This window comes from Brevibacillus sp. NPDC058079 (assembly GCF_042885155.1).
Classification (GTDB): domain Bacteria; phylum Bacillota; class Bacilli; order Brevibacillales; family Brevibacillaceae; genus Brevibacillus.
The window spans coordinates 57672-173014 of record NZ_JBHVSO010000002.1 but is presented as its reverse complement, the minus strand read 5'-3'; the positions used below and the strand labels follow the sequence as shown (position 1 = coordinate 173014).

120 protein-coding genes and 2 pseudogenes (2 of these 122 cut by a window edge) are annotated in these 115343 nt (G+C 46.1%); 117 read left to right on the top strand and 5 right to left on the bottom strand.

The window, feature by feature from the left end; genetic code table 11:
- The 12 genes and pseudogenes from ACFVS2_RS07405 to ACFVS2_RS07350 all read left to right on the top strand — a co-directional run.
- A protein-coding gene (locus ACFVS2_RS07405; protein WP_390232712.1) for a ribonuclease HII crosses the window boundary here: on the top strand, positions 1 to 740 show its 3' portion. The gene continues 37 nt to the left of window position 1, outside the view; the window shows 740 of its 777 coding nt (coding positions 38–777); its start codon lies beyond the left edge, outside the window; its stop codon occupies positions 738 to 740.
- Positions 741 to 780: 40 nt separating this feature from the next.
- A complete protein-coding gene (locus ACFVS2_RS07400; protein WP_390232710.1) occupies positions 781 to 2673 on the top strand; it encodes a hypothetical protein in 1893 nt (630 codons plus the stop codon).
- Positions 2670 to 2960 carry an EscU/YscU/HrcU family type III secretion system export apparatus switch protein gene (locus tag ACFVS2_RS07395; RefSeq protein WP_173617395.1) on the top strand — a complete coding sequence of 97 codons (291 nt, stop codon included), beginning with the start codon at positions 2670 to 2672 and terminating at the stop codon, positions 2958 to 2960. The genes ACFVS2_RS07400 and ACFVS2_RS07395 overlap by 4 nt, the downstream gene beginning before the upstream one ends.
- Positions 2960 to 3337, top strand: coding sequence for a YraN family protein (locus ACFVS2_RS07390; RefSeq protein ID WP_173617396.1), 378 nt, complete (start codon positions 2960 to 2962; stop codon positions 3335 to 3337). Before ACFVS2_RS07395 ends, ACFVS2_RS07390 begins: the two co-directional genes overlap by 1 nt.
- A gap of 340 nt (positions 3338 to 3677) precedes the next feature.
- Positions 3678 to 5528 (top strand): Ig-like domain-containing protein, encoded by a 1851-nt coding sequence (locus ACFVS2_RS07385; RefSeq protein ID WP_390232707.1) that lies wholly within the window; start codon positions 3678 to 3680, stop codon positions 5526 to 5528.
- Between the two features lie 96 nt (positions 5529 to 5624).
- Positions 5625 to 6406, top strand: a pseudogene (locus tag ACFVS2_RS07380) (nucleotidyltransferase domain-containing protein).
- 37 nt (positions 6407 to 6443) lie between these two features.
- Positions 6444 to 6998, top strand: a complete 555-nt coding sequence (locus ACFVS2_RS07375; RefSeq protein WP_390232705.1) for an NADAR family protein — start codon at positions 6444 to 6446, stop codon at positions 6996 to 6998.
- A complete protein-coding gene (locus tag ACFVS2_RS07370; RefSeq protein WP_390232703.1) occupies positions 6995 to 7324 on the top strand; it encodes a low molecular weight protein tyrosine phosphatase family protein in 330 nt (109 codons plus the stop codon). The genes ACFVS2_RS07375 and ACFVS2_RS07370 overlap by 4 nt, the downstream gene beginning before the upstream one ends.
- A 104-nt stretch (positions 7325 to 7428) precedes the next feature.
- Positions 7429 to 7620 carry a hypothetical protein gene (locus tag ACFVS2_RS07365; protein WP_007719678.1) on the top strand — a complete coding sequence of 64 codons (192 nt, stop codon included), beginning with the start codon at positions 7429 to 7431 and terminating at the stop codon, positions 7618 to 7620.
- 16 nt (positions 7621 to 7636) lie between these two features.
- A complete protein-coding gene (locus ACFVS2_RS07360; protein ID WP_007719676.1) occupies positions 7637 to 7792 on the top strand; it encodes a hypothetical protein in 156 nt (51 codons plus the stop codon).
- A 35-nt stretch (positions 7793 to 7827) separates the two neighbouring features.
- Complete coding sequence (locus tag ACFVS2_RS07355) at positions 7828 to 8373, top strand: RNA 2'-phosphotransferase (protein WP_390232701.1); 546 nt, start codon at positions 7828 to 7830, stop codon at positions 8371 to 8373.
- A 101-nt stretch (positions 8374 to 8474) separates the two neighbouring features.
- A complete protein-coding gene (locus ACFVS2_RS07350; RefSeq protein WP_390232699.1) occupies positions 8475 to 8621 on the top strand; it encodes a hypothetical protein in 147 nt (48 codons plus the stop codon).
- A 26-nt stretch (positions 8622 to 8647) separates the two neighbouring features.
- Here the strand turns inward: ACFVS2_RS07350 and ACFVS2_RS07345 are convergent, their stop codons facing one another.
- Positions 8648 to 9085 (bottom strand): hypothetical protein, encoded by a 438-nt coding sequence (locus tag ACFVS2_RS07345; protein ID WP_390232697.1) that lies wholly within the window; start codon positions 9083 to 9085, stop codon positions 8648 to 8650.
- An 18-nt stretch (positions 9086 to 9103) separates the two neighbouring features.
- Positions 9104 to 9412, bottom strand: a complete 309-nt coding sequence (locus ACFVS2_RS07340) for a hypothetical protein (RefSeq protein WP_390232695.1) — start codon at positions 9410 to 9412, stop codon at positions 9104 to 9106.
- A 233-nt stretch (positions 9413 to 9645) separates the two neighbouring features.
- Here ACFVS2_RS07340 and ACFVS2_RS07335 point away from each other — a divergent pair, with 233 nt between their 5' ends.
- A complete protein-coding gene (locus tag ACFVS2_RS07335) occupies positions 9646 to 10122 on the top strand; it encodes a DUF2716 domain-containing protein (RefSeq protein ID WP_390232693.1) in 477 nt (158 codons plus the stop codon).
- Positions 10123 to 10386: 264 nt separating this feature from the next.
- The gene (locus tag ACFVS2_RS07330; protein ID WP_390232691.1) at positions 10387 to 11931 is read left to right on the top strand and encodes a YifB family Mg chelatase-like AAA ATPase; all 1545 of its coding nucleotides are present in this window, start codon (positions 10387 to 10389) and stop codon (positions 11929 to 11931) included.
- 167 nt (positions 11932 to 12098) lie between these two features.
- Here the strand turns inward: ACFVS2_RS07330 and ACFVS2_RS07325 are convergent, their stop codons facing one another.
- The 3 genes and pseudogenes from ACFVS2_RS07325 to ACFVS2_RS07315 form a co-directional block, all read right to left on the bottom strand.
- On the bottom strand, positions 12099 to 12374 hold the full coding sequence (locus tag ACFVS2_RS07325; RefSeq protein ID WP_390232689.1) for a hypothetical protein: 276 nt from the start codon (positions 12372 to 12374) through the stop codon (positions 12099 to 12101).
- Between the two features lie 123 nt (positions 12375 to 12497).
- Positions 12498 to 12749, bottom strand: a pseudogene (locus ACFVS2_RS07320) (CPCC family cysteine-rich protein).
- A gap of 539 nt (positions 12750 to 13288) precedes the next feature.
- Positions 13289 to 13597, bottom strand: coding sequence for a protease inhibitor I42 family protein (locus ACFVS2_RS07315; protein ID WP_390232687.1), 309 nt, complete (start codon positions 13595 to 13597; stop codon positions 13289 to 13291).
- A gap of 488 nt (positions 13598 to 14085) precedes the next feature.
- Here ACFVS2_RS07315 and ACFVS2_RS07310 point away from each other — a divergent pair, with 488 nt between their 5' ends.
- From ACFVS2_RS07310 to ACFVS2_RS06800, 103 genes are all read left to right on the top strand, one after another.
- Positions 14086 to 14808: an EAL domain-containing protein gene (locus ACFVS2_RS07310; RefSeq protein WP_173617406.1), complete on the top strand. Its 723-nt coding sequence runs from the start codon at positions 14086 to 14088 to the stop codon at positions 14806 to 14808.
- Between the two features lie 29 nt (positions 14809 to 14837).
- Positions 14838 to 15194: a hypothetical protein gene (locus ACFVS2_RS07305; RefSeq protein WP_017249346.1), complete on the top strand. Its 357-nt coding sequence runs from the start codon at positions 14838 to 14840 to the stop codon at positions 15192 to 15194.
- Entirely contained in the window at positions 15191 to 16003 is an 813-nt protein-coding gene (locus tag ACFVS2_RS07300) for a CBS domain-containing protein (RefSeq protein ID WP_173617407.1), read from the top strand. The genes ACFVS2_RS07305 and ACFVS2_RS07300 overlap by 4 nt, the downstream gene beginning before the upstream one ends.
- A gap of 123 nt (positions 16004 to 16126) precedes the next feature.
- Complete coding sequence (locus ACFVS2_RS07295; RefSeq protein ID WP_048033469.1) at positions 16127 to 16441, top strand: YbjQ family protein; 315 nt, start codon at positions 16127 to 16129, stop codon at positions 16439 to 16441.
- A gap of 71 nt (positions 16442 to 16512) precedes the next feature.
- Positions 16513 to 16851 (top strand): SCP2 sterol-binding domain-containing protein, encoded by a 339-nt coding sequence (locus tag ACFVS2_RS07290; RefSeq protein ID WP_173617408.1) that lies wholly within the window; start codon positions 16513 to 16515, stop codon positions 16849 to 16851.
- Positions 16852 to 16935: 84 nt separating this feature from the next.
- A complete protein-coding gene (locus ACFVS2_RS07285) occupies positions 16936 to 17829 on the top strand; it encodes an AlbA family DNA-binding domain-containing protein (RefSeq protein WP_390232684.1) in 894 nt (297 codons plus the stop codon).
- 36 nt (positions 17830 to 17865) lie between these two features.
- Positions 17866 to 18921 (top strand): hypothetical protein, encoded by a 1056-nt coding sequence (locus ACFVS2_RS07280; protein ID WP_390232682.1) that lies wholly within the window; start codon positions 17866 to 17868, stop codon positions 18919 to 18921.
- A gap of 186 nt (positions 18922 to 19107) precedes the next feature.
- Positions 19108 to 20268 (top strand): ADP-forming succinate--CoA ligase subunit beta, encoded by a 1161-nt coding sequence (sucC, locus tag ACFVS2_RS07275; protein WP_007719385.1) that lies wholly within the window; start codon positions 19108 to 19110, stop codon positions 20266 to 20268.
- A gap of 44 nt (positions 20269 to 20312) precedes the next feature.
- The gene (gene sucD / locus ACFVS2_RS07270; protein ID WP_007719376.1) at positions 20313 to 21215 is read left to right on the top strand and encodes a succinate--CoA ligase subunit alpha; all 903 of its coding nucleotides are present in this window, start codon (positions 20313 to 20315) and stop codon (positions 21213 to 21215) included.
- A gap of 134 nt (positions 21216 to 21349) precedes the next feature.
- Positions 21350 to 22468 (top strand): DNA-processing protein DprA, encoded by a 1119-nt coding sequence (gene dprA / locus ACFVS2_RS07265; RefSeq protein ID WP_390232680.1) that lies wholly within the window; start codon positions 21350 to 21352, stop codon positions 22466 to 22468.
- A 106-nt stretch (positions 22469 to 22574) separates the two neighbouring features.
- Positions 22575 to 24653, top strand: coding sequence for a type I DNA topoisomerase (gene topA / locus ACFVS2_RS07260; protein WP_173617412.1), 2079 nt, complete (start codon positions 22575 to 22577; stop codon positions 24651 to 24653).
- A gap of 39 nt (positions 24654 to 24692) precedes the next feature.
- Positions 24693 to 26006, top strand: a complete 1314-nt coding sequence (gene trmFO, locus ACFVS2_RS07255; RefSeq protein WP_390232679.1) for an FADH(2)-oxidizing methylenetetrahydrofolate--tRNA-(uracil(54)-C(5))-methyltransferase TrmFO — start codon at positions 24693 to 24695, stop codon at positions 26004 to 26006.
- Between the two features lie 61 nt (positions 26007 to 26067).
- Positions 26068 to 27009 carry a tyrosine recombinase XerC gene (xerC, locus tag ACFVS2_RS07250; protein WP_173617414.1) on the top strand — a complete coding sequence of 314 codons (942 nt, stop codon included), beginning with the start codon at positions 26068 to 26070 and terminating at the stop codon, positions 27007 to 27009.
- A gap of 15 nt (positions 27010 to 27024) precedes the next feature.
- Positions 27025 to 27567, top strand: a complete 543-nt coding sequence (gene hslV / locus ACFVS2_RS07245; RefSeq protein WP_390232677.1) for an ATP-dependent protease subunit HslV — start codon at positions 27025 to 27027, stop codon at positions 27565 to 27567.
- A gap of 20 nt (positions 27568 to 27587) precedes the next feature.
- Complete coding sequence (hslU, locus tag ACFVS2_RS07240) at positions 27588 to 28985, top strand: ATP-dependent protease ATPase subunit HslU (RefSeq protein WP_304502543.1); 1398 nt, start codon at positions 27588 to 27590, stop codon at positions 28983 to 28985.
- Between the two features lie 40 nt (positions 28986 to 29025).
- A complete protein-coding gene (gene codY, locus ACFVS2_RS07235) occupies positions 29026 to 29805 on the top strand; it encodes a GTP-sensing pleiotropic transcriptional regulator CodY (RefSeq protein WP_016743316.1) in 780 nt (259 codons plus the stop codon).
- A 372-nt stretch (positions 29806 to 30177) separates the two neighbouring features.
- Positions 30178 to 30591: a flagellar basal body rod protein FlgB gene (flgB, locus tag ACFVS2_RS07230; protein WP_173617415.1), complete on the top strand. Its 414-nt coding sequence runs from the start codon at positions 30178 to 30180 to the stop codon at positions 30589 to 30591.
- Positions 30592 to 30593: 2 nt separating this feature from the next.
- A complete protein-coding gene (gene flgC / locus ACFVS2_RS07225; RefSeq protein WP_173617416.1) occupies positions 30594 to 31052 on the top strand; it encodes a flagellar basal body rod protein FlgC in 459 nt (152 codons plus the stop codon).
- An 18-nt stretch (positions 31053 to 31070) separates the two neighbouring features.
- Positions 31071 to 31367, top strand: a complete 297-nt coding sequence (gene fliE / locus ACFVS2_RS07220; protein ID WP_173617417.1) for a flagellar hook-basal body complex protein FliE — start codon at positions 31071 to 31073, stop codon at positions 31365 to 31367.
- A gap of 30 nt (positions 31368 to 31397) precedes the next feature.
- Positions 31398 to 32987 carry a flagellar basal-body MS-ring/collar protein FliF gene (gene fliF / locus ACFVS2_RS07215; protein WP_390232673.1) on the top strand — a complete coding sequence of 530 codons (1590 nt, stop codon included), beginning with the start codon at positions 31398 to 31400 and terminating at the stop codon, positions 32985 to 32987.
- Positions 32988 to 32999: 12 nt separating this feature from the next.
- Positions 33000 to 34013 (top strand): flagellar motor switch protein FliG, encoded by a 1014-nt coding sequence (gene fliG / locus ACFVS2_RS07210; RefSeq protein WP_007719331.1) that lies wholly within the window; start codon positions 33000 to 33002, stop codon positions 34011 to 34013.
- A complete protein-coding gene (gene fliH, locus ACFVS2_RS07205) occupies positions 33997 to 34815 on the top strand; it encodes a flagellar assembly protein FliH (RefSeq protein WP_390232671.1) in 819 nt (272 codons plus the stop codon). The genes fliG and fliH overlap by 17 nt, the downstream gene beginning before the upstream one ends.
- Positions 34812 to 36131 (top strand): flagellar protein export ATPase FliI, encoded by a 1320-nt coding sequence (gene fliI, locus ACFVS2_RS07200; protein WP_390232669.1) that lies wholly within the window; start codon positions 34812 to 34814, stop codon positions 36129 to 36131. Before fliH ends, fliI begins: the two co-directional genes overlap by 4 nt.
- A gap of 1 nt (position 36132) precedes the next feature.
- Positions 36133 to 36579, top strand: coding sequence for a flagellar export protein FliJ (fliJ, locus tag ACFVS2_RS07195; protein WP_173617420.1), 447 nt, complete (start codon positions 36133 to 36135; stop codon positions 36577 to 36579).
- A 12-nt stretch (positions 36580 to 36591) separates the two neighbouring features.
- Complete coding sequence (locus ACFVS2_RS07190; RefSeq protein WP_390232667.1) at positions 36592 to 37500, top strand: MotE family protein; 909 nt, start codon at positions 36592 to 36594, stop codon at positions 37498 to 37500.
- 63 nt (positions 37501 to 37563) lie between these two features.
- Positions 37564 to 38787 (top strand): flagellar hook-length control protein FliK, encoded by a 1224-nt coding sequence (locus ACFVS2_RS07185; protein ID WP_390232665.1) that lies wholly within the window; start codon positions 37564 to 37566, stop codon positions 38785 to 38787.
- Positions 38788 to 38811: 24 nt separating this feature from the next.
- Entirely contained in the window at positions 38812 to 39207 is a 396-nt protein-coding gene (locus tag ACFVS2_RS07180) for a TIGR02530 family flagellar biosynthesis protein (RefSeq protein WP_048033452.1), read from the top strand.
- A gap of 101 nt (positions 39208 to 39308) precedes the next feature.
- Positions 39309 to 40127 carry a flagellar basal body rod protein FlgG gene (gene flgG, locus ACFVS2_RS07175; RefSeq protein WP_390232663.1) on the top strand — a complete coding sequence of 273 codons (819 nt, stop codon included), beginning with the start codon at positions 39309 to 39311 and terminating at the stop codon, positions 40125 to 40127.
- Positions 40128 to 40198: 71 nt separating this feature from the next.
- Positions 40199 to 40420 carry a flagellar FlbD family protein gene (locus tag ACFVS2_RS07170; RefSeq protein WP_017249323.1) on the top strand — a complete coding sequence of 74 codons (222 nt, stop codon included), beginning with the start codon at positions 40199 to 40201 and terminating at the stop codon, positions 40418 to 40420.
- Positions 40421 to 40435: 15 nt separating this feature from the next.
- Positions 40436 to 40891 (top strand): flagellar basal body-associated FliL family protein, encoded by a 456-nt coding sequence (locus ACFVS2_RS07165; RefSeq protein WP_007719300.1) that lies wholly within the window; start codon positions 40436 to 40438, stop codon positions 40889 to 40891.
- Positions 40892 to 40930: 39 nt separating this feature from the next.
- Positions 40931 to 41926 carry a flagellar motor switch protein FliM gene (gene fliM / locus ACFVS2_RS07160; protein ID WP_016743325.1) on the top strand — a complete coding sequence of 332 codons (996 nt, stop codon included), beginning with the start codon at positions 40931 to 40933 and terminating at the stop codon, positions 41924 to 41926.
- Complete coding sequence (gene fliY / locus ACFVS2_RS07155; RefSeq protein WP_173617424.1) at positions 41919 to 43280, top strand: flagellar motor switch phosphatase FliY; 1362 nt, start codon at positions 41919 to 41921, stop codon at positions 43278 to 43280. The genes fliM and fliY overlap by 8 nt, the downstream gene beginning before the upstream one ends.
- 36 nt (positions 43281 to 43316) lie before the next feature.
- Positions 43317 to 43679, top strand: coding sequence for a response regulator (locus tag ACFVS2_RS07150; protein ID WP_007719294.1), 363 nt, complete (start codon positions 43317 to 43319; stop codon positions 43677 to 43679).
- Complete coding sequence (locus tag ACFVS2_RS07145) at positions 43679 to 44359, top strand: flagellar biosynthetic protein FliO (RefSeq protein WP_390232659.1); 681 nt, start codon at positions 43679 to 43681, stop codon at positions 44357 to 44359. The genes ACFVS2_RS07150 and ACFVS2_RS07145 overlap by 1 nt, the downstream gene beginning before the upstream one ends.
- Positions 44356 to 45117, top strand: a complete 762-nt coding sequence (gene fliP / locus ACFVS2_RS07140; protein ID WP_088908099.1) for a flagellar type III secretion system pore protein FliP — start codon at positions 44356 to 44358, stop codon at positions 45115 to 45117. Before ACFVS2_RS07145 ends, fliP begins: the two co-directional genes overlap by 4 nt.
- A gap of 30 nt (positions 45118 to 45147) precedes the next feature.
- Positions 45148 to 45417 carry a flagellar biosynthesis protein FliQ gene (fliQ, locus tag ACFVS2_RS07135; protein WP_007719290.1) on the top strand — a complete coding sequence of 90 codons (270 nt, stop codon included), beginning with the start codon at positions 45148 to 45150 and terminating at the stop codon, positions 45415 to 45417.
- A 3-nt stretch (positions 45418 to 45420) separates the two neighbouring features.
- Positions 45421 to 46203, top strand: a complete 783-nt coding sequence (gene fliR, locus ACFVS2_RS07130; protein ID WP_390232656.1) for a flagellar biosynthetic protein FliR — start codon at positions 45421 to 45423, stop codon at positions 46201 to 46203.
- On the top strand, positions 46200 to 47297 hold the full coding sequence (gene flhB / locus ACFVS2_RS07125) for a flagellar biosynthesis protein FlhB (RefSeq protein WP_390232654.1): 1098 nt from the start codon (positions 46200 to 46202) through the stop codon (positions 47295 to 47297). The genes fliR and flhB overlap by 4 nt, the downstream gene beginning before the upstream one ends.
- An 18-nt stretch (positions 47298 to 47315) precedes the next feature.
- Positions 47316 to 49358, top strand: coding sequence for a flagellar biosynthesis protein FlhA (gene flhA / locus ACFVS2_RS07120; protein WP_390232652.1), 2043 nt, complete (start codon positions 47316 to 47318; stop codon positions 49356 to 49358).
- Positions 49355 to 50701: a flagellar biosynthesis GTPase FlhF gene (gene flhF, locus ACFVS2_RS07115; protein ID WP_390232650.1), complete on the top strand. Its 1347-nt coding sequence runs from the start codon at positions 49355 to 49357 to the stop codon at positions 50699 to 50701. Before flhA ends, flhF begins: the two co-directional genes overlap by 4 nt.
- A gap of 4 nt (positions 50702 to 50705) precedes the next feature.
- Positions 50706 to 51569, top strand: a complete 864-nt coding sequence (locus ACFVS2_RS07110; protein WP_390232648.1) for a MinD/ParA family protein — start codon at positions 50706 to 50708, stop codon at positions 51567 to 51569.
- 31 nt (positions 51570 to 51600) lie between these two features.
- Positions 51601 to 52707: a protein-glutamate methylesterase/protein-glutamine glutaminase gene (locus ACFVS2_RS07105; protein ID WP_390232646.1), complete on the top strand. Its 1107-nt coding sequence runs from the start codon at positions 51601 to 51603 to the stop codon at positions 52705 to 52707.
- A gap of 21 nt (positions 52708 to 52728) precedes the next feature.
- Positions 52729 to 54753, top strand: a complete 2025-nt coding sequence (locus ACFVS2_RS07100) for a chemotaxis protein CheA (protein WP_173617433.1) — start codon at positions 52729 to 52731, stop codon at positions 54751 to 54753.
- 16 nt (positions 54754 to 54769) lie between these two features.
- Positions 54770 to 55246: a chemotaxis protein CheW gene (locus tag ACFVS2_RS07095; RefSeq protein WP_007719278.1), complete on the top strand. Its 477-nt coding sequence runs from the start codon at positions 54770 to 54772 to the stop codon at positions 55244 to 55246.
- A gap of 5 nt (positions 55247 to 55251) precedes the next feature.
- Complete coding sequence (locus ACFVS2_RS07090) at positions 55252 to 55878, top strand: chemotaxis protein CheC (protein WP_173617434.1); 627 nt, start codon at positions 55252 to 55254, stop codon at positions 55876 to 55878.
- The gene (locus ACFVS2_RS07085) at positions 55865 to 56350 is read left to right on the top strand and encodes a chemotaxis protein CheD (protein WP_007719270.1); all 486 of its coding nucleotides are present in this window, start codon (positions 55865 to 55867) and stop codon (positions 56348 to 56350) included. The genes ACFVS2_RS07090 and ACFVS2_RS07085 overlap by 14 nt, the downstream gene beginning before the upstream one ends.
- A gap of 3 nt (positions 56351 to 56353) precedes the next feature.
- A complete protein-coding gene (locus ACFVS2_RS07080) occupies positions 56354 to 56737 on the top strand; it encodes a hypothetical protein (protein ID WP_173617435.1) in 384 nt (127 codons plus the stop codon).
- Positions 56738 to 56753: 16 nt separating this feature from the next.
- Entirely contained in the window at positions 56754 to 57542 is a 789-nt protein-coding gene (locus ACFVS2_RS07075; RefSeq protein ID WP_144614567.1) for a FliA/WhiG family RNA polymerase sigma factor, read from the top strand.
- A gap of 31 nt (positions 57543 to 57573) precedes the next feature.
- Positions 57574 to 58992 (top strand): flagellar assembly protein A, encoded by a 1419-nt coding sequence (locus ACFVS2_RS07070; RefSeq protein ID WP_390232642.1) that lies wholly within the window; start codon positions 57574 to 57576, stop codon positions 58990 to 58992.
- A 46-nt stretch (positions 58993 to 59038) separates the two neighbouring features.
- Entirely contained in the window at positions 59039 to 59377 is a 339-nt protein-coding gene (locus tag ACFVS2_RS07065) for a hypothetical protein (RefSeq protein WP_390232640.1), read from the top strand.
- A 32-nt stretch (positions 59378 to 59409) separates the two neighbouring features.
- Complete coding sequence (locus tag ACFVS2_RS07060) at positions 59410 to 59925, top strand: DUF6115 domain-containing protein (protein ID WP_390232638.1); 516 nt, start codon at positions 59410 to 59412, stop codon at positions 59923 to 59925.
- Positions 59900 to 60571 (top strand): DNA polymerase III subunit gamma/tau, encoded by a 672-nt coding sequence (locus ACFVS2_RS07055; RefSeq protein ID WP_390232636.1) that lies wholly within the window; start codon positions 59900 to 59902, stop codon positions 60569 to 60571. The genes ACFVS2_RS07060 and ACFVS2_RS07055 overlap by 26 nt, the downstream gene beginning before the upstream one ends.
- A gap of 246 nt (positions 60572 to 60817) precedes the next feature.
- Positions 60818 to 61528 (top strand): 30S ribosomal protein S2, encoded by a 711-nt coding sequence (rpsB, locus tag ACFVS2_RS07050; RefSeq protein ID WP_069849249.1) that lies wholly within the window; start codon positions 60818 to 60820, stop codon positions 61526 to 61528.
- Between the two features lie 139 nt (positions 61529 to 61667).
- Positions 61668 to 62555 (top strand): translation elongation factor Ts, encoded by an 888-nt coding sequence (gene tsf / locus ACFVS2_RS07045; RefSeq protein ID WP_390232634.1) that lies wholly within the window; start codon positions 61668 to 61670, stop codon positions 62553 to 62555.
- Positions 62556 to 62714: 159 nt separating this feature from the next.
- On the top strand, positions 62715 to 63437 hold the full coding sequence (gene pyrH, locus ACFVS2_RS07040) for a UMP kinase (RefSeq protein WP_106840312.1): 723 nt from the start codon (positions 62715 to 62717) through the stop codon (positions 63435 to 63437).
- Between the two features lie 2 nt (positions 63438 to 63439).
- Positions 63440 to 63997, top strand: coding sequence for a ribosome recycling factor (gene frr / locus ACFVS2_RS07035; RefSeq protein ID WP_390232630.1), 558 nt, complete (start codon positions 63440 to 63442; stop codon positions 63995 to 63997).
- A gap of 66 nt (positions 63998 to 64063) precedes the next feature.
- Positions 64064 to 64834, top strand: a complete 771-nt coding sequence (locus ACFVS2_RS07030; RefSeq protein WP_173617442.1) for an undecaprenyl pyrophosphate synthase — start codon at positions 64064 to 64066, stop codon at positions 64832 to 64834.
- Positions 64835 to 64851: 17 nt separating this feature from the next.
- Positions 64852 to 65637 carry a phosphatidate cytidylyltransferase gene (locus tag ACFVS2_RS07025; RefSeq protein ID WP_007719247.1) on the top strand — a complete coding sequence of 262 codons (786 nt, stop codon included), beginning with the start codon at positions 64852 to 64854 and terminating at the stop codon, positions 65635 to 65637.
- Between the two features lie 40 nt (positions 65638 to 65677).
- Entirely contained in the window at positions 65678 to 66826 is a 1149-nt protein-coding gene (locus ACFVS2_RS07020; protein ID WP_173617443.1) for a 1-deoxy-D-xylulose-5-phosphate reductoisomerase, read from the top strand.
- 43 nt (positions 66827 to 66869) lie between these two features.
- Positions 66870 to 68135, top strand: coding sequence for an RIP metalloprotease RseP (rseP, locus tag ACFVS2_RS07015; protein WP_173617444.1), 1266 nt, complete (start codon positions 66870 to 66872; stop codon positions 68133 to 68135).
- 55 nt (positions 68136 to 68190) lie between these two features.
- Positions 68191 to 69273 (top strand): flavodoxin-dependent (E)-4-hydroxy-3-methylbut-2-enyl-diphosphate synthase, encoded by a 1083-nt coding sequence (ispG, locus tag ACFVS2_RS07010; RefSeq protein WP_007719240.1) that lies wholly within the window; start codon positions 68191 to 68193, stop codon positions 69271 to 69273.
- Between the two features lie 43 nt (positions 69274 to 69316).
- Positions 69317 to 71062, top strand: a complete 1746-nt coding sequence (locus ACFVS2_RS07005) for a proline--tRNA ligase (protein WP_390233460.1) — start codon at positions 69317 to 69319, stop codon at positions 71060 to 71062.
- 116 nt (positions 71063 to 71178) lie between these two features.
- Positions 71179 to 75483: a PolC-type DNA polymerase III gene (locus ACFVS2_RS07000; RefSeq protein ID WP_390232624.1), complete on the top strand. Its 4305-nt coding sequence runs from the start codon at positions 71179 to 71181 to the stop codon at positions 75481 to 75483.
- A gap of 167 nt (positions 75484 to 75650) precedes the next feature.
- Entirely contained in the window at positions 75651 to 76109 is a 459-nt protein-coding gene (rimP, locus tag ACFVS2_RS06995) for a ribosome maturation factor RimP (protein WP_173617446.1), read from the top strand.
- Between the two features lie 53 nt (positions 76110 to 76162).
- The gene (nusA, locus tag ACFVS2_RS06990) at positions 76163 to 77254 is read left to right on the top strand and encodes a transcription termination factor NusA (protein ID WP_173617447.1); all 1092 of its coding nucleotides are present in this window, start codon (positions 76163 to 76165) and stop codon (positions 77252 to 77254) included.
- A 2-nt stretch (positions 77255 to 77256) separates the two neighbouring features.
- Complete coding sequence (rnpM, locus tag ACFVS2_RS06985) at positions 77257 to 77547, top strand: RNase P modulator RnpM (protein WP_048033422.1); 291 nt, start codon at positions 77257 to 77259, stop codon at positions 77545 to 77547.
- Positions 77544 to 77843, top strand: coding sequence for a YlxQ family RNA-binding protein (locus ACFVS2_RS06980; RefSeq protein WP_007719232.1), 300 nt, complete (start codon positions 77544 to 77546; stop codon positions 77841 to 77843). Before rnpM ends, ACFVS2_RS06980 begins: the two co-directional genes overlap by 4 nt.
- A gap of 21 nt (positions 77844 to 77864) precedes the next feature.
- On the top strand, positions 77865 to 80504 hold the full coding sequence (infB, locus tag ACFVS2_RS06975) for a translation initiation factor IF-2 (RefSeq protein ID WP_173617448.1): 2640 nt from the start codon (positions 77865 to 77867) through the stop codon (positions 80502 to 80504).
- Entirely contained in the window at positions 80504 to 80785 is a 282-nt protein-coding gene (locus ACFVS2_RS06970; protein WP_007719228.1) for a DUF503 domain-containing protein, read from the top strand. The genes infB and ACFVS2_RS06970 overlap by 1 nt, the downstream gene beginning before the upstream one ends.
- 27 nt (positions 80786 to 80812) lie before the next feature.
- Positions 80813 to 81178: a 30S ribosome-binding factor RbfA gene (gene rbfA / locus ACFVS2_RS06965; RefSeq protein ID WP_007719226.1), complete on the top strand. Its 366-nt coding sequence runs from the start codon at positions 80813 to 80815 to the stop codon at positions 81176 to 81178.
- Positions 81168 to 82163 (top strand): DHH family phosphoesterase, encoded by a 996-nt coding sequence (locus tag ACFVS2_RS06960; RefSeq protein ID WP_390232616.1) that lies wholly within the window; start codon positions 81168 to 81170, stop codon positions 82161 to 82163. Before rbfA ends, ACFVS2_RS06960 begins: the two co-directional genes overlap by 11 nt.
- Positions 82156 to 83082, top strand: a complete 927-nt coding sequence (truB, locus tag ACFVS2_RS06955) for a tRNA pseudouridine(55) synthase TruB (protein ID WP_048033419.1) — start codon at positions 82156 to 82158, stop codon at positions 83080 to 83082. Before ACFVS2_RS06960 ends, truB begins: the two co-directional genes overlap by 8 nt.
- A 3-nt stretch (positions 83083 to 83085) precedes the next feature.
- Complete coding sequence (locus ACFVS2_RS06950; protein ID WP_017249287.1) at positions 83086 to 84027, top strand: bifunctional riboflavin kinase/FAD synthetase; 942 nt, start codon at positions 83086 to 83088, stop codon at positions 84025 to 84027.
- A 133-nt stretch (positions 84028 to 84160) separates the two neighbouring features.
- Positions 84161 to 84430, top strand: coding sequence for a 30S ribosomal protein S15 (rpsO, locus tag ACFVS2_RS06945; RefSeq protein ID WP_015891708.1), 270 nt, complete (start codon positions 84161 to 84163; stop codon positions 84428 to 84430).
- A 268-nt stretch (positions 84431 to 84698) separates the two neighbouring features.
- On the top strand, positions 84699 to 86846 hold the full coding sequence (gene pnp / locus ACFVS2_RS06940; RefSeq protein ID WP_173617450.1) for a polyribonucleotide nucleotidyltransferase: 2148 nt from the start codon (positions 84699 to 84701) through the stop codon (positions 86844 to 86846).
- A 157-nt stretch (positions 86847 to 87003) separates the two neighbouring features.
- The gene (locus ACFVS2_RS06935; protein WP_173617451.1) at positions 87004 to 87981 is read left to right on the top strand and encodes a polysaccharide deacetylase family protein; all 978 of its coding nucleotides are present in this window, start codon (positions 87004 to 87006) and stop codon (positions 87979 to 87981) included.
- A 112-nt stretch (positions 87982 to 88093) separates the two neighbouring features.
- A complete protein-coding gene (locus ACFVS2_RS06930; protein WP_173617452.1) occupies positions 88094 to 89347 on the top strand; it encodes a M16 family metallopeptidase in 1254 nt (417 codons plus the stop codon).
- A 72-nt stretch (positions 89348 to 89419) separates the two neighbouring features.
- Positions 89420 to 89680 (top strand): YlmC/YmxH family sporulation protein, encoded by a 261-nt coding sequence (locus ACFVS2_RS06925; RefSeq protein WP_144614610.1) that lies wholly within the window; start codon positions 89420 to 89422, stop codon positions 89678 to 89680.
- 137 nt (positions 89681 to 89817) lie between these two features.
- On the top strand, positions 89818 to 90720 hold the full coding sequence (gene dpsA / locus ACFVS2_RS06920) for a dipicolinate synthase subunit DpsA (RefSeq protein ID WP_106840329.1): 903 nt from the start codon (positions 89818 to 89820) through the stop codon (positions 90718 to 90720).
- On the top strand, positions 90717 to 91313 hold the full coding sequence (locus ACFVS2_RS06915; RefSeq protein ID WP_007719213.1) for a dipicolinate synthase subunit B: 597 nt from the start codon (positions 90717 to 90719) through the stop codon (positions 91311 to 91313). Before dpsA ends, ACFVS2_RS06915 begins: the two co-directional genes overlap by 4 nt.
- A gap of 57 nt (positions 91314 to 91370) precedes the next feature.
- Positions 91371 to 92411 (top strand): aspartate-semialdehyde dehydrogenase, encoded by a 1041-nt coding sequence (locus ACFVS2_RS06910; RefSeq protein WP_173617453.1) that lies wholly within the window; start codon positions 91371 to 91373, stop codon positions 92409 to 92411.
- Positions 92412 to 92422: 11 nt separating this feature from the next.
- Complete coding sequence (gene dapG, locus ACFVS2_RS06905; RefSeq protein WP_390232606.1) at positions 92423 to 93649, top strand: aspartate kinase; 1227 nt, start codon at positions 92423 to 92425, stop codon at positions 93647 to 93649.
- Positions 93650 to 93704: 55 nt separating this feature from the next.
- The gene (gene dapA, locus ACFVS2_RS06900) at positions 93705 to 94571 is read left to right on the top strand and encodes a 4-hydroxy-tetrahydrodipicolinate synthase (protein ID WP_390232603.1); all 867 of its coding nucleotides are present in this window, start codon (positions 93705 to 93707) and stop codon (positions 94569 to 94571) included.
- Between the two features lie 145 nt (positions 94572 to 94716).
- The gene (locus tag ACFVS2_RS06895) at positions 94717 to 96393 is read left to right on the top strand and encodes a ribonuclease J (RefSeq protein WP_390232600.1); all 1677 of its coding nucleotides are present in this window, start codon (positions 94717 to 94719) and stop codon (positions 96391 to 96393) included.
- A 123-nt stretch (positions 96394 to 96516) separates the two neighbouring features.
- Complete coding sequence (locus tag ACFVS2_RS06890; RefSeq protein ID WP_390232597.1) at positions 96517 to 97341, top strand: ClpP family protease; 825 nt, start codon at positions 96517 to 96519, stop codon at positions 97339 to 97341.
- Complete coding sequence (locus ACFVS2_RS06885; RefSeq protein ID WP_047067802.1) at positions 97338 to 97568, top strand: YlzJ-like family protein; 231 nt, start codon at positions 97338 to 97340, stop codon at positions 97566 to 97568. Before ACFVS2_RS06890 ends, ACFVS2_RS06885 begins: the two co-directional genes overlap by 4 nt.
- A 123-nt stretch (positions 97569 to 97691) precedes the next feature.
- On the top strand, positions 97692 to 100070 hold the full coding sequence (locus ACFVS2_RS06880; RefSeq protein WP_173617458.1) for an FtsK/SpoIIIE family DNA translocase: 2379 nt from the start codon (positions 97692 to 97694) through the stop codon (positions 100068 to 100070).
- Between the two features lie 239 nt (positions 100071 to 100309).
- Positions 100310 to 101035, top strand: coding sequence for a GntR family transcriptional regulator (locus tag ACFVS2_RS06875; protein ID WP_017249274.1), 726 nt, complete (start codon positions 100310 to 100312; stop codon positions 101033 to 101035).
- A gap of 57 nt (positions 101036 to 101092) precedes the next feature.
- A complete protein-coding gene (locus ACFVS2_RS06870) occupies positions 101093 to 102139 on the top strand; it encodes a BMP family lipoprotein (protein ID WP_048033407.1) in 1047 nt (348 codons plus the stop codon).
- Between the two features lie 93 nt (positions 102140 to 102232).
- Entirely contained in the window at positions 102233 to 103774 is a 1542-nt protein-coding gene (locus ACFVS2_RS06865) for an ABC transporter ATP-binding protein (RefSeq protein ID WP_173617459.1), read from the top strand.
- Positions 103767 to 104840 (top strand): ABC transporter permease, encoded by a 1074-nt coding sequence (locus ACFVS2_RS06860; protein ID WP_173617460.1) that lies wholly within the window; start codon positions 103767 to 103769, stop codon positions 104838 to 104840. The genes ACFVS2_RS06865 and ACFVS2_RS06860 overlap by 8 nt, the downstream gene beginning before the upstream one ends.
- The gene (locus ACFVS2_RS06855; RefSeq protein ID WP_173617461.1) at positions 104840 to 105799 is read left to right on the top strand and encodes an ABC transporter permease; all 960 of its coding nucleotides are present in this window, start codon (positions 104840 to 104842) and stop codon (positions 105797 to 105799) included. Before ACFVS2_RS06860 ends, ACFVS2_RS06855 begins: the two co-directional genes overlap by 1 nt.
- A gap of 128 nt (positions 105800 to 105927) precedes the next feature.
- Positions 105928 to 107106 carry a stalk domain-containing protein gene (locus ACFVS2_RS06850; RefSeq protein WP_390232590.1) on the top strand — a complete coding sequence of 393 codons (1179 nt, stop codon included), beginning with the start codon at positions 105928 to 105930 and terminating at the stop codon, positions 107104 to 107106.
- 53 nt (positions 107107 to 107159) lie between these two features.
- Positions 107160 to 107315 (top strand): hypothetical protein, encoded by a 156-nt coding sequence (locus tag ACFVS2_RS06845; RefSeq protein WP_007719195.1) that lies wholly within the window; start codon positions 107160 to 107162, stop codon positions 107313 to 107315.
- A 209-nt stretch (positions 107316 to 107524) separates the two neighbouring features.
- Positions 107525 to 108820 (top strand): EF-P 5-aminopentanol modification-associated protein YfmF, encoded by a 1296-nt coding sequence (gene yfmF / locus ACFVS2_RS06840; protein WP_173617463.1) that lies wholly within the window; start codon positions 107525 to 107527, stop codon positions 108818 to 108820.
- A 1-nt stretch (position 108821) separates the two neighbouring features.
- The gene (gene yfmH, locus ACFVS2_RS06835; protein WP_173617464.1) at positions 108822 to 110114 is read left to right on the top strand and encodes an EF-P 5-aminopentanol modification-associated protein YfmH; all 1293 of its coding nucleotides are present in this window, start codon (positions 108822 to 108824) and stop codon (positions 110112 to 110114) included.
- A gap of 7 nt (positions 110115 to 110121) precedes the next feature.
- Positions 110122 to 110859 carry an elongation factor P 5-aminopentanone reductase gene (ymfI, locus tag ACFVS2_RS06830; RefSeq protein ID WP_390232587.1) on the top strand — a complete coding sequence of 246 codons (738 nt, stop codon included), beginning with the start codon at positions 110122 to 110124 and terminating at the stop codon, positions 110857 to 110859.
- 100 nt (positions 110860 to 110959) lie between these two features.
- A complete protein-coding gene (locus tag ACFVS2_RS06825; RefSeq protein ID WP_390232584.1) occupies positions 110960 to 111229 on the top strand; it encodes a DUF3243 domain-containing protein in 270 nt (89 codons plus the stop codon).
- A gap of 108 nt (positions 111230 to 111337) precedes the next feature.
- A complete protein-coding gene (locus ACFVS2_RS06820) occupies positions 111338 to 112117 on the top strand; it encodes a YmfK family protein (RefSeq protein ID WP_015891684.1) in 780 nt (259 codons plus the stop codon).
- A 12-nt stretch (positions 112118 to 112129) separates the two neighbouring features.
- A complete protein-coding gene (locus tag ACFVS2_RS06815) occupies positions 112130 to 113023 on the top strand; it encodes a helix-turn-helix domain-containing protein (RefSeq protein WP_173617467.1) in 894 nt (297 codons plus the stop codon).
- Positions 113024 to 113134: 111 nt separating this feature from the next.
- Complete coding sequence (gene rimO, locus ACFVS2_RS06810; RefSeq protein WP_173617468.1) at positions 113135 to 114481, top strand: 30S ribosomal protein S12 methylthiotransferase RimO; 1347 nt, start codon at positions 113135 to 113137, stop codon at positions 114479 to 114481.
- Positions 114482 to 115057: a CDP-diacylglycerol--glycerol-3-phosphate 3-phosphatidyltransferase gene (gene pgsA, locus ACFVS2_RS06805; RefSeq protein WP_007719166.1), complete on the top strand. Its 576-nt coding sequence runs from the start codon at positions 114482 to 114484 to the stop codon at positions 115055 to 115057. It begins immediately after the preceding gene.
- 107 nt (positions 115058 to 115164) lie between these two features.
- Positions 115165 to 115343: the 5' end (the start) of a competence/damage-inducible protein A gene (locus tag ACFVS2_RS06800; protein ID WP_390232578.1), read on the top strand. It continues 1066 nt past the right edge of the window; the window shows 179 of its 1245 coding nt (coding positions 1–179); it begins with the start codon at positions 115165 to 115167; its stop codon lies off the right edge, out of view.

Genomic DNA, 115343 nt, shown 5'->3' with positions numbered 1-115343 from the left:
TGGCGATGGAAAAGTTGGACGAGGTACCCAAAGATTTTTTACAATTGCTGAAAGAAGATAAAAGAGCGGGTGTACAGGCTCTAGCGAAGCAGGTGGAAGCAGCGATTGCGCGTCAAGAAAAGCTCGCACAGATGTGGGCTGACATGACTGTATATGAGAAAGCCATGTTTGAGAAGGGGCATCAGTACATATTCGGAGTTGATGAGGTCGGAAGAGGTCCATTGGCTGGTCCAGTGGTCGCGTGTGCCGTGTGCCTGCCCAAGGATTTTTACTTGCCAGGCCTGAATGACTCGAAGAAGGTACCTGTATCCACCCGGGAGGCTTTTTGCGAAATTATTCAAAGGGATGCACTTGCTGTGGGAATCGGAATTGTCGATGCAGCAAGAATCGATGCGATCAATATATTAGCTGCTACAAAAGAGGCGATGAAGCTGGCGATCCAACAGGCAGGTAAATCTCCAGATGCTTTACTGATTGACGCTGTGCAGCTAACCGGAATGGATTGCGAGCAGGTTCCGATTATCGGGGGAGATGCCAAGAGTGTCTCGATTGCAGCCGCATCGATCGTAGCGAAAGTCACCCGCGATCGATTGATGGCCCAGTATGCCGAACAATATCCAGCCTATGGCTTTGACAAACATGCAGGCTACGGCACCCCTGAGCATCTGGCAGCAATCGCTCGATTTGGACCTACACCGATTCATCGCAAGACATTCACTGGCGTAAAAGAACACGCCTAACAAGTGCTAGTAACATATTGCTTACAGGAGGAGGATCTGCATGTTTTCCCCGTCGCAACTTATTCAATCATTCGTGCAAAAAGCACCCATATCCGCTCCGAAGCCGGTTGAGCTTACTCCCGGACAAGTGTTTAAAGGCACGGTAATCAAGCATTACCCGGACAATATGGCGCTCGTACAAGTCGGGGGAATGCAGGTTCAGGCGAAAATGGAAGCAAGTCTGGAACCGGGCCAGAAAGCTTGGCTGCAAGTCCAACCATCAACAGGTGTCGTCACGTTGAAGGTTTTGGAAAGCGTTGGAGAAGGAGCTGGCAAAGACGCATCTCTAGAAGGGCTAATGCGGTCACTAGGGATTGCCGATACAAAAGAGAACAAAGCGATCGTGCAAGCTCTGCTTGGTGCCAATCTTCCTGTGAATAAGGAAACGATACAAGCTTTTTCAGCCGTGGCTGGGCGTTTAGGCGTAGACAATGCCACAATTGAGGCATTCATGACTGCCATGAAACGAAATTTGCCACTGACTCCCGATACAATCGCAGGGCTCAAAGCTTTTTTATCAGACAAGCCAATGGGGCAGCTCATACAAAACCTGCTGCAGCAAGCCTCGCTCTTTTTAGAGGGAGAGGGCCAGACTTCACAACCGACTGGGCAGGTGCCTCAAAGCCAATCACAGCAAGTCCCCGGACAAGCTAATGCAGCAACGGGAGATGTCAAACAGCTTGTTAGTCAGTTAAAAGAAAAGTTGACGGGACTCTCTTTCCTTATCGCGGGTAACGATGGTGCAGACGAGGGACTGGCGGTCAAACAAATGCCACAAGGGAATCAGCCCAATCAAGCTGCTTCTCAGAACGTGACTGGAGGAAGCCAGACTCAGCCGCTGCCTGGGCAGAGCGGTCAGCCTTCATCGCAAGTCCAGACATCGCCTCAACCATCAACGCAGGCTTTCAGTAACATACCATCGCCATCACAAACTGTTTTGTCAACTGTTACCACTGAGACAGTACCTGCACCAAACACTGCAACAAAGCAGGTGGAATCGCAGCAAAACGTCATGACCGGAAAGAGTAATCAGTTGCAGCCTAACCAGACCAGTGGTCCAAGCGTCGAGTCAAAAATCGCTCGAAACGAGCCATTGCCTACTCCTCAGTCATTACAGATGAATCAGGACACGGTCCAAAACAAGCAGATGGCAGAGCAAAGGGCCGTAGTGACAGAGGCGGGGCAAAAAGTCATTCCACAAATGATGTCTCAAGCATCTGGTGCAACGAATGGAGCCACAGCTGCTAACCCGATTGCTGAATTGTTTCGTCATTTAGGCGTAACCCACGAGAGAGAATTGATGGGACAGGCATTTTCACAAGGGGCGATCGATTCCCATTCAGTAAAGCAGATGGATACAGTCAAATCCCTCTTGCTGCAAATCAGTCAAGCGCCAGCTCAGGCACTTCCAACCGCCTTGCGTGAAGCTGCTGATCAACTGCTGCAACAAGTGACCGGACAACAGTTGATGATGGTACAGCCCTCTAACCAAGCTCTGTCTCAAATCGTTATGCAAATTCCGATTCGCCAAGCAGATGGGGATGAGACGGCTTTTGTCCAAATTGAGTCGAAAAAGAAAGGCTCTGGACAGCTTGATCCGGAGAACTGCCGTCTGTTCTTTCATTTGGAACTCCAAAGTATGGGGACAACCATGATTGATGTAAGTATCGTGAATCGAATTGTTAATCTGCAAATTTTTAACGATACGCCATGGGTGGAAGCACTCATTCAAGGGTCCAAGGATCGTTTTGCTGACCAATTACAGGACGTTGGTTACCATCTATCGGCTATGCGAGTCCAGCCAGTCCCGGCCGAGCGCGGGAAGTCGACAAGTCCGATTCAAACCAAAGGCCCCATCCTGGCTGACTATAAAGGGGTTGACCTTCGCGTATGATGCCGCCATCCTCGTCAGAGCAAAAACGCAAACAGGCAGTTGCGCTAAAATACCAGGCGGGTATCATGGAAGCGCCAAAGATTGTGGCAAAAGGCAAGGGGTACGTAGCTGACAATATCCTAAAGACAGCAAAGGAGCATGACATACCGGTACAAGAGGACCCATCACTCGTAGAGGTTTTGGGCAAGCTGGATTTGGACCAACAAATTCCTCCGGAGCTGTATCAAGTTGTGGCAGAAATCCTTGCTTTTGTCTATCGCATCGATAAAGGCGGAGGACCCAAATAATGAGCGATCGCCGCCGTCTTCTTGGTCAAAGAGGAGAACAGCTTGCTGAAAGCTATTTAGTGAACAAGGGTTTCCGTATTGTCGATCGAAATGTTCGAACAAAACGTGGAGAAATGGATTTGATTGCTCTAGACGGGAACTGCTTGGTTTTCATTGAGGTTCGAACGAGGAGCAGCCATTTTTTTGGAACAGCGGGCGAGTCCATTACTTGGAAGAAGAAGCAGAAGCTGCGTGAGCTCGCCATCGAATACTTGCAAAAAACCTCACAGCCAATCCCTGCTTTTCGTTTTGATGTCATCGGGATATACACGGGTACATCTACGCAAGGTGGAGACTTCATGAAACCAGTCATTGAGCATTATGAGAGTGCTTTCTAGGAAAAACGGGCTCTTGACCACGGATATATTGGGGATACGTCTACAGCATCAGTCGCAGAGCCAGCGTACTATGTACTGTACTCGACGCGATGAAACTCCTCCAAGCATCAATATCCGCTTTCCGGCTCAAAAAGCTGGAAAGCATTTTTTTTGATGAAACGGATCGATTCGATTCGTACAGACGAGCCCATAACTAGTATCACTTTTGCTTTGGGATCTGGCTTATCAACAATTGTTTGAAAGAAAAACAAATGTTTTTCAAAAAAATAGCCATTTTGGTGTGACATTTTTCCATCTCATTCGTCAATAGAAGTATAGGAAATAATTTGGAGGTAAAAACATGAAAAAGATTAAGAACAGTTTAATGAAAAACGTCTCCTTAGCGGTAGCAACTATTTGTACTGTTCAGTTTTCAGTAACAGGCATTGCTTCTGCACAAGTTGCGACACCAAAACCTATTGAAGCTTATAGCGTGGTAGCAAGCTCAGTTTCCAATGGCTTGAAAGCAAGCGTAGGCTCAGTAAACGTCACGATTGGGGATTCAGAAACCATTCGCCTTACTTATAATGGCAGCCCTATCGATAACGCATTGGTTGATTGGGAAATTGGTAGCTCTAGCATCGCTTCTGTCAGCAATGGGGTTGTGTACGGTAAGAAAGTAGGAACGACTGTTGTTACTGCTAAATACAATGGTTATCGTGCTACAGTTAGAGTGACTGTTGACAGAGCTCAGACTCTCGAAGCAACGAAAACAGAGGTTTCTGTTAAAAAAGGCAAAAAAACAAACGTTAGTTTGAAATTTGCGGGTAGCAGTCTCCCTGGGTCAAGAGCGACTTGGAAAACCGCGGATAAAACTGTCGCAACTGTTGACGATGGTGAAATTAAAGGTGTAGGCCAAGGTAGCACTGTCATTACTGCTAGCTACAAAGACCAAGAGGTAGAAATCCGCGTTGATGTTGAAGGCGGAAATTCAGACGGTAAGCTGGAAGCAGATGTTACTCAGCTGAAAATGGAAAAAGGCGATAAAGAAACCATTAAGTTGACGTATGACGACGATAAAATTTCTGGTTCAAAAGCAACCTGGAAAACTTCGAAGTCCTCTGTAGCAACTGTAAACGATGATGGTGTCGTTACTGCAAAAGCTAAAGGTACAGCAACGATCACTGCAAAATACAAAGGCTACGAAGTAGAGGTTGATGTTTACGTAGGTACAGACAGTTCTGGTAAACTGGAAGCTGATGAAACCAGCATCTCTTTGAAAAAAGGCGACAGAGACACGATTCAACTAACTTATGATGATGACAGATTGTCTGGATCAAAAGCAACCTGGAAAACATCCAACTCCAGCGTGGCAACTGTTGATGATGGTGTCGTTACGGCAAAAGGCCAAGGAACTGCTACCATTACAGCAACATACAAAGGCGATAAGGTCGAAATTCGTGTTAAGGTCGATTACAACAACTCTGGTAAACTGGAAGTAAACGACAGCACGGTCTCCTTGAAAAAAGGGGAAAGAGAAACATTAACATTGAAATATGATGGTTCCACCATTAGTAATTCGAATGCATCTTGGTCCACATCCCGATCCTCAGTAGCAACAGTAAGCAGCTCTGGTACGATTACAGCAACAGGTAAAGGTAAAGCTACCATTACCGCTCAATACAAAGGCGAAAAAGTAGAAATTGAAGTGACTGTCGATAGCTCCTCAGGAATGCTGGAAGCAGACGATACGAGCATCACCTTGAAAAAAGGCGAGAGAGAAACTGTAAAACTGAGATATGATGGCGACACAATTAGCAATTCAAAAGCATCATGGAAAACCTCTAAATCTTCTGTCGCAACCGTTACCAGCAGTGGTACGATTACAGCAAAAGCAAAAGGAAAGGCAACCATTACCGCTACGTATAAAGGCGAAAAAGTTGAAATTGAAGTGGAAGTTGGCAGCAAAGGCTCAAGCAAGCTGGAAGCAGATGACACAAGCATTACCATTAAAAAGGGTGACTCTGAAAAGATCAAACTCACCTATGATGGCGATGACATCAGCAGCTCTAAAGCAAAATGGAAGTCGAATAAATCTTCCGTAGCTTCAGTATCCAGCAGCGGTTCGGTAAAAGGTAAAAAGAAAGGTAAGGCCACTATTACAGCTGAATACAAAGGCTATGAAGTGGAAATCGAAGTAACAGTAAAATAATGGATGGCAGGAAACTCGCTGAATCTTAATTGGTTCAGCGAGTTTTTTTCCAAGAGTAAGGAAACCCTGTTATTTGTTGTGGAGGAGGAATGACTCTTGAGAGAGATCATCTTGGAAAAGTTAAAAGAAATCGAGCAAGCGCATGACTTAAAAGTATTGTTCGCCGTTGAATCAGGAAGTCGGGCATGGGGATTTCCATCCAAAGATAGCGATTATGATGTACGGTTTGTCTATGTGAAGAAGCCAGAATGGTATTTGTCCATTGACGACAAACGGGATGTTGTAGAAGTACCGATCAATGACCTTTTAGATATAAACGGCTGGGATATTCGAAAAGCGCTTAAGCTATTTCGAAAATCGAATCCGCCCCTACAAGAATGGCTTGTATCAGACATTGTTTATCTCGATACACTTGGCTTTCGAGATGAACTGGAAAGGTTGCAAGGGGAAGTATTTTCGCCCAAGGCTTCCTTGCATCATTACCTCAGTATGGCAAAAGGGAATTTTCGGGACTATCTGCAAGGGGAGCAAGTCAAAATCAAAAAATACTTTTATGTGTTACGCCCGATTCTCGCATGCATCTGGATCGAAACGTATCATACGAATCCCCCCATTGGATTTGATCGGTTAGTTACAGAGCTGATAACCGATTCTACGTTAAAAGGTAAAATTTCTGAGCTGCTCCAAAGAAAAATAGCTGGGATGAGTTGAACTTGGAGCCAAGGATCGAAGAGCTTCACCATTTTATTGAGGATCAAATAGAGCGTCTGACTGCACTGACTAGCCAATATACAAATGATCTGGAGGACCCAACAGACAAGCTGGATGAGGTATTTCGGAAGTATTTGCACAGGGCGTGGCTAATCAATTCGTTATGATGGAATCATTATGATGGATACGGAGGTACAAATATTCATGAAGGATCATATCCGAAAAGGTATTAAGCAACCTCTCGAAATTCACTTTGATCAACCAGATAAACCATACGGCTGCTTCTCCAATTTCTCTAGTCACCCAGTAGAGTTGGAAGGGGAACTTTGGACAACTTTGGAACACTATCTGCAAGCCAAGAAATTTTTAGGGACTACCCAAGAAAAAGAGATCATGCGCAAGGCATTACAAGCAAAAGTAGAACAGTACCCTGTCATTCGTGAAATTCTGCTCTCTACTGGGGATGCCACCTTAATCGATTGTACGAGCAACGATTCAGACGTACTAGGAAGATTATGGATGGAAGTGCGTGAAAACCTAGATGGGTACCAACCGCATTTCTATTTGCCGCCATGGATTGTGTTTCCAGAAGAGCATCCTTATAGTTTGTGTTGGCGGATGGGATTTGGTGAGGACTATCTCATGCATTATTGGCCATGGCTAGAGGAAATGAGTGTGGATGCCAGGAAAGAGTATGACGCTTATTTTCCGGTACCAGAGGAATGGCAGTTTGAAGATTTGGATGAGGAGGAAGAATGAAGCTACTGTTCATTTGCAGCAGAAATAAATGGAGGAGCTTGACGGCAGAAAAGATTTTTCATGGGATCAATGACTATGATGTAAGATCAGCAGGTACTGAAACTGGGGCCCGTATTAAAGTAACAAGTGGCCTTATTGGATGGGCTGATCTCATTTTTTGTATGGAGAAAAAACATGTAAGGCGGTTACTAGAAAAGTTTAGCTCGGAACTGATGGATAAAAGGATCATTTGCTTGGGTATCCCCGATGAATACATATACATGGATGAGGAACTAATCGAGATATTAAAATCGAATGTTTCCGCATATATAGAGATTCCAGATTAAGCTGTTATTATCCGTTGTCGATGTATACCGGATTATTATGTATAATGGGGATGATATGGCTCGATCGCACTATCCATACTTATCGTAAAGCGAGGATTTTCACCATGAAGAAAAAACTTGTACTGGTTCTAGATGTTGAAGTAGCAGACAAAGCTGATATGCAGCAACTGGCAGATTCTATGTCCACAGCTATTCAATCCGTGGAAGGGATTGCCTTGCAAGACCTAGTCATGTTTGATAACGATGAAAACAATGCTGACAAGCTAATTGCTAACATAAAAAAAGAAATGTCCTAAAGAGGAGAGCAGTCCTGTGTTTTTCGTTTATGTTCTGGCTTACCTGATCGTTGCTCTCCTCTATGGATTTTGGACGATGAAAAGCCAACAGCTATGGGTTCGACTAACAGGAAATTTCATCGTTCACCTATTTATTGCTGCAATAGTGAGTCTCGGTTACTTTTTTGCGTAAAGAAGTGGCTATGACCTGTAATGGGAGATGAGTGTATGGATTATCAAAAATTGAGTAAAGAACTGTCCTATGCGCTTCGTCATGCCCCCCATGAATATGAGCTTGAGTTAGACGAACAAGGATGGGTACCGATTAAGCAATTGCTTTTGTCACTTCATGAACAGCGCAAGTGGCGAGCGGTTACCGAAGAAGATTTACATACGATGATTGCGTTATCCGAAAAAAAGCGTCATGAGATCAATCAAGGCAAAATTCGCGCCCTCTATGGACATTCAGTGCCGCAAAAGATCCAAAAGGAAGAAAAAGAACCGCCTGCGTATCTTTTTCATGGCACGCCGCAAAGATTCCTCGATTCTATTTTTGCTAGCGGGCTTGTTCCAAAAGGAAGACAGTATGTGCATCTGTCTGAAGACGTCCAAACAGCCCAGCAGGTTGGGAAAAGACGAGACGATCATCCCGTACTTTTGCGAATCGATGCGAGGCAAGCCTGGCAAGATGGTGTGAAGTTTTACCATGGAAATGAGCTCGTTTGGTTAGCAGATCACGTGCAAAAAGAATACATCACTGTCTATCAGAAGTAGCTCGATTTGCTCAAGAAAAAACAACACAGCATGAGAAAAGACTCGCATTCGAACGCGGGTCTTTTTTATATCAACGTTAATCGTAAGGAGGTAAAAGCGGCATGGAATCGTTGTTTGCTTTTCTACTGTTGGTAGGACTTTTTGCAATCTACGACGCGATTCGGAGGTTGAACCAGAACATCGTAACGCAAGTGGATCAAAACCGACGAATCATTGAACTACTGAATGAATTGAAGAGAAAGCAGTGAGGTTAAGGCTGACTGAGCACGACTGGTCAGTTGTCACGATAGGGTATTGATGGAGCCATTCTGAGCAGTTTTCTTACGTATTCCGCATGATGATTACCAGAATGGTAGGAAACTTCTCCAACGAATTTACGTAAAACGGCTACATATTTTGGAATCAGGACCGAGATGACAAAATCCGCATTGTATTTGTCTTGTTCGTAGTCGATGAGTGGAAAATCACTAATCAGGAGTAAACTGTAATTACATCCATCCGGAACGGTGTGATCCCATTCTTGAAGATTTTCAGAAAGATACGGCCAAGATATATTGATCTGAATGTGGTCTCGATCATAAGTCCAGGACCAGCGATTATCGTTTTCCCCATCATATTCAAATGGTTTCAGCGATAAGACACGTTCTAAATCGTTGGATAAAGTGATGAGGTCTAGGTCGCTGTAAAAGGAAATGCGTTCAAAAATTCTCAATCCAGTTCACCTTCGTCTTTACGCTTTTTCATAAAGATAAAGAATACCGTCGTCGATCGACCAACTATGTAATGAATGCATCCAATCGCTTGTATGCGAGGGTAAGTATTTTTCGAGGTCATTTACGATTTTTTCCCAATCTTGATCACTATCACTAATCTCAATGAACTCACCGTATACCAAGTCAAAAACGAGGTAACCCATTTCGTACTCAATGCAATCGATCTTATAGTAAGAGACACTGTATACTTCGTCCCAGTCGATCTGAACAGGTTCAGCATGTTCGTAGTGGATGGAAATTTGATGGCGATCAACAGTAAAAATCAAAGAGAACCAACTCCTTACCTGTTTATTTGCAGTATACCTGTTGGAGTGAAAGTTTTCCATAAATGTATGGTGGAGTGGCAGATGCTTGGGGAGAGTGTAGACCTTTTTAGTCAACTGCCTAGCAAAATCAGAGAGATTCGTGTGTAGGGAGTAGGGAAGGTGAGCGGAAACATGAAGCTGCATTCCGTTCACAAACAGGAATAGATCAATAATAAATCCAGAGGAGATGTAAAATGAACAATTGGATTCCATTGTCGGATGAGCAATATCGTCTGGTTTGGGGTAAATTTTATAAGGATTTCAATTTCAAACCAAGTATCCATAGCAGTGATTGGCCTTCCTTTCGTTTACCGATTCCTTTTGTTACTTTTGATATTACTGAATATACGGATGACGATATCGATGATCTTGAGGAGAAGTGTGTTACCAACCTTAGGGCGGTGACAGGGTCTGACGACTATATCTATGCACTTGATTGGCAACACGAATCCTATCGTTATAATCCTCATCTAGAGAATGGCAATGTAAGTAGAAGGATAGGGTTTTACCCAGATGGTGATTATTACTTCTTTTTGAATAAAGATTTTATGTGGGGATACTTAGGGCATCCCTGGGAACAATCTATTAGTATTTTTGGTGAAGACCTTATTTATCAGTTTGAAACCAATAGACCAGCTATATTTGGGAAGATAGTACGTAGTAGTCGATGAAGGATTAGTCTAAATAGCTCTTATATCGAAAACAACATTAATGGTAGCCAGATGCTAAACTCCATTTTTACATGCGTTTTTTTATAAGATTACAATTATGCCTTTTGATTACTGCTCAAGAGGTTTTGCTGATTTATATCGAATTAACAGTAGGTAATTGGTACTGTTTTCCAAACTATATTGAGGAACGCCTAGGCAAAAGCTCCAATTTACTTGCCCACCCCCTCTATCTTTTTCTACCCTATAACCAGAGGGGGAGAGAACATGTACGCATGCAGTTATTCAGGCACGGTGCTCGGCATAGATGGAATGATCGTCACTGTAGAAACAGACATAGCAAATGGCTTGCCTCAATTCGATTTGGTCGGACTCGGCGGTTCAGCAGTAAAAGAAGCAAGAGATCGTGTTCGTGCTGCCTTGCGTAACGCAGGATACGACTACCCAATGCAGCGGATCACTGTCAACCTGGCACCAGCAGACCAGCGTAAGGAAGGCTCTGGCTTCGACCTTGCTATTGCCTTTGGAATTTTACTCGCCTCGAAGCAAATGCTCCCTAGAGCAGAGAGAATCCTCGTTCTAGGAGAGTTGGCATTAGACGGTTCTCTTCGCCCTGTAACGGGTGTACTCCCCATCCTGCTAGAAGCTAAAAATGCAGGATTTACCCACGTGATTCTCCCCGAACAAAATGCAGCGGAAGCACGGCTCGTTGACATTACCGTATTGCCTGCGAGTAATCTGGAAGAGGCTGTGAGCTACTGGAAAGAAGGCCTTCATAGTAAAAACTCAGACTATATTTTTCCCGAATCGGAGATAGGCAAGACAAATGCGAACCAGCTGCCTCACGACTTTGCCAATGTTTACGGACAGCAATTTGTAAAACGTGGCTTGGAGATCGCAGCAGCTGGATTTCATAATGTGATTTTGGTGGGGCCGCCAGGTTCAGGGAAAACTCTTTTAGCTACTTGCCTGCCTGGTATCATGCCGAACATGACTATTCATGAATCTTACGAAGTGACGAAAATATACAGTATTGCTGGTCAATTGAAGCGGGAGAGTGGGCTTATCGAGGAGAGACCTTTTCGTGCCCCTCACCATACGATTACCGCTACTGCACTAATTGGCGGTGGTGCGCAAATCCCGCGTCCGGGAGAATGTAGTTTGTCTCACGGTGGGATCCTCTTCCTTGATGAGATGCCCGAGTTTTCTCGACATGTATTAGAGGTACTACGCCAGCCGCTGGAATCAGGGGTTGTCACGATTGGACGATCTAAGCAGGTTTTTACCTTTCCTGCTCGGATTCTGTTAATCGGTTCTTGCAATCCTTGTCCTTGTGGATTCTTTGGTACTCGAGAGAAGCAAACCTGCTCTTGCTCTCCTCAACAAATCTACAAATACCGCTCAAAGCTCTCAGGTCCCTTGCTAGACCGCATCGATCTGCACATCGAGGTGCCGAGAGTACCCGTTCAACTTCTTCACAACAGAAAAGCAGAGGAGTCCTCAAAAGACATTCAACGTAGAGTAGAACAGGCGAGGGCTGTTCAATGCGAAAGATACCACTATCGTCCGGGATGTCCTTTTAACAGTGTGATGAATGGAGAAGAGCTGCGCCAATTCGCTCAGCTGGATAAGGAAGCACAAGAGATGCTACAGCTTGCCTTCGAGACATTAGGTTTGAGTGCAAGAGCATACGATAGAATTGTAAAAGTGGCGAGGACAATTGCAGATTTAGATGGGGCTTCTCGTGTAGATGCTGCACATGTAGCAGAAGCAATTCGCTACAGAGCCTTGGACCGAGGGCTACTTTTTTAAGAGTCCTGAATATATAAAAAACCCGTTAAATTTTGACGTCTCAGTGCTAATACATCAAAGAAATGGACATTTACCCTCCTTACTATGGTGAAAAGAAAGAACATAGATGCCTGAGGAAGAAACCATCATTTTCATTAATATTAGGCGTATACATGTAAATTTTAACCTCATTCAGACTCACTAGTTTCATCAAACAAAGTTTTATCCTCAGCAGTAAATTCTAATCGCAAATGAATACGGTACAAGATTTCAATTACTTCAGCAAATCCAAGCAAGAATATAGAAGGAATGATGGAATAAAACACACTGGTTAGAAAATGAAGAAAATTATCATTAAGATCGTCGAACCAAATATATAACCCGACGATAAAACCAACTATAGTAATAACAGACGCCAGAATCCGAATCCATCGAGCGTATTTATTTGTATAGCGTTTGAACAATACTCTCAACTCCAAGTATCCAATTTTGTGGAAAGTAGAAATTCTCAACATTTTGGTTAAGAAAACAGAGTAGGGCAGTAGTTATCACTCGCATCATTACATTTAGTCTCAAGTAAGTGGCATTCATTTTTTATCTTTTTCGTCATCGTATGTAGGCTTTCTAACAAATGGTTTGCCTTGATCTTCGCAAGCCCCAAAACGAATAAAGGTTCCTTGTACCTCTCGGAGGGATACTTTGTTTGCTCCTCTATCTGAATCTGGGTCCATAAATTGAAGGAGATCACCCTCTCAGAAGCAAAATGAACAGACATCAAATTCTCCATCATGGTAGAGCGATTTATAACCGCAACATGGACAAGTAAATTTTGTATTCATTTGAATTTGCTCACTTCCTAAAACCAAGAGATAATTTTCTCAGCAGTGAATCAACTATCTTGCCATAGCAAGCAATCTATAAGAAAAAAAGATCCATACGATCAACAATGATCCAAAGACTGCATTTCGCCTATAATCCTTATTGTTGACAATTTTCTTCATAATAAATGTAAAGTTAACAAAGAACAAAATAGCAAGAATAGGATTAAGGTACAACGCAGTAAGAATAATGAAAGTCATACTATTCACCTCATCCAAATTATACCATACGTGTCTGGATGATTATCAATTTGCGCGCAGTTTGAATCAGTATGCTGATCATGCTCCTTCTTTGCTCCTCAACTAATGTTGCTTCGATGCACAGTTTGCTTTACTGCATGGTCACGTCTGCATAGATGTCAACGCTTGTCCAAATGTCACATAGTTAAATTGTCGAGGAAAAACGTTTAGTCTGCATGCGCCTGTAAATGAACACAGCACATACAGACTAACTACTTCACTACCAAGTAAGTAACAGTAAGTATTTTTTAAACATAATCCTATACAACCGTAACAACATAAAACACAAACTCCCCGCAATCTCCACTATCCCAAGGCCGACAATACTTCACTGAAATCGACGTCATTCCTCGCCGCAAAGCCTGAAAGGACATCACTTGATGTCCCTCTTGCCCAATACGAGCTGGCGATGGTGGAGGAACAAAATGATTCGCATGCAACGATAAAAAGCGAGCATCCACTGGATTAGACAAGTCCCACTGGTAGCCGGTAGAGGGATTTGCCACTAGCGTAATCGTGAACAAGTGGCCTTCCTGCACTTGCAGTGTATACGTTGAGGTCTTGACCACTGGCTTTCCCCCTTTGGATGATGTCGATACCCATTTTCCATACCGTATGAAAAAAACTTGATAGCTGCTAATGACAAAACAAGCAGTAAAAAATTTATTATCATTTATTTCATGTGATTCAGTGCGTTTACAAGTTGTGGAATTACTTGATACATCTATCATTTTGCGAAAATATAACGATAGAAAATAGCCATTATACGTACAATGTTCCTAATTAATTTGAAACAATTAGTATGATCTGGAAAGGAATATGCAAGATGCTGGCGAATATGTAGGGACAAAGACATATATTGTCGAAATGTCTGTTGTTATTTGTAATCTTTATTACCTAGTTGGTGTTATGACTAGAAATATCCAGAGAGAGTAGAATTTCTTTTGCTCGTGCATGTAGGTACATTTCCCAGCACTTCCATGGCGCAGAATATCTCGCGCATGGAAGAAGCTTTTTCTTTGTGTTCATACTTGCTAGGAAAGGGAAAGGAAAATTGATGGAGAGCATTGCAGAATTATTTAAGAAAAAAGAGTACTACCACGCATTTCAGCCCATTTGTCAGCTTCCTGAGAAAAGTAGGATAGGGTATGAAGTATTACTTCGCAGTAAAGCGGGGATCCATCCAGAGGCATTGTTTTCTTTGGCGAAGGAAAACAAAAAGCTACCAGAACTCGACGCTCATTCCCTGCATTATGCGCTCTTGACTTTTTTTCATTCGTCGATTGAACACAAAAACGAGCTTTTATTTGTGAATATTTTTCCTTCTACCATAATAGAAGACACATTTCCTGGCTTCATTCAAAATATCGCTGGTTCCTTTCGTCCCTTTTTAACCCAAATCGTTTTGGAGATCAACGAATCGATTATGGAAGGAGAATGCTGGAGCGAACCCGTTTTTACACGACGCATAGCTGAATTGAAAAAGTTGGGGTTCCTAATTGCGTTGGATGATGTCGGAGATGGCGCAAACATATTCAGTAAAATTGAAGATATCTCGCCTGATTACATTAAAATTGATCGCTTTTTTTCGCAAGAGCTCTCGAGTTCATTAGAAAAGCAAAAGACTGTAAAATTGTTTGTCGATTTTTGCAAAGATGCACCTCAACTCATTCTCGAAGGAGTTGAAGAAGAAGAGGATTTTGCTTGTGCTTCTTTATTGGGCGTTGCAATCGGCCAGGGGTACTTGTTTGGTAAACCAGGCAGTTTGCCGGACGAATAAGAGGGCAATGCAGAATTGGAGGAATTTTTATGGCTAGTGATAACAACGTATATTCGCGGAAGGCAACGCTTTCCTTAAAAATATCCGAGTTTGAAGTCCCTCCGATGCAAGATCTGTTGATCATCGGACGGAAAGCACCAATTGGTCCTGAGGCAGTAAGGAGAATGGCGGATGCACTTTCACCAGAGCAGTTTACCTTACTGAAAATGAATCATCCAAAGATTGAGGCGGTTTTGTTAAGAAATACCCTTTTGCAAATGATTGATGAAAAATTGTTGATGAAAATCATTCTGGAAGAGGCAGAGCGTATGATTAGCGACTCTATGGTTCTGCGATCTGAGTTGAAAATAGCATTGTCTGTTCAACGAGAGGTGGATCTGTTATGAACATCTCCGACATCATGACGACGACGATTTGTACCATCACCTCTGACAAAAGTGTCTCTTATGCGGCGGAGCGAATGAACGAATCTCATGTTGATTCGTTAGTTGTCATGGATCACGGAGAGGTACTGGGAATGGTTACGACGAGAGATGTTTTGTCAGCTCATCCAAACCGAATCGTTGCCGATGCCATGAGTAGTCAGCCGTTCTATCTGTCAGCCAATCACAATGTTTGGGAGGCCTATCACGCGCTTCATCAAGAACAAAATGGGCTTGCTTTAGTCAAACAAGAGGATCAACTGATCGGATTCATCACAAAAGAAATCGTAGAGATGAAAATAGCAGAATATCGAGACCCATTATCGGGTTTGTATCGCGCTCCATATATCCAGTTTATTGGGGAAAATTTTTTAAAGGAGCGAAAACCTTTCCATTTGCTTTTCATCGATTTGAACGACTTTGGTCGAATTAATAAGCTGCATGGCCATCCATTTGGGGATGATGTCATCCGCACCTATTCTTCGGTCCTCTCTTCATTAGCTGAAGAACAGGGAGATTACTTATGTCGTTATGCAGGGGACGAGTTTGTTTTGATCTCTACGATTTCCGATGAACAGATTCAGGAATACATTACGCTCATTAAACGTCCAACAAACGTTCTGGATATCTTCGTATCTGCAGCTGTTGGTCATGTGAACGGGTACCAAACACCAGACTTCTTCGCCAGATCGTGGCGGGAATTAATCGCGGAAGCAAGTTTAGGCTCCTCAGCTGCCAAATTATCCAAAACACTTACTCCCACAGTGGGATAGGAAAAGTATAGTTTGCCAGCAATGCGCATACACTTTTGGACAGGCTAAGATCTTTCTTTGCAACCGATTATTTTATGGTACGTAATACATATTGTGAATAGATCGATATGAGGAGGCAATGACATGATTGTAACTACTACCAGCATGATCCAAGGGAAAGAAGTGGAGGAGTATTTGGATATCGTCAGTGGAGAGGTGATCATGGGTGCAAACGTAGTCCGTGACTTTCTCGCAGGGATTACGGACATCATCGGAGGCAGAAGTGGCTCATATGAGAGCAAGCTCTCAGAAGGTCGTGAACTGGCCTTGCGTGAAATGAAAGAAAAAGCACGGGTATTAGGTGCAAACGCAGTGATTGGGGTTGATCTCGACTTCGAAACATTGCGAGAAGGTATGATGATGGTTATTGCCACAGGCACAGCTGTACGTGTGAAGTAAGCCGGTAAACACCCGGCTTTCTTTTTTTACCTAAAGGGGTGCTACTACATAGAATGCAAGGAGAAGTGAGCATGCAAGTACAAAAAACTCTTCAGGATTTATCGGATAGAATAAACGCCCAGCCACAAGGGATCGCAGGAGTACATGCGGTGTACCATTTTGTCCTAAGTGGAGAAGAGGTGGGCACCTACGAGGTTGTTTTTGCCGATAATCAAGCGGACTACAAGCTGGGTGTGACAAGGGAAGCAGGCTGCAAGCTGGAGTTGTCTGACAAAGATTTTATTAAGCTCGTAGAGGGACGCTTGAATCCCACCGTTGCTTTTGTAACAGGTAAGCTAAAAATTAGCGGAGAAATGGGACTTTCGTTTAAATTGCAAACAATTTTACATCACTATCAATCAGAAAAATAACGAAAAAACTAGTCAATTCTTAAAAGGTTGCGTTAAAATATGACCAAACAATGACACCTACTCTAACATAAAACGAGGGGAAACATGCGCCATATTTGTTCATTGATTGCAATGGTAAGCCAACTGGAAAAACAATCTGTGCGTTTTGATTTTTATCAAGAAATCAGACGACCCAAGCCAGAACGTCAGTTATTAAAGCATCATGCACAATTACCGCGTCATTATTTCGATTATTTAATTCATTCAGGAGTATTGGAAGTGGAAACAGATGCCCCATATCAGCCGGGGAAGATCATGCCTGCTTCCATCGGTATGAACATACGCTCGCTCGGTGGAAACGTATTGTTTGACATGTGCTTTGCTCCACAAACATATAAATTGTGGCAAAACACAGATGCAAGCATAGAAGACCTTTCGCTGCCTGCTGATATATTTGAAGAATACGTCTATCGCTTAGGCGCCATTAGTCGCTTTCGCTATTTAGGCCGAATCGATGATCCCGTAACAGCAACAAAACTTGGTGAGAACGACATGATTGAATTCAAACGCGACTTTCTTTATTCGAAGACGGGAATTATTAAGTCTATTGTGGCGTTTGCGAATTCAAACAACGGGAACTTATTTTTAGGCATTTCAGATGAGGGGACAGTGTGCGGGATTGATCATGAGATCGAGCAGTATGGAGACCCGGACAAATACATTCTTGCCATTACGCAATACATCCAAGATAAGACGTCACCGTTTGTGACCCCATTTCCAAAAATTTCGTTGAAAAAAATAGATGGGAAAACAGTGGTAGCTATCTTTATAGAAGCCTCATCTGATTTGATTTGTGGTTTGGACAAAAACAATGAAAAGTATGTGGTGATCCGTACGAACAATCGCTCTGTTGTCGTGAAAGATCCGCACCAAATTGGTGAAATTTACGTGAAACGAAAGCTTGGCAGTGAGATCAGCCGTCGATTGGGACTTCTGTAGCGTTATCTTACAGGAATACACGAGGAGGGTTACTGCGTGATATCGTCTTTACGTACGTGTCTACTGGTTATGATGGTGAGTAGCTTGTTCGTCACTGGCTGTGCACAGCCAGGCAAGGTTTCTGATGACATGAAAGATCATATCGAGACAGAGCTTGGTGCGGTTGAAAAAGTAACGGTGATGTCAACAGATGGACAGGAAGTATTAGTGGACTTGCGCTTATTTTTGCAAGAACTGTCCGGACAGGGACAAGATTTACAAATATCATCCGAGCCTTTAAAGCAAGAAGATGTACGTTTTACACTTGTTCTCTACCGAACTCAGCAGGCTCCACTCGTTGTGACAGTGGGGGAATCGGCAAGTGAGTTTGGAGGACATACGTATCGTGGAGCGGGTGCCAGCTATTTTTATCAGTGGGTAAACAAGTTAACTGGCAAAGGAGTGCTCTCACAAAAAATTCAGAGCGTGCGTTTATCGGCAGAGGACCTTGGTCAGGCGCGCGTGTTGAACGAAGCAGAAGCAGAATACATCAGGAAAGTAATGGGATCGGCAGTTCCAGAGTTGGACAGTCGCAGCAAACAGTATCCACTCTACCCAAACTATCGGATGAGAATAAATTCTGCTGACAAACCGGTGGAAGTGGCCATTTTGACGCCGACGCTGATTGCGGTTCCCTTTGGGAGAGAAACGTTTTTCTTTCACGTAGAGGGTAGCCTCTTTTCGCGCTTAACGGAATGGATGCCGCCAAGCAATCGTAAGGAAGACAGAATCGACCAGTTATTTAAATCTACACGGATTCGCATCACAGCAAATGGCGAAATGAACGTCAAAGACTCAGAGTTGGATGTCACCCAAACGACGATCGAGCAAGGAATTGCCCATCAATCCGTCCGATTGCTAAAAAATGCAGATCCACTAAATGCTCTACCGAAAGATCTGGGCTCAAAACAATATGAACTTCATTTTTTGGTGAATGATACAGAACAGAGAATTGAATTATATCCACGTTACTTTAAGTATGACCAAACTTGGTACATTCACGATGAACTCGCTGAAAAACAGTGGAAATTGTTTCAATCTCTACGAAAATGAGGAATTTCCTCATGAAGTTTCGCATTTCTGGTCACGATAAACAGAACATATTACTACCACTTTTGCAGTTTTTGTCGTAGAATAGTAACGTTGCACTGATAGTGGAGGTTATGACCGGAAAAAGACAGACGTCTTTGAACCGGTCTAAAAGCCTGCCGATCTTTATCTGCCATAGGAGGATGGAGAATGAACATTCATGAGTATCAAGGTAAAGAGATACTTAAGCAGTACGGTGTAAAAGTTCCTGAAGGACGCGTAGCTTTCACAGTGGAAGAAGCTGTTGAAGCAGCGAAAGAACTGGGCACCCAAGTAAACGTAGTAAAAGCGCAAATTCACGCTGGTGGCCGTGGTAAGGCTGGCGGTGTAAAGGTTGCAAAAAATCTTGATGAAGTTCGTACATATGCCAGCGAAATTCTTGGTAAAGTACTGGTTACTCATCAAACAGGACCAGAAGGTAAAGAAGTTAAGCGCCTTCTGATCGAGCAAGGCTGCGACATCAAGAAAGAATACTACGTTGGTGTAGTAGTTGACCGTGCTACTGGAAGCGTTGTAATGATGGCTTCCGAAGAGGGCGGTATGGACATCGAGGAAGTAGCAGCAAACAATCCAGAAAAAATCTTCAAAGAAGTAGTTGATCCAGTAACAGGTCTGAATGGCTTCCAAGCTCGTCGCCTGGCTTACGCAATCAACATTCCAAAAGAATTGATTAACAAAGCTGCCAAGTTCATGATGAGCTTGTACCAAGCTTTTGTTGATAAAGATGCTTCTATCGCTGAAATCAACCCACTGGTTGTAACTGGCGACGGTGAAGTAATGGCACTGGATGCGAAACTGAACTTCGATAGCAACGCTCTCTATCGTCACCCTGACATCGTAGCTCTGCGCGATCTGGATGAAGAAGATGAGAAAGAAATCGAAGCTTCCAAGTTCGATCTGTCCTACATCGCACTTGATGGTAACATCGGTTGCATGGTAAACGGTGCAGGTCTGGCGATGGCAACGATGGATATCGTGAAATTCTACGGTGGAGACCCGGCTAACTTCCTTGACGTTGGTGGCGGAGCTACTGAAGAGAAAGTAACGGAAGCGTTTAAAATTATTCTCCGTGACGAAAAAGTAAAAGGTATTTTCGTCAACATCTTCGGCGGCATCATGAAATGCGACGTTATCGCAAACGGCGTAGTGAATGCAGCAAAACAAATCAAATTGGACAAACCTCTCGTTGTACGTCTCGAAGGTACAAACGTAGATTTGGGTAAGAAAATCCTCAATGAGTCCGGTTTGAACATCGTAGCTGCAGAATCTATGGCGGATGGTGCTGAGAAAATCGTATCCTTGGTGAAGTAAGATATTTCGAGTAGATACGTTAAAAAAGGTGGGAAAATTACGCGATGAGTATTCTCGTTAATAAAAATACAAAAGTAATTACGCAAGGGATTACGGGTGCAACTGGTCTGTTCCACACTCGCGGAGCCGTTGAATACGGTACACAAATGGTGGGCGGTGTAACACCTGGTAAAGGTGGAACCGAAGTTGACGGTATTCCAATTTTCAACACAGTAAAAGAAGCGGTTGAAGCAACTGGTGCAACTGCATCCGTTATCTACGTTGCTCCTCCTTTCGCTGCTGATGCGATCATGGAAGCAGTTGACGCTGAACTGGATCTGGTAATCTGCATCACAGAAGGTATCCCAGTTCTGGACATGGTAAAAGTTAAGCGCTACATGGAAGGCAAGAAAACCCTTCTCGTAGGTCCTAACTGCCCTGGCGTAATCACTCCAGGTGAGTGCAAAATCGGTATCATGCCTGGTTACATCCACGTTCCAGGTAAAGTGGGTATCGTATCTCGCTCCGGTACCTTGACGTATGAAGCAGTTCACCAAACTTCTACTCGCGGCCTTGGTCAATCCACAGCTGTAGGTATCGGCGGAGACCCAGTAAAAGGTATGGAGTTCATCGATGTACTGAAAATGTTCAACGAAGATCCAGGCACAGAAGCAGTTATCATGCTGGGTGAAATCGGTGGTACTGCGGAAGAAGAAGCAGCAGAGTGGATCGCTGCTAACATGAAAAAACCAGTTGTAGGCTTCATCGGAGGACAAACTGCTCCTGAAGGAAAACGTATGGGCCACGCTGGTGCGATCATCTCTGGCGGTAAAGGTACAGCTGCTGAGAAAATCGCGAAGCTCGAAGAATGCGGTATTCGCGTAGCGAAAACACCTGCAGTTATCGGTGAAACACTTGTTGAATTGCTGAAAGAGCGCGGTATGCTCGAGAAAGTAATGGGCAAGTAAGCAGATAAGACAGAAGTGGACAGGCTTAGGCTTGTCCACTTTTTTATTTTTGAAGCAGCCTCTTTCTTTCGATAGAATAGCTTTCAATACCGTCCGCTGTGACAATTGTGATCGGGATGAAGGAGGATTTTGGAGTGGAAAAGGCGAAGCTCGACGAGAGAGACTGGGTGTATGTGTTTACGATGATCTCAGGTTTGGGAAGAAGGAAAATCCGAGAAATCTTTGAAATCACAGGTTCTTTTCAGGTTGCCATCGAAAATTGGCATGAACTGGCACGTGAGCTCAGATTGACTTCCTTGATCACTGGGCAGGTTGACAAGCATAGCAATGTAGCTTCAGCTATGGCACTATTGGAAAAGCGTGAAGAAGAGGGAACGCGCTTCTTATGTCCTTTTGACGATGCTTATCCTGTTTCGCTCCGCAATATCCCTGATTCTCCATGGACGTTGTTTTATCGTGGCGATCACACATTATTGGAAAAATTGTCGATTGGCGTCGTTGGTTCGCGCAAACCGACACCATATGGGAGAGCGAGCTGTAGCTTTTTTGTCCGAGAACTGGTACAAGCAGGTCTTGTCATTGTCTCAGGGGTAGCCTATGGAATTGATGCGGAGGCTCACCAATCTACCTTGAAAGCAGGCGGTAAGACTATTGGCGTGCTCGGCTGCGGAATGAATCATGTTTATCCTTCTCGACATCGAGAACTTTATCGCGAAATTGAATCTTTTGGCCTACTCCTCAGCGAATATCCTCCTCATATTCCACCTGTTTCTGGATTATTTCCAGAGAGAAATCGTATCATAAGTGGACTATCTATCGGTGTATTAGTGGTGGAAGCAGCAGAAAAAAGCGGATCCTTGATTACGGCAGACTGTGCACTTGAGCAGGGCAAGGAAGTTTTTGCAATTCCTGGTCCGATTTTTTCATTGATGAGTGCGGGACCGCATAACTTGATCAAACAAGGTGCAAAGCTAGTAACGTGCAGTAACGATATATGGGATGAAATCAAACATCATCTTCCAGAAGCTGGGCCGATGAAGCAGGTCATAAAAAGCAATGCAACCGATGTCATTCCCTTATCTAATGAAGAAAAAGCTATTGTGGAAGCCGTAACATATGATGGGATTCATCTGGATGAGTTAATGAGCAGCTTAGAAAAAGACCAACGCAGGATGCTACATCAGCTGGTCATTCGGTTGGAAGCAAAAGGGGCCATTGTGGCACTTCCTGGCGGTTATTTTGCACGGCGATAGCATATCCGCTAGCTTTTTGGCAATGCTTAGAGGCACAAGTGTTTGACAAACCGGATGAGGGTATTTAATAATAGGGAAGATTCCTTACTAAAAGGGGAGGAAAAAAATGGCTGATACGCTAGTAATCGTAGAATCCCCTACGAAGGCCAAAACCATCGGAAAATACCTGGGTAGTAAATATATCGTGAAAGCGTCTATCGGGCATGTACGCGATTTGCCGAAAAGTCAAATGGGTGTAGACGTTACACATAATTTTGAACCCAAATACATAACCATTCGCGGCAAAGGCGATGTATTGAAGGGCTTAAAAGATGCCGCTAAAAAAGTAAAAAAAGTATATCTCGCAGCCGACCCGGATCGCGAAGGGGAGGCAATTGCTTGGCATTTGGCACAATACTTGGGTCTCGATTTGAATCAACCGCTTCGTGTGGTATTCAATGAGATTACCAAAGATGCCATTAAAGAAGCGTTCAAGCATCCACGACACATAAACATGGACTTGGTAAATGCTCAACAGGCACGTCGCATTCTCGACAGACTCGTTGGCTACAATATCAGTCCAATTTTATGGAAAAAGGTTCGAAAAGGCTTGAGTGCCGGACGTGTTCAATCGGTTGCGGTAAAGCTTATCATGGATCGTGAGCGGGAGATCCAAGAGTTTATCCCGGAAGAGTATTGGACAATTGCGAGTACATTGATCAGCGACGGTAAAGAAATTAACGCGAAGTTCTATGGTTATGGCGATGAAAAGATGGAGCTTCATTCGGAAGATGATGTAGCAGCGGTATTGAAACGAATGAAGAACAAACCATATGTGGTACAAAAGGTAACCAAGCGTGAGCGCAAGCGCAATCCTGCCCCTCCTTTTATAACGAGTTCTTTACAGCAAGAGGCAGCGCGTAAGCTGAATTTCCGCACTTCTAAGACCATGCGAATTGCTCAAGAGCTCTATGAGGGGATCGACGTTGGCAATAAAGAAGGCGCAGTTGGTTTGATTACCTATATGCGTACAGACTCTACTCGCCTATCTGTAACTGCACAGAACGAGGCAAGAGAATACATACTTGAGAAATATGGTCCAGACTATGTGTTATCTGAGCCACGCAATCAGGCGAAAAACGAAAATGCTCAAGATGCTCACGAAGCGATTCGTCCAACAGGTGTGATACGTACACCGGATGAAATTAAGGAATACTTGTCGAGAGATCAGTTGCGCTTGTATCGATTAATCTGGGAGCGTTTCCTCGCCAGTCAAATGTCATCTGCTGTTCTTGATACGATGAGCGTAGATATTGACGCAGGTGGAGTTACCTTCAGAGCAACAGGATCAAAAGTGAAGTTCCCTGGATTTATGAAGGTATATATTGAAGGAAACGATGATGGTGCAGAAGAAGAAAGCTTCCTTCCGCCTATTGAAGAAGGACAAATCCTCGAACAAAAAGAAATCGAGCCGAGTCAGCACTTTACACAACCACCACCTCGATTCTCCGAAGCGCGCATGCTTAAATCGATGGAAGAGATGGGAATTGGACGTCCGTCTACCTATGCGCCTACATTAGAAACCATTCAAAAGCGCGGCTATGTAGCATTAGAGGAGAAGCGATTCGTTCCGACCGAGTTGGGTGAGATTGTGATCACGCTTGTCGAGGAGTTTTTCCCGGAGATTCTCAACGTAGAATTCACTGCGCATATGGAATCGGGCTTGGATAATATCGAAGCAGGAGCCACCAATTGGGTGCAGGTGCTGGACGATTTTTATCAAGACTTTGCAAAGCGCGTAGTTGTTGCAGAAGAAGAAATGAAAGAAGTAGAGCTGAAAGTCGAAGAATCGGATGAATCGTGCGAGCTTTGCGGCCGTGTGATGGTATATAAGCTTGGCCGATTCGGCAAGTTTTTAGCTTGTTCCGGATTCCCGGATTGCCGAAATACGAAGCCGATTGTAAAAGATATCGGCGTAAAGTGTCCGCAGTGTGAAACCGGAGAGATTATCGAACGTAAATCTAAGAAGAGTCGTATTTTTTACGGATGCAATCAATATCCGGAATGCGATTTTGTATCGTGGGACAAACCGATTGCCAGACCTTGTCCAAAATGTTCCAGCATGCTCGTGGAGAAAAAGCGCAAGAAGCAAGGAGTTAGCATTGTTTGCACGAAGTGTGATTATCAAGAAGAGGCAGACTCCTAAGCAGCTTGATTCGATTTTGTAGTTTGGAGGATTAACAGCATGTCACAACCAACAATTACAGTAGTGGGCGCTGGTCTCGCTGGTAGTGAGGCAGCATGGCAAATCGCGCAGGTGGGTGTAAAAGTAAAGCTGTATGAAATGAGACCGAAGACACAAACGCCTGCACACCATACCGATAAATTTGCAGAGTTGGTATGCAGTAATTCATTGCGTGCTAACACGTTGACGAATGCAGTGGGTGTATTAAAAGAAGAAATGCGTCGACTGAACTCTGTCATTATCGATGCGGCAGATCGTTGCGCGGTTCCAGCTGGAGGCGCGCTTGCCGTAGACAGACACGAGTTCGCGGCTCATGTTACAGATGCCGTTCGTAATCATCCATTAGTGGAGGTCATTTCGGATGAGATTACCGAAATTCCTGATGGGATTGTCGTAATTGCGACGGGGCCACTTACTTCTCCAGCTTTGTCTACAAAGTTAAAAGAGCTGACGGGTGAAGAATATCTGTACTTCTATGATGCAGCTGCGCCCATTATCGAGAAAGACTCGATTGATATGAACAAGGTGTTCGTTGCTTCCAGATATGATAAAGGTGAAGCAGCCTATCTGAACTGCCCGATGACAGAAGAGGAGTTCAATCGCTTCTATGATGCGCTGATCTCTGCAGAAACAGTTCCATTGAAGGAATTTGAAAAGGAAATTTTCTTCGAAGGCTGCATGCCGATTGAAGTATTGGCAAAGCGTGGTCACAAAACCATGACATTTGGTCCCATGAAGCCAGTAGGTCTGGTTGATCCGCGGACAGGTAAAAAGTCTTACGCGGTTGTACAACTTCGTCAGGACAATAGTGCTGCGACATTGTATAACATCGTAGGATTCCAGACCCATCTGAAATGGCCAGATCAAAAAAGAGTCTTTTCACTCATTCCTGGGTTGGAAAACTGCGAAATCGTTCGTTATGGTGTGATGCACCGCAACACCTTTATCAACTCGCCAAAACTGTTGAATCCTACGTATCAGTATAAAGACCGGGAAACACTTTTCTTTGCTGGTCAAATGACTGGTGTAGAAGGATATGTAGAGTCAGCGGCATCTGGTTTGCTTGCGGGGATAAATGCAGCACGACTCGCAAAAGGGGAAGAATTGATCGAGCTTCCACCAGAAACAATTATGGGCAGCATGGCTCGTTATATTACAACGGCAGATCCAAAGCATTTCCAACCAATGAACGCAAACTTTGGCTTGGTACCAGAATGGCCAGAAAGAATCCGAGACAAGCGTTTGAAAAATGAAAAGCTCGCTGAGCGGGCGCTAGATACAATTCAGAATTTTACACAAGAACGACACAATTAACATTGATATCCGATTTTCGTCTGTGTTACTATATAGGTGCTTCGAGGAGGGTGCATCCCGTATGGACATTTCGCAACAAAATTCTGCGGATATTGAGATGTTTACCCGCTATTTGCGAGTTGAAAAAAACGCCTCTCCTCATACGGTGAAGCAGTATGTGGCAGATATCAGCGAATTTGTCTCCTTTATGGAACAGCACCAAATCACCGTATTTGCTGCTGTTTCTTATTTGCATGGTCGCTCCTTTCTCGCGCAATTGGCTGGCAGGGGGCTTTCCCGACGAAGTATTGCCCGCAAGCTATCCAGTTTGCGTAGCTTGTACCGATTTCTGTTGCGTGAAGATCAACTGGAACAGAATCCATTTCAACTAGTCTCCACTCCCAAAATGGAGAAGAAACTTCCTTCCTTTTTATATCCGCAAGAAGTTCAAGCTTTTTTCGATCTGCCTGATACCACCACTCCACTGGGAATTCGTGATCGGCTGATTTTTGAACTGTTGTATGCAAGCGGCATGCGTGTTACGGAGCTCACCACTTTATCTGTGAATGATGTGAATCCGAGCATGGGAGTCGCATTGGTTTATGGAAAAGGAGCGAAAGAACGGTATGTACCGGTTGGAAGTTATGCCTGCGACGTTCTTCGGCAATACCTAGAACATGGAAGAGAAAAACTGTTGGCTGGAAAAGTAGAACACGGCAATTTGCTGGTTAACTATCGGGGAGAACCGTTATCCGACCGCAGTGTTCGGCGGATTGTAGACAAATACGTAGATACGTACGCTCTTCAATTGCGGGTTTCACCACATACCTTTCGTCATACGTTTGCGACCCATATGTTGAACGGCGGCGCTGATCTGCGTACCGTGCAAGAATTACTGGGCCACGTCAATGTTTCAACGACACAGGTGTACACGCATGTGACCAAAGAGCGACTTCGGCATGTATATGACACCGCTCACCCACGAGCAAACCCGGGCAATACAGGTTCCGCCAATCGGACATAACGGGAGGAATCAGTGATGGAACAGTTTCACGCAACAACCATATTTGCTGTACAGCACAATGGGTTTGTAGCGATGGCCGGAGATGGTCAGGTTACTTTTGGCAACAGCATGGTAATGAAGCACGGTGCCAAAAAAGTAAGACGTCTATATCGCGGCGAAGTTTTAGCAGGATTCGCTGGCTCTGTTGCTGATGCCATTACGCTTTTTGAGAAGTTTGAAGGAAAGCTGGAGGAGTACCACGGCAATCTGCAGCGCGCTGCTGTAGAGCTGGCGAAAGAGTGGCGCATGGATAAAATTTTGCGTCGTTTGGAAGCAATGATGATTGTTGCCAATAAGGAGCATTTGTTGCTTATCTCCGGAAATGGCGAAATCATTGAGCCTGATGATGGGATTCTTGCAATTGGTTCTGGCGGTAGCTTTGCCCTTGCAGCAGGTCGTGCATTGAAAACATATGCGCCTCATCTCGGCGCACGTGAAATTGCGGAAGCATCGCTTCGTACCGCTGCTGAAATTTGCGTGTTCACAAACAACAATCTTGTTGTGGATGAGTTGAATTGAGCGAAAGGGAGGAACCTGCTGTGCTGAATCTTGAGCAATTAACCCCGCGTAAGATCGTAGAGCATTTGGATAAATACATTGTCGGGCAGGCACAAGCCAAGAAAGCCATTGCTGTAGCGCTTCGCAACCGCTATCGTCGAAGTCGTTTGCCAGAGCAAATGATTGAAGAGGTTGTTCCAAAAAACATCTTGATGATCGGACCTACTGGTGTTGGAAAAACGGAAATCGCACGTCGGATTGCAAAACTGACAGGTGCTCCTTTTATTAAAGTAGAAGCAACGAAGTTTACGGAAGTCGGTTATGTAGGACGAGATGTGGAATCGATGGTCCGTGATCTGGTGGAAGCTTCTATCCGTACGGTCAAACAGGAAAAAGTAGAGTCGGTGAAAGAGAAAGCCGAGAAGCTTGCGAATGAAGCGATTGTGAACGTGCTTGTCCCATCTCGCAAGCAGTCGAACTCGTTCAAAAATCCGTTGGAGATGTTCTTTGGTGGACAGCAGCAACAGCAGGAGGATACCTCTGATCAAGAAGAAGTATCGATCCAGCAGCAACGCAGACAAACCATGTGGCAATTGACGAATGGCCAGTTAGAAGAGCAAATGATTGAGATTGAAGTCGAAGATCAATCACCTTCGATGTTTGACATGTTCCAGGTTCCGGGTACAGAACAAATGGGGATGCAAATGCAGGATATGCTCGGTAGCCTGATGCCTAAGCGGATGAAGAAACGAAAATTGCGAATAAAAGATGCGCGAAAGGTATTAATTCAGCAGGAAGCGCAAAAACTGGTGGATATGGACGAAGTTACGCAGGAGTCAATTCGTCGAGCTGAACAACACGGTATTATCTTCATTGACGAAATTGACAAGATTGCGGGTAAGGATGGGCGTGGCCCGGATGTATCCCGTGAAGGGGTCCAGCGTGATATTTTACCGATTGTGGAAGGCTCAACTGTGATGACTAAGTATGGTCCTGTCAAAACAGATTATGTTCTGTTTATCGCAGCTGGTGCTTTTCACATGGCAAAGCCATCAGATTTAATTCCTGAATTGCAAGGCCGTTTTCCGATTCGGGTGGAACTGACTAGCTTGCGCGTTGAAGATTTTGTCCGAATTTTGACTGAGCCTAAAAACGCGTTGCTTAAGCAGTACGTTGCCCTCTTGGAAACAGAAGGTGTGCGTGTTGAATTTACACCGGAAGCCATTCAGGAACTCGCTCGTCTCGCTGCTGAGGTCAATCAGAGCACAGATAACATTGGTGCTAGACGATTGCACACCATATTGGAGAAGCTACTGGAGGATCTCTCTTTTGAAGCCCCAGAAATCCACCTAGAAGTAGTACAGATTACCCCCGATTATGTCAAACAGAAATTAGGTACAATCGTGGGGAACAAAGACTTGAGTCAATATATTTTATAAACATTGGATAGGCAGCACATATAATTAGGAGGAAATACAGATGGATCTACTGTCAAAAACAAGAAGAATTAACCGCATGTTGCAAAAATCCGCGGGTCATGCCGTGAACTTCAATGAAATGTCCCAAGTTTTGAGTGACGTTATCGAAGCAAATACTTATGTTGTAAGCCGCAAAGGAAAGCTTCTCGGCTTTGCGATTCATCAAGAGATGGATAACAGCCGTATGCGCAAAATGCTGGAAGAGCGCCGTTTTCCAGAAGAGTACAGCATGGGGTTACTGAAAGTAGATGAAACATCTGCGAACCTGGATGTAGATAGCCCATACACCATTTTCCCAGTTGAAATGAAAGAAGTATTCCGTACAGGTTGGACGACGCTCGTTCCAATTATGGGTGGAGGAGATCGTCTCGGTACGCTGATTTTGGGTCGCATTAATGATCAATTTGTCGATGACGACCTGATTCTTGCAGAAGTAGGGGCAACTGTAGTAGGTATGGAAATCTTGCGCGAGCGTTCTGAAGCAATCGAAGAAGAAGCGCGCAGCAAAGCGGTTGTACAAATGGCGATTGGTTCCCTCTCTTATAGTGAGTTGGAAGCAGTTGAACATATTTTTGAAGAACTCGAAGGCAAAGAAGGCTTGCTCGTAGCCTCCAAAATCGCGGATCGCGTTGGGATTACTCGCTCCGTAATTGTAAACGCACTGCGTAAACTGGAGAGTGCGGGTGTTATCGAATCCCGTTCTTTGGGAATGAAAGGTACCTTCATTAAAGTGCTGAATGAAAAGCTGTTGCCTGAACTGGAGAAGCTCAAAACCTCGTAATATACCTTGCCAAAAGTTACACAGAAGTAAACAAAAGGTGTAGCAACTCATGTTGCTGCACCTTTATTCATGGGACTTTAGTCCTATTTATTTCAAAAAACGACACATTATTACCATAAATTATATGTTGATTTTTAATGCTTGCCTCGACATTTACGATGGTTTGAATATGGTTTCCTTGTAAAATGCAGTAAAAAAACAGGAAAGATAAGGGATTTAGTCCCATTGAATCATTTTGAAAAACGTCATGAAAAGGGGCTTTTTTGTCCAAATTGATTTTGCTATGATTGAATCGTATTAGGATGTCGAAAATACAGGAAATATAGGTGGTTTTAGGGAAAGTAATTGACTCATATTGGGGGAGAAGGAAAAATGCTGGATAGTTACCATCTGCAGGTCCTGGAGAGATCACTCGACGCTGCAACATTGCGACATAGAACGATCGCAAACAACCTTGCCAACATAGACACCCCTCAATTCAAAAGTCAGCAAGTCATCTTTGAGAGCTTTTTGCAAGATGAGTTGAATGCAAGAGCGGGCAATGGCAAGTTAGAAGCGTATCGGACCAATCAACGACACCTCCCGTTTGGAAATGTAGGGGGCGTTGCAGTACCGCAGGTTGTGTCCAATCCGAATAACTTCATTCAGAACAGTGGCAATGATGTTGACTTGGAATCAGAAACAACAGAATTGGCCAAGAACCAAATTTGGTACAGCGGTTTAACGCAATTGACAGCAGGACATTTTCAGAAACTACGCAGTGTAATTGAGGGTGGAGGTAAATAAGGATGAGCTTGTTTCAGGGAATTAACACAAGTGCTTCTGCCTTAACAGCTAACCGCTTGCGATTGGATACGATTTCTTCCAACATTGCAAATGCGGAAACCACTCGAGCAAACTTCGTAGATGGCGCCTGGCAGCCATATCGGAGGAAAATGGTGGAGTTGTCACCTCAAACAAATGGAACATTTGATAACTTCCTGCAAGCAGCCGTAGGGACGGTCTCAGGAAGTCAGGGTGGACAAGGTGTGAAGGTCACAGCGATTCAAGAAGACAATACTCCGTTTAAGCGAGTATTTGATCCATCTCATCCAGATGCAGATCAAGACGGATATCTCTTGATGCCGAATGTCGACCCGATGAAAGAGATGGTGGACATGATCTCCGCATCAAGATCGTACGAAGCCAACGTGACAGCATTGAACGCTTCCAAATCGATGATGCTAAAAGCATTGGAAATCAAGTAAAGCGGGTGACAGTAAGGAATGGAAATGAGTGCAATCTCCCAACTAACGCCAATTCGTACACCGAGTGTGAACAAGCCAACCCCAGCTGAAGTTTCACAAGAATTCTCATCGTTTCTATCGGATGCCATGAATAAAGTGAATCAGGCGCAAGTAGAATCGTCGAATCTTGCCGACAAGTTTGCAGCGGGAGAAATTACCGATTTGCACCAATTGACTGTTGCAGGTCAAAAAGCTTCCGTGATGCTACAAATGACTATGCAGGTCAGGAATAAGATGATTGAGTCTTATCAAGAAATCATGCGCATGCCGATTTGATCGTTGTTGGTATCCTTTGAGAGGTGAAACATGAACGAACGTTTAGCAGTATACAAAGACCAGATTACGTCAAAATGGAACCAATTTTCCAAGAAACAAAAATGGATGATTCTCGGTATTTCGCTCTTCCTCTTGATTTCGCTTGGTCTATACATATACATCGCTTCTCAGCCGGTGTACAAACCACTCTACAACCAAAAATTGAGTGAACAAGAAATCGGGACTATCAAGCAAGAGTTGGAAGCTTCACAAATCCCATATCGGATCACGGGGAATGGTACAAGTATCGAGGTTCCAGAAAAGATGGCACAAGATGTCATTGTCGATTTGGCTGCACAAGGTATTCCGAGTCAAGCAGGAATTAATGCAGAAATTTTCTCCAGTACCCTTGGAGTTACAGATCGCCAATTTGATGTTATGAAGAAAGAGGCTTTGCAACAAGAGCTGCGCAAGATGCTGGAACGTGTGAAAGGTGTACGCTCCGCACAAGTGATGATTACATTGCCGCAGGAAAGCGTTTGGGTGACGGAGACTCCGGATACAGCGACGGCTTCTGTTATCGTTGATGTTGAACCTGGAACAACGCTTGATCAAAAGCAAATTAACTCGCTTTATCTGCTTGTTTCCCGAAGCGTTCCGAAATTGCCGATGGAAGCGATTGCGATTACAGACCAGTATTCCAATCCGCTAGAACGTTCCGAAGGCAATGAAAACGAAGGCACAATGAGTAGCTTTAAGCAACAGGAAACAATCAAAGCAGATGTTGAAAAGAAAATTCAACAAAACCTGTACAACTTGTTGGGTACAATCATGGGACGCGATAAAGTCATCGTCCATACGTTCCTCAAAATGAACTTTGACAAAGAAAATCGCGTAGAGAACATAGTCGAGGCACCTGACAAAGAGAATAACGAAGGACTTATCATTTCTTCTCAAAAATTATCAAAAGCCTTCTCTGGACAAGGTCAACCACCAGGGGGAATTGCAGGAACCAATAGCAATGCAGTTCCGAACTACCCGGGAGCTAACCCACAAGGAAGTAACAGTCAATACGAAGAGTTGAATGATACGATTAACCGTGAAGTAAATCGCATCACACGAAATGTTACATCAAGCCCGTACAAGATCGAAGACATCACAATCAACGTTGGGGTAGAACCGCCAGATGGTGCAACGTTGGATGCTGCTACGCTCGAGAGCATCAAACAAGTGTTGCGCAATGTTGTTCGTGTCACTTTAAGTGATCAGGTTTCTGATTTAACGGATGCTGAGTTGGACAAGCATATTTCTGTACTCCCTCGTCAGTTCTCAGGAAAAGCTGAGATTGAGGATTCCAGTGCACTAAGTCCTGCTGTTCTTTGGACAGTTGGTGGTATTGCAGTCTTGGCACTTGCTGCTGTTGCCTTCCTCGTTTATCGCAGACGCAGTCAAGCGAAGCAACAACAAGAAGAAGAGGAATTGCCAGACTTGCTGACACCGTTAAACGCGGCCGAAATACCAGACTTGATTTACCAAGAAGATGGAGACCAGGTAGTGGTCAGAAAGCAACTTGAAAAATTGGCGCGAAGCAAACCAGATGAGTTTGTTGTTCTGCTTCGTACTTGGTTAGCAGAAGATTAAGGAGTGAATGGTATGGCTCGCGGCGCTAAAGAGTTGTCAGGACGACAAAAGGCAGCTATCCTCCTCATCTCACTCGGGCCAGAAGTTTCTGCCCAGGTGTTCAAGCATTTGCGTGAGGATGAGATCGAGCAACTGACATTAGAAATCGCCAATGTGCGAAAAGTGGATACAGATGAAAAAGATAAAATTTTATCTGAATTTCACCAGATAGCAGTTGCCAAGGAGGTAATTGCACAAGGCGGAATTACGTACGCCAAAGAAATTTTGCAAAAAGCTTTGGGTGAGACCAAAGCGATGGATATTATCAATCGCTTGACGGCAAACCTTCAAGTTCGACCGTTTGACTTTGCTAGAAAGGCTGACCCAGGTCAAATCCTTAACTTTATCCAAAATGAGCATCCGCAGACGATAGCTTTGGTGCTTTCTTATCTGGAAGCTCAACAAGCAGCCATGATCCTGTCCGCTCTTCCGCAAGAACGTCAAGCAGAGGTTGCGAAACGTATTGCGACTATGGACAGTACTTCACCGGAAGTAATCGCTCAAGTTGAACAGGTATTGGAGCAAAAGCTCTCTGCCACTGTTACCCAAGATTACACCCAGGCAGGCGGGATCGAAGCGATCGTGGCTGTACTCAATGGTGTCGATCGTGGAACCGAACGCACGATTCTGGATTCCCTCGAAATTCAAGATCCAGAGCTGGCAGAAGAAATCAAGAAGCGTATGTTCGTCTTCGAGGATATTGCTACACTCGACAACCGTTCGATTCAGCGCGTTATCCGCGATGTGGAAAATGCCGATCTGCAACTTTCTCTCAAAGTATCCAGCGAAGAAGTTCGGGAAGTTATTTTCCGAAACATGTCCAAACGGATGGCGGATACTTTCAAAGAAGAAATGGAGTTTATGGGCCCAGTTCGCCTTCGCGACGTAGAAGAGGCACAATCTCGTATCGTTGCAATTATCCGTCGCTTAGAGGAGGCTGGTGAGATCATCATCGCCCGCGGTGGAGGAGATGATATCATTGTCTAGGATCATCAAAAGCGCCAATTATCGGCCTTCTGAGGAATCTTTTCTCCTCTCGGTAACGCCTGTACCACTTAAGACGGAAGAAGTTGCTGAAAGGTTGCAAGAAAATCAAGAAATTTTAAATCAAGCTGAGATTGAAGCGAAAACGATCATCTCAGATGCAGAAGAGACCGCGCAAAACATCCTGCAGCAAGCTGCGGAGCAAGCAGAGCAATTAAGACAAGAGACGCTTTCTCAGATGGAAGAATGGTGGGAACAAAAGCGTCAGGAAGCTGCGCAACTGTTTCAACAAGTACAAGAGCAGGCTATGACGGAAGGGCAGGAGGCAGGTTTCGAAGCGGGTAAACGTGAGGCGTACGAGGAGCAAACAGCTACACTCAGCCAAGCAAAAACCATTCTGGAACAGGCGCTTGCCGAAAAAAAACAGATTATAGCTGAGGCGGAGCCGTTTCTAGTGGAACTCAGCATGGAAATCGCAAAAAAAATCATTGGACAGGAAGTGCAACAGCATCCCGAGCAGGTCCTGGAAATGACGAAAAAGGCACTCCGCCGCTCCCGTGTTCATGGCGAGATCACTGTGTGCGTCAACCATAATTACTTTGATTATGTGCTCGAACATCGTGCTGGTTTTCTGGAATTGTTAGATGGACAAGCAGAGCTCTCCATTTACCCTGACTATACAGTACAAGATGGTGGATGTGTCATCCGCACTGCTTTGGGAAGTGTCGATGCCCGCATTGATACACAAATGGAGGAGATTAAGCAGGCGCTGCTTATGATTGCCAGAGGAAGTGAGGCTCCATGAGCATCCTAGATCTCTCGAAGTACAAGCACATGCTGCATGGATTAGATCCGATGCGCGTGAATGGCAAAGTGACACAGGTTGTTGGGCTCACCATTGAGTCGCAAGGGCCAGAAGTGAGATTAGGTGAGATATGCCATCTATATCCGGCTAACACAAAGGAACCGATCATCGCAGAAGTAGTTGGCTTTCGCGAAAACAAAGTGCTGTTAATGCCATTAGGCGAATTGACCGAAATTGGTCCAGGTTGCGATGTGGTCGCGACAGGACGTTCGTTAGATGTAAAAGTTGGACCAGAAATATTGGGTTCGATCCTCGATGGATTGGGCCGACCCTATCAAGGCTCACTGCCATTTGGGTTGACGTCTTATCCTACCAACAATATGCCGCCAAATCCGATCCTTCGACCGCGCATTCAAGAACCATTGAGTGTAGGTGTGAGAGCGATAGATGGTCTGCTTACCATTGGGAAAGGTCAGCGGGTCGGCATCTTCGCTGGATCAGGGGTAGGAAAAAGTACATTGATGGGAATGATCGCCCGAAATACTACGGCAGATATCAATGTCATTGGTCTTATTGGAGAACGCGGCCGTGAAGTCATGGAGTTTATCGAGCGTGATCTTGGGGAAGAAGGACTAAAGCGGTCTGTTGTTGTCGTAGCTACTTCCGATCAACCTGCCATGATTCGAATCAAGGGAGCAATGATTGCGACATCCATAGCAGAATATTTCCGCGATCGTGGAATGAATGTCATGCTCATGATGGATTCCGTCACGCGTTTTGCCATGGCACAACGTGAAGTGGGCTTGGCAATCGGAGAACCGCCGGCTACACGTGGTTATACGCCATCAGTGTTTGCGATGCTGCCAAAGCTGATGGAGCGCGCAGGAACAGCGGATAAGGGAAGTATTACGGCCTTTTATACCGTATTGGTTGATTCTGACGACATGAACGATCCGATTGCGGATGCGGCGCGGGGGATTTTGGACGGTCACATCGTTCTTGACCGAAAAATCGCTCACAAAGGTCACTTTCCTGCCATTGATGTGATGGCGAGTGTGAGTCGTGTCATGAATGAAATCGTCGATAGTAACCACTTGGATGCTGCTCGTCAGCTGAAAAAGCATCTGGCTACGTTTCGTGAAGCGGAGGACCTCATAAATATTGGGGCGTACAAACCTGGGAGCAATCGGGAAATAGATGCGGCCATTCGCTATCGTGATATCATTTCTGCTTTTACGGCACAAGGAACGCATGAGCCATCTACTTTGCAGGGCACTATCCAAGCGTTGACAGCTCATTTCGGAGGAGTGAACTAACGTGCGTGTGTTTCAGTTTCATCTCCAAAAGGTTCTTGATTTAAAGGAAAAAGAAAAAGAACAAGCAGAGTGGGCTTTCGGAAAGTCGATCCAGCGTAAAAACGAAGAAGAGTGGAAGCTTTCTCAACTAACCGATCATCATGACGAGATGACGGTGAAGCTCCAGGAAGTACAGATGCAGACATGCAGTGCTGCACAGCTCATTACCATTACGCAATATCAGCAATCGGTTGCGAGATCCATTCAGCATCAGCAACGTACTTTGCATGGTTGTGTACAGGATGTGGAACGCTGTCAGTCACGATTGACGGAACGTATGAAAGAGTCCCAACTATGGCAACGCCTTCGGGAAAAGTCGCTCCATCAATTTCTGGACGATCAGAAGCAAAGAGAGCAAAAAGAGTTGGATGAGATCGGTACGCAACTCTATCTTCGCCGAAGCTACTGAGGGAGGTTCCAAATGGAAGAAATCCAAGAAGAACGGGAATACGGCAGGTGGGAATGGTTCTTTTATATGATTGTCATTCCTGCACTGTTTGCCAGCCTCCTTGGCGGTGTGCTCCTGAGCTTGCTCGGAGTAAATGTGTTAGGGACTGTTCTCCACTGGGCTAACTCCATACCGTACGTGGAAAAATTAGTCCCGGACGAATATGCGGCAACTCGCAACTCAGAAGAACAACCTGACATGGACAAACAAGTGGCAACCTTACAGCAAGATCATGCAAAAAATCAGCAGCAGATTTCCACTTTAAAAGAAGAGTCAGCAAAGAAAGACGCCACCATTGTGGCGCTTGAAAAACAACTCGATGATGTAAACAAGGCAATGGAAGACAAGCGCGCGACTGAGGAAGAACGTCAGAAGCAGTTTGCAGGCTTGGCTAAAGTGTATACAACCATGTCTCCGAAGAATGCGGCGGCCATCATTGAAAACCTAAAACTGCAAGAGTCTGTTGCTGTCATGACAAAAATGAAGCCTGCACAACAGGCAGACATTTTGGCCAAGATGGAACCCGAGAAAGCTGCCGATATTTCGATCCTGCTAAAAGATTCAGTAGTAAACAAAGATGATGACATTGCGGCTCTGCAACAACGTGTTAATGTGCTGACAAAGGCATTAAGCGAAAGCCGTGATGGTTCTGAATCTGCAGAAGATCTAAAAAAGACGTTCGCTCAATTGCCTCCTGCGGATGCTGCTGCAATCATTCGTTCACTTATGGTTACTAACAGTGGTCAAGCCATTGCCTTAATGAAAGATTTGCCTGTGGATAAACGGGCACAAACTCTCTCAGCGATAGCCAATGACGACAAGAAACAGAAAGAACCAGATAATCTGGCGGCTCGCGTTACAGAAGAGTTGCTTCGAAAATAGAATGAGCAATCATCTGTTTTCGTTCCTATAAGCAACAAATATCAAAAGGAGGAGGTGAACGAGATGAATGTGGCCAATTTGACCCCTGCAGTAGGATCAGCAGGATCTGTTACAGCGACACCTGTAGCAAATGCGGGAGGAACTGGTTTAGGTCAAATGTTTTCCATGCAATTGATGCAGGTGTTGGATCAGGTGGGGAACGCAGAAGAGACTATGGTGGCGCCAGAGGGTTTAAGTGAAGAGGAAATGCTAGCATTAGCTGAGCTCATGGCATTATTTGCCCAACTGCTTGGCTCTGGTCAAACTACGCAAGACGAATTACCACCTGACGCCCAAGAAAAATTTGCAACTGCAATTGAACAACTCTTGGGTAAAGCTCAAGGAAATGCTGGTCAAGTGAGTGAGGATTTAAAGCAGATTCTAGCTAACCTGAAAAAAGGGGAAGCAACCCAAAACGAACTAGACAAGCTGGCAGCTCTTCTCGAATCCCTGAAGAATCAAAAAGGAAATGCTGAGGAGTCAAAACGAAGTGGACTGAACTTGCGATCCGATGTGATGGCAAACGTGAACACAACCCAACAGGATACGTTTAAGACGATTTCTCCACTGCGGTTGAATCAAGGTCTCTCGGCTTACAAGCAAGAGGCAGGGATCCAGTCCCAAACAGTACAGTCTACCCTTCAAAGCGGCCTTTTGAATCAAGAGGGCAATGCAGAAGAGGGCATGTCGAATGGAAATGGTCAGACACCGATTATTGCTTCATCTAATACTCAGACACAATCTGTACAGACCTTTCAGCAACACTCGGTTCCAACACATCATGTGAACGCCAATCAACTGACACAGCAAGTCACACAGCTTTTCGTGTCCAAGATGCAGTTGACGCAACACAATGGCGTCCATGAGGCAAAGCTGATTCTGAATCCGCAATCTTTGGGCCAAGTAGATGTAACAATTACTTCCCAAAATGGAGTGATTACAGCACAATTCCATGCTGAAACACAGGCTGGAAAAGAAATGCTGGACAATCAGCTTCCGCAGCTTCGAGCTGCTTTGACCCAACAAGGCTTGCAGGTTGATCGCTTGGAGGTAAACCAGCAGCAGGATACAGCTTTTAACTTCCAACAGCAGCGTGAACAAGCACGACAGCAACAAGAGAATCGACAACAGCAGGATAATGACGAGCAAGAATTTGCTCTCGATGCCCTAGTAGACAGCAATGAATCAACAGAAGTGCTATGGAATCGATTGCGGGACACGGCTCGCGGCATTGACGACATCGTCTAGGATTGGATATAAGGAGGAAGCGCCATGAACCATTTTCGTGTGGGGCAACCCTATTTTCCTCCGAAAACGAATCACGTCGCAAAAGCTACTACCCAAACTGCTCCGGGAAACAACACGTTATTTCAACAGTATTTGACGGAATCGATTGGCGCTGCAACCAAGTCAGAGCCACTTAGCTTTAGCCAGCATGCCGTCAATCGCTTGCAGGAGCGGGGCATTACGCTAGAAAGACAGCAGATGGAGCGTTTGGAATCCGCTGTGCAAAAAGCAGCCGCCAAAGGCGCCAGAGAGTCTCTCGTTATGATGGATAATGTGGCCTACGTCGTGAGCATCGTAAATCGGAAAATTATTACCGCCGTAGACGATGGCAGCATGAAGGACAACGTATTTACTAACATTGACAGTGCCATTTTCGTATAGGTGGCTGTTTACTGGGCTGGACCTCCTTTTGAGGAAGCCCATTCGGCTACCGACTGACAGAGGTAGCCGCTGTAAATGAGAAGGTAAAGGAGGAAATTAGTATGCTTCGATCTATGTATTCAGGTATTTCAGGCTTGCGTGGTTTTCAAACGAAGTTGGACGTTATTGGTAATAATATCGCGAACGTAAACACCGTTGGTTTCAAAAAGGGCCGCGTGATGTTCCAAGATATTTTGAGCCAAAATGTCCAAGGGGCTGGGGCTCCTACAGCTGGTGCGAAGGGCGGAACTAACCCAACTCAGATTGGACTAGGAGCTTCAATCGCATCCGTTGATACCGTCTTCTCTGCTGGTAGTCCGATGACAACCAACCTGCCAACAGACCTTTCTATCGAGGGCGATGGATTCTTTATGGTAAGCCCAGATGGAGGAACCACGATCTATTATACGCGTGCAGGCAACTTTACACGTGATGCAGATGGGTACCTGGTGAACTCCCAAGGGATGAAACTCATGAACTCTGATCCTGGTGAAATTCAGATCAGTCAAGATGATGGGATTGTTTCTTACTCCATCGGAAAAGACGGAGTTATCACAACGGTGGATGAAACAGGTGCCTTAGATTCTGCGAATACCATAGGGATAATGACCTTCAATAACCCAGGTGGTTTGAAGAAGATTGGGAACAATCTTTACGAAAACACAGTAAACGCTGGAGCGAATGGTGGTGACCCGTTGACACCAGTGACGCCAGTAGATGCAAAAGTAAGCATCATTGCAGGACAACTGGAAATGTCCAACGTTGACCTTTCTGAAGAATTTACAGAAATGATCGTGGCACAACGCGGTTTCCAAGCAAACTCTCGGATCATCACGACATCTGACACAGTACTAGAAGAACTGGTGAACCTGAAACGATAATTTCGTTTAACGGAAATAGCTGGGGAAGTGTTCTAAGCCTTCCCCCAGCTTGATCCGGAAAGGAGCAGCCAATGATTAAGTTAACGCGGTTTAACGGCTCTACTTTTTATCTGAACATCACTCACATTGAAACTGTTGAAGCAACTCCGGATAGTGTAATCACGCTGTTCAACGACAGAAAATACATCGTGAAGGATTCGGTGGAATCCATCGCTGAACGTGTTCAGGCTTTTTATCATAATGTTCCTCCGGCAACATCTGTACCGAAAATGCCGGGTGATTCAAATGAATAGCGGGAGGCATTAGCGATGTTTCAAAATCGATTGTTTAACATGGCTCTAATCATTATCATCGCGATATCGCTACTGGGAGTGATCTCGTTTGTTCTCTGGCAAACGTATCTCTCTCCGGCTGCGCAAACAGCCACGACGGAAGAGCAAGAAGTAAAGCCACTCACGGCAGAGGAAATGAAAGAGTTCTCCGTTGACACTGGCGAAATTACTACGAACTTGCTAACGAATAATTACATGATTGTACGCTTTAGCATTACGGCGGACAGTGCTGATGCAAAAACAGAGTTGGAGCAGCGTTTGCCGCAAGTCAATCAGGTGATTATTAAAACATTGGCGGGGTTGACACCAGAAGACATAAAAGGAACTGAAGGTGTGAACAAGCTGGAAGCAAAAATTATGAATGAAATCAGCTCCCTGATGCAAGAAGGTAAGATTGTTCAAGTAGTGACAACCAAACGCGTCTTGTCATAGGAAGCGATTATGGTATACATAGCAAGGAGGTGACGACATATGGCCGAGGTTCTCTCACAGAGTGAGATTGATGCGCTGTTGGCCGCCCTATCTTCGGGCGAAATGGATGCCAACGAGCTGAAAAAGGAAGAAACTGAGCGTAAAGTCAAAGTATATGATTTCAAACGCGCCCTGCGGTTCTCAAAAGATCAGATCCGTGGTTTAACGCGAATCCATGAAAACTACGCGAGGCTGTTGACCACGTATTTTTCAGCTCAGCTCCGTACCTTCGTGCAAATTACGGTTGCCTCCGTCGATCAATTGCCGTATGACGAATTTATACGTTCTATTCCCAAGATGACCATCTTGAACATCTTTGAAGCTCCTCCGCTGGAAGGAAGAATGGTTTTGGAAGTTAATCCAAACATCGCCTATACCATGCTGGATCGACTTCTGGGAGGACAGGGGGCGATTCCGGAAAAGATGGGCGCCCTTACGGAAATTGAAACAACGGTGATGGAACGCGTATTCGGTAAAGCGCTGGATACTTTCCACGAGGCATGGAAGCAAATCATTGAGCTAGATCCGTACCAGGAAGGTTTGGAGATGAATCCACAGTTCATGCAGATCGTCTCACCTAACGAGATTGTCGTGGTAATCTCCTTTAGTACCAAAATCGGCGATACAACAGGAATGATCAATCTCTGTTTGCCTCACGTGGTACTGGAGCCAATCATGACAAAGCTGTCTGGACAATACTGGTTCTCCAAACAAAAGAAAACGCGGGATGAAGAAGAGCGCCTGCGTGTAGAAGAGCGAGTAAAAGTAGCAAAATTGCCGATTGTTGCTGAAATGGGAACCGCTACGATTACAGTAGGAGATTTCCTACAGCTACAAAAAGGCGATGTGATTCAATTAGATCAATCGATCGACAACAAGTTGAAAATTAAAGTGGGCGACCACTTAAAGTTCTTGGGTCAACCAGGAACACATAAAGGAAGAGTCGCCGTACAGATTGATGAAGTCATAGAGGAGGGGGAGGAACAAAATGAGTAGAGATATGCTTTCTCAAGACGAGATTGACGCGCTGTTACGTGCGAACAACTTGGTTGAGGACGAAGAGGAAGCTGTGTCGGCAGTGACCCAGGATGTTGCTGAATTTCTGTCCCCGTTTGAACAGGATGCACTCGGAGAAATTGGTAATATCTCCTTTGGGAGCGCTGCTACTGCGCTATCTACTTTGTTAAGTCAAAAAGTGGATATTACAACCCCTACTGTTTCCGTAGTCAATGTCGATGAATTGGAAAGCGAATTTCCGATTCCTCACGTGGCCGTCCACGTGGAATATACTGATGGTTTCAAAGGAATTAACCTGCTAGTCATTCGCATGGAAGATGCTGCAGTTATCGCAGATCTGATGATGGGCGGAGACGGCAGACCAGCGAACACTGAAATGTCTGAGCTTCATATCAGCGCGGTTCAGGAAGCGATGAATCAGATGATGGGGTCCGCTGCGACATCCATGTCGACGATTTTCAACCAGTTCATTAATATTACGCCACCAGGCATTGATGTAATGGATCTGGCGCAAGGCAAGGGTGGAGACAGCTTCTCTGATGATGACAGTCCTCTGGTGAAAGTATCTTTCCGCTTAAAGGTAGGAGAACAAGGCGAACTTATCGATTCAAATATTATGCAACTTCTCCCGCTTTCCTTTGCGAAAAAGATGATTGATAGACTGGTTGGAGGTACAGGGGATGAAGCAGCAGCGGCGGCCCTCATAGATGAGATAGAGATGCCTTCTCTGCCTGCTATGAGTTTGTCGGCTCCTTCTATCCAATCGAGTGCGCAAGAGCAACCACAGAGCCACGTACCGCCTGTGGCGCCGCCACAACAGCAACAGCCGATGTATCAGCAACCGCCGGGTTACGCACAGCCGATGGGCTACCCAGGACAGCCGCCGATGTATCCTGACGCGTATGGACAACCAATGATGCCACCTGGCTACGCTCCATACCCAGGAATGTATCAGCAGCCGCCAATGGCTCCGCCAACACCACAGCATTTCGGAGGTCCTGCAGCTAGTCAGGCGAATGTAGTATCAGCACAATTTGCTCCACTTGGAGGTGCTCCTATGTATACAGGAGACATACAGAACTTAAACTTGCTTCACGATATTCCATTGCAAGTAACAGTTGAGTTAGGTCGTACGAAAAAGCTTATTAGAGAAATTCTTGACTTGTCCGCTGGATCGATTATACAGTTGGACAAGCTGGCAGGTGAGCATGTAGACATTCTGGTGAACAACAAATTAATTGCCAAGGGCGAGGTTGTCGTCATTGATGAGAACTTTGGGGTTCGTGTTACAGACATCATCAGTCAGATAGATCGTGTTCAAAAATTACAATAATACAATCAAGAGGGAAGTATTAGGGAGGAGCTATTCATGTCTAACAAAGTTTTAATCGTGGACGATGCAGCATTCATGCGTATGATGATCAAGGAAATTCTTTCGAAAAACGGGTACAGCGTCGTAGGGGAAGCAAGTGACGGTGCACAAGCAGTTGAAAAGTACAAAGAATTGGGACCTGATCTCGTAACCATGGATATTACCATGCCAGAGATGGATGGAATTTCTGCATTGAAAGAAATTAAAAAGTTGGATCCTAACGCGCGTGTGATCATGTGCTCCGCGATGGGACAACAAGCGATGGTAATCGATGCGATCCAGGCGGGCGCAAAAGACTTCATCGTAAAACCATTCCAGGCGGATCGCGTTCTGGAAGCGATCAAAAAGACAATGAGCTAATGATGATGATCCGGAATGCAGGGGCAAGACTCATTTTAGCCTTCAGTCTGATCCTGTTGCTTTTCGTCTCCTCCCTGCCGAGTACCGTTTTTGCGGAAGGTTCAGTAGCGGATGTGTACAACCAGGGAAAAGTGCCAACTAGCAATGCGTCCGCCGGCAGTGAACAGCCGGCGGCCATTCCGGGCAGCGGAACAGGAAGTATGATCGGGTATCTAGTTCAAGTTATCTTTTCACTTGGCTTTATTGCAGTATTGATCTTTTTATTGCTCCGTTTTCTTGGTCGACGTCAAGGGGCTCAAAGTCATGGACCGATTAAAGTGATTAGCGCTACTGCACTAGGCAATGGCAAAACACTTCAGGTTGTTATGATCGGCGAGTCATTGTACATCGTGGGAGTGGGAGAAAACGTTCAATTGCTTCGTAGGATCGAACCGGGCGAAGAGGCAGATTTGATTTTGGCTGACGCAGAGATCAAACCGATAAAAAGCCCATTCTCGCTAGAATGGCTCCCGTTCGGTAAGAAAAAGCAGGCAGAAGAAGAAATCTTGTTTTCTTCTGATATGGAGGGCAAAAGCTTTCAAGATCTGTTGCAGGGTCAATGGAACGACTTGAAAAATCGTCCAAACCAAACAGAACATTGGAAGAAAGAGCAAGCTCAGGACAGAGGGGACCAAAAATGAAATATTTTTTGCAGGTGCTGATGCTTGTCGCAGTGTTGCTATCCGTACCTGATATGGTCATGGCGGCGCCAGCGGGTACACCGCTTGTTCCGAGTATTGATTTAAAGATAGGCGGCGGAACAGGAACACCGCAGGAGACATCGACGGCCATTCAGCTGTTACTGATTTTGACAGTACTATCTGTGGCTCCAGCGATTTTGCTTTTAATGACCAGTTTTGCGCGAATTATCATTGTGTTGTCTTTTGTTCGAAATGCGTTGGCAACTCAACAAATGCCACCGAACCAGGTATTGATTGCCCTTGCGTTGTTTATGACATTTTTCATTATGGCTCCGACACTCGGACAAGTAAACGAAACAGCCGTGCAGCCATTTATGCAAGGAAAGCTAACGCAACAGCAGGCATTGGACGCAGCGGTCATCCCCTTTAAGGAATTTATGGCAAAGCAGACGCGTGAAAAAGATTTAGCACTTTTTCTGGAATACACAAAAGCCGAACGACCAAAATCGATCCAAGATATTCCTTTGAATGCGCTGGTACCTGCTTTTGCCATTAGTGAATTGAAGACGGCTTTTCAGATCGGCTTTATGATATTCATTCCATTTCTTGTAATTGATATGATCGTCTCCAGTATTTTGATGGGGATGGGGATGATGATGTTACCACCGGTTATGATTTCATTGCCGTTTAAGATTTTATTATTCATCATGGTGGACGGTTGGTATCTCATTGTGAAATCACTTTTGACCAGTTTTTAGCGACATTCCGAATGCCTCAGGAGGTAGAGCATGACACAAGAATTACTTATGCAGATTGCCCAAAGCTCTGTTTATACCATCCTGCTGATTTCGGCACCCGCACTTGGGGTCGCCTTACTGGTCGGTTTGATGGTCAGTGTCTTTCAGGCAACGACACAAATTCAGGAGCAGACACTCGCTTTCATTCCAAAGATCGTGGCCGTATTTGTCGTGATCTTGGCTGCTGGTCCATGGATGCTTCGGGTACTGCTTGATTTTACGATGGGGATCTTCGGTAACCTTCATCGTTTTGTTGGGTAGCATATGAATCTTTTTCTGATGTATCTGCCCGTATTCTTGCTTGTTTTTGTCCGAATGAGTGCCTTTTTTGTAACGGCTCCGTTCTTTTCCATTCGTGGTGTACCGAATCAGTTTAAAATCGGTCTCGCGTTTATCATTGCAGTCATCAGTTTTCAATCCTTGCCGGTACAAGGCGAGATTCCGATGGATTTGACATTTATTCTGTATGTCATGAAGGAAGCGCTTGTTGGTGTCATTCTTGGTTACATATGTGAAATGATGTTTATCGCCATTCAGGTTGCCGGTGGACTGATGGACATGCAGATGGGTCTCGCAATGGCAAACGTGATTGACCCTAAAACGGGTGCATATATCCCGGTGACAGGTAACTTCAAAAACATTCTCGCTGTCCTGTACTTTTTCAGTATTGACGGACATCACATGCTGATACGAGGTGTGATAAGCAGTTACCAGGTTATACCGGTGGATATCATGTGGGCGGCTTTCGGAAGCGAAAACGTCATGATGACAGCAATAAAAACATTTCAAACGATGTTTACGAGTGCGTTTATGATTGCGGCACCTATCGTCGTTGCATTGTTTCTGGTTGATCTCTCTCTTGGTATTATCGCCAAATCTGTCCCGCAGTTTAATATCTTTGTGGTGGGTTTGCCCATTAAACTGCTTGCCGGCTTTTTACTGCTTATCGTGGTGATGCCTGCGTTCTTGCTGACCCTGAACGGATTGTTTGGGAACATGTTCCGGGCACTTGCAGAAATGATGAATTCGCTCGGAGGATCACCATGAATCAATTGAGGCTTTCTTATCAAGTAGATCTTCAATTTTTTAATGGGGAAAAGACAGAAAAAGCTACGCCCAAGAAAAAGCAAGACGCACGAAAAAAAGGGCAAGTCGCGAAAAGTCAGGATCTTTCCCCAGCCCTATCTTTGACAGCATTTTTCTTTCTGTTAATGATGCTTGGCTCAACCATGCTAGGCACATTTCAAGATTTGATGCGTGAGTCATTGATTACATACACCACGTGGCAAATAAATGAAGAAAATTTAAAAGTCATCGTGATGCAGCTCGCATTTGAAGCGATAAAAATTGTAGGACCTATCCTAGGCTTGAGTTTTCTTGTCGCATTTGCGGTGAACTACATGCAGGTAGGCTGGCAAATTAGTACAGAACCCCTTCAAATGAAACTGGAAAAGATCGATCCGATTAAAGGGGCAAAACGAATTTTTTCCTTACGCTCGCTCGTAGAGCTACTGAAATCATTATTAAAAATAAGCGCAGGCATATATGTCGCGTACGTCATTTTGTGGAATGCAAAGGAACAAGTTGTACAGCTTTCCTTAATGTCTATCGGAGCAGTTCTATCGTTTACTGCCGAAGAGGTGACAAAGCTGGGAATCTATCTCGGGTTATTGCTTTTCATTCTCGCGATTCTGGACTACGCCTATCAGCGTTATGAGCATGAAAAGAATCTGCGGATGTCCAAGCAGGATCTCAAGGACGAGCATAAGCAAGCGGAAGGTGATCCGCTCATTAAAGGGAAGATTCGTGAACGGCAAAGAAGTATGGCCATTCGCCGTATGATGCAGGAGCTTCCCAAAGCGGATGTCATTATTACGAACCCGACTCACTTTGCCGTTGCCGTTCGCTATGACGCGAGTGCGATGAGTGCACCGACGGTAATCGCCAAAGGGCAAGATTATCTAGCATTAAAAATAAGGGAAGTAGCGAAAAAGCATCGTATCGTTACCATGGAAAACAAGCCCTTGGCCCGGGCTCTCTATAGTCAAGTTGAAGTTGGGCAACAAATTCCCGAAGAGATGTTTAAAGCGGTCGCGGAAGTTCTCGCGTACGTCTACAAGCTGCAAGGGAAAGTGAAATAAATGGAAGGAGGATAACCAGTGGGATTCAAATTTAAAGAAATTGGTACGATCCTTTTTGTCATAAGCATTGTTGTCATGATGGTAATCCCACTTCCTTCAGCGCTACTTGATTTGCTGTTGATTTTGAATATCTCCCTTGCATTGACCATCTTGCTTGTGTCGATGTATACAAAAGAAACTTTGGAATTCTCGATCTTTCCGACGGTTTTGCTTATTACAACACTTTTTCGACTAGCCTTGAACGTGTCGACGACGAGAAATATTTTATCGCACGGTGAAGGCGGTAAAGTTATTGAAACGTTCGGTAGCTTTGTAGTCGGTGGTAATCAAGTCGTCGGTTTCGTCGTGTTTCTGATCTTGATCATCATTCAGTTTATCGTAATCACCAAAGGTTCTGAGCGTGTCGCTGAGGTAGCAGCACGTTTTACGCTCGATGCGATGCCTGGTAAACAGATGAGTATCGACGCCGATCTGAATGCAGGAATGATCACAGAAGCAGACGCACGTGTCCGAAGAAAAAAGATTGAGAACGAAGCTGACTTTTATGGAGCAATGGATGGTGCCAGCAAATTCGTAAAAGGGGACGCCATCGCGGGTATTATCATTTTTATCGTAAATATTATCGGTGGTTTTATCATCGGGATGCTCATTCACGATATGAGCTTTGCCGAGTCTGCCTCTCGATTCACTACTATGTCTGTCGGTGACGCACTGGTGAGCCAGATTCCAGCGCTCTTAATCTCGACCGCAGCAGGTATTATTGTAACGCGTTCTACTTCTGGTGAAGGTCTTGGAGAAGATATCGTCAAACAAATGTTCAGCTTTCCGCGTCTTCTCTATATCGTAGCCGGATGCATGTTGTTGCTGGGGCTCTTTACACCGATTGGAATTCTGCCTGTACTTCCGGTATGCGGGATAATGGGTTTTGCTGCATGGAAAATGGAGAAGAACCAAAAGATGCAAATACAAGAATCCGCCGACAAGGTGGAAGAGCAACAAATGGAAGAAGTACGCAGTCCAGAAAGCGTCGTGAACCTGTTGCAGGTCGATCCGATCGAATTCGAGTTCGGTTATGGCTTAATCCCACTTGCTGATGTGAAGCAGGGAGGAGATCTGTTAGATCGGGTCATCATGATTCGAAGACAAATCGCACTCGAGATGGGGATCGTTGTACCGGTCATTCGTATACGTGACAACATCCAGCTTCGACCGAATGAATACATGATCAAAATAAAAGGCAACCAGGTCGCAAAAGGGGAAATCATGCTGGATCACTATCTGGCAATGAGCCCGGGGATCGAAGATGATTCCATTGTTGGGATAGAAACCGTAGAACCTGCGTTTGGATTGCCTGCATTATGGGTAACAGAAGAGAATAAGGAGATTGCTGAGCTGTCTGGCTATACAGTTGTCGATCCGCCTTCTGTTGTGGCTACACACCTGACAGAGGTCATCAAGCGACATGCCCACGAATTGTTAGGTCGCCAGGAAACAAGGGCCCTGATCGACAATGTAAGGGAGACAGCACCAGTTCTCGTAGACGAGCTGATTCCAAGTCTGCTCGCCATTGGGGACGTACAAAAAGTATTGCAAAAGCTGTTGCGTGAAAAAGTGTCTGTTCGAAATCTCCACGTCATCCTTGAAGCACTTGCGGATCAAGCCTTGTATACAAAAGATCCAGATGTACTCACAGAATATGTGAGACAGGCGATGGCGAGACAGATCACACTCCAATTTACGGAGCCAGGGCAACCACTTCATGTGCTTACAGCTGGAGCAGGATTGGAAAAAGCAATCTCTGAACGTGTGGAACAGTCTGAGCAAGGAAGCTATCTGGCGATGGATCCGGAAACGTCTCAGCGAATATTCCAAAACATGTCGACTGAAGTGAGCAAAATGATCAACTCGGGTCAACAGCCGATCATTCTTTCATCACCAGCGGTCCGAATGTACTTGCGTCAATTAGTAGATCGCATGATGCCAGACGTTCCCGTTTTGTCGTACAGCGAGCTCGAACCACATGTTGAAGTGCAAAGCGTAGGGATGGTGAACATTTCGTGAGGGTAAAACGTTACATTGTCGATTCGATGCCAGAAGCAATGGAAAAAATCAGGACGGACTTAGGAATGGATGCAGTGATTCTTAATTCCAAGCCGATCAAAACAGGTGGATTGTTCGGGATGTTTGGCCAACAACGAATCGAAGTAATCGCTGCTGTCGATGAAAAGGCATCCGAGCGAGATAATCCCACAGTAGCAGCTGAACATCGAACCAACAACGTTTTGCCCAAATCGCAGACGGGTACGTACACGGCTGCTCAAGCGTATCGAAGACCGCCTGTGACAAAAACATCAGAGAATCAACAAGTTGAATCAACAGGTAGGGAGCAGGTCGTGGCCGCGATGACACAAACCGCGGTTGCGACGCCTCCAAAAGAAGAGATCTCAGATATGAGAGTTGTGCAAAAGCAAGGAGAGCCAACTGAGCAGCATGCTCCTGTCACGACATCCAAAGAAAGAGCTTTACCCGCAAGCAATCATGACGCGATTGCCACTGAAATGCGAGATATGCGTCAAATGTTTCAAAAGCTGTTGGTGCATGACTTAAGTGAACAACTTCCTCCGGCGATACAGTCTATTCGTGCAAAGTTATTGAAGCAAGAACTGACTGAAGAGCTAACAGCAGAAATCATTCGAAAAGTAATGGAAATGCCGCAACCGGGTGAAAAGTGGACGGAGGAGGAAGCGTTTGTGGCATGCCGAACGATTATCACTTCGATGATCGAGCCATATACAGCATCTTCGCCAAAGCTGGGCAAGAACGTACGGTACGCTTTCTTTTTCGGGCCGACAGGGGTTGGAAAAACAACGACCATTGCGAAGCTTGCGGCGAACAGCATGTTGAGGGAAAAACGAAAAATTGGCTTTATCACGGCTGATACGTATCGAATGGCAGCTGTAGAACAATTGAAGACGTACGCAAATATTTTGAATGTCCCGCTGGAAGTTGTCTTTTCACCGAGAGAAATGGCGGCAGCGATGGAACGCTTAAGTGATTGTGACCTCATTTTTGTCGATACGGCTGGACGAAATTTTCGCAACGATGAATATGTGGAAGGCATTCGTGAATTGTTGGAGCATGGAAAAGACAGCGTGAACTACCTAGTACTTAGCTTGAGCTCCAAATTCAACGATATGAAAGCGATCGTCCAAAATTTTGCGGAAGTTCAAGTGAAGCAAGTCATTTTTACAAAAGCGGATGAGACGAACAGCTTTGGCACAATGTTGAATGTTTGTCAGGAGATGAATCTACAGCTCTCCTATGTAACCACAGGTCAAAATGTACCAGATGATATCGTTGTAGCTACACCCGAGCTGGTTTCAACGATGATTATGGGAGAGTAAACAGATGCGTGACCAAGCAGAGCAACTCCGTGAGCGGATGCTACAAAACAAGAAGACACGACCAACTAGACTGGTGACAGTGACGAGTGGAAAAGGTGGTGTCGGCAAGTCCAATTTCAGCTTGAATTTTGGGCTTGGTTTGATTGAGAAGGGTCATAAGGCGGTTTTGTTTGATTTGGATCTGGGTCTGGCAAATCTGGATGTATTAATGGGAATTACCCCAAAAAAGCATCTTTTTCATTTGTTAGAGCCAGATACGACTGTTTGGGACATTATCGAGCATGGGCCAGGAGGCTTAGAATTCATCGCGGGTGGTTCTGGATTTACGCAGATTATGCAGTTAGATGATGAGAAGCTAGATCGCTTATTCTCGCATCTGGACCCATTGCAAGGCTATGCCGACACAATCATTTTTGATACGGGAGCAGGTTTTTCAAAAGAATCTATGCGATTCATGCTCTCCTCTGACGAGGTCATCCTCGTTACCACCCCCGAACCACCAGCGATAACGGATGCATATGCAGTCATTAAGATGCTACACGCACGTAATCCCGCTGTCTCCATTCGATTGGTGATAAACAGAGCGTCGTCGGAGAGAGAAGGGAAAATGACGGCGGACAAGCTTGCGATGGTTTCCAAACGTTTTTTGAATATGGATATTCAGTCGCTTGGATATGTTTCGGATGATTCTTATGTTTCAAAAGCTGTTAAACTGCAGCGTCCTTTTCTACTTACATATCCACAATCGCAAGCCGCGAGAAGCATACGAAATCTGGTAGAACGGTATTTGGATGGTCCAGTTACTTCAGATGCTTCTGTTAGTGGTCTCAAGGGGTTTCTTGCGAAGTTGAGGCACTTCATACGATGAGACATAAAAGTAGGAAGGGAGCGACATTCGAATGAGCAAAATCCGCGTTCTCGTCACGGACGATTCTGCATTCATGCGTAAAGTGATTTCGGACATTTTATCAACGGATCCTGAGATTGAAGTGATTGATCGAGCCAAGAATGGACTCGAATGTATTGAAAAATGTAAAGCACTGGCGCCGGATGTTCTCACACTCGACATTGAAATGCCGGTTATGAACGGTTTGGATGCTCTGGAAAAGCTGATGAATGAGTGCCCGGTTCCGATCGTCATGTTGAGCAGCCTGACAAAAGAAGGGGCGGAAGCTACGATTCATGCGTTGGAACTAGGCGCGTTTGACTTTGTAACGAAGCCTTCTGGTCCAATTTCTCTCGACATCCACAAAGTGGGCGATCGTCTTATCGAGCGCGTGAAGGCTGCGGCAGCATCGAAAGTACGTTTGAAAAAGCAGATCTCTCGCGTAGTCAAACCGGTATCTTCCGAATCAAAAGCTGCACCGGCCTCTCCAGTAATCCGTACGAAAATACCGACCCCGCCTGCCGTGATGCGGTCACAAGTGGGTGGAAAGGCAAGACTGGTGGCTTTAGGTACTTCCACGGGTGGTCCTAAAGCATTGCAGAGTGTACTGACTGCAATTCCGGCGAATTTTCCGGCACCAATTGCCATCGTTCAACATATGCCAGCAGGTTTCACAAAATCGTTAGCAAATCGGCTAGACTCGTTATGCCAAATTCGAGTAACCGAGGTTGTCGATGGCGAGTATTTGGAAAATGGTACAGCTTACATAGCTCCAGGCGGCTTCCATTTCGAAGTTCGTCAAGTAAATGGGAGACTTCAGGCCTATTTACATCAAGAGGAGCCACGAGGCGGTCACAGACCGTCTGTCGATATCCTGTTTGAATCAGTCAGTCAATTGACAAATGTAGACAAATGGGCAATCATCATGACAGGCATGGGAAATGATGGGACTAAAGGGCTAAAACGCATGAAGGAGCTTGACCGTGTCACAAGTATTATCGAAGATGAGTCGAGTTGTGTCGTATACGGAATGCCACGAGCAGCGATTCAAGCAGGCTTGGCAGACAACGTGGCCCCATTAGAAAAGATTCCAGAGCTGTTGTGCAAGCTCTTGCACTGATTTTTGGGAGGTGGATCACCTATGGATATGAATCAGTATTTGGACATGTTTATTGAGGAGTCAAAGGAACACCTACAGGCAATCAACGCCAACTTGTTACTCTTGGAAAGTGATCCGGGTAATATTGGCCACGTCAAAGAGATTTTTCGTTCCGCTCATACATTGAAGGGGATGTCGGCGACCATGGGCTTTGAAGACATGGCGAGTCTGACTCACGAAGCGGAAAATGTCCTTGACCTGATCCGCAATCAGAAGTTAACGATTACCAGTGATATCATGGACGCTATTTTTCAGAGCGTAGATTTGATTGAAGGCATGGTCATCGATATCACAGAAGGTGGAGACGGTTCAGCGGATGTATCCGGTATCGTAAAGAAGCTGCGGGCGATTGTAGCAGGAGACTTTTCAGCCGAGCAGGAAGTAGCAGCTGCTACGATGGCAGTGGAAGCACCGCAAGAGGAAAGCACGCCTGCTGAAGATCATGAGCTGGATGATTATGCAATGATGGTCTTGAAGCAGTCTCAGGAGCTCGGAAACAACGTTTTGTGGATCAAAGTGACATTGAATGAAAACTGCTTGCTCAAGGCTGCTCGCTCTTACATGGTTTTTGATCAATTGGAATCCATGGGTGAAGTGATCAAAACGAAGCCAGCTGTTGAAGATATCGAGAACGAGCGATTTGAACAATCGTTTGAAATCGCCTATGTGACGGAGCAATCGATTGAAAAAGTTCGCACTACGATTCTTAACATTTCGGAAATCCAAGATGTGACAATCGAGACCATTCAATTGAAGAGTGAAGCTCCACCTGCTCCCGTAGTGCAACAGACACCAGCGCCAGCTGAAAAAGGAGCAGCAGAAGCTCCTCAGGCACCTGTGAAGAAGGCGACGGCTGGTGGAAAAACAATTCGTGTGGATATCGAACGCTTGGATATCTTGATGAATCTGTTTAGCGAATTAGTCATTGATCGCGGTCGTTTGGAGCAGTTGGCACGCGAGATCGGAAAGAATGAACTGCAGGAAACCGTTGAGCACATGAGCCGGATTAGTGGCGATTTGCAAAACATCATTTTGACTATGCGCATGGTTCCGGTAGAGCAAGTATTCAATCGTTTCCCACGTATGATTCGCGATCTGCAAAAAGATCTGAATAAAAAAGTGAATCTGGAGATTATCGGTGCGGAGACAGAATTGGACCGTACTGTCATCGACGAAATCGGGGACCCACTCAATCACTTGCTGCGTAACTCGCTTGACCACGGAATTGAGTCTCCAGCAGATCGGAAAAAGGCGGGTAAGCCAGAGGAAGGAAAAATCGAGCTCCGCGCTTTCCACAGTGGGAACCATGTATTTATTGAAGTAAAAGATGATGGTGCTGGAATCAATAAAGATAAAGTTCTCAAAAAAGCGCTTGAGAGAGGCATTGTCAATCCTGCTACTGCAGATAGCATGAGCGACAAGCAAATCCACGAGTTGCTTTTTGCAGCAGGCTTTAGTACAGCGGAAGTTGTTTCTGATATTTCCGGTCGTGGTGTTGGACTGGATGTCGTTAAGTCCAAAATTGAATCGTTGGGCGGTAGTGTCGGCGTAGATTCTGTGCGCGGCCAGGGCACGACTTTCCTCATTCAATTACCACTTACGCTCTCTATCATTTCCGCGATGCTGGTACAAGTGAAAGATGAGAAGTACGCTGTCCCACTTAGCTCCATCATTGAGACGGCTGTATTTAAAAAAGATCAAATCATGATGGCTCACCGCCAAAAAGTGATCGACTTCCGGGGACGTGTAGTTCCGCTCGTTTCGCTACAAGACATTTTCCAAGTGCCTGATAATGGGGAAACGATGGAAGATGAAGTGGCAGTCGTCATCGTACGTAAAGGTGAGAAAATGGCAGGCCTTGTCGTCGATTCGTTCATCGGCCAACAAGAGATTGTTCTAAAATCTCTCGGCAAATATCTGGTTAATGTATTTGCCATTTCAGGTGCAACGATTCTGGGAGACGGTCAGGTCGCGCTCATCATAGATTGTAACTCGCTGATTAAGTAGAAGGAGGGGCAGCCACATGCTCGATCAAAAAGAAGTCATTAGCGAAGTGAAAGTGATTGTCTTTCGATTGAAGGACGAAGAGTATGGCGTAGAGGTTCATCAGGTCAAATCCATTGAAAAGCTGGAGCACATCACAAGAGTTCCGCGAACGCCTAGTTTCGTCAAAGGGGTTATTAATCTGCGTGGCGTTGTGACACCGATTATTGACCTGCGCAATCGCTTTAGTCTCGAAGAAAGCGTCTATTCCGAAGCAACTCGAATCATTATCGTGGCCGTAGGTGAGTTGGAAGTGGGTCTCATTGTAGATGCTGCTAACGATGTTATCGATATACCAGTTGATGCGATTGAACCGCCTCCAGAGGTTGTTGGAGGAGTGGAAGCTGCTTATTTGCGAGGCGTCGCTAAGCTGGATAAACGACTGTTAATCCTCTTAAACCTCGATAAAGTATTGAGCACTGAGGAAATCAAGCAGTTGGACGCAATTGAGGGGTAAGTAAAATGGGCGATTTTACGAAGTTTGGGGATTTCCAATTTGACGTTTTACGGGAAATCGGGAATATCGGTGCTGGTCACGCTGCCACGGCTCTCTCCAAGCTCATACAAAAAGAAATCGATATGAAAGTTCCACAAGTGAAGATTATCTCCTTCGACGAAGTTGCAGATTTTGTAGGAGGAGCGGAAACTGTAGTAGTGACCGTCTTCCTCCGGGTTGAAGGCGATTGTCCAGGGAACATGTTTTTCATCCTTGATTTGGATTCTGCCAAGCACCTGCTCGAACAAATTACAGGAATTAATAAAGATGTATACGAGTGGGAAGAGCTGGAGATCTCAGCGCTGCATGAGATTGGCAACATCTTAACAGGTTCTTATCTATCATCGTTGGCTGATTTTACTCAATTAAATTTACAGCCGTCCGTACCTGCACTCGCTGTGGATATGGCTGGAGCTATTCTAAGTTATGGATTAATAGCGTTGGGTCAAGCGGGTGACTTTGCCCTCACGATTGACACCGCTTTTTTCGAAGGCAATGATCAAGTAAAAGGGAACTTTTTCTTAATTCCTGATCCTGAATCGCTCCCAATACTATTTCGTTCATTAGGGGTTCCGTTCGATGGAGATTATTAAGATAGGGATGGCTGATCTTGGTGTGGCAAAGCCGCCGAGTAAGCTCCGAACTACCGGTTTAGGTTCTTGCGTAGGGGTAGTGCTCTACGATCATATCCATAAAATTGCAGGGATGGCACATGTTATGCTTCCAGAATCGTCTTTGGCTAAAAGCGGGGAGCTAACGATAGGCAAGTATGCGGATACAGCAATCCCCCATCTGATTCAGTTGATGGTGAAGGCTGGCGCGGAGACCAGACACACAGTTGCGAAATTGGCTGGCGGTGCACAAATGTTCGCATTTTTAGGGAATAATGACACCATGCGGATTGGGCCTCGGAATGTAGAGGCATGCAAACTTGCATTGAAGGATGCTCATATAAAGATCGTGGCAGAAGATACAGGGGGAAACTGCGGTCGGACAATAGAGTTAGATGCCACAAACGGCATTCTTCAAATCAGGACCGTAAATCAAGGTGTGAAGGAAGTATAACAAATGTTAGGAACCATTTGGATTAATTTTGGATTAGGAATGCTCGCATTTCTTGTGACGCTGGGTACGGCTGTGGCGAGTAATGTCTGGCTCGTATCACTGGAGAGAGCAGGTATCGCATTTGTCCTATTCTTCCTCGCTGCATTTCCAATTCGTTGGCTGCTCGCAACGTTCATACAGTCATCTACTCCACCAATGGTTACGGACACGCTAGAGGGGACAAGCTCTCCTCTAGCAGAAGGTGGGGTCATTCTGGAAATTGGACAACAATTGGAACAGGAAGATCAAACATTTGCACCACTCTCGATCAACAAGATGGAAAGGATTCATCCTACTGAGGATCCAGCCACCGTTGCAGAGGTCGTTAGGCGCTTATCAGATGAGTAAAGGTTGGTGACTATTCGTGGCACGGCTAACCAGTCAAGAAAAAGCAAAAGAGTTCGATAAATGGGTCATGTGGAAGCAAGAGGGAAGTCGCGAGGCGGAGGTTGACTTGATCACGCGGTTTTTGCCACTGGTAGATAAGGTGGCAAATCGGTTGGCAATTAATCTGCCAGCAAATGTGGACAAGGATGACTTGATTAGTTATGGGCGCTTTGGGCTATTGGACGCTTTGGCTAAATTCGATCATACCCGGGGTCTCCAATTTGAGACGTACGCCATGTGGCGGATTCGTGGTGCAATGATCGATGGACTACGCGAGAACGACTGGATCCCTCGTACTGTTCGAGACAAGGCCAAAAAAATCGAAGAAGCATACACCACATTGGAACAGCAAATGCTGCGAATGCCAACCGATCAAGAAGTGTCTGATTATCTGGGAATAAGCAAAAAGGAGCTTCAACAGGTTTTCTTGGAAACCTCTCTTGCCAGCATGGTTTCTATCGATGAGGCAGTAGGGGATGAGGACGAACAAAAAACAGCAAGACATTCGTATATCATCGACGAGCTCACACCTCGCCCTGATAATGTGGCGGAAGTATCCAGCTTAAAAGAGGTTCTTGTAACGGTCATCGACAAATTGCCTGAAAAGGAACGATTGGTTGTCTCCTTGTTTTATTTTGAAGAAATGACCTTATCAGAAATTGCGGAAATCATGAGCTTGTCACCTTCAAGAATATCCCAGTTGCACTCCAAAGCTCTTTTCCGACTTCGTTCTGCGTTGTCCAGATGGAAATCGCAATTGATGTAAGGGGACATTACCCAAGCTTGAGAGGGGTAGAATGATGGAAGGGATCGGGAAATATAAAATAGAAGTAAGAATTTCAGCTGATAAATTGGAGGCTGAGTTACTTCTCCGTGTGGACGAACAAGATATCGACGAAATTGTCATCTTGGAAACAGATGTATACAAAGCATTACAAACAAGCAATGTGAAGTATGGAATTCTCGATGATGTAGTTCAGAACTTATGTACCTTACCTGCGAAGTATGCAAACGCGAGAGTAAAGGTTGCTCTGGGGATTGCACCTGTGGCCGGAACAGATGGGACTATCGAGTACCCCTATTTGGCATCTATTAATGAAGGGGAAGGTCCAAGAGAGCTAGAGGATGGCCGTGTTGATTTTTATAATGTGACGACAATCCCTAATGTGGCAAAAGGGCAACTCTTGGCACGTAAAATACCAGCAAGCCAGGGACAACTAGGCACAGCAGTTACCGGAGAGCCCATCGCTCCCAAAGCCGGCAAGGAAATAAACATGAAGCCTGGGAAAAATGTTGTGCTTAATCAAGAGCGGACAATGCTATACGCCGCTATTGACGGACAAGTCTCCTTTACGGAACAGGCAAAAATGAACGTGTTTCCCGTATTTGAAGTAAACGGGGATGTTGATTTTGGTGTTGGCAATATTGATTTTGTGGGAACGGTGGTCATTCGCGGGAACGTATTGAATGGCTTTCGCGTAAAGTCATCAGGAGATATACGCGTACTTGGTAGTGTAGAAGGGGCCGAGTTGTACGCAGAAGGCTCCATTGAAATCAAAAGCGGGATTGTTGCCCAGGACAAAGGCTGCATTGTAGCGGGGAAAGATGTCCGGACCTCCTTTATCCAAAACGCCAATGTAACGGCTGGGAATCAAGTGATTGTTTCTCAAAGCATCATGTTCTCAACCGTACGAGCCGGAAAGCAAATCATTTGCAAAGGGGCAAAAGGCTTCATCATTGGCGGCGTGTTGCAAGCTGGGGAAAAGATTGTCGCTCGAGTATTTGGGAACAGCAGCGCCACTCCTACGATACTCGAAGTAGGAGTCAAACCGGAATTAAGACAAGAACTGGCGAACATTCAAAAAGAACTACAAAATGTGTATGAAAATTTACGCAAAACAGATCAAGGCCTAGGCGTTATTAATCAGATCCTTCAAGTCAGCAAAGAACTTCCAGCAGACAAACGTCTCATGCAAATCAAGCTAACCAATACTCGTCTGGTTCTGGAAAAAGAAAGCAAGGAATTAGAAGCACGCAGAAATGATATTGAACTCGAGCTGAAAGGGGAAGGACCATCAGCTATTGAGGCATATCATGTGATGTATCCAGGAATTAAAATGACGTTTGGAAAACTGGTGCACTTTATCAAGCACGAGTATGCGAGAACGCGATTTATTGTGCTGGACGGTGAAATTAGCACTGCAACTCTTATCTAATCCAGGATGCTTACATACTTAGTGTGACAAAGGGAGTTGGGGCCATATGAGTTTGAAAGCGGTTGAATTGCAGGTGGCAATACCACGCACGCTAGAAGTCAGCCGAATTCAGGAGCATCAGCAACAACGAACCATGCATGAACAACAATCAATGATTGATCAGCGAAGAGACCTGGATGAACATATGCGCCAGCGCCCGAGCGATCTTGAGCAATCACAAAAGAACCAGATACGCGAACGAGAAAAAAAGCAAGGACAGCAAGAACATCAGGACAAAAAAGAATCCGCTGGAAGTCAATTGTCCGAATCGAGCGAAGGTGTATCTGCGAATGCTGATCTCATGAGAGATCCATTGCGTGGACGTATTATAGATATTTCTTTATAAACGAAGTCAAGCCAGAAATAAAGGTGGACAACATGGACGTAGTGTATCCCATCCTGATTGGAGCAGGAATGATCAGCATGCTTCTTGCTTTTTTCATTAAAAAGAAGCAGCCTGTTGACTCCTTTTCCTCAATACCGACACAACGCACGACGGACAAAGACGAGCTCGAAAAAAGCGTGCAGCGTCTTCAAAAACAGGTAAAGCAAGAAACCAATCTGCTTGCTGCAGAATGGCAGGAAATGAGAGCGGATCTTCTCGAGGATATCGCTAGTTTGAGCAAGCGATTAGACAATGTGGAAGAACAATGGAAAAAGAGTGAAACTCATAAGCAAGAAGCTCCAAAGGATACGAATAGGATAGAACCAGCACCTCAAGCTCAAGAGGTGGATATGCTGGCACTGCGAGAACGTTATCGCCGTGCCTTTGAGCTGAGTAAAGAAGGTTTGTCTCGGGATGAGATCGCAAAACGACTCGGTGCCGGCAGAGGGGAAATCGATTTGATCTTTTCCTTGGCTGACAGGCATGAGCGAGGTCTTGCCGATGCGTAAACAAGAGCTGTTATTTGGATTTGGAGCAGGACTGATAGTGGCTACCTCCATTATCGGACTGTTAGCGCCTAAGCAAACTGCGCAAGCCCCAGCCATGACTGTCGATCAAATGAAAGTAGCTGCACAAGAGCTGGAAATGGTCGTACTTACAGGAGAAGAATACAAACAGTGGCAGGAAGAAAAGAAGGTGAACGTACAGCCAGCTCCTGGAGTGCCTAAGGCCCCAGTTGCGCCTGTGACAAAGCAACCGCAAACGCCAGCTGTACAGCCTACAACACCTGCAGCTTCATCAGAGCAAAAGGTGATTCCGCCAACGAATCCAGTGAGTAAGGACGGCCAGCTTACTCCAACCGTACCGAATACACAGACACCAACGTCACCCAATACGGTGGCTCCTAAAGCTCCGACTGTGGAAGCACCAGTAGCAGACAAGAAGGTATCTTTCACTGTACCTTACAAAGCAACTGCAGAAGATGTAGCGCAGGTTCTAGTCAAGGAAGGAATTCTTCCTGCCGACAATCAATTTGTGGCCCAGCTACGTGCAAGCGACAAGCTAAATCGTATTCGTGTCGGTACCTATGAAGTGTCGACCACTGCCAAGGAAGCAGATATCGTCAAGTTGATAACAACGCCGCCTAAAAAATAGGCGGTTTTTTCAATGTAACCAAATGTGTCCATTTGTCGTCTGCCAAGAAGGGTCAAAACTTTTTTTACGAAATAAATGGAATTCGTTTGTTGCAATTGAAACTCCCATATGATATATTCATTTACGGTGTTGAAATCGCACGTCCACCAATTCCGGCAACGGTGCTGCCTATGGCAGAATTGCTTGGAACATGCGGTGAGACGGAGGTAGGCATCACAAAAACCATTTTTGAAGGAGGTGTGAAATATGGCAGTAATTTCGATGAAACAATTGCTCGAGGCTGGTGTACACTTCGGTCACCAAACTCGTCGTTGGAACCCGAAAATGGCTCGCTATATCTTCACCGAACGTAACGGAATCTACATTATCGACCTGCAAAAAACCGTTAAAAAAGTAGAGGAAGCGTACAACTTCGTACGTGAACTCGCTCAAGACGGCGGTAAAGTGCTCTTCGTTGGTACGAAGAAACAAGCACAAGAATCCGTTAAAGAAGAAGCAGAACGCACAGGTCACTACTTCATCAACCAACGTTGGTTGGGTGGTACTCTGACAAACTTCACTACTATCAAAAAACGCACTTCTCGCTTGGCTGAGCTGAAGCGTATGGAAAACGATGGTACTTTCGAAGTATTGCCTAAGAAAGAAGTTATCGTTCTGCGCAAAGAAATGGATCGTCTGGAAAAATTCTTGGGCGGTATCGCTCACATGGATAAACTGCCTGACGCTCTGTTCGTTATCGATCCTCGTAAAGAGCGCATCGCTGTAGCAGAAGCTCGCAAATTGGGTATCCCAATCGTTGCAATCGTAGATACTAACTGCGATCCAGATGAGATCGATTATGTGATCCCAGGTAACGATGACGCAATTCGCGCTGTGAAATTGCTCACTGCTAAAATGGCAGACGCTCTGCAAGAAGGAAACCAAGGTACAGAGCAACAAGCAACAACAACTGCGTAAGCATGTGTGTTAAAGGGTGGACTGAGGGTGTCAGAACCCCCGTCCATCCTTTTTTGCTGATTAGCGTCGCCGAGGTGTTAACAGGCGGCTTGCTTTTCGACTATAATAGGATCGTAACTTTTCGAGGAGGTTTCACTCAATGGCAATTAGTGCACAAGCGGTTAAAGAACTGCGCGAGCGTACAGGCGCAGGTATGATGGATTGCAAACGCGCGTTGGAAGAAACAGCAGGCGACATGGAAAAAGCAATTGACTTGCTCCGTGAGCGCGGTGTAGCGAAAGCAGCGAAAAAATCCGGACGTATTGCAGCTGAAGGTTTGACTGGAACTGCGGTAGCTGGAAACGTGGCAGCAGTTGTAGAAGTAAACTGCGAAACTGACTTCGTAGGTAAAAACCCTGAGTTCCAAACACTCGTAAAAGACATCGCTGAGCACGTTGTATCCCAACGTCCTGCAACAGTTGAAGAAGCTCTGGAGCAACCATTCAAAGGTGCTGGCGAGACTCTGGGTCATGTAATCAACGAGAAAATCGCGACTATTGGAGAAAACATCTCCTTCCGTCGTTTTGTACTTTCTGAGAAAACTGACGCTGGCGTATTCGGCGCTTACCTGCACATGGGTGGCCGTATCGGTGTATTGGTAACTCTGGAAGGCACACAAGACGAAACACTGGCAAGAGACCTGGGCATGCACGCAGCTGCATCCAACCCACGTTTTGCTAACCGTGAAGAAGTTTCCGCTGATGAGATCGAACGTGAGCGTGAAGTTCTGAAAAACCAAGCACTGGCTGAAGGCAAACCTGCTAACATCGTTGAGAAAATGGTAGAAGGCCGCCTCTCCAAATTCTTCGAAGAATACGTACTGGTTGAGCAACCATTCGTAAAAGATACTGACAAGAAAGTAGCTGTTCTGCTGAAAGAAGCAGGTGCTACCTTGCAAGGATTCGCTCGCTTCCAAGTAGGCGAAGGCATCGAGAAGAAACAAGAAGACTTCGCAGCTGAAGTTATGGCTCAAGTTAATAAGCAATAATAAAGGAAATAGGGAACACCTTCGTGTTCCCTATTTTCAAAGCGAGAGTTTCACTTTGTGTGAAACTCTCTGCATGTAAATAGCAGTGTGTACCTGTTCCCAATTAGAAGGAATGAAGACTGGGCACAGAGAATGATTCATGAATGGAGGCCGTTTCACATGCCACTTCCTGCCTATAAACGGGTTGTGTTAAAGTTGAGTGGGGAAGCTTTGGCGGGGGACTTAGGGTATGGTATTGACCCAAAGGTAATTTTCTCCGTCGCTAACCAGATCAAGGAAATCGTAGAATTGGGTGTACAAGTCGCTGTAGTCGTCGGAGGAGGTAATATCTGGCGCGGACTTTCCGGCAGCTCGAAAGGCATGGATCGGGCAACAGCCGATTACATGGGGATGCTGGCCACAATTATGAACTCACTCGCCTTGCAGGATGGGTTAGAAAAAGTGAACGTCCCGACTCGTGTTCAAACCTCGATTGAGATGAGACAGGTAGCAGAACCATACATACGCCGTCGTGCCATTCGTCATTTGGAAAAAATGCGCGTGGTCATCTTCGCTGCCGGTACTGGTAACCCTTACTTTTCAACAGATACGACTGCTGCTCTGCGTGCAGCTGAGATTGAAGCTGAAGTAATCCTGATGGCGAAAAACAAGGTAGACGGTGTGTACTCTGCAGACCCAAGCCTTGACCCGAACGCTAAGAAGTACGACCAGTTGACATTCCTGGAAGTGCTGAATAAAGGTTTAGGTGTCATGGATTCAACAGCGTCTAGCTTGTGCATGGATAACAGTATTCCGTTGATCGTCTTTAACATTTCTGATGAAGGCAATATTCGTCGGGCAGTAATGGGCGACAAAATCGGTACTCTAGTGAAAGGGGAATAATTATGCCACAAACTGTGCTAAAAGACATGGAAGATCGCATGAATAAAGCGATCAATGCTTTGAAAAAAGATCTGTCCAGCCTGCGTGCAGGCCGAGCGAACCCAGCAATGCTGGATCGTGTAGCTGTAGACTATTACGGTTCACCAACACCGATTAGCCAATTGGCTAACATCAGCGTGCCAGAACCACGTATGCTGATCATTCAGCCATGGGACAAAACGGCACTCAAAGAAATTGATCGTGCCCTGCAACAATCGGATCTGGGTATTTCCCCATCCAATGATGGTGTGGTCATCCGTCTGATGATTCCTCCACTCACAGAAGAGCGTCGTAAAGACCTAGTGAAGCTGGCTGGAAAAGGTGGAGAAGAAGCAAAGGTAGCGATTCGTAACATCCGTCGTGATGCAAACGATGAAATTAAAAAGCTGGAAAAGGCTGCTACCATTTCTGAAGACGATTCTCGTCGTCACCAAGAAACTATCCAAAAGACTACGGATAAATTCATTGCTGAAGTTGACAAGACCGTCAAGGACAAAGAGAAAGACATTTTGGAAGTATAGGTAATGGTAATCCCCCTCTTTTGAGGGGGATGTACGTCTATATCTCTCATTACGGGGGAACACTTTATGTTAGAACATCTGGCGCGCAAATGGGGCCGCAAAGAAAAGCAATCGGAGCCAGCCGAGTTCGATCGTTCCGGTAAAATTCCGGAGCATGTGGCAATTATTATGGATGGCAACGGTCGTTGGGCCAGTAAGCGCAGTTTACCCCGGGTTGCCGGGCACCGTGCAGGTATGAAAGCAGTAAAAGAAGTCGTGAAGGTTGCAGACGAGATCGGCGTTCGTTATATGACGATGTACGCATTCTCTACCGAAAACTGGAAGCGTCCACGCGATGAAGTGGATTTTCTCATGAAACTTCCGCAGGAATTTTTGTCGACAGAATTGGATGAATTAATAGAACGTGGTGTCCGCATACGCATGCTGGGCAGTAAAAGCGAGCTGCCTTCTCATACGTTGAAAGCGTTGCTGGAAGCAGAAGAGAAAACGAAGGACAATAGCGGTTTGCAATTGAATTTTGCTCTGAACTATGGCGGGCGAGATGAACTTGCAAAAGCATTTTCAGTGATGGCAGCACAAGTAAAAGCAGGTGAGCTTCAACCAGAGCAACTGACTGAGGAATTGATATCGAGCTACCTGTATACAAGCGAAATTCCCGATCCAGACCTCTTGATTCGCACAAGTGGAGAGATTCGCTTGAGTAACTTTATGCTGTGGCAATTGGCATATACAGAATTATGGTTTACGGATGTGCTGTGGCCTGATTTTACCCGTGAACATTTTTATCAAGCAATCGTGGAATACCAAGGCCGAGCTCGTCGCTACGGGGCGGTATAGCCGAGAGGTGGAATCAGTTGAAGCAACGTATAATAACAGGCCTGATTGGTGGGGCTGGTTTTCTATTATTGATGTATGCTGGTGGAGTTTGGTACTCACTTTTGGTGTTTTTACTGGCTGTCATTGGCTATTTTGAATTTATGAGAATGGCTGGCATTCAGTCATTTTATTTGGCAGGATTGCTCGGATATGTATTGATGTTAAGCATTTTGTGGCCGTCTCTATTATTTTCGGATTGGCTCAGTATCAGCATGCCGGATCTGATGCTGCCCGTCATCCTGCTCTTGTTGATTTACTCCGTTTTACGGAAAAATCAGTTTCACATTGAACACGTCGCCCTTACGTTGGTGGGGGCGTTATACATAGGCTACGGTTTTACTTACATGGCCGCTACCCGAAACCTACCTGAAGGATTCATGCTGACGGTCATGGTCATTATGGGAATATGGTCGACTGATTCGGGCGCCTATTTTGTCGGAAAAGCAATAGGTAAGCGTAAACTTTGGCCAGAAATAAGTCCAAACAAGACGGTAGAGGGAGCCTTAGGAGGTCTCGTTGCTTCTGTCCTGATTGTTCTTTCCATCAATGCAAGCTTCGGACATTTTGCGATTGATCAGGCTTTGACCATCGCTCTTGTTGCGGGGATCGTCGGGCAATTGGGTGATTTGGTTGAGTCGGCTTTCAAGAGACATTTCCATGTAAAAGATTCAGGACAGCTCATTCCGGGTCACGGGGGCGTTTTGGATCGCTTTGATAGCTTTTTGCTCGTCTTTCCGGTTCTACATCTATTAGGTATTGTCTAAAACCTTTTGCATATAGAAAGAGATATAGAGGGTGAAATCCGTGAAAAAAATAGCGCTCTTAGGTTCAACGGGGTCAGTTGGAACGAGCACGCTTGAAGTCGTAGACCAGCATCCAGAGGATTTTTCGGTGGTGGCTATGGCTGCTGGAACAAACGTGGATCTATTGACACGCCAGGTGGAAAAATTCAAGCCCGAGCTCGTTTCTGTGGGAAATGAGAAGGCTGCCGTTGAACTGCGAGATAGATTGGCGGGTAAGTCTCAACCAGAAATCGTTTACGGGGCGGAAGGATTGGAACTGGTTGCCCGTCATGAAGCTGCCAATTTCGTTATGACCGCGGTTGTCGGCAGTGTAGGGGTCGCACCTACACTCGCTGCGATAGAGGCGGGAAAAACAATTGGACTGGCCAACAAAGAGACACTGGTGAGCGCTGGCCCTGTCGTCATGAAACGAGCAAAAGAAAAAGGTATCTCGATTATTCCAGTAGACAGCGAGCATTCAGCTGTCTACCAATGTCTGCAAGGCGAACGCAAGGAAGATGTGGCGCGGGTTATTTTGACCGCTTCAGGAGGTTCCTTCCGTCACCTCTCTCGCGAGGATCTACAGCAAGTGACTGTAGAGCAGGCATTGGCTCATCCGAATTGGAGCATGGGTGCAAAAATTACCATCGATTCTGCTACCATGATGAACAAAGGTTTTGAAGTGATCGAGGCTCATTGGCTATTCGATTTACCTTATGAGCAAATCGAATGCGTATTGCATTATGAAAGTATCATACACTCTATGGTAGAATACAAAGACAGAGCGGTCATGGCCCAACTCGGTACGCCGGATATGAAGGTTCCGATTCAGTACGCCATGAGCTATCCCATCAGAAAAGAACTACCTACGGAACCACTTGATTTGGTCAAGATCGCCACACTTCATTTTGCAGCCATGGATTATGAGCGTTATCCTCTGTTAAAATTAGCGTATGAGTGTGGCATGGCAGGAGGTACGCATACTGCAGTACTGAATGCAGCCAATGAAGTCGCAGTTGATAGGTTCTTGAAGGGAGCGATCAGTTTTTTAGACATCGAAAAGGTCGTCCGAAAAACTTGCGAAGCTCACCCTGGTGTAGCGAGTCCAGAGCTTGCAGATATTTTTGCAGCTGATGAGTGGGCACGCTCTTATGCGCTCGTCTCCATCTAAGGAAAATGAGTGTTAGATACTTGACAGAAAGGTGGCTGTTCACTTGCCTTTGCCCAACCTGGATTCCGTTGAATCAATTCTCGCGATTGTAGTTGTATTTGGGGTACTTGTCTTTGTGCACGAACTAGGACACTTCCTTCTGGCCAAGAAGGCAGGGATCTTATGTCGTGAATTTGCACTGGGAATGGGGCCAAAAATTTTTCGCGTGAAGCGGGGAGAAACGGAATACACCTTACGCCTTTTACCCATCGGTGGTCTTGTTCGCATGGCGGGGGAAGACCCGGAGATGGATATGTTGAAACCGCACATGGAAGTAAGCTTGGAGCGGGATGCGTTAGGAAAGGTCACACATATTTTGCTCGATGGGCCAAGTTCTGGTTCTGCTCGTGCGATCACCGGTACGGTGGTACAATTTGATCTGGAGCAAAATTTAAATATTGTGCTTGAACTAGATGGAGAGCAGAAGACGTTTGCTGTTCATCCTCAGGCTCAACTGGTCAAGGATGGACAAGAAGTACAGATTGCCCCTCTGAACAGACAGTTCAAAGGCAAGACAGTTTCACAACGTTTTTGGGCGATTTTTGCAGGACCTGCAGCCAACTTTTTGCTGGCGTTTGTTTTGTTTATCGTGATCGGCTTCTTGTACGGCGTACCGAATGGCAGCTATCTGGGGAATGTGATCCCTGGAGGACCTGCTGCTCAAGCTGGATTATTGCCAGGTGATAAGGTGATCGCGATTCAAGGTCAGCCTGTATCCTCGTGGAAAGACGTTGTAGAGAAGATTAGCAAAGCGCCGGACCAACAATTAACATTTGAGTACGAGCGCAATGGCCAGCGTATGACTGTGCCAGTTAAAGTAGGGAAAGACGAAAACAACGTAGGCAAAATCATGGTGACCAATGCACTCACGTTTGCCCCAGGAGAAGTTCTCAAATACGGTGCAACGTCCACTTACGAGTTTACGATGATGATCCTGAAAAGCTTGGGAATGCTCGTAACGGGTGAATACGGACTGAAGGACTTGAGTGGTCCGGTCGGTATTTTCAAGATGACTGGAGAGGTTGCTCAACAAGGTATGGCGATTCTTTTGAAATGGGCTGCAGTATTGAGCATTAACCTTGGATTGTTCAATCTGTTGCCGCTGCCAGCCTTGGATGGCGGACGTCTCGCATTCTTGGGAGTAGAGGCGCTGCGTGGTCGACCTATTGACCCGCATAAAGAAGGAATGGTACATTTCTTGGGCTTTGCCTTTTTGATGTTGCTGATTTTGGTAGTGACGTGGAATGATCTGCAACGATTGTTCTCCTAATCACGTACTAACACGATAGAGAGAAAAACAGACATACCTAAAAGGATGGTGCAAAATGTTCAAGCGCGAGGAGACGAAACCGGTTTTTGTAGGTGGAGTGCAAATCGGGGGCCAAAAAAGCGTAGTCATCCAGTCGATGACGACAGCAGACACGCGTGATGTAGAAAAAACTCTGGCTGAGATTCAGAGACTGCATGATGTCGGTTGCCAAATTGTTCGCTTGGCCGTCATCAACGAAGATGCAGCCCGTGCCATCAAAAAAATTAAAGAACGCTCCCCGTTGCCGCTCGTTGCCGACATTCATTTCGACCACAAGCTGGCATTGATTGCGCTGGAGAGCGGGATTGATAAAATTCGTATCAACCCAGGCAACATCGGTTCGAAAGAAAAAACGCAACGCGTAGTGGAAGCGTGCCGCGAGCGCAATGTTCCGATCCGTATTGGGGTCAACTCCGGTTCAGTAGAGAGAAGACTTTTAGAAAAATACGGGTATCCTTCTCCGGAAGCGATCGTAGAAAGTGCGATAGACCACGTGCAAATTCTGGAAGACTTGAACTACGACAACATCGTCATTTCCTTGAAGTCTTCCGATGTTCCAACGATGATCCAAACATATTCGTTGATGGCACAGAAACGCAACTATCCGCTGCACGTCGGTGTAACAGAAGCAGGTACACAGTTCTCCGGTAGCATTAAGTCTTCAGTTGGAATCGGAACGGTATTGTCGATGGGAATCGGTGACACCATTCGTGTATCCCTGACGGCTGATCCTGTTGAAGAAATTAAAGTAGCAAAACAAATCCTTCGCAGCTTGGATATCGTGAACAACGATCCAGTGGTCATTGCATGCCCATCTTGCGGTCGATGCGCAATTGACCTGATCGGCTTGGCAACAAAAGTCGAGGATGCCATTTCCACGCTGAAAGTACCGTTAAAAGTAGCGGTAATGGGTTGCGCGGTAAATGGCCCTGGTGAAGCTCGTGAAGCAGATGTAGGCGTTGCCGGCGGAAATGGCGAGGGCTTGATTTTCCGTAATGGTGAAATTGTTCGGAAAGTAAAAGAAACCGAGTTGTTTGAAGAGCTGATGAAAGAAATTAACGAAATAGTAAACGAGCAAAAGCCTACAACTGTAGGATAATGCACGTTGATTGCTGATAAGGCATAAGGAGGACACGCACGTGTTGAAGCAAAGTCAAATGTTGATCCCTACCCTGCGGGAAGTGCCATCCGACGCGGAGATTGCCAGCCACAAGCTGCTGCTCCGCGCAGGTATGGCCCGCCAACTGGCTTCCGGTATTTATACGTACCTGCCCCTGGCGCTCCGTTCCCTGCACAAAATCCAAGCGATTGTGCGTGAAGAAATGAACAATGCTGGGGGACAAGAGCTGTTGATGCCAGCGATGCAACCAGCTGAGCTGTGGCATCAAACGGGCCGCTGGGATGTGTACGGTCCCGAGCTCGTTCGCCTGCGTGACCGTCATGATCGTCCTTTTGCCTTGGGTCCAACCCATGAAGAAGTCATTACAAGTCTCGTGCGTGATGAGATTAACTCTTACAAAAAACTCCCGATCAACCTTTATCAAATTCAAACCAAGTTCCGTGATGAAGTGCGTCCACGCTTCGGTTTGATTCGTTGCCGCGAGTTTATTATGAAGGATGCTTACTCTTTCGATTCGTCACAGGAAGGTCTGGATCGCAACTTCCAGGCTATGTATGATGCGTACACAAACATCTTTACCCGTGTAGGCTTGAACTTCCGTGCAGTAGAAGCGGATGCAGGTGCAATCGGCGGAAAAGGCACTTACGAATTCATGGCGTTGTGCGACATTGGGGAAGACACGATTGCTTATTCTGAAGAAGGCGATTATGCAGCCAACTTGGAAAAGGCAGAAGTCGTGTACAAGCCATCTGCAAAGCCAGCAACAGAAGCGCCATCTCGAGAAAAATTGCATACGCCTGGTACCAAAACGATCGACCAATTGGTACAAGCACTGCAAATCGATGCAAAGCAAATCATCAAGAGCCTCATTTATCGTGTAGACGACAAGCTGGTTATGGTGCTGGTGCGCGGTGATCATGAGATCAATGAAGTGAAGCTGAAAAACTTGTATGATGCTACGATCGTAGGACTGGCTTCTGAAGCGGATATTGTTTCGGTAACAGGAGCGCCTGCAGGATTTGTTGGCCCCGTTGGCATTGATCCTGAAAAAGTGGAAATCATTGCGGACAATTTTGTTCAAGATGTATATGATGGTGTCGTTGGTGCCAATGAAACGGACTATCATCTGACTCACGTAGTTGCTGGGCGTGATTTCACGGTTTCCCAGTACGCTGACTTGCGCAACATTACAGAAGGTGACGAGTGCCCTCGTACAGGTGGTGTTATCAAGTTTGCACGTGGTGTAGAAGTCGGTCACGTATTCAAACTGGGTACGAAATACTCCACAGCGATGGGTGCTACTTACCTGGATGAGAACGGTCGCAGTCAACCAATGATCATGGGCTGCTACGGAATCGGTGTATCTCGTACAATTGCGGCAGTGATCGAGCAGAATAATGATGAAAATGGTATCATTTGGCCAGTATCTGTTGCACCTTTCCATGTGCATGTGATTCCGGTCAATGTTAAAGTAGAAGAGCAACGTCAAGTTAGCGAACAAATTACAGAAGCATTGCGCAAGGCAGGCGTAGAAGTTTTGTTTGACGATCGTCCTGAGCGTGCTGGTGTGAAGTTTAAAGACGCTGATTTGATTGGACTGCCTCTGCGTATTACGGTTTCCGATAAAGCTGCACAAGAAGGAACAGTGGAAGTGCGTATCCGCAAAAACGGTGAAACACATGATGTGAAGCTGGATCAATTGGTCGATGAAGTAAAAGGTCTCTTATCTCGTGTTGACCAAACTGGAGCTGCCTTGTTCGGTAACTAGTTGCATGCAGGAATAAGAAGGATTTTGTCGAATTTTTACGGGGTACTCCCCTAGATCAATGGGGAGTGCCTCTTTTTCTTGTTTGAACGCTCACTTATAGGGAAGGTGGGAAAACCGTGGACCGTTTACAAGAGCAAAAACATCGCTTCTCCCTATTGGTCAAGCAAATGGAAGTTCCTGACGAATGGGTGGAGCGATTTTTTCTTGATGCTCAGATTGAAAAGCTAGAGCTATATAAGCAGAACAAAGAATGGGTTTTTCACTTTGCCCTCCCGAGAATGATACCAGCGGATGTTTATGCAGCTTTTACCAAGCGATTGACGCATACATTTTCACATCTCGCTAAAGTAGATACCCGATTTCGCTATCTGCAAAAGCCGTCTCTCGATCATGTAGTCGAAGAGTATTGGGACGTCTTGCTGGCGGGACTGGAGCCGGCTCTGAACTCCTTGGCAGTTACGATGCGTCAAGCGCGTAAGCAAGTCGACCAACAAGAAGTCAAGGTATACTTGCCAACGGAGATGTCCGTTGAGGTTGCCAAGCGTAAACGAGCGGATAATGAGCTTTTGGCTGCTTTCCAGAAAGCTACGGATTGCTCGATGCGCTTTACTTTTCATGGGGAAGAAAGCGATGACGCGTATAAGGCCTTTGAGGAGCAACGTAAAGAGGAAGAGCGTGCTCTCGTCGAAGTTGTGATGACGGCTGTTCAACAGGAAAACAAATCGTCTGATAAAGCTGATGCTGTCACTACGCTCATGATGGGCTATGAAATTAAAGATGCGCCGATCCCGATTTGCGAGATTCAAGATGAGGAACGCCGTATTGTCATCCAAGGAACCGTATTTAACGTAGAAGTCAAAGAGCTTCGCAGTGGACGTCATTTGCTCACGTTCAACGTATCAGACTATACGGATTCTCTTACAGTGAAGATGTTCTCTCGCGATAAAGAAGACGTGAAAATGCTTGAATTGCTGAAAGACGGTATGTGGGTGAAAGTACGGGGAAGTGTACAGCATGACACATTTGTACGCGATCTCGTGATGAATGCCAATGATTTGAACCAGATTGAGCAGGTCATTCGCAAAGATCACGCGGAAGAAAAGCGCGTTGAGCTCCATTGCCATACGCCGATGAGTGCGCTGGATGCCGTTGCATCGGTAAAATCACTGGTCTCGACGGCAGCAAAGTGGGGTCATAAAGCAATTGCTGTCACTGACCATGGTGTCGTGCAGGCTTTTCCAGAGGCGTATTCCATCGCCAAAAAGAACAACATCAAATGCATTCTCGGTATGGAAGCATACGTAGTCGAGGATGGTATCGATATCGTTTATAACCTGCACGCAGACAATAATCTTGCCATTGATGAAAATACCGAATACGTCGTGTTTGATACGGAGACGACGGGTTTAAACGCGTCAGAGCATACAATCATCGAGATCGCTGCTGTCAAAATGAAAGGCTCAGAAATTGTCGACCAATGGACGGAGCTGATCGACCCGCAATTGGAAATTGGGCCAAAGACAACCGAGATTACGGGGATTACCAACGAAATGCTCCGCGGGCAAGAGACACTTGATGTGGTACTCCGCAAGTTTAAGGATTTTACTGGTGACGCCATCCTGGTTGCGCATAATGCTGAGTTTGACAAAGCGTTTATTAACGCCTGCGCCAAACGGATTGGCATGGAACCATGGAGCAATTCATTTTTAGATACGCTGCCTTTGGCTCGTTTGATGTACAAAGGAATGCGTAATTATCGTTTGGGATCATTAGCGAAAAAGTTCAACGTCGAGCTCATCAATGCTCACCGTGCGTTAGACGATACTGTGGCTCTTGCTCACGTGTTCCAGCAAATGTTGAAGGACATAAAAGAAGCGGAAATCAAATCGCTTGCTGAACTGAATGAAAAAAGCAACGAAGAGGCGGATTACAAGAGTGGACGTCCATTCCATGCGACGATTCTCGTGCAAAATAAAGAAGGCCTCAAAAACCTGTACAAGCTCGTAACTCGTTCTCATGTGGAAACATTCTTCCGTTGGCCCCGAATTCAGCGAAGCCAGCTGTCCAAATACCGCGAAGGCTTGCTAATTGGTACGGCGTGTAAAGACGGGGAACTCATGCAATCGATTCTTCGCGGTAAGTCACCTGAAGAGTTGAAGGAAGTTGCTGCTTTTTACGACTATTTGGAATTACAGCCGGTCGCTCATTACTCACCACTGTTGCGTAATGAAGAAATTCCTTCGCTGGAGACGATGAAAGGCTACCATGAAAAGATCGTCGAAATGGGAAAAGAGCTCGGCAAGCTGGTCGTTGCTACAGGGGATGTGCACTTCCTGAATCCCCAAGATGAAATCTTCCGCGATGTTTTCCTATTGTCAAAAGGGGATCCAACCGCAGGGAATCAGCCGCCGCTTTACTTTCATACAACGGAAGAGATGCTAGAGGCGTTCTCCTTTTTGGGGGAAGAGATCGCAAAAGAAATTGTCGTAACAAATACGAATGCCATTGCGGATATGATTGAGGATATTAGTCCGATTCCAGACAAGCTGTACACGCCGATCATTGAAGGGGCGGACGAAGAGCTTCGTCAAATGTGCTATGACAAAGCAAGGTCGTTGTATGGTGACCCATTGCCCGAACTGGTCGAGCATCGCTTGGAAAAAGAATTGAACAGTATCATCAAGCACGGCTTCGGTGTGATTTATTTGATTTCGCAGCGTTTGGTAACGAAATCGTTGAATGATGGTTACCTCGTAGGTTCACGTGGGTCTGTAGGCTCGTCTTTTGTTGCGACGATGTCTGAGATTACAGAGGTAAACCCATTGCCACCTCACTATCGCTGCCCAAATTGCAAGCACAGCGAGTTTATTACAGATGGTTCAATCGCCTCTGGGTTTGACTTGGAGGATAAAGAATGTGCGCAATGTGGAACCATGTATGCCAAGGACGGCCAGGACATCCCGTTCGAAACGTTCCTCGGTTTTAAAGGAGACAAGGTACCGGATATTGACTTGAACTTCTCTGGTGATTATCAACCGCGTGCACACAAGTACACACAGGAGCTGTTCGGAGCGGATTACGTATATCGTGCAGGAACGATTGGTACCGTTGCGGAAAAAACAGCGTATGGCTACGTGCGCAAGTATGCCGATGAACGAGGCATGACGTTGCGCAATGCGGAGATATCCAGGATCGTCAACGGCTGTACAGGTGTAAAAAGGACGACAGGACAGCATCCGGGCGGTATTATCGTAGTACCTGACTACATGGAGATTGAAGACTTTTGTCCGATTCAGTTCCCGGCTGATGATAATGAGTCAGAATGGCGCACAACCCATTTCGATTTCCACTCCATTCATGACAACTTGTTAAAACTCGATATTCTGGGACACGATGATCCGACCGTCATTCGTATGCTGCAAGACTTGACGGGAATGGACCCGAAGACGATTCCACTGGATGATAAAAAGACGATGTCCATCTTCAGTACGACGGAAGCCTTGGGGGTTACCCCGGAGCAAATCGGTACGAACATGGGGACACTCGGCATTCCTGAGTTCGGAACCAAATTCGTACGTCAGATGCTAGAAGACACCAAACCGACAACGTTTGCCGAGCTTGTTCAGATTTCTGGACTCTCTCATGGTACGGACGTTTGGTTGAACAACGCACAAGACTTGATCCGCAACGGTACCTGCAAGCTACCAGACGTAATCGGTTGTCGTGACGATATCATGGTGTATTTGATCTATAAAGGGCTAGAGCCTTCACGCGCCTTTAAGATCATGGAGTCCGTGCGTAAGGGTAAAGGGGTTCCTGAGGACGATCAGGAAGAAATGCGCAATAACAATGTGCCAGAATGGTATATTCAGTCGTGCCAGCGGATTAAGTACATGTTCCCGAAGGCGCACGCGACTGCTTACGTCATGATGGCTGTGCGGATCGCATACTTCAAGGTACATCGGCCATTGGAGTTTTACGCAACATATTTCACTGTTCGCGCAGACGACTTTGACATTCCGCTGATGGTCAAAGGCTCAGCGGCGATCAAGCAAAAGATTGAAGAGATCGAGGGCAAGGGACACGATGCACAGCCAAAAGAAAAGGCATTGCTGACTGTTTTGGAGATGGCGTTGGAAATGATAGAGCGGGGCTTCCGCTTTGCCAACGTTGATTTGTACAAATCAGACGCCACGCGCTTCTTGATCGAGGGAGATTCGCTGATCGCTCCATTTAACGCCCTGCCTGGCTTAGGGACGAACGCGGCGATCAGCATCGTAGCTGCGAGAGAGCATGGAGAGTTTTTGTCCAAGGAGGACCTCCTATCCCGATCCCGCATCTCCAAGACCATTTTGGAGTTCTTGGACGAGCAAGGTGCTTTGAAAGGATTGCCAGAATCCAACCAGCTATCCTTGTTCTAAGGCGTGCAGTCAAGGCTCACAGTCATCCAAAGGTTGTCAGCGGAGGGCTGTTATGCTATAATTTTTTTGGAAATACTGGTTTTATACGCATGGCTGATCGAGAGTGGGGAAACCCACTCTTTCTTTCTGGCTACACCTCATGGTTCAAATGAGAAGGAGGTACTTGCTTGAGCAAGGTAACAGGCATCGTCACTGAACTCGTCACGCCCATTGTTGAAGGAGTGGGCCTGGAGCTAGTTGACATCGAGTACAAAAAGGAAGGCAGCAACTGGTTTCTGCGCGTGTTTATCGACAATGAAACTGGCAACATCGACATCGATGACTGCCGCCTTGTCAGCGAGAAGCTGAGCGAAAAACTAGACGAAGTAGATCCCATCCCTACGGCATACTTTTTAGAAGTATCTTCGCCGGGTGCTGAGCGCCCATTACGCAAGGATAAGGATTTCACGAAAGCTGTCGGCAGAAATGTGCATATCACAACAAAAGAGCCAATAGAAGGTGCAACCACGTTCGAAGGCGAACTGGTATCCTATGAGGATGGCAAGCTGACAGTTAAAGAAGCAAAGAAAACGTATGTAATTTCCCAAGAGCAAATTGACACGGCTAGAATGGCAATTATTTTTTAGTTGTCGCGGCCTGTGTTAGCCCGTGGTAAGTAAAGGAGGAGGCAACGAAAGTCATGAACGGCGATTTTATCGAGGCTTTAGAAGCCATTGAGAGAGAGAAAGGCATCACCAAAGACGTACTGATCGAGGCCATCGAAGCGGCTCTTATCTCTGGATACAAACGTAACTTCAACTCGGCCCAAAATGTGCGGGTGGATGTAAATCGTCATTCAGGTATGGTGCGTGTGTTTGCGCGGAAGAGCGTAGTCGAAGAGGTTTTGGACGTGCGTCTTGAGATCTCTCAAGAAGCAGCACAAGAAATCGATCCTAACTTCCGTCTGGAGGACATCGTCGAAATCGAGGTAACGCCTCGTGATTTCGGTCGTATTGCCGCTCAGACAGCGAAGCAAGTGGTTACACAGCGCATTCGTGAAGCGGAGCGCGGTTTGATCTACAGCGAGTTTATTGAGCGTGAAGACGATATCGTAACTGGTGTCGTTCAACGTATGGACGCTCGCAATTATTACATTGATCTGGGTAAGGCGGAAGCCGTTATGCCGATCACCGAAAAAATGCCATCCGAAGATTTTAAATCACAAGATCGTGTGAAGGCATACATCATCAAAGTAGAGAAAACCACTAAAGGACCGCAAATCGTCGTTTCCCGTACTCACCCGGGGCTTTTGAAGCGTCTCTTCGAATTAGAAGTGCCAGAAATATATGACGGTGTGGTTGAAATCAAATCTGTTGCGCGTGAAGCGGGTGATCGCTCGAAGATCGCTGTGCATTCCATCAACGCAGATGTTGATCCAGTAGGGGCTTGTGTCGGTCCAAAGGGCATGCGCGTCCAAACGATCGTTACGGAGCTGAAAGGCGAAAAGATCGACATTGTTCGTTGGTCTGAAGATCCTGCCGAGTACGTAGCTAACGCTCTCAGCCCTGCAAAGGTGCTGCATGTTGAGGTTAACGTAGCGGAGAAGGTTACACGTGTGATCGTTCCTGATTATCAATTGTCTCTGGCAATTGGTAAGCGCGGTCAAAACGCACGCCTGGCAGCCAAGCTGACTGGCTGGAAGATCGATATCAAGAGCGAGTCCCAAGCCGACCAAGAAGGCATCGCTTATCCAAGAGAAGTAGAGAGCGATGAAGGGACGGACAACGAATAATCATGAAGCAAAAAAAGATCCCGTTGCGTAAGTGCATTGTTTGCCAAGGAATGTTTCCTAAAAAGGAATTAATCCGCGTCGTCCGGACGCCAGAAGAAGAGATCGTCATTGATCTTACTGGAAGGGCGGCGGGACGCGGTACCTATGTGTGTCGGCAGGAAAGCTGTCTGAAGCCGGATGCGTTCGCATCGGGAAAATGGAAAAAAGTGCTGGAACGTGCCCTCAATATGTCCATCTCCCAAGAAAAGTATGATGCTTTCCGTGAGAAATGGTTGGAGATGATGGGAAAATGATCCCAAAAGCAGCACAACTACTCGGATTGGCGATGCGTGCGAGAAAGATCGTTACCGGGGAGGAACTGGTCATTACCGCTATTCGTAATGGGCAGGCCCGCCTGGTTTTGCTCGCATCAGATGCATCAGACAATACCGCCAAGAAAGTAAAGGATAAATGTTCCTATTACGGTGTCTCATGTGTAACCACTGGCGACCGACATTCATTGGGACACGCAATCGGAAAAGATGGGCGCGTTACCGTGGCGGTAACCGATGGGAAATTGGCCGAAAGCATTCAGCGTCTGCTCACCTAACTTAGAAAGGGTGAAGTATATTTGAAGACACGTGTGTATGAGTATGCCAAACAGCACAACATGAGCAGTAAGGAAATCCTCAATTTGCTAAAACGATTGAATATAGAAGTAGCAAATCATATGAGTATCATGGAAGAAGGGACGATCAAAAGGATCGAGGATCACATGGCCAAATTGCGTTCTGGTGCCAAACCGGAGCAACGTAATACGTCAAGTGATGCAAGACCCAAACAAACGGAAGATCAACGACGCCCCAACGACTCCAGAGGACAACAGAACAAACCCCAACAACAAGCGGGGCAAGCTCAACTGGTTAGTAATGACAGACCAAACAGCGATCGTGGAGGAAGCACATCAAACATCAATCGTCCAGCTAACAACAGTGCGAGTGCTAATTCCGATCAGCAAAGTCCTCAGCATGGAAAAAATCAGGGGAAGAATCAGGAGAGAAAACCAAACAATATGAGAAGTCAACCCGCAAAGCCGAATGACCGCAAGCCACAAGGTAATCAGCAACGACCACAAGGTCAAGGACAACAAAGACCACAAGGCCAAGGACAACAAAGACCACAGGGTCAAGGACAACAAAGACCACAGGGTCAAGGACAACAAAGACCACAGAACAATCAGCAACGACCACAAAACCAACAGCGTTCTGCACAACAACCTGTTGCTAATCAAACAGAGGGACGTACAGGGGAAGAATTTGAAGATAAAGTAAATCTCCCATCCAATGTTGGTACAGAAAAACGTGAGAAAATCAAAAAGGGTCCACAGACCCAAAAGACTTTTGAAGATAACAAGAAGAGTCAGCCTTTCCGTGGCGGTGGTAATAACCGCTATAACCAAAATAATCGCCGTGGCAATAACAATCGTGGTGGACAAAAAGCTCCACGTCCAGTATTTGACCCACCAACAAAAATTACCTTTACCGAGTCTTTGACCGTTAACGAATTGGCTGTAAAACTACGCAAAGAACCAGCAGAAGTCATCAAAAAGCTGTTTAATTTGGGAATCATGGCAACGATTAACCAGTACCTCGATCGTGAAGCCATCGAACTTATTTGCGCAGATTATGGCATTGAAGTCGAAGAAAAAATCATCATCGATGAAACCAACTTCGAAACATTGGAAGAAGTAGATGCACCAGAAAGCCTCTTGGAGCGCCCGGCAGTTGTCACCATCATGGGTCACGTTGACCACGGGAAAACGACTTTGCTGGATGCGATTCGCTCTACAAACGTTGTAGCAGGCGAAGCAGGCGGAATTACGCAGCACATTGGTGCGTACCAAGTAGAGATCAAAGGAAAGAAAATTACTTTCCTCGATACACCTGGTCACGCGGCCTTCACAACCATGCGTGCTCGCGGTGCGCAAATTACAGACATTACTATTCTGGTTGTTGCTGCAGATGATGGTGTCATGCCGCAAACGATTGAAGCGATTAGCCATGCGAAGGCAGCAAATGTGCCAATCATCGTTGCGGTCAACAAGATTGACAAACCAGAAGCAAATATGGACCGTATTAAGCAAGAATTGACCGAGTATGAGCTGGTTGCCGAAGAGTGGGGCGGCGAAACTATCTTCTCCCCATTATCTGCTAAGCAGCGTACAGGTATCGAAGAACTGCTTGAGTACATCTTGCTTGTATCCGAGGTACAAGAACTGAAAGCAAACCCAGATAAGCGTGCTCGCGGTACTGTTGTAGAAGCTGAGCTTGACAAGGGACGCGGTCCAGTTGCAACCATTCTGGTTCAACAAGGTACCCTACGCGTTGGTGACCCAATTGTAGTAGGTTCCGCTTTCGGACGTGTACGTGCAATGGTGAACGACAAAGGACGCCGTCTGAAGGAAGCTGGTCCATCTACGCCAGTAGAAATCACTGGTCTGAATGATGTACCACAAGCAGGTGACCAATTCCGTGTCTTTGAAGACGAGAAAAAGGCGCGCGCAATCGGGGAAGCACGTGCATCCAAGCAGCGTGAATCCGAGCGTCGTGAGAGCTCCCGCGTTTCTTTGGATGACTTGTTCCAGCACATCCAAGAAGGCGACATCAAAGAGCTGAACCTGATCGTAAAAGGTGACGTACAAGGTTCTGTAGAAGCTCTGCGTGGTTCTTTGGAGAAAATTGATGTCAACGGTACACGTGTGAAAATTATTCATACAGGTGCTGGGGCGATTACGGAATCCGACGTTACGCTGGCAAATGCTTCAAATGCCATCATTATTGGTTTCAACGTACGTCCTGAGCCAAATGCACGCAGCATGGCTGAACAAGAGAAGATCGACATTCGCCTGCACCGTGTCATCTATACTGTAATCGAAGAGATCGAGTCTGCTCTCAAAGGGATGCTTGATCCAGTCTTCAAAGAAAATATTATCGGCCAAGCTGAGATTCGTGAAGTGTTCAAAGTATCCAAAGTCGGAAACATTGCAGGTTGCTATGTGACTGAAGGTAAATTGAGCCGCGATGCTGGTGCGCGTTTGATCCGTGAAGGCATTGTGATTTATGAAGGTAAGCTCGATACCCTCAAGCGCTTCAAAGATGATGCGAAAGACGTTGCAGCAGGCTATGAGTGCGGTCTGACTTTGGAACGCTTCAATGACCTCAAAATCGGCGACGTAATCGAAGCATTCGTCATGGTTGAAGTGAAACAATAATGATAGCAGGTGTGCAGATTGAACTGTTTCTGCCCGCTAGCCAAAACCTGAAAGAAAAACGAGCCATCGTCAAAAGTCTGATCGGCAAGCTGCGGAGCCGATTTAACGTCTCCGCGGCAGAGGTGGCTTATCTCGAGCAATGGCAGCGTACCGTGTTGGGTATCGCTGCCGTTGCTAATGAGATATCTTTTTTACAACAAGAAATGCAGACTGTCGTTCGATTTGTAGAGAACCATCCAGATGTAGAGTTGATTCGTGTGGATACGGAATACTACGATTAATGAACAGTCAGCGGAGGTGAAAAATCGATGAATAAAACACGGATTAGCCGCGTAGGCGAAGAAATCAAAAAAGAGCTGAGCCTCGTATTGCAGCGTGGACTCAAAGATCCTCGTGTCGGTTTCGTAACGGTAACAGATGTAGAGGTAAGCAGTGACCTGCAATTGGCGAAGGTTTTTGTCAGCATTTTTGGCAGTGAGGAAGAGCGTAAAGCTTCTCTTGCAGGTTTGACAAAAGCAAAAGGTTATTTGCGTACGGAGATCGGGAAACGCGTAAAGCTGCGTCACATTCCTGATTTTGTATTCAAGCTGGACGAGTCCATTGACTACGGCAGCAAAATTGAATCAATCCTGCGGGAAATCTCCACAGAGGGAGAGAAACAGGATGAATCCTAATCAAATGGCAGTACAGGAAGCGGCGCGGTTTATGCAGGAGCACGACCGCTTCCTGGTCCTCTCTCATGTAAGTCCTGACGGAGATGCTACAGGATCTGCTTTGGGAGTCGTGCTCATGCTAGAGCAGTTGGGAAAAGAGTATGTGGTTGTAAACGAAGGGGAAACACCGATCAAGTTCAACTTCTTGCCGCGGTTTGACCGTCTTTATAACCTGCGCAAACAATCACTGGACGAGACGTTCGGGGCCGTAATCGCTGTAGACTGCGCGGATGAGTCGCGGATGGGCGATGTACGGTCTTTATTTGCGTCTGGCGCTGCTTTGCTGAATATCGATCACCATCCGACCAACGATCATTTTGGAACGGTAAATCTGGTTCGTCCGGATGCAGCCGCAACAGCAGAGATTTTGTTTGATGTTGCAGAAGCAGCAGGAGTTTCTTTCAATGAAGAGCTTGCGCTGTGCATCTATACCGGTCTTCTGACGGATACAGGCGGTTTCCGCTATTCAAATACATCGCCGCGCGTCATGGAGATCGCTGCTCGATTACTCGGATACGGTGTGAAGCCAGGAGACGTAGCAGAGCGCTGCCTGGAGGAAATCACTTTTGCCCATGTGAAAGTTTTGCGTCGCGCGCTCCAAACCTTGCAACTGTCCCATCAAAATTTGGTTGCTTCCATCACTGTTTCAGTCGCAGATTTTGCCGAAGTGGGTGCCGAGCGGGAAGATGCTGGTGGATTGGTGAATTACTGCCGCAACATTGAGGGAGTCGAGGTCGGCGTTTCTTTTGTGGAAGCGGAACCGGGAGTGGTCAAGGTGAGCATGCGCGCTCGCGATCGAGTTGACGTAGCTGTCATTGCGAAGCAACTCGGTGGTGGTGGACACGCAAAAGCAGCAGGATGCACCATCAAAGGAGCACTTTCAGAAGTACAGCAAAAAGTATGGACTGTGCTGGACGATGCAGTAGGAGTGAAATTCGATGAGTAACGTGAACGGCGTGCTGGTTATCGACAAGCCAGCTGGTATGACCTCCCATGATTGTGTAGCACGTATTCGTCGATTGTATGGAACGAAAAAAGTGGGGCATACGGGTACACTGGATCCAGATGTGACGGGTGTACTCCCCATTTGTGTGGGACACGCAACGAGGCTAGTTGAATATTTGCAAGAGCTGCCTAAGCGCTATGATGTAGTCATGCGCCTCGGCTCAACTACCACGACGGAAGATGCTTCCGGAGAAGTGGTGGAGCAAGCTGGAGTAGATGCAGCATCGATTACGACGGAGCGTATTCAAGCGCTGTTCGAATCCTTTTTGGGTGAAATGGAGCAGGTACCTCCGATGTTCTCAGCGGTAAAGGTAAACGGCAAGCGGCTGTATGACCTGGCTCGTGAAGGCACGGTGATCGAGCGACAGGCACGGAAAGTGACGCTGTATGAGTTGACGCTTCATAAGATTAGCGTGGATGGGGACACTGTCGATGTTGCATTCACGTGCACGTGCTCAAAAGGCACATACATGCGCACCTTATGTGTTGACCTCGGACGCGCTCTGGGTTATCCTGCCCATATGAAGCTGTTGCGGCGAATAAAAAGCGGCCCGTTCCAGGAGCAAGAGGCAATCCCTCTCCAGCAAATTGAGGAACAGGCAGCAAACGGGGAAGATATTTCCCGCTACTTGGTCTCCATCCCTCAGGCAATCTCATTCTTACCATCGTTTCAGGTCAAGCCAGAACGGATCAAAGCAGTACGTAATGGACTTGCGACTGCGCTTCCGGGCGTCACTGCGGAGGAAGGAAGTTTGATTTGCTTGTTTGCGGGGGAAGAATTACTTGGCATCCATCGCGTATGCCGTGGAGACAAAGGACTTTTCGCCAAACCAGAAAAAGTCTTTCCAGCCGAGGTGTAATCCGTGAAAACGATCTACCTAACATACCCGTTTCCGTCTGACCTGCAAGCGAATCCTTGTGCGATTGCACTGGGGTACTTTGATGGTGTACATATTGGGCATCGCCGAGTCATTCAAAAGGCGATTGATACAGCGAAAGCAAACGGATGGCAAAGTACGGTAGTGACCTTTGATCCGCATCCTCGAGAAGTATTGGGGCAAAGCGGTTATACCCGCTATTTGACACCACTTGCAGACAAGCTCGAGCAATTCGAAAAGATGGGCGTAGACACCACATATGTGATGAAGTTCGATATTAGCTTTGCGGCTATTTATCCAGAAGATTTCATCGCGGAGTGCCTTCTCCCATTGGAATGCCGCCATATTGTCGTTGGCTTCGACTACACCTTTGGTTATCGCGGGATGGGGACTGCCCATACCTTGCAAGAAATGAGCAAAGGTCGCTATGGACTCGACATAGTGGGGCCGGTAAATCGCTTGGGTGAAAAAGTGAGCAGTACAATCATCCGTGAATATCTTCATCATGGAGATGTCGAACAGGTTCGCCATTTGCTAGGCCGCTCCTACAAAGTGCGCGGGACAGTCGTGCATGGCGACAAACGCGGTCGAACCATTGGCTTTCCTACAGCGAACGTCCAAGTGAATCAGCCGTACTTGATCGGAAAGAATGGAGTATACGGTGTTCGCTTTACTGTGGATGAACAAAGCTACTATGGCGTCATGAACGTAGGAATCAAGCCTACATTTGAACTGGAGAAAAAAGAAAAGTCACTAGAAGTGCACATTTTTGAGTTCTCTGGTGAAATCTATGACAAGGAAGTAGAAGTAGAGTTCCTGTTCTACATTCGGGAAGAACAGAAATTTGCTGGAGTCGATGCACTCATCGCGCAAATTGGACGAGATGTACAAACGGCGAAGCAAAAATTCGCAGAGGGAATCTCGTAAAGGATTCTCTTTGCTTTTCACAAAATGGTATGCTATAATTCATAACGTTGTACAGATAACCGTAGCTTGGCTGTCCGATTCTCACCGACGGCAGACTCGGCGAACGGTATAAAAAATGAGGAGGTGAGTCATGATGGCATTGACTCAAGAACGTAAAACTCAACTGATTCAAGAGTTCCGTACTCATGAGAACGACACCGGTTCACCGGAAGTGCAAATCGCTATCTTGACCGAAAACATTAACAATCTGAACGGACACTTGCGTACGCACAAGAAAGATCACCACAGCCGTCGTGGTCTCTTGAAAATGGTTGGTCAACGTCGTAACCTGTTGACATACCTGCGTGAAGCAGATGTTCAACGCTATCGTTCGGTAGTAGACCGTCTGGGTCTGCGCCGCTAATCAGCGTTTTGTAAAAAGCGGGTTCTGCCCGCTTTTTCTATCGTGTAGGAGGGTTTAGCGTAGAAATGCGCTAAGCCCATCCGAAACGAGTAAAAAGGGTTGGAACCAATTTGTCTGATTAAATTAGCTTCACAAAAGAAGCTTTTTTTATTATCTAGAACGACTGCCAAAGGTACCCATTTAATTTTTATGATGGCAGGAAATAATACATATAGGTAGAAAACAAAGTGTGAAATGCACATTGTTGTGAAGGAGGACTGCTAGCATCATGGAGCAACAATACCGTACATATGACTTCGAACTGGCAGGCCGTAAACTGACCCTGGAATTTGGCAAAATGGCTAAACAGGCGCATGGTTCGGTCTTGGTTCGTTACGGCGATACAGCAATCCTGTCCGCAGTTACAGTCTCGAAGGAGCCAAAACCTCTTGACTTCTTCCCGTTGACTGTTAACTATGAGGAACGTCTCTATGCGGTTGGGAAAATTCCTGGCGGCTTTATTAAAAGAGAAGGACGTCCAAGCGAAAAGGCGATTTTGGCTAGCCGCTTGATTGACCGCCCTGTCCGCCCTCTTTTTGCAGAAGGATTCCGTAACGATGTACAAATCGTAAATACTGTTCTGTCTGTGGATCAAGACTGCTCACCTGAAATCGCTGCGATGATCGGTACTTCCGCAGCGCTAAGCGTTTCGGAGATTCCTTTTGAAGGTCCGATTGCAGGAGTAATCGTAGGACGAATTGACGGTGAGTTCGTCATTAACCCTACTGTAGCTCAAGCGGAGAAAAGCGATATTCACCTGACTGTCGCAGGTACGCACAAAGCGATTAACATGGTGGAAGCAGCTGCGAACCAAGTACCGGAAGATGTAATGCTCGAAGCGATCATGGCTGGTCATGACGTGATTAAGCAACTGGTAGAATTCCAGAACATGATCGTGTCCGAAATTGGCAAGCAAAAGATGGAAGTCATCTTGCATGAGGTTGATCCTGAAATCGATCAAGCTGTGCGTGAATATGCGGAAGCTCGCCTGAAAGAAGCTGTTCGCATCGAAGAAAAACAAGCGCGCTACGATGCTATTGACGATATCAAGGCAGAAACCAAAGAGCATTTTGCAGCCAAGGATCCTGAGGCATATCCAGCGCAGGAAAAGATGATTAGCGAAGTACTTGGCAATATTGTCAAGGATGAGGTTCGCCGTCTGATTACTGACGAGAAAGTTCGCCCTGATGGACGAGCACTGAACGAAATCCGTCCGCTGTCCAGTGAGACAACCATTCTTTCCCGTACACATGGCTCTGCTATGTTTACCCGCGGTCAGACGCAAGCGCTGAGCGTTTGCACATTGGGCGCGCTGGGAGATGTTCAAATTCTCGATGGACTCGGTCTGGAAGAATCGAAACGTTTCATGCACCACTACAACTTCCCGCCGTATAGCGTGGGTGAAGCACGTCCGTTGCGTCCTCCAGGGCGTCGAGAAATCGGACACGGTGCGTTGGGTGAGCGTGCAATCGAGCCGATCATTCCTTCTGAGGTCGAATTCCCTTATACGATTCGTCTCGTATCCGAAGTAATTGAATCCAACGGCTCCACATCGCAAGCGTCGATTTGCGCGAGCGTACTTGCCTTGATGGATGCAGGTGTACCAATCAAAGCACCGGTAGCAGGTATTGCGATGGGCTTGATCATGAGCAAAGATGAGAAATCTTTCTCGATCCTGACTGATATTCAAGGTATGGAAGATCATTTGGGAGACATGGATTTCAAAGTAGCGGGTACAGAGGCTGGTGTAACAGCTATCCAAATGGACATCAAAATTTCCGGTATCAACCGTGAGATTTTAGAGCTGGCCTTGGAGCAAGCGCGTGTAGGTCGTTTGCACATTCTGAACCATATGATGAGCACGATTTCCGAACCGCGTAAAGAACTGTCTCCTTATGCACCAAAAATCATGACCATGACGATCAATCCGGAGAAAATTCGTGATGTAATCGGTCCACAAGGTCGTGTCATCAATAAGATTATCGAAGAAACCGGCGTAAAAATCGACATCGAACAAGATGGACGAGTCTTCATCGCATCCATCAACCACGAAGCGAATCTGCGCGCGAAACAAATCATTGAAGATCTGGTTCGTGAGGTAGCTGTTGGTCAGGTGTACCTGGGAACAGTAAAACGCGTAGAGAAATACGGTGCGTTCATCGAGTTGTTCGCAGGTAAAGAGGGCTTGTGCCACATCTCTCAACTGGCTGAAGAGCGTGTAGCCAAAACAGAAGATGTTGTCGCAGTTGGTGATAAGGTAGAAGTGAAAGTGACCGAGATCGACGACCAAGGTCGTGTGAATCTCTCTCGCAAAGCAGTTTTGAAAGAGCAAGCTGCTGCGGCACAAACTGCTGAAACACCACCAAAAGCAGAATAAAAAAAACAAAAGGCTTCGTCACTCGAAGAAATTCGTGTACGGAAGCTTTTTTCTTTTGTGTGCCAGATGCTCCCGTTTCGTATGTCTAAGTCGTTCCTTCCTCTCATACATTGGACAAGAGAGACTCGTACGATCGATAGAGGAGGGCGACGCCCTAATGACGAATAGGACCAGGAGACTTTTGTTCATATTTATATATGGAGCAGCGCTGATCGTTCTCTTGAATTATCAGCCTATTCATCATTACATCAGTACGATCAAAAATGTCCAAGTAGTGAGTGGAGATCGTAACGAAAACGAAAAAGCGCGTTTGCGGGCGCAGATTGAAAAGTGGAAAGAGGGCAGAGAGGAACAGCCGATAGATGCCGTTGTCGATCAGACGTGGAAGGCGATTCCGGGATATAATGGCCGTGTAGTGGATGTAGAAGAATCAATCAATAAAATGCTGGCTGCGGGAGTGTCCAGTCCAGATTTGCTGGTATACAAGGAAGTACCTCCAGCGGTTTCGCTTGAGCAATTGGGTGCACATCCCATCTATCGAGGAAATCCGAATAAACCAACGATTTCTTTCATGATCAATGTGGCTTGGGGAAATGAGTATCTCGATTCGATGCTCAATACACTCGATAAACACAAAGTAAAGACAACTTTCTTTCTGGATGGCTCTTGGGTAAAACGTTACCCAGAAGAAGCAAAAAAGATCTTGGCACGTGGTCATGAGATTGGGAATCATGCGTATTCCCATCCCGATATGAACACACTGGGGACACAGAGAATTCATCAAGAGATAAGTCGTACGCAAGATGTTATTTATAAAACGATGGAAGTGAAGCCGTCGTTGTTTGCACCGCCATCAGGTGCTTTTAACCAACGCGTTGTACAAATCGCTCATTCGTCTTATGAAATGAAGACGATTCTATGGACGGCAGATACGATTGACTGGCAGAAACCTTCGCCTGGTTATGTGATCAATAAAATCAGCCGGAAAATGGAGAATGGTGTCCTCGTACTCATGCACCCTACTTCTACTTCCGAGGCCAGTTTAGATCAACTTCTGACAATCGCCAAAAAGAAGGGGCTACAGCCGACGACAGTTTCGGAGGTTATATCGAGTCGTAGACTCCCGTCACCGTAAATACATGTTCATTTATTGTGGAGACAAAGGAAGTTTGCTATAGTTAGACGTGTTTACAAGAAATTCCCCGAGGTTTCGGGTAGAGAAAGATGAACAACCGAGGAGGATTTACGTGATACAACGTCATACGTGTGATAACGGTCTTCGAATCGTGACGGAACGGATTCCGTCCGTTCGCTCCGTTGCCTTAGGCATCTGGGTAGGGACTGGTTCGAAATATGAAAACGAGAAAAACAACGGGATTTCCCATTTTCTCGAGCATATGTTTTTCAAAGGCACAACTACTCGTTCTGCAAAGGAAATTGCGGAAACCTTTGATGAGATTGGCGGGAACGTGAACGCCTTTACCTCGAAGGAGTATACCTGCTATTACGCAAGGGTGCTCGACCAACACGCTCCAATCGCTCTCGATGTTCTTTCCGATATGTATTTCAACTCGGTGTTTGATGCTGATGAGTTGGAAAAGGAAAAGAACGTCGTCATTGAAGAGATTAGCATGTATGAAGACGCGCCAGATGATTTGGTGCATGATTTGATTGCACGCGCTTCGTACAGCACACACCCACTGGGGTATTCGATTTTGGGTACGGAAGATGTCCTGCGCAGCTTGAAACGGGACGATTTGCTCGCTTATATTGATCAGCATTACCTGCCAACGAATACGGTGATTACAGTAGCAGGAAATTTTGAAGACAGTTTGATTGAAGACATTCAAAAGCGCTTTCAGACTTTCTCGCGTTCAGGCAGTATGCCGACCTTGTCTACTCCTGATTTTGCTGGAAATGTGATCGCGCATCATAAGGCGACAGAGCAAGCGCATCTGTGCCTGTCACTACCTGGCTTTAAGGTAGGGCATCCTGAAGTCTACTCCTTGATTTTGCTGAACAACGTGCTTGGTGGCAGCATGAGCTCGCGTCTTTTCCAAGAGATTCGCGAAGAACGCGGCTTGGCATACTCTGTTTATTCCTATCATTCGTCCTATAAAGAAGCGGGTACGTTCCATGTGTATACAGGAACGGCACCAGAGCAAGTAGGACAGGTATTTGACATCGTCTCGCGCGTCCTGCGCGATGTCGCTGATCATGGAATTACAGACAAAGAGCTGAACAAAGGAAAAGAGCAGCTGAAAGGCAGCCTGATGCTCAGCTTGGAAAGCACGAATAGCCGTATGAGTCGACTTGGAAAAAATGAACTCCTGTTGGGCCGTCACCTTAGCCTAGACGAGATCATCGCCAAAATTGACCGTGTTTCCCATGAATCTGTTTTGGCTGTGGCGCAACAGCTGTTCCGTTCCAAGATGTCTATGGCGATGGTGAGTCCACTCGACGGCTTCCCTGAAAACGTAAAGAACGATATATTGTTGTAAGCAAAAATCCGGCATAGCCCGGATTTTTTTGCGTATATCAACAGTAAATGAAAGGACAAAGGGGGCTTCTCCATGCGCTTAAGTGAGTTGGGTGGGAAGGAGATCATCGGACTGGACAACGGGGAGAAAATGGGGGTCATCAGTGATTCCGATTTAGTCATCCATCCTGAAAACGGTACGATTCAATCCATCATCTTGCCAGGAGGCAGTTTCTTTGGTTTCGGCAAGAAGCGAGAGGACCTCGTGATCCCATGGAGCTCTATCGTAAAAATTGGGCCAGATATGGTCATCATCCAGCTTCAAGCGCCTGAGGCACAAGCTTCGCAAAAGTAGGCGCTTCTGTCACCGAAGTAGCAGGAGCGGAATAGGATGGGGGTAGACCGCATGGATTTCCGTCAACTTTTCCAAATGGAAAACCTTTGCGTTCCGATCATTTAATGCAGTAAAATGTGTGGAAAGGGGAACGCAGCATGCTAACGGGCATACATGTTGCCTTCATCGGCGGAGACGCTCGCCAGTTGGAAGTCATTAAGCGATGCATACAACTGGATGCTAGCGTCACGTTAGTTGGCTTCGACAACCTGGAAAGTAATTTTACAGGGGCAACGAAGAAACCATTAACATGCGATGTGTTGAAAGACGTGGACGCCCTCATCCTACCCATCGTAGGGACCGATGACCAAGGATACGTGGAAAGTATTTTCTGCTCCAAACAAATGCAGTTGCTAGACGAACATGTGGCGAGTCTGCCGAGTCATTGCGTGGTTTACACAGGAATGGCAAAGCCTTATCTGAAAAAGCTGTTGGCTTCCACACAGCTTCCTCTCGTGGAGCTCTTGGATCGTGATGACGTAGCTATCTATAACTCTATCCCTACTGTAGAGGGAGCGTTAATGATGGCGATTCAACATACGGATATTACGATTCATGGATCACAGTCAATTGTTTTGGGATTGGGCCGAACAGGTTTGTCCATGGCTCGAGCATTGCATGCGTTGGGGGCCCGCGTAAGAGTTGGGGCCAGACGTCAGGAACACTTGGCACGCATTTATGAGATGGGATTGACTCCCTTCCATATAAGCGAAGTAAGGAAACAGGTTACGAATGCTGATTTCATTTTTAATACCATCCCGCAATTATTACTCACGGCAGAAGTGATTGCTCAAATGCCTCAGTCGGCGTTTATTCTAGATCTTGCCTCCAAGCCAGGAGGAACAGATTTTCGATACGCTGAAAGACGAGGTATCAAAGCTCTTCTTGCTCCCGGATTACCTGGAATCGTTGCACCGAAAACCGCTGGACAAATTTTAGCCCAAACGTTGTCTCGTCTTATTGCGGATCAAAGGAAAGCGCCAGGAGGGGATGCAACATGAGTAAGCTCCAGGGAAAGACCATTGGATTTGGATTGTCTGGATCGCATTGCACCTTTGAGGAAACCATGCCGCAAATTAAGCGATTTGTGGATGCTGGAGCACGGGTGGTACCGATCGTATCGAATACGATTATGACCACGGATACACGCTTCGGTACTTCTCAAAGCTGGCAGCAACAAATCAAGGAACTGACGGGGGAAGAACTTATTTCGACGATTCCTCAGGCTGAGCCGTTGGGACCTTCTAAGTTGTTGGATGTCATGCTCATTGCGCCTTGCACAGGCAGTACGACGAGTCGACTGGCGAATGCCATTACGGATAGTGCCGTACTGATGGCGGCTAAAGCGACGATGCGTAATCTGCGACCCATTGTGATTGCCATTTCCACCAATGATGGTCTGGGATTAAATGCAGCCAATATTGCCAAGCTATTGGCCGCGAAAAATATGTATTTCGTGCCGTTCGGGCAGGATGCCCCGGATAAAAAACCGAACTCGCTTGTAGCTCGTATGGATCTCCTATTGGAAACATGCGAAGCAGCTTTGGAAGGTCGACAATTGCAACCCTTGCTCATCGAAAGATTTAACTACTAATAAGACTACAGAATAAACAATTAACCTGCTTTTTCGCGATTAGGAGGAGAGTAAGAGATGGCAAACCAACTGACTTTCAATGTTGCTGTAGTCGGTGCGACTGGTGCAGTCGGACAGCAGATGATTCAACTATTAGAAAAGCGCAACTTCCCAATCAAACAGCTTAAGCTGCTTGCTTCTGGACGTTCTGCAGGAAAAACAGTCACTTTCAAGGGGCAAGAAATTGTACTGGAAGAGGCGACTCCAGACAGTTTTGCAGGGGTTGATTTTGCCTTGTTTAGTGCTGGCGGATCGGTCAGCAAGGAACTGGCTCATCACGCAGTGCGTCATGGTGCAGTTGTCATTGACAATACCAGCGCATTCCGGATGGACCCGGATGTTCCTCTCGTTGTGCCAGAAGTAAACATGGATGCTGCGCTCGCTCATAATGGAATCATTGCGAATCCGAATTGCTCTACGATTCAGATGGTTGCCGCTCTAAAACCCCTGTATGATCGTTTTGGTATAGACCGAATCATCGTTTCTACTTACCAGGCAGTATCTGGTGCAGGTCAATCTGCGATCAATGAATTGCTCGACCAAAGTCGAGACATTTTGGATGGTAAAGAACCGCAGTGTAACGTACTTCCCGTAGGCAAATTGCCTGTACATCATCAGATTGCGTACAACGCGATTCCGCAGATTGATGTGTTCACCGACAATGGTTTTACTTATGAAGAAATGAAAATGATCAATGAGACCAAAAAAATCTTCGGTGATGACACTGTACTTGTTTCAGCTACTTGCGTACGTATTCCAGTGGTCTACGGCCATAGCGAGTCGGTATATGTAGAGCTGAAACAGGATTACGATCTGGCAGAAGTAAAGGCCCTGCTGAAAAACGCTCCTGGTATCGTATTAATAGATGTGCCGGAGGAACAGCAGTATCCACTCGCTACTGATGCAACAGGCAAACTGGAAGTATTCGTGGGCCGGGTGCGTCGTGATCTCCATCATCCTCGTGGACTGCATATGTGGATCGTTTCTGACAATCTTCTCAAGGGTGCAGCATGGAATACAGTACAAATCGCTGAAGAACTCATAAAAGCAAGAGTATAGGGGAGAGGTTAGTGAAGATTCTCGTCCAGAAGTTCGGTGGTTCTTCCTTGACGACGGAGGATTGCCGGATGCGGGCAATCTACCATATGGAAAAAGCAATTGATGAGGGCTATGCCCTCGTCGTTGTCGTATCAGCGATGGGTCGCAAAGGTGATCCATACGCAACTGATACACTCTTGCAGTTGGTTCGTGGTAATGGGAACCAACTGCCAAGTCGAGAAACGGATATGCTGATGCATACCGGAGAAATCATCTCTGCAACAGTCATGTGCAGCATGCTGAATGCACGAGGAATTAAAGCAAAGATTTTGACAGGCGGTCAGGCAAATATTGTGACGAGCGACGACTTTACGAATGCACAAATCATGTCGATCGATCCAAGTCGTATTTTGCAGGACTTGCAGGAAAGTCAAGTTGTGATCGTTCCAGGATTTCAGGGACGTACAGCCGAGTGGGAAATTACGACACTGGGGCGGGGCGGAAGCGATACGACTGCAACCGCTCTCGGTGTCGCCTTGAAGGCTGAAACGGTGGATATTTTCACCGACGTGGAAGGTATCATGACGGCGGATCCGCGTATCGTCGAAGAAGCGCAGCGGCTCGGTATGGTGACCTACACGGAGATTTGCAACATGGCTCACCTGGGTGCAAAAGTTATTCATCCTAGAGCGGTGGAGATCGCGATGCACGCTAACGTGCCGATTCGTGTTCGCTCTACGTTTTCGGACGACCCCGGTACACTCGTTACGACTATGCTGGAGGTCGGGAAACTGGGCTACACTGTACACGACAGAGTCGTCATGGGAATTGCTCATGTACCGAACATTACTCAGATCAAGGTCGCGAACAAAGAAGGGTCTTACGATACACAGCTACAAGTCTTCAAAACGATGGCAACCAATAACATCAGTGTAGATTTCATCAATGTGAACCCAATGGGTGTTGCTTACACGGTCCATGATGAAATGGGAGAAAAAGCTGCTCGCCTGTTAACGGAAATGGGATACGAGCCGCAGCTTTTGCCACATTGCGCAAAAGTGTCCGTGATTGGTGCAGGGATGACGGGCGTGCCGGGCGTGATGGCGCGAATCGTGGAGGCACTTACGCAAGAAGACATTCAAATTCTTCAATCGGCAGACTCCCATACAACCATCTGGGTACTCGTGCATGAAATGGATATGGTGAAGGCTGTTCGTGCGCTGCATCAGCAGTTCAACCTGCATGTTCAACATATGTAAAAGCATATCCTGACTTTAATACCTACTGATCACGATAAGAGGAGTTGGAGAGGTAGTGGCACGTTTTGGTCGACTGGTTACCGCTATGGTAACGCCTTTTAATGAGCAGCTACAGGTCGATTACGATAAAACAGAGCGACTGATTGACCATTTGATTGCAAATGGTACAACTGGAATCGTACTAAGTGGTACCACGGGTGAATCACCGACTTTATCCCGTACGGAGAAGCTCGATCTTTTCCGTCATGTGGTTTCCTACGCAAAAGGAAGATGCCACATCATTGCAGGAACAGGCAGTAATGATACAGCATCAAGCATTGAGTTCACCCAAGCTGTACAATCCATTGGGGTAGACGCTGTCATGGTGGTTGCTCCTTATTACAGCAAGCCATCACAGGAAGGGCTTTACGCACACTTCAAGGCATTATCGGAAGCGACCGAGCTACCCGTGATGCTATATAATGTGCCAGGAAGATCCGTCGTCAATATGACTGCTGAAACGACACTTCGTTTGGCGGAACTGCCTAATGTAGTTTGCATCAAGGAAGCCTCTGGCAATTTGTCGCAGATGTCGCAAATCATTGAACATGCTCCGGAAGGCTTTGAGCTGTACAGTGGTGATGATGGCTTAACCTTGCCAATCCTGTCTATCGGGGGAGTGGGCATTGTCAGTGTGGCGAGTCACGTAGCGGGTCGCCCAATGACAGACATGATGGACGCCTTTTTTGCCGGTAACTTTACGGAGGCAGCAAGACTCCATCGCAAGCTGTTGCCGATTTTTGAAGGCCTGTTTGCCTACCCGAGCCCAGGACCGACCAAGGTTGCTTTAGAAAAGCTCGGCGTTCAAGTTGGGGGCGTTCGACTGCCTTTAGTCGAGCTGAATGAACAAGAAAAAGCATTCGTTTATTCCCTGCTTGTTTAACTCCATAGAAGATCAAGAGCCATTCCTGCCCGGGATGGCTCTTTTTCCTTGTGTTCATGATTTCACTTCGGGTATAATAAGAACAAGTGATTTGGGGCGGTTTTTTTGAGTGGACATGACAACTAAATATAGGAGGTTACACGTTTTGGCAAAGTCGAATCACTCTGTTCTCGTTTTCGCCCTGGGCGGAGTCGGCGAAATTGGGAAGAATATGTACGTGGTACAAAGCGGTGACGACATCGTAGTGATTGATGCCGGATTGAAGTTCCCAGAAGAGGAAATGCTGGGGATTGATATGGTTATTCCGGATATCACCTACTTGGAGGAACATCGCGACAAGGTTCGGGGTATTATTATTACGCATGGACATGAAGACCACATCGGCGGCCTCAGCTACGTGCTGAAGCATTTGAAAGTCCCGGTTTATGCGACAAAACTTACCCTTGGTTTAATTGATGCAAAGTTAAAAGAAGCGGGCATCCTAAACGAAACAAAACGCGTATTGATCAACAGCGACTCGGAAGTCGTTCTCGGAAAGATGAAGGCGACCTTTTTCCGCGTAAACCACAGCATCCCGGATTGTGTAGGGGTATGCCTGGATACGCCAGAAGGTTACATCGTTCATACAGGAGACTTCAAGTTCGATCAAACACCTGTTAACAATCAGGTAGCTGATCTGGCAAAAATGGCGATGATCGGTGACAGAGGCGTTTTGTGCTTGCTCTCTGACAGTACGAATGCAGAACGGCCTGGATTTACCGGATCGGAACGCTCAGTGGGCAAAGCACTCATGGATGTGTTCAGCAAAGCATCTGGACGTATTGTTGTTTCTACGTTTGCATCAAATGTTCACCGCATTCAACAAGTGGTGGACGCTGCAGCACAGTTCAACCGTAAATTGACGGTTGTCGGCCGGAGCATGCAAAATGTCATTAATATCAGCAGAGACTTAGGATACTTGTTGGTCCCTGAGGGCTTGATTGTTGAGATCGATGAAATCAACAAATTGCCTGCTGAACAAGTCGTTATATTATCAACTGGAAGCCAAGGAGAGCCTATGTCCGCGCTCACTCGGATGGCCCGATCCGCCCATCGGAAAATTGACATCCTTCCAGGAGATACAGTTATTATTGCAGCCACTCCCATTCCAGGGAATGAAAAATACGTGGCGCGTACAATTGATCAATTATCACGCATTGGTGCAGATGTCATTTATGGTGGCCATGGACCTAACGGAACCGTCCACGTCTCCGGTCATGGTAGCCAAGAAGAATTGCGCCTGATGCTTAACCTAATGAAGCCTAAGTACTTTATTCCTGTTCACGGTGAATATCGCATGCTGAAAACGCATGCCTTACTTGCTGAACAGGTTGGCATTCCTGAAGAAAACACGTTCTTGCTGGATAACGGCGATACAGTTGAATTCTCAGGGGGCAAGGCCCGTTACGGTGGAAAAGTCCATGCTGGCAACGTTTTGATTGACGGCTTGGGCGTTGGTGATGTAGGAAACATCGTGCTTAGAGATCGCAAATTACTGTCACAAGATGGCATACTGGTAGTTGTCGTTACACTCAGCAAACAAAATGGCACGATTTTGTCAGGTCCAGACATCATTTCTCGCGGTTTCGTCTACGTGCGTGAATCCGAAGAGTTGCTGGATGAGGCAAATCGCATAGTGACCCAAACACTTGTCAAATGCATGGAAGAAAATGTGAATGAGTGGTCTTCACTGAAAAATAACGTAAAAGAGTCATTAGGCCGTTATCTGTACGAGCAAACGCGCAGACGTCCGATGATCTTGCCGATTATCATGGAAGTGTAGGATCACTTGATAAAGAGCTGGAAACCCTTTTGAAGAAGGGTTTCTGGCTTTTTTTGGCTTTGTGGGCGCATGATTTTTCCTCCCCTTATCCATACTACAGAGGAAAGTGAGGGAGGATCATCCATGCCGAATCAACAATATAACGATTTTTTAAATAGGCGGCCGTTTGCAAGCACAGAGGTAAATAGTAAGGAATCTCAACCACAATCACCAACTGATGATCAGGAGCCTGCTGCTTCGCCGCCATCTGAAGCACCTGCACAAGAAGATCCGAAGAAAAAACTGCTCGATTCCATTACGCAACTGGGTCAGACAAACGTCCCACAGCTCGAAAGCAATATTTATTGTATGACCATCATCGGACAAGTAGAAGGGCATATTCAGCTTCCTCCTCAAAATAAGACGACCAAATACGAGCACCTCATCCCTCAATTGGTTGCGGCAGAACAAAACAGCAAAATAGAGGGCGTGCTCGTTATTTTGAATACGGTTGGTGGGGATGTGGAAGCGGGCTTGGCGATTGCGGAAATGGTATCGTCCTTGTCCAAACCGGTAGTCACACTCGTACTTGGCGGTGGTCATAGTATTGGTGTGCCAATCGCTGTAGCTGGTTCGTACTCATTTATAGCAGAAACCGCTACAATGACGATCCACCCGATCCGCTTGACGGGTCTTGTGATTGGTGTACCGCAAACGTTTGAGTACTTGGATAAAATGCAAGATCGTGTGGTTAGCTTCATTTCCCGTCACTCCAATGTCTCGGAACAAAAGTTCCGTGAGCTCATGACCCGAACAGGTGAATTGACACGAGACATCGGAACCAATGTGATTGGCGTAGATGCAGTTAAATACGGTTTGATTGATGAAGTCGGCGGCCTTGGAAGTGCGCTGAAAAAGCTGAACGAACTGATCAAAGCGCAAAAAGGCGAGGAGAGTGTACTCCAATGATCTTATACTCCATCATTCCGATGGAAACGGTTTTTGAGAACATGGAGCAAGTGGAGAAACAAGAGCTAAAAGAGATCGCGGTGGGTCATGCCACGATGCTCATTGAGCAAACCGGACCGTTTGAAGGAAAAATCGTCAGGCTGATTAGTCCAGATCCGCAAGACTACCTGAAGGAGCAGTACGCACCCGGACAAAAAATTCAGTTTCAACCGGAATGGCTCGCCTAAGAAGTCCTGTATTTCTATGAATTTCCTGTGTTATACTAGTGATGTACGAACAGCAGCCGAACACGCGACGGCTGCCTTTTTTACCATTACGGTACATAACGAGTGTAATGACGAGGAGGAGGCGTGCCATTGAGTAGGAGAAAAAAAGAGCGTTCACAAGCGGCATTGGCCTCAGTTGTCAAAATAGAGCTGCTGGGACTTCTCATCATCGTGCTGTCCTTGATCGGGCTTTTGGAGAGTGGATGGCTGGGCAAAAATGTACTGGCGCTTCTATTTCGGTTTATTGCGGGTTCATGGGATTTCATCATTCCTGTTCTGCTAATCGGTATGGCCATACATATGATGTTTACGAGAAAGTCACCGAAGCTTACTTACCGCGTCTTAGGGATAGCTCTCATTGGTGTGGCGATTTTGACCTGGGATCACATGATTCTATACAAACAAATTACCGCAGATGGAAAATTTGCAGAGCAGAGCATCATTAAGGTTACATGGGACAGAATTTGGCTCGATCATGGTCAGAAAGTGTCCACCACCGGGGTAGGCGGAGGAATGATCGGTGCCCTGTTTTTTGCCGTAACCAATGGTCTTGTTGGAACAATTGGTACTGGTCTCGTGATTGTTTTCCTTTTCCTTGTGGGACTGATGTTTCTGTTCAATCTTTCTTATGTAAACATTTTGATGTTTGCCAAGGACAAGCTCGCTATGTTTTACGGAAAGGCGAAAGATACAGTGAAGGACTCTGTACAGCTTTTGCAGGAAGAAAACGAGAAGCGAAAGAAAGAAGCAAAGGAAGCCGAAGGGGCTCGCAAGCAAAAACAATCGGAGGCAGAGAGCGAGGCCATCGCAGTTACTGCGTTGAAAGAGCAAAAATCTCATCCACAGCCTGCTATTCAGGAGGAAGAAGTCCAGAAACCAAACGCCCCGTTAATACGTGATTTTACGGATCGCATTGCATTGGATGAGGATGAGGAAAAGGTTGATCCTAGTCATCAAGCGAGAGCTGCACAACCGAAAACGAATCAGGAAATTACGTTTGCGCTTGAAGGAGAAGAAGAAATCTTCGGTACACTAGATACTGAAGAAGAACAGAACACTATACCGTATGAGCTCCCAAGTCTGCAAATGCTCGCAAGACCAAAAGCGAGTTCAACAGGTAAAGACGTCGATCATACCTCAAATGCGGCAAAATTAGTGCAGACACTGAAGAGCTTTGGGGTCAATGCAACGGTTTCCGAAGTACATCGCGGACCAGCTGTTACACGCTATGAAGTTCAGCCTGCTACAGGAGTAAAAGTAAGCAGGATTGTCAGCTTGACGGATGACCTTGCTTTGGCATTGGCGGCAAAAGATATCCGGATTGAGGCACCAATCCCAGGAAAATCAGCCATTGGCATCGAGGTTCCGAACTCGGAGGTAGCGGTCGTATCACTACGAGAAGTGCTGGAAGCCTCCGAGTATCAAGATGCGCCAGGGAAGCTTACCGTTGCTCTTGGCAGGGATATTTCCGGAGAGCCGATCGTAGCAGATTTGACCAAAATGCCCCATTTGCTCGTAGCGGGTGCGACGGGAAGCGGAAAATCAGTATGCATTAACGGATTGATCATGAGTATTTTGTTCAAGGCCAAACCAGAAGAAGTCAAGCTGATGATGGTTGACCCGAAAATGGTGGAACTAAATGTGTACAACGGAATTCCACATTTGTTGGCTCCTGTTGTTACTGACCCGAGAAGGGCTTCTGTTGCATTGAAAAAGGTCGTGGCCGAGATGGAGCGGCGTTATAACTTGTTTGCCAAAACAGGGAGCCGCAATATTGAAATGTACAATGCGCAAGTCGAAGGGACGCCACTTCCCTATATTGTCGTCATTGTCGATGAGCTTGCGGACTTGATGATGGTAGCGCCGGGAGAAGTGGAGGATGCGATTTGTCGGCTCGCGCAAATGGCTCGTGCTTCCGGGATTCATCTCATCATCGCGACACAACGTCCTTCCGTAGATGTCATTACGGGTGTGATCAAGGCAAATATCCCTTCCCGCATTGCTTTTGGGGTATCTTCGATGGCTGACTCCAGAACAATTCTGGATATGGGAGGAGCAGAAAAGCTTCTCGGAAGAGGGGACATGCTTTCGCTTCCGATGGGGGCATCCAAGCCGACTCGTGTTCAAGGAGCCTTTGTATCTGACAAGGAAGTAGAAGAAGTCGTTCGTTTTGTGAAAGAACAGCAAGAAGCTCGCTACAATGAAGAAATGATCCCCGGTGACGTGCAGGAGGAACAGCAGCCAGTCGTGGATGATGAACTGTACGATCAAGCTGTCCAAATCGTTTCTGAAGCCCAAACGGCATCGGCATCCTTGTTGCAGCGTCGTCTCCGCGTCGGTTATACGCGAGCGGCACGATTGATTGATATGATGGAAGCCCAAGGAATAGTCGGTCCTTATGAGGGAAGCAAGCCTCGTGAGGTTCGTCTGCCACGTCCGTCCATAGAAAGTAATATTTCATAGAGTGAGACCTTGCCAACTTTTGTATTGGCAGGGTCTTTTTTCCTATTTTAGTAGAAAAATCCCTGTCGAAATTAATCATTTTGCATTATTATTCATAAATATTTGGCTTGCATGATACTCGCCCCTCATGTAAAATTTCTAAGAGATTGACGGAAATTGTTGTTATTAAGTCTCATACGAATCAGAGGTCTGACGTCCTACCTGTTGGGATGGCTGAAGGACAGCAGGAGTGAATGATGATGAGCATCAAAGGGAATGTTCGATCACTGTTTCTCTTGGTAATGGACAAGATCAAGAGTGATATCGAAACCGGACTTCTTCGTCCTGGTGAACGCCTCCCTTCTGAAGCCGAACTATCTAAACAGCTTGGTGTAAGCAGGGCGACGCTTCGCGAGGCACTCCGACTTCTTGAGGAAGAGAAGATTGTCATTCGTAGACACGGTGTAGGTACCTTTATTAATTCAAAGCCTGTTTTTTCAGGCGGGATTGGGGAACTCTTTAGTGTGACGGATGCAATCGAGCGCCAAGGATATACGGCAGGAACCTTGATCCTGAAAACATCCTTTGGCGAATCTGCTGAAGAAGAGAGGAAGCGGCTAGCCTTAAATCCGGGTGAAGGCGTTCTCATAGTAGAGCGAATTCGAACGGCTGATGGTGAGCCAGTGGTTTATTGTGTGGACCGCATTCCTGCACATCTGGTGCCCGGGGGCTATGCGGCAAGTGGAGAGTCTATCTTCAAATGGCTGGAGAGCGTAACAGGGGTAAGGATCGCATACGCAGTAGCCGATATTGAACCCATGGGCTACAATGAAAAGGTTTCCAACCTGCTGCATTGCGATAAATCTGCTCCCATGCTCTTGCTCAAACAGATTCATTACGACGAAAGTGAAAAGCCAGTGCTATACTCCCATAATTACTTCAGGGCTGACAAAATTCACTTTCATGTCGTACGGAGACGGTTGTAACTGTGGGGGCAACCTCACTCAACAATTTCATCAACTAAAAACAGGGGGTAATCTCAGATGAAGAAAGTTCTATCCGTGCTTTCTGTGGCAACACTCAGCCTGTCGCTTGTTCTCGCTGGCTGCGGAAGCAAACCAGAAGCACAGCCTCAAGGCCAAACTGGTAGCAATGGAGGCGCTCCAGCCGCTAAAGCTATCAAAGTAGGTATGGTTACAGACGTTGGCGGTGTAAACGACAACTCCTTTAACCAGAGTGCTTGGGAAGGGCTGCAAAAACTCCAAACCGATTTGAATCTCCCGAAAGAAAACGTAAACTATCTGCAATCAAAATCAGATGCTGACTATGTACCAAACCTGACTCAATTCGTAAAAGACGGTTGGGATCTGACTTGGGGTATCGGCTTCCTGATGGGTGACCACCTGAAAAAAGTAGCAGATGAAAACAAAGACGCAAAATTGGCGATCATCGACGCTGAAGTAGATGCTCCTAACGTAGCATCTGTACTCTTTAAAGAGCATGAAGGCTCCTTCCTCGCTGGGGTAGTTGCAGCGAAAATGACCAAAACGAAAAAGGTTGGTTTCGTGGGTGGCGTTGACATCCCGGTAATCAAACGTTTTGATCTTGGTTTCGAAGCGGGTGTAAAAGCTGTTGATCCAAGCATTCAAGTAGTGAAAGTTTACACGGGTGCTTTTGATAAACCAGACATGGGTAAATCTACGGCTTCCTCCATGTACGGTCAAGGTGTGGACATCATCTTCCACGCTTCCGGCGGTACAGGCGACGGTGTGTTCAACGAAGCAAAAGACCGTAAAGCTAAAGGCGAGAACGTATGGGTAATCGGTGTTGACAAAGACCAATCCCTGACTTTCGGCGACGAGATCACATTGACTTCCATGGTAAAACGTGTTGACGAAGCAGTTATTCGTGTAGCGAAAGACCTGTCTGAAGGTAAATTCAAAGGCGGAGTACAATGGCTCGGACTGGCTGAAAACGGTGTAGGTCTGGCTGACACTTCCACGAAAAACGTTCCTGAAGACGTACTGAAGCTGGTTGAAGAATACAAGCAAAAAATCGTTAAAGGCGAAATCACAGTTCCTGACAAGTAAAAACTAAGGAAGCTGCAAAAGGACAAGGCTGGTTCGAGCTACTGGCCTTGTCCTTTTCCTTCACAATAGACCCAAAAAATGGGGTGAGCATGCATGAACTCGGTAAAAAAAGTGGTTGAAATGAGAGGGATCACAAAACGGTTCCCAGGCATTGTTGCGAATGACAGTATTACACTGTCCGTAGGTAAAGGTGAAATTCATGCGCTGCTCGGAGAGAATGGCGCGGGTAAGTCCACACTCATGAATATCTTGTTCGGTCTATATCAGCCGGATGAAGGCGAAATTCTGATTAACGAGAAAGTTGTACAGATCACCAGTCCAAGGATTGCAAACGACCTTGGTATCGGAATGGTTCACCAACATTTTATGCTTGTAGAAACATTTACAGTCACGGAAAACATTGTGCTAGGAAATGAACCGAAAAACGGGTTGAAGATAGATATTCAAAGCGCTGAGAAAGCGGTAGAAAAACTGTCGAATCAATACGGGCTCAAAGTTGATCCGAGAGCAAAGATTCAGGATATCTCAGTAGGGATGCAGCAGCGTGTAGAGATTTTGAAAACGCTTTATCGTGGTGCGGACATCTTGATTTTTGATGAACCTACGGCTGTATTGACGCCGCAGGAAATCCATGAGCTTATCGAGATCATGCATAACTTGGTAAAAGAAGGTAAGACGATTATTCTGATCACACACAAGCTGAAAGAAATTATGGCTGTATGTGACGCGGTTACGATCATTCGTCGAGGAAAAGTCATTGACTCCGTATTGGTAAAAGATACGAATCCAGACGACTTGGCTGCAAAAATGGTTGGTCGTGAAGTGAACTTCCGCGTGGATAAAACGGAAGCAAAACCAAAAGAAACGATCTTGGCTGTAGAGAAATTGACTGCGATGGGTAACCGAGGTGTGAATGCACTGAACAATCTCAGTTTAGAGGTTCGCGCCGGTGAAATTCTCGGAATTGCTGGAGTCGACGGAAACGGCCAAAGTGAACTGATTGAAGTATTAACTGGCTTGCGTAAAGCAACAAGTGGGCGTGTCCTTCTTAATGGGAAAGAAATTACGAATCAAAATCCGCGCAGCATCTCGGAATCAGGATTGTCTCATATTCCTGAAGATCGACATAAACGTGGATTGGTTCTTGATTTCACCATGAGTGAAAATATGGTATTGGAAACGTACTTCCATCCAACGTTTTGCAAAGGCGGTTTTCTTGATTATGGCGCCATTGACAAGCATGCGGCCAAACTTATCGAAGAATTCGACGTTCGGACTCCGAGTATTTACACGCCAGCACGAGCGCTCTCGGGAGGAAACCAACAGAAGGCAATTATTGCCCGCGAAGTGGACAAGAACCCGGATCTGCTGATTGCGGCTCAACCTACTCGTGGATTGGACGTAGGGGCTATCGAATTCATTCATCGCAGACTGATTGATCAACGCGATCAAGGAAAAGCGGTTCTCTTGCTTTCCTTGGAGTTGGATGAGGTTATCAATGTGTCCGACCGGATTGCGGTTATTTATGAGGGAGCCATTGTGGGGATTGTCGATGCAAAATCGACAACGGAGCAAGAGCTCGGCTTGATGATGTCCGGCGGAAAAGTAATGCAAGGAGGGGGAAACGATGAATAGAGTTATTGCGGTCTTCACGAAAGAATCGTTTCTCGTTCCTGCCGTTGCGATCATTCTTGGTCTTTTGACTGGAGCAATCGCAATGCTGGCAGGTGGATTTAATCCAATCGATGCCTATATGGCTTTGATTAAAAAAGTATTTGGAAGCGCGTATAACTTTGGTGAAACGATTCGTCAAATTACGCCATTGATCTTTACAGGTTTGGCTGTAGCGTTTGCTTTCCGTACAGGTCTCTTTAACATCGGGGCAGAAGGTCAATTTATCGTAGGGATGATTGCTTCTACTGTCGTAGGTGTTTCTTTTGACCTTCCAGCTATCATTCACGCTCCACTTGCTATCCTTGCAGGTGCTGTAGCAGGTGGTTTGTGGGGTGCCATTGCCGGTTATTTGAAAGCAGCCCGTGGTGTCAATGAGGTTATTACCAGCATCATGTTGAACTGGGTAGCTCTTTACTTTGCAAACTGGGTCATGAATGCTTTCTTTATTCCAGCAGGCAAACAAACCTCTGAAGAGGTAAAGGATTCCGCGATCATTACTATTGGATGGCTCGCTGAAATGTTTGACAATGCTCGTTTGCACTGGGGTACACTGATTGCCGTACTCGCAGCTATTTTCTTCTATATCATCCTGTGGAAAACAAAATCTGGTTTTGAATTGCGTTCCGTTGGTTTGAACCCGCATGCTTCTGAGTATGCTGGTATGAACGTGAATCGAAATGTTGTAAAGGCTATGTTCATTGGTGGTATGTTTGCAGGGATTGGTGGAGCTACTGAGATTTTGGGCGTATTCCACTATCAAGCGATTATGACGCAGCATACGGGCTATGGCTTTGATGGAATCGCGGTAGCATTGATTGGCGGAAATTCACCATTCGGGGTTATCCTTGCTGCCATATTGTTTGGGGTGCTCACATTCGGTGCGAGCGGCATGCAGTTTAGTGCAGGTGTACCGTTTGAGTTGATTCGTGTCGTGATTGCTTCCGTTATTTTCTTCGTTGCTGCACATGGCATCGTGAAAATTTTCGTTAAGCCGATCTTGATGAAGAAAAAGGAAGGTGGAAACTGATGGATTGGGGATTAATTCTCAGCAACCTCGTTCATGATACCATCGTGTTTTCCACTGCCTTGATTTTTGCCGCATTGGGTGGACTGTACTCTGAGCGTTCTGGTGTCGTGAACATTGCGCTAGAAGGTATGATGATTATCGGTGCTTTTACCGGTGCTGTAATGACCTATGCTTTCCAAGATTCACTGGGTGCTTGGGCACCGTGGGTTGGATTTATTGCAGCAGGTATTGCCGGTTCTATTTTTGCACTTCCGCATGCCGTTGCTTCGGTTACATTTAAAGCGGACCAGACCGTCAGTGGTGTGGCTCTGAACTTCTTGGCAGCTGGACTTTCCATCTACCTGACCAAAATTATTTTCGACGGAGCAGGTCAGACAACAACATTGAACAATGTGTTTAACAAATTCAGTATTCCTGGATTGAGTGAAATTCCGTATATCGGACATGCCATTTTTGAGGCGTATCCTACTAGCTATCTAGCTTTCATTGCGGTTTTCCTTACTTGGTATGTTGTATTTAAGACACCATTCGGATTGCGCTTGCGTTCAGTTGGTGAGCATCCGCGTGCTGCTGATACAGTAGGGATCAATGTTAAGAGAATGCGCTACACGGCTGTTATGATCAGTGGTATGCTGGCTGCATTAGGTGGAGCTACCATTTCTTTGACGACAACCAGTAACTTTTCCCATAACACGGTTTCCGGACAGGGGTTTATCGCGATTGCGGCCTTGATCTTTGGTAAATGGCATCCAATGGGTGCGATGGGAGCAGCATTATTCTTTGGTGTCGCTCAAGCGATCAAGTCTTTGGTGCAAATCTTCGGATTGACCAATTACATTCCTACTGAATTTATCTTCATGCTTCCGTACGTACTGACGATTCTCGTGATGGCTGGTCTGGTAGGACGATCCAGTGCTCCAGCGGCCCTCGGCAAACCGTACGATACGGGATCGCGTTAATCATTCGTTGACAAAATTTAGCGTCTAGAACCTGTCACTTCCCCTGTGCGATAATTTTTGTGACTGCTTGCGGTCCGCAAAAAACGGTCCTATCCGTTTTTGGAAATTGTCTGTGGGGAGGGAAAAAGATGAACCGCTGTCTACATATGTACAGCAGTTATCGATGGAACAGGCTTCTAGGCGCTTTTGTTTTTTGCCTGATGATAGCAGGATCCGGTGGAATGGTTTCAGCAAAAGAGCCAGGACCGGTCATTTCTGTCGTTGTTGATGGAATGGGAGTCCAATCAGATGTATCACCAATCCATCGAAACGGGCGCATGCTCGTTCCGATAAGGGTAGTAGCGGAGGCAACAGGATCAGAAGTAAGCTACGATGCCGACACCCAAAAAGTATTGCTCAACAAAAAAGGCAAGCATATAACCCTTACAATTGGAAGCCAGACTGCGTACGTAGATGGAAAACACTTGAAGATGGATGTTTCTCCAAGTATTGTGAATAAGCGCACGCTTGTTCCGATCCGATTTATCTCCGAGGCATTTGGCTATCAAGTTCAATGGGATGAGACGTCGGCCGTTGCATACATACAATCTAAACCTGTGGAAGACAAGGCTGCGAGTGTGAAATACTCCTTGAATCCATATGTCGTTCAACAGGGTGATACCTTATCAGAAATTGCAGCTCGCCACGACACGAACATAAGTGCCATTCAGAAAAATAACCATCTCTCATCTGATGAGTTACTGTTGGGCCAAATTTTATTTTTGCCAGAAGGTGCACAAAGAGCTGAGCATCCCATTGCCACAAAGGTTGCCGATGATGAATTGGTTGGGAAACAATTTCGGTTTCCTTTCCACGATAATAGTTGGTATGAGCCGTATGGGGATAGTTTCGGGTCCGATCGAGAGTGGACCGAGACGAATAGCGGCAGTGTCCGTAGTCACGAGGGCATCGACATTATGGCACCGAAAGGAACGCCGATTTACTCGGTATCCGATGGGACGATCAACAAAGTGGGCTGGAATACGTATGGTGGCTGGAGAGTAAACATAACGGATGAGAATGGTCAATATCGGATGTATTACGCTCATTTGCAGGCGTATGCACCGGGATTGCATGTAGGGAAAACGATAAAAGCTGGACAACTGATCGGTTTTGTTGGAGATACAGGTTACGGTGGAACTGGTACAGTGGGAATGTTTGAACCTCACCTGCATTTTGGTCTCTATCGTAACAGCACGGGGAAAGCGATCGATCCGTATGATTACTTGCGGACGTGGGAGCAAAATAAAGTGGGGAGTCTCCTCTAATATTGGGACAAACTACTACGGAGTACCTTCACGAATAAAAGGAGGCCCTTCGTATGTGGACTTGTCCGTACTGTGGGGGAAGCCACGGCTTACCCTTTCACGATGAGCAGTTGGATGGCATGCTCTGTCTCTCGTCTGATTGCGGTCGATTTGTTGAAGAGCATAGCACATCGGATGATCCTCGAGACTGGGATGCAATGGATATGTAAGGAAAAGAGTGAACGCCCTTCGTAATAAGGTGGCGTTCGCTCTTTTTTTATACGTTGGAAGCGCTGTGATTTGCGTATTATGGGACTTGCGTGAGCGCATAGGATGAAGCACTGGGATGTATAATGGAAGATTCTGATGCTTGATGCCCTGACAATTGGTTACAATAGAGAAGAGTATGAGTAAGCTGATGGAGAAGGGAGATTGGACTATGACTGCTTCTACAACCGAAATTGCATTTCAAAGCTCCCAAATCAATGGGATGAACGTACATATCCTTCCAACAGAAAAGTTCAAGACAACGACGATCGTGACGATGATTGAACAGACGTTATCGGAGGAGCACGTAACGAAAACAGCATTGCTTGCGATGGTCATGAAACGTGCCAGCGCTCGTTTTCCAGAAACGAAGCTATTGCGAGCACATTTGGATTTCCTGTATGGTGCCATTTTTGATGTAGATGTCACCAAAAAAGGCGAGCGGCAAATCCTGCAAATTTACATGGAAGTACCGAATGAAAAATATCTGTCCAATGAATCCTCACTTTTGGAGCAGGCCATCGAATTCGTTGGAGATATGCTCGTCAGACCGCATGTACAGAACAACGCTTTTTCCGAAAAGTACTTGGCACAGGAAAAAGAGACGCTACGTAAGCGGATGGAAAGTTTAATCGACGACAAAATGAAGTATGCGAACCAACGCGTGACAGAAGAAATGTGTAAAGGAGAGCCATTCTCTCTTCTCGTCCAAGGGCGCGTGGCGGATTTGCCGAAAATCTCCGGTCAGGAGCTGTATCAATATTTTAAAGAAGTAACGACGACGAATCCGATCAATATGTTCGTGGTGGGGGATGTTGATCAGCAGGAAGTAAGTGAGGCTATTCGCAAGCATATCCCATTGGAGCGCTCGCAAGTAGGAGAACTGCAGATCGAATCGACGGTGAAAGACGTATCTGCTGAACGCGAAGTGATCGATCGACTCGATGTCAACCAAGCAAAGCTCAATATCGGTTGCCGCACGCAGATCACTTATAAGGATGACGATTACCCAACGCTGTTGCTATTCAACGGGATTTTAGGCGGTTTTCCTCACTCCAAGCTGTTTGTCAACGTCCGTGAAAAGGAGAGTCTCGCTTACTATGCCGTATCCAGGCTAGAGAGCCACAAAGGGATTCTCATGATTATGTCCGGGATTGAAGTTAGCAAATATCAGCGTGCGGTTGAGATTATTAAGCAGCAGCTTGATCTGATGCAACAAGGAACCATATCGGATGAGGAAATGAGCCAGACCCGCGCGACTTTGTCTAACCAGTTCCGTGAACTATTGGACAGTGCTCGCGGCATGATTGAATTTACGTACAACGGTGTGATTAGCGGACGTCCTCGGAAAATCGAAGAGCTTTTGGCGGGGATCAACCAAGCGACCATAGAGGATATCAAAAAAGTAGCGAGCAAGGTGACGATCGACACGATTTATCTGCTACGGGACAAGAAGGGAGAGGCATAAGATGCAGACCACTGTTTTTGAACAAGTAAATGAAACGGTATATCATGAAACTCTCCAAAATGGATTGCAAGTCTATTTGGTTCCCAAACAGGGCTTCAGCAAAACATACGCTGTGTTCACTACGCGCTATGGCTCCATTGATAGCCATTTCCGCACTCGAAGCGGGGAAGAAATCAATGTTCCCGATGGCATTGCGCATTTTCTTGAGCACAAAATGTTTGAGAAAAAAGATCGGGATGTCATGCACGAATTCAGTAAAAACGGGGCGAGCTGCAATGCATTCACGAGCTTCAATCGTACGGCTTATTTGTTCTCGTGCACAGATAAGTTAGATGACAATCTGAATTTGCTGCTCGATTATGTGCAGGACCCGTATTTTACAGATGCCAGTGTAGAAAAGGAAAAAGGAATCATCGGCCAGGAAATCACCATGTACGATGATAATCCTGACTGGAAGGTGTACATGAACCTCCTAAAGGCCATGTACCAAAAGTATCCGATTAACATTGAAATTGCGGGTACGATCGAGACGATCTCTCATATTACAAAAGAATATTTGTATCAGTGCTATGAAACGTTTTACCATCCTGCCAATATGCTCCTATTGGTTGTGGGCTCCTTCGAGCCAGAAGCGATCATGAAGCTCATTCGTGAAAATCAGGGAGCTAAAGAGTTTTCTCCTGCACCACAAATCACGCGTGTGTTTCCAGAAGAGCCATCAGCTCCAGCGGAAGCGAAAGTAGAAGCGTTTCTAACAGTGGGCTTGCCCAAATGCATGATCGGAATCAAAGAAAAGGAAAACGGTCTAACCAAGGAAGCCTTGTTAAAACGCGAGTTGACTACTAAACTGGTATTGGACATCGCGTTCGGCACAAGCTCCGCTGTCTATGAGCGTTTGTATGACAGCGAGCTGATTACGGAAAGCTTTGATTTTGACTACAGCAGCGAGCAGGATTATGCGTATACGATTATTGGTGGAGATACACCTGATCCAGAGCGCTTAGTGGAAACGATCAAAGCAGAAATCGAACAGTTGAAGCAAAACGGTATAGCCCAGGATGATTTTGAGCGTGCGAAGCGTAAAAAAATCGGAAACTTCATGCGTTCTCTTAACTCCGTAGAGTTTATCGCTAACCAGTTTACCAGCTTCAAATTTAACGGAAATGATCTGTTTTCCGTAGTGCCGACCTTGGAGTCGATCACACGCGAAGATGTGGAAAAACGTTTGAAGGAGCATTTTTTAATCGAGCAGATGGCTGTTTCCATCGTTCGTTCCGCTTCGCCACAGGAGTAATGTATTCATGTTCAAGCAAGAGACGCCGTGGGCGTTAATTACGGGAGCTTCCGGAGAGATCGGGAAGGCGATCGCTGCCTACCTGATTGATGCGGGGGTTCCCCTTTATCTGCATTACAATCGAAATATAGAAAAATTGGAGCCGTTGGTGCAAAAATGCCAGGAGCAGGGAGTTCCGTACGGCATCCTCCAAGCTGATCTACGGGATCCACAGCAAATTGCGGCGATGTTTGCTCAGATGCAGGTTGCACCACTATTGATCGTAAACAACGCCTCAGTGGACGATGTCGGCTTATTTACGGATGTAACTGTCGAGAAATTCGATGAGCTCATCGCACTCAATGTTCGATCCGCTTTTTTGGTCTGTCAAGCTGCTGTTCCGGCCATGCTGCGCGCAAGATATGGGCGTATCGTCAACATTTCTTCCATTTGGGGGCTGACAGGCGGTTCATGTGAGGTGTTGTATTCCATGACCAAAGGAGCAGTCAATACGTTCACCAAAGCCTTGGCAAAGGAAATGGCCCCAAACGGAATTACGGTAAATGCAGTCGCTCCTGGAGCTATTGCTGGTGGAATGATGGAGCGCTTTGCTCCAGATGAAATGGACATGATCGCGGAAGAAATACCTGCCAACCGTCTCGGACAACCATATGAGGTAGCCGCTGTCGTGCGCTTTTTGCTTTCGGCGGATTCTAGTTATGTGACGGGGCAAGTGATTAGTCCAAACGGTGGATGGTACACGTAGAAGAGAAGTATGCATGAATAAAATAGGAGAAATGATGGAATTCTACCTTTTGTGTGGGCAGCAAATCTGTTCGCAACGTACAAAAGGAGGGAATTTCCCTATGTCGATTCTTGACAATTTCAGCGACTGGAAAGCGTTTCTCGGAGATAGGGTAGACCAAGCGAAACAAGCCGGGATGGAAGGCGAAACGCTTCAAAATGTAGCTTATCAAATTGGTAGCTATCTGTCTGAGCAAGTAGACCCGAAAAACGATCAGGAGCGTCTGTTGAAACAGCTGTGGGACGCAGGTGATCAACAGCAGCAACAAGCTTTGGCATCACTCATGGTGAAGCTTGTTCAGAATCGCAATGACGCGAACGCTGGCAGCTAGCCATTCAAATCCCCTACTCTTGGGGATTTTTCTTTTCGCGATTGTCGAATGAAACGAACGTGATATACTACATAAGAAGAGAATTCTGGTTGGCGGAGAGGATTGCATATGGAAGCGAAGAAAGAATGGTACATGGAGTATGAGATTGCCCGTAACCGTCCCGGTCTCTTAGGGGACGTATCTTCTATTCTGGGGATGTTGAACATCAATATCGTGACGATCAATGGTGTGGATACCATGCGTCGAGGTATGCTCCTCTTGACCGATGATGATGAAAAAATGGAGGTTTTGCGCAACGTTGTGCAAAAAATGGACAACATAACCATAACGAGGTTACGTCCCCCGACCATGCTGGATCGATTGGCTGTACGCCACGGTCGCTATATTGAACGGGATAGCGAGGACAAAAAAACGTTTCGTTTTGTTCGTGAGGAGCTGGGCTTGCTGGTCGATTTCATGGCAGAAATCCTGAAGAGGGAAGGTCACCAGCTCATCGGGATTCGTGGCATGCCTCGCGTAGGGAAGACTGAATCCATGATTGCTGCCAGCGTATCCGCCAATAAACGTTGGACATTCATTTCCTCTACTTTGCTGCGCCAGACGGTGCGTAGCTCCTTAGCCATTGATGAAATGTCTACTGATCATGTATATTTGATAGATGGAATTGTCTCAACGCTGCGATCGACAGAAAAGCACTTTACCTTGCTTCGGGAGATTATGAACTTTCCTGCCGCAAAAATCATTGAGCATCCGGATATATTCGTAAGGGAATCTGAGTACCAACTTGATGATTTCCATTACATTATTGAGCTGCGTCATCATCCGGATGAAGAGATTACATATGAGCTTATCAACAATCGCGGCTTTGATAATTTCGAAATGAATTAAGGAGGGGCAGCTGTGTCTGAGCTAGGTCAAGTCCTACAAAGGGCCCGCGAAGAAAAAGGAATCACGCTCGACGACATCCAACGTATCACCAAGATACAGCGGCGATATTTGGAAGCCATTGAAAGGGGTCATTTTCACGTACTTCCTGGCCACTTTTACGCGCGTGCATTTATAAAGAGTTATGCGGAAGCTGTCGGTCTAGACCCGAACCACATCTTGAATCACTTTCAGTCCGATTTGCCGGCCCAGCCACCTACAGAGCAAGTAGAACGACTGCGTCGCAGACGAGTTGCTTCAGCGAACAATCCATTACAAGCGGGGCGATGGGTTACCAAGACCTTGCTCGTATTGTTTATTGCCTTGATTATCGGGGTTATTTATTTCGCTGTCGTCAATAACAACGGAGGTCAGTCGACTCAGCCAGTGCCGGGTGGAACAGTTAACCCTGGAGCTGAAATTGTCACGCCTGGTGGTGGAGCGGCAACATCCCCGATTGCTCAACAACCGAAGCCTCCTTCTATTACCACACCGACTCCTGAAACAGGAACAAAACCACCTGAGACCGTTACGGAAACTCCTCAGGCAACCATCACATTCGAATCGCAGCAAGGATCGATGTATAACTATTCCTTGCAAGGTGGAGAAAAAATCACGGTTTATCTGAAGGTGAAAGAAGAAACAAGCTGGTTTGGTATTTCGGAAGGAAAAGGCAAAACTTATGTTGAGCAGGGCACGCTCAAGAAGGATCAGGAAAAAACGATTGAGCTGGGGAAATCCGCTTATATTCGTTTGGGCAAACCGACTGTAGTGGAATTGAAGGTTAACGGAGTCTTGGTAGACACGTCTAAAATGAAGTCAATGCCGTCCAATATTACGATGAAAGTAAAAGAGGCGGTCACCCAGTAGGCAAGCATATGCTTGCCTTTCGTACTTTTCTCTGTTTTGACACTTCCTTTAGGCTTATATTATACTGGATAGGTGTAATATGGGTTGGTGTGACCAATTGGAGGAAAAAAGATGACAGAGAAGGTAGGCACGCGTGAAAAAGTAGCGATTGTTACGCTGGGCTGTGAAAAGAATCTCGTTGATTCGGACATGATGGCCCATCTGATAGATGAAAAAGGTTATGAACTGGTTGATAACCCGGAAGAAGCAACTGTGGTCATCGTCAATACCTGCGGTTTCATCGATGCAGCCAAGGAAGAATCCGTAAATAAGATTCTGGAAATGGGTGAATTGAAGGAATCCGGCAAACTGAAATCGCTTGTGGTGGCGGGCTGTCTCACACAACGTTACAAAGAGGATATCTTGAATGAGATTCCTGAGGTGGACGGCATTGTCGGAACAGGCGATTTTATGTCGATTACAGGTATTATCGAAGAATCTCTAGAGGGCAAGCGACCGATTTTCGTAGGAAATCCCATTTTTACGTATGAAGATGTAGTGAAGCGGAAAGTAAAACAAGGCACATACACCGCATATATTAAAATTGCCGAGGGTTGCGACAACGCCTGTACGTTCTGTTCGATTCCTTTGATGCGTGGGGGATTCCGCAGTCGTACAATCGAGTCCATCGTAGAAGAAGCGCGTCATTTGGCTGCTCAAGGTATCGTAGAAGTAAGTCTGATTGCACAAGATTCTACGAACTACGGTACGGATATTTACGATGGAAAACTGATGCTTCCTGAACTATTAAACCGTCTGGCTGAAGTCGAGGGCATCGAGTGGATTCGTCTTCACTATGCATACCCTGGATTTTTCACCGATGAATTGATCCACACCTTTGCAACCAATCCAAAAGTGTGCAAATACGTAGATATGCCTTTGCAGCACTCCGAAGACCATATTCTGAAAAGAATGCGTCGCCCTGGAAGACAGACGGACATTCGAGCGCTGGTAGCAAAAATTCGCGCGCAGGTTCCAGATGTGGCGCTGCGTACCTCTTTGATCGTAGGGTTCCCGGGGGAAACAGAGGAAGACTTCGAGCGTCTGAGCGAGTTTGTGAAGGATATTCGCTTTGATCGACTGGGTGTGTTTACTTACTCCAACGAGGATGACACGCCAGCTTCCCGTCTGCCTGATCACGTAGACGAAGAGGTTAAGGAAAAACGTGCGAACATGCTGATGGAAATTCAGCGTGAAGTAGCCGGAGATCGCAACGGACGCTTTGTTGGTCAAGTCTTGGAAGTTTTGATTGAACGTTACGAAGGACGTAACGATATTTATGTAGGTCGAACACAGTATGACGCTCCGGAAATCGATGGTGAAGTATTCGTCACTGGTTTTAAAGGCGAACTGGGCAACATCGTAAAAGTAAAAATTACACACTCCTATGAATACGATTTAGCCGGGGAGGTAGTCTAGGTGAATCTCGCCAACCGCATCACCCTCGCCAGGATTTTTCTGGTGCCGGTAGTAATGTTTTTTATGCTGGTGCGTTACAACATCGGGACATTTACGATTGGCAGCCTGACGATGACGTATAACGAGCTGATTGCGGCTTTGGTGTTTATCCTAGCAGCCAGTACGGACGGACTCGACGGTTATATTGCACGGAAAAATAAAATCGTGACGAACTTGGGGAAGTTTCTGGACCCGCTTGCTGATAAGCTATTGATATCTGCAGCACTCATTTCACTCGTAGAGATGCAGCGTCTGGAAGCGTGGATTGCGATTGTCATTATCAGCCGGGAGTTTGCGGTAACGGGTCTACGGCTAGTTGCTGCGGCAGAAGGACAGGTAATTGCTGCGAGTGCATTGGGTAAACTGAAAACATGGGTGCAGATCGTAGCGATTACGGCTGTCATGATTCGCAACTTCCCATTTGGGTTCTTCGGCATTCCGTTCGACGAAGTAGCTACTTGGGCGATGGTGATCATCACGATTTACTCCGGGTACGACTACTTTGCGAAAAATCGTAACGTGATCCAATACTCGTAATGCGGGTATTGGTCTCTTTTTTCACAAGACTCTTCTCTTGAGCGTTTGCAAGTGATAAACTATTAGTTTAGAGGCTTTTCTACTCTCAAAGAGAATGGATGAGGAATATGAGAGCGGAGATTATCGCGGTAGGTACTGAGCTTTTGTTAGGCCAGATCGCTAACACCAACGCACAGTTTCTTTCTCAGAAGCTGGCGGAAATTGGCGTGGGAGTTTACTTTCATACCGTTGTGGGAGACAATACGGAGCGATTGCTACAAGTGATTCGATTGGCATCAGGACGATC

Coding starts and splice junctions, on each gene's coding strand:
- ACFVS2_RS07400 (WP_390232710.1), top strand. CDS start 781: ATGTTTTCCCCGTCGCAACTTATTCAATCATTCGTGCAAAAAGCACCC.
- ACFVS2_RS07395 (WP_173617395.1), top strand. CDS start 2,670: ATGATGCCGCCATCCTCGTCAGAGCAAAAACGCAAACAGGCAGTTGCG.
- ACFVS2_RS07390 (WP_173617396.1), top strand. CDS start 2,960: ATGAGCGATCGCCGCCGTCTTCTTGGTCAAAGAGGAGAACAGCTTGCT.
- ACFVS2_RS07385 (WP_390232707.1), top strand. CDS start 3,678: ATGAAAAAGATTAAGAACAGTTTAATGAAAAACGTCTCCTTAGCGGTA.
- ACFVS2_RS07375 (WP_390232705.1), top strand. CDS start 6,444: ATGAAGGATCATATCCGAAAAGGTATTAAGCAACCTCTCGAAATTCAC.
- ACFVS2_RS07370 (WP_390232703.1), top strand. CDS start 6,995: ATGAAGCTACTGTTCATTTGCAGCAGAAATAAATGGAGGAGCTTGACG.
- ACFVS2_RS07365 (WP_007719678.1), top strand. CDS start 7,429: ATGAAGAAAAAACTTGTACTGGTTCTAGATGTTGAAGTAGCAGACAAA.
- ACFVS2_RS07355 (WP_390232701.1), top strand. CDS start 7,828: ATGGATTATCAAAAATTGAGTAAAGAACTGTCCTATGCGCTTCGTCAT.
- ACFVS2_RS07350 (WP_390232699.1), top strand. CDS start 8,475: ATGGAATCGTTGTTTGCTTTTCTACTGTTGGTAGGACTTTTTGCAATC.
- ACFVS2_RS07335 (WP_390232693.1), top strand. CDS start 9,646: ATGAACAATTGGATTCCATTGTCGGATGAGCAATATCGTCTGGTTTGG.
- ACFVS2_RS07330 (WP_390232691.1), top strand. CDS start 10,387: ATGTACGCATGCAGTTATTCAGGCACGGTGCTCGGCATAGATGGAATG.
- ACFVS2_RS07310 (WP_173617406.1), top strand. CDS start 14,086: ATGGAGAGCATTGCAGAATTATTTAAGAAAAAAGAGTACTACCACGCA.
- ACFVS2_RS07305 (WP_017249346.1), top strand. CDS start 14,838: ATGGCTAGTGATAACAACGTATATTCGCGGAAGGCAACGCTTTCCTTA.
- ACFVS2_RS07300 (WP_173617407.1), top strand. CDS start 15,191: ATGAACATCTCCGACATCATGACGACGACGATTTGTACCATCACCTCT.
- ACFVS2_RS07295 (WP_048033469.1), top strand. CDS start 16,127: ATGATTGTAACTACTACCAGCATGATCCAAGGGAAAGAAGTGGAGGAG.
- ACFVS2_RS07290 (WP_173617408.1), top strand. CDS start 16,513: ATGCAAGTACAAAAAACTCTTCAGGATTTATCGGATAGAATAAACGCC.
- ACFVS2_RS07285 (WP_390232684.1), top strand. CDS start 16,936: ATGCGCCATATTTGTTCATTGATTGCAATGGTAAGCCAACTGGAAAAA.
- sucC (WP_007719385.1), top strand. CDS start 19,108: ATGAACATTCATGAGTATCAAGGTAAAGAGATACTTAAGCAGTACGGT.
- sucD (WP_007719376.1), top strand. CDS start 20,313: ATGAGTATTCTCGTTAATAAAAATACAAAAGTAATTACGCAAGGGATT.
- topA (WP_173617412.1), top strand. CDS start 22,575: ATGGCTGATACGCTAGTAATCGTAGAATCCCCTACGAAGGCCAAAACC.
- trmFO (WP_390232679.1), top strand. CDS start 24,693: ATGTCACAACCAACAATTACAGTAGTGGGCGCTGGTCTCGCTGGTAGT.
- xerC (WP_173617414.1), top strand. CDS start 26,068: ATGGACATTTCGCAACAAAATTCTGCGGATATTGAGATGTTTACCCGC.
- hslV (WP_390232677.1), top strand. CDS start 27,025: ATGGAACAGTTTCACGCAACAACCATATTTGCTGTACAGCACAATGGG.
- codY (WP_016743316.1), top strand. CDS start 29,026: ATGGATCTACTGTCAAAAACAAGAAGAATTAACCGCATGTTGCAAAAA.
- flgB (WP_173617415.1), top strand. CDS start 30,178: ATGCTGGATAGTTACCATCTGCAGGTCCTGGAGAGATCACTCGACGCT.
- flgC (WP_173617416.1), top strand. CDS start 30,594: ATGAGCTTGTTTCAGGGAATTAACACAAGTGCTTCTGCCTTAACAGCT.
- fliE (WP_173617417.1), top strand. CDS start 31,071: ATGGAAATGAGTGCAATCTCCCAACTAACGCCAATTCGTACACCGAGT.
- fliF (WP_390232673.1), top strand. CDS start 31,398: ATGAACGAACGTTTAGCAGTATACAAAGACCAGATTACGTCAAAATGG.
- fliG (WP_007719331.1), top strand. CDS start 33,000: ATGGCTCGCGGCGCTAAAGAGTTGTCAGGACGACAAAAGGCAGCTATC.
- fliH (WP_390232671.1), top strand. CDS start 33,997: ATGATATCATTGTCTAGGATCATCAAAAGCGCCAATTATCGGCCTTCT.
- fliI (WP_390232669.1), top strand. CDS start 34,812: ATGAGCATCCTAGATCTCTCGAAGTACAAGCACATGCTGCATGGATTA.
- ACFVS2_RS07190 (WP_390232667.1), top strand. CDS start 36,592: ATGGAAGAAATCCAAGAAGAACGGGAATACGGCAGGTGGGAATGGTTC.
- ACFVS2_RS07185 (WP_390232665.1), top strand. CDS start 37,564: ATGAATGTGGCCAATTTGACCCCTGCAGTAGGATCAGCAGGATCTGTT.
- ACFVS2_RS07180 (WP_048033452.1), top strand. CDS start 38,812: ATGAACCATTTTCGTGTGGGGCAACCCTATTTTCCTCCGAAAACGAAT.
- flgG (WP_390232663.1), top strand. CDS start 39,309: ATGCTTCGATCTATGTATTCAGGTATTTCAGGCTTGCGTGGTTTTCAA.
- ACFVS2_RS07170 (WP_017249323.1), top strand. CDS start 40,199: ATGATTAAGTTAACGCGGTTTAACGGCTCTACTTTTTATCTGAACATC.
- ACFVS2_RS07165 (WP_007719300.1), top strand. CDS start 40,436: ATGTTTCAAAATCGATTGTTTAACATGGCTCTAATCATTATCATCGCG.
- fliM (WP_016743325.1), top strand. CDS start 40,931: ATGGCCGAGGTTCTCTCACAGAGTGAGATTGATGCGCTGTTGGCCGCC.
- fliY (WP_173617424.1), top strand. CDS start 41,919: ATGAGTAGAGATATGCTTTCTCAAGACGAGATTGACGCGCTGTTACGT.
- ACFVS2_RS07150 (WP_007719294.1), top strand. CDS start 43,317: ATGTCTAACAAAGTTTTAATCGTGGACGATGCAGCATTCATGCGTATG.
- ACFVS2_RS07145 (WP_390232659.1), top strand. CDS start 43,679: ATGATGATGATCCGGAATGCAGGGGCAAGACTCATTTTAGCCTTCAGT.
- fliP (WP_088908099.1), top strand. CDS start 44,356: ATGAAATATTTTTTGCAGGTGCTGATGCTTGTCGCAGTGTTGCTATCC.
- fliQ (WP_007719290.1), top strand. CDS start 45,148: ATGACACAAGAATTACTTATGCAGATTGCCCAAAGCTCTGTTTATACC.
- fliR (WP_390232656.1), top strand. CDS start 45,421: ATGAATCTTTTTCTGATGTATCTGCCCGTATTCTTGCTTGTTTTTGTC.
- flhB (WP_390232654.1), top strand. CDS start 46,200: ATGAATCAATTGAGGCTTTCTTATCAAGTAGATCTTCAATTTTTTAAT.
- ACFVS2_RS07110 (WP_390232648.1), top strand. CDS start 50,706: ATGCGTGACCAAGCAGAGCAACTCCGTGAGCGGATGCTACAAAACAAG.
- ACFVS2_RS07105 (WP_390232646.1), top strand. CDS start 51,601: ATGAGCAAAATCCGCGTTCTCGTCACGGACGATTCTGCATTCATGCGT.
- ACFVS2_RS07100 (WP_173617433.1), top strand. CDS start 52,729: ATGGATATGAATCAGTATTTGGACATGTTTATTGAGGAGTCAAAGGAA.
- ACFVS2_RS07095 (WP_007719278.1), top strand. CDS start 54,770: ATGCTCGATCAAAAAGAAGTCATTAGCGAAGTGAAAGTGATTGTCTTT.
- ACFVS2_RS07090 (WP_173617434.1), top strand. CDS start 55,252: ATGGGCGATTTTACGAAGTTTGGGGATTTCCAATTTGACGTTTTACGG.
- ACFVS2_RS07085 (WP_007719270.1), top strand. CDS start 55,865: ATGGAGATTATTAAGATAGGGATGGCTGATCTTGGTGTGGCAAAGCCG.
- ACFVS2_RS07080 (WP_173617435.1), top strand. CDS start 56,354: ATGTTAGGAACCATTTGGATTAATTTTGGATTAGGAATGCTCGCATTT.
- ACFVS2_RS07070 (WP_390232642.1), top strand. CDS start 57,574: ATGATGGAAGGGATCGGGAAATATAAAATAGAAGTAAGAATTTCAGCT.
- ACFVS2_RS07065 (WP_390232640.1), top strand. CDS start 59,039: ATGAGTTTGAAAGCGGTTGAATTGCAGGTGGCAATACCACGCACGCTA.
- ACFVS2_RS07060 (WP_390232638.1), top strand. CDS start 59,410: ATGGACGTAGTGTATCCCATCCTGATTGGAGCAGGAATGATCAGCATG.
- ACFVS2_RS07055 (WP_390232636.1), top strand. CDS start 59,900: ATGAGCGAGGTCTTGCCGATGCGTAAACAAGAGCTGTTATTTGGATTT.
- rpsB (WP_069849249.1), top strand. CDS start 60,818: ATGGCAGTAATTTCGATGAAACAATTGCTCGAGGCTGGTGTACACTTC.
- tsf (WP_390232634.1), top strand. CDS start 61,668: ATGGCAATTAGTGCACAAGCGGTTAAAGAACTGCGCGAGCGTACAGGC.
- pyrH (WP_106840312.1), top strand. CDS start 62,715: ATGCCACTTCCTGCCTATAAACGGGTTGTGTTAAAGTTGAGTGGGGAA.
- frr (WP_390232630.1), top strand. CDS start 63,440: ATGCCACAAACTGTGCTAAAAGACATGGAAGATCGCATGAATAAAGCG.
- ACFVS2_RS07030 (WP_173617442.1), top strand. CDS start 64,064: ATGTTAGAACATCTGGCGCGCAAATGGGGCCGCAAAGAAAAGCAATCG.
- ispG (WP_007719240.1), top strand. CDS start 68,191: ATGTTCAAGCGCGAGGAGACGAAACCGGTTTTTGTAGGTGGAGTGCAA.
- nusA (WP_173617447.1), top strand. CDS start 76,163: ATGAACGGCGATTTTATCGAGGCTTTAGAAGCCATTGAGAGAGAGAAA.
- rnpM (WP_048033422.1), top strand. CDS start 77,257: ATGAAGCAAAAAAAGATCCCGTTGCGTAAGTGCATTGTTTGCCAAGGA.
- ACFVS2_RS06980 (WP_007719232.1), top strand. CDS start 77,544: ATGATCCCAAAAGCAGCACAACTACTCGGATTGGCGATGCGTGCGAGA.
- ACFVS2_RS06970 (WP_007719228.1), top strand. CDS start 80,504: ATGATAGCAGGTGTGCAGATTGAACTGTTTCTGCCCGCTAGCCAAAAC.
- rbfA (WP_007719226.1), top strand. CDS start 80,813: ATGAATAAAACACGGATTAGCCGCGTAGGCGAAGAAATCAAAAAAGAG.
- ACFVS2_RS06960 (WP_390232616.1), top strand. CDS start 81,168: ATGAATCCTAATCAAATGGCAGTACAGGAAGCGGCGCGGTTTATGCAG.
- truB (WP_048033419.1), top strand. CDS start 82,156: ATGAGTAACGTGAACGGCGTGCTGGTTATCGACAAGCCAGCTGGTATG.
- rpsO (WP_015891708.1), top strand. CDS start 84,161: ATGGCATTGACTCAAGAACGTAAAACTCAACTGATTCAAGAGTTCCGT.
- pnp (WP_173617450.1), top strand. CDS start 84,699: ATGGAGCAACAATACCGTACATATGACTTCGAACTGGCAGGCCGTAAA.
- ACFVS2_RS06935 (WP_173617451.1), top strand. CDS start 87,004: ATGACGAATAGGACCAGGAGACTTTTGTTCATATTTATATATGGAGCA.
- ACFVS2_RS06925 (WP_144614610.1), top strand. CDS start 89,420: ATGCGCTTAAGTGAGTTGGGTGGGAAGGAGATCATCGGACTGGACAAC.
- dpsA (WP_106840329.1), top strand. CDS start 89,818: ATGCTAACGGGCATACATGTTGCCTTCATCGGCGGAGACGCTCGCCAG.
- ACFVS2_RS06915 (WP_007719213.1), top strand. CDS start 90,717: ATGAGTAAGCTCCAGGGAAAGACCATTGGATTTGGATTGTCTGGATCG.
- ACFVS2_RS06910 (WP_173617453.1), top strand. CDS start 91,371: ATGGCAAACCAACTGACTTTCAATGTTGCTGTAGTCGGTGCGACTGGT.
- ACFVS2_RS06890 (WP_390232597.1), top strand. CDS start 96,517: ATGCCGAATCAACAATATAACGATTTTTTAAATAGGCGGCCGTTTGCA.
- ACFVS2_RS06885 (WP_047067802.1), top strand. CDS start 97,338: ATGATCTTATACTCCATCATTCCGATGGAAACGGTTTTTGAGAACATG.
- ACFVS2_RS06875 (WP_017249274.1), top strand. CDS start 100,310: ATGAGCATCAAAGGGAATGTTCGATCACTGTTTCTCTTGGTAATGGAC.
- ACFVS2_RS06870 (WP_048033407.1), top strand. CDS start 101,093: ATGAAGAAAGTTCTATCCGTGCTTTCTGTGGCAACACTCAGCCTGTCG.
- ACFVS2_RS06865 (WP_173617459.1), top strand. CDS start 102,233: ATGAACTCGGTAAAAAAAGTGGTTGAAATGAGAGGGATCACAAAACGG.
- ACFVS2_RS06860 (WP_173617460.1), top strand. CDS start 103,767: ATGAATAGAGTTATTGCGGTCTTCACGAAAGAATCGTTTCTCGTTCCT.
- ACFVS2_RS06855 (WP_173617461.1), top strand. CDS start 104,840: ATGGATTGGGGATTAATTCTCAGCAACCTCGTTCATGATACCATCGTG.
- ACFVS2_RS06850 (WP_390232590.1), top strand. CDS start 105,928: ATGAACCGCTGTCTACATATGTACAGCAGTTATCGATGGAACAGGCTT.
- ACFVS2_RS06845 (WP_007719195.1), top strand. CDS start 107,160: ATGTGGACTTGTCCGTACTGTGGGGGAAGCCACGGCTTACCCTTTCAC.
- yfmF (WP_173617463.1), top strand. CDS start 107,525: ATGACTGCTTCTACAACCGAAATTGCATTTCAAAGCTCCCAAATCAAT.
- yfmH (WP_173617464.1), top strand. CDS start 108,822: ATGCAGACCACTGTTTTTGAACAAGTAAATGAAACGGTATATCATGAA.
- ymfI (WP_390232587.1), top strand. CDS start 110,122: ATGTTCAAGCAAGAGACGCCGTGGGCGTTAATTACGGGAGCTTCCGGA.
- ACFVS2_RS06825 (WP_390232584.1), top strand. CDS start 110,960: ATGTCGATTCTTGACAATTTCAGCGACTGGAAAGCGTTTCTCGGAGAT.
- ACFVS2_RS06820 (WP_015891684.1), top strand. CDS start 111,338: ATGGAAGCGAAGAAAGAATGGTACATGGAGTATGAGATTGCCCGTAAC.
- rimO (WP_173617468.1), top strand. CDS start 113,135: ATGACAGAGAAGGTAGGCACGCGTGAAAAAGTAGCGATTGTTACGCTG.